The organism is Catenulispora sp. GAS73, from assembly GCF_041262085.1.
Classification (GTDB): domain Bacteria; phylum Actinomycetota; class Actinomycetes; order Streptomycetales; family Catenulisporaceae; genus Catenulispora.
In genome coordinates, this window is record NZ_JBGCCM010000027.1 from 1 (window position 1) to 115,343 (window position 115,343).

The window sequence follows — 115,343 nt, forward strand, 5'->3', positions numbered from 1 at the left end:
GAGGCGCCTAAAAAGCTCCTAAAACCCACCAACAAACCGCACCCACCACACCCCGGCCACCCACACCCACACCCACACATCAAGCAGGGGCGCCTTTTTTGACGGCTTCGCGCGGGTTTAAGAAGGATCCGCTGGGTGGCGCAGTTCGGTTGAGCGTGGTGCGCTGCGTTGGCGGCCGCCGGTGTTCGCGTGCACGACCGCGCACAGGTCCGAGTCACTGCGCACGCGTCGCGTGGGCGGCAATCGTCGGGCGTGGTGGGTGCCTGAAGTCAAGGGCAGGCGCCTCCGGCGGGGGCACTCCAGGCTCTGAGGGATCCCCAACCCCCCGCGTCTCGGGCGCACCACGTCACGACCGCACGTGTGCGCACCCGGGTGGACCGTGTCCACACCACAGGCCGGGGTTGTCCCGGGTTCCCCGTCGCGTCGGCGGGCGTAGCCAAGCTGGCCGGACAGCCGGTGTCAAGCCGGACGCGACAGCACCACAGCAACAGCGATCCGGCTTGATACCGGCTGGCCGGTCTGCTTCCGTGAGGCGACGATGCGACGGGGAACCCGGGACAAGGCGACCACAAGCAGCGACCGCCAGCCGACTACGCGACCCCCCCTCCCCGGAGCGAGTGCCGCTCGCCGCGCAGGCGCCGCCGGAGGCCCTGCTTTTGGCTTTTGACTTTCGGTGCCCACCAAACGCGGCCGCCAGCCGCCCGCCTGACGCGTGCGCAGTGACTCGGACCGGCGCGCGGTCGTGCACACCCACACCGCCGGCCGCCAGCGCAACCCACTCCGCACCACCGAACTGCGCCACCCAGCGGATCCTTCTTAAACCCGTGCGAAGCCGTAAAAAGCTCTTAAAACCCACCAACAAACCGCACCCCAGCCACCCACACCCACACCAGCACCAGCACCAGCACCAGCACCAGCACCAGCACCACCGAATCTCACCGCCACGAGCGACCCGCGCCCGCTACACCCACCGCCGCACCACCGCCTCGCCGGCACCACCGCCCCACCCCGAACACGCCGAAGGCGGCCCCGGCCGAAGCCGGAGCCGCCCTCCGCGTACAGCAGTTACAGCAGTTACAGCAGTTACCGCAGTTCCGAACCAGAACCCTGAGCCGAGGCTCAGAAGTCCATGTCGCCGCCGGGCATGCCGCCGGCCGGGGCCGCCGCCTTCTCCGGCTTGTCGGCGATGACCGCCTCGGTGGTCAGGAACAGGGCGGCGATGGAGGCCGCGTTCTGCAGCGCCGAGCGGGTGACCTTGGCCGGGTCCAGGATGCCGGCCTTGATCATGTCGACGTACTCGCCGGTGGCGGCGTTCAGGCCGAAGCCGGTGTCCAGGTTGCGGACCTTCTCGACCACCACGCCGCCCTCAAGGCCGGCGTTGATCGAGATCTGCTTCAGCGGGGCCTCCAGGGCCAGGCGCACGATGTTCGCGCCGGTGGCCTCGTCGCCGGCCAGGTCGATCTTCTCGAACGCCTGCTTGCCGGCCTGGATCAGGGCCACGCCGCCGCCGGCGACAATGCCCTCCTCGACGGCCGCCTTGGCGTTGCGGACCGCGTCCTCGATGCGGTGCTTGCGCTCCTTGAGCTCGACCTCAGTCGCCGCCCCGGCCTTGATCACCGCGACGCCGCCGGCCAGCTTGGCCAGGCGCTCCTGCAGCTTCTCGCGGTCGTAGTCGGAGTCCGACTTCTCGATCTCGGCGCGGATCTGGTTCTTGCGGCCCTCGATGGAGTCGCTGTCGCCGTCGCCGTCCACGATCGTGGTCTCGTCCTTGGTCACCACGACCTTGCGGGCCTTGCCCAGCATCTCCAGGCCGACGGAGTCCAGCTTCAGGCCGACCTCCTCGGAGACGACCTGGCCGCCGGTCAGGATCGCGATGTCGCCGAGCATCGCCTTGCGGCGGTCGCCGAAGCCGGGGGCCTTGACCGCGACCGACTTGAAGGTGCCGCGGATCTTGTTCACGACCAGGGTGGCCAGCGCCTCGCCCTCGACGTCCTCGGCGATGATGACCAGCGGCTTGCCGCTCTGCATCACCTTCTCCAGGATCGGCAGGACGTCCTTGACGTTGCCGATCTTGGAGTTCGCGATCAGGATGTACGGGTCGTCGAAGGACGTCTCCATACGCTCCAGGTCGGTGGCGAAGTAGGGCGAGATGTAGCCCTTGTCGAAGCGCATGCCCTCGGTGAGCTCCAGCTCCAGACCGAAGGTGTTGCTCTCCTCGACGGTGATGACGCCTTCCTTGCCGGCCTTGTCCATCGCCTCGGCGATCATGTCGCCGATCGCGGTGTCGGCGGCGGAGATCGAGGCGGTCGCGGCGATCTGCTCGCGGGTCTCGACGTCCTTGGCCATGCTGGACAGCTCGGCGGAAACGGCCTCCACGGCCGCCTCGATGCCGCGCTTGAGCGCCATCGGGTTCGCCCCGGCGGCCACGTTGCGCAGGCCCTCGCGGACCAGCGCCTGGGCCAGCACGGTGGCGGTGGTGGTGCCGTCGCCCGCGACGTCGTCGGTCTTCTTGGCGACTTCCTTGACGAGCTCGGCCCCGATCTTCTCGTACGGGTCCTCCAGCTCGATCTCCTTGGCGATCGAGACGCCGTCGTTGGTGATCGTGGGGGCGCCCCACTTCTTCTCCAGGACGACGTTGCGCCCGCGCGGGCCGAGGGTCACCTTGACCGCGTCCGCGAGCTGGTTCATGCCGCGCTCGAGGCCGCGCCGGGCTTCCTCGTCGAACGCGATGATCTTCGACATTGTGGTACAGACCTCCCACACCAGGGATTCCTTGGCGAACCGCCAGGCGCCCGCGACGGACGGCTCGTCGCCGCGCCGGTCCCTGCCGGTGAGACGATGTTCGAGCCTCGCCTGAGAGGTTCTCTCATTTGGCACTCTCGGTGTGAGACTGCCAAGGTCCATGATTAGCACTCTCCCCCGGGGAGTGCAAGCCGGTCGACAAGCTTCAGGGCCCGCTCCCGTATCGTGGGAGCGGGCCCTGAAGGCTGTTGTGCGGAGTTGTCGTCGGTCGGGCGGCGGCGCGAAAGCCCCGAATGGTCGCGACCCGGTGATGGGAACCAGTGTCGATCGCAGGGATAGTCTGTTAGACGATGACCCGGACCATGTCGGCCTGCGGGCCCTTCTGCCCCTGCGAGATCTCGAACTCGACGCGCTGGTTCTCTTCCAGGCTGCGGTAGCCGTCCATCTGGATCGCGCTGTAGTGGACGAAGACGTCCGACCCGCCGTCGACCGCGATGAACCCGTAGCCCTTCTCCGCGTTGAACCACTTGACGGTGCCCTGAGCCATTCCGTACTCCCCTTGCTGCCGGCTCTAGAGGAGTGGGCTACCCCCTGTGGAACCCCACCCCAATTCCGGCCCGCACCCCGCGGGCCAGGGTCGTTCGCCGCCGTACCACCCGCCGTACCAAGAGGGTTGAGCTGGAGGGATCTCGCCGAATCGTTCGACCGGCGCTGAGACTAGCCAATGTGACGCTCAGTACAACAGGTCTAAATCTCAGAGATTATTCAGAGGTTCGTAAGTGGTGCGCAGACAAATACGGACCGATCCCCGCGTATCTTCTCGTCCTGTTCACGGTGAGTAGATAACGATACGGGAACCGGTCCTCGTTCCGGGCACGCCGAAGCGCCGCCGCATCAGCCCCCTGCGACGGCCGGGATGATGGAGACGCTGCCGCCCTCCGGCACCGCGGTCCCCAGACCTTCGGCGAAGCGCACGTCGTCGTCGTTCACGTAGACGTTCACGAAACGCCGCAGCTTGCCGTCGTCGTCCAGGACCCGCGCGCGGATCCCGGTGTGGTCGGCCTCCAGCTGGTCGATCACCTCCGCCAGAGTACCGCCCGGCACCGACACCTCGGCCTTGCCGTCGGTGTAAGTACGCAGGATGGTGGGAATCCGTACGGTGATGCTCATAGCCATGCTCCTTACTCGATCCCCTCGCGGGGCGTCATGCCGATGAAGATTGCGCGAACAGCTTGATCCGGTCCGCTCGGTCCGGGAGTCCCGGAGCGGTCAGAGCGTCGCGCGGAAGGCGTCCAGGGACGGCTTGATGACCGCCGTCGGCCCGCAGTCCGAGACCGCGTCGAGGGTCTTGAGCCCGTCGCCGGAGTTGATGACCACGGTGAGCGCGTCCGGGTCCAGCCGGCCGGCGTCGGCGAGCTTCTTCAGCACCCCCACCGTCACCCCGCCCGCGGTCTCGGCGAAGATGCCCTCGGTACGCGCCAGCAGCTTCACGCCCGCGCGGATCTCCTCGTCGGTCACGTCCTCGACCGTGCCGCCGGTGCGCCGGGCGATGTCCAGCACGTACGGGCCGTCGGCGGGGTTGCCGATCGCCAGCGACTTGGCGATGGTGTCGGGCTGCTTGACCGGGCGGATGACGTCGATGCCGTCCTTGTAGGCCTGCGAGACCGGAGCGCAGCCGGCGCCCTGGGCGCCGACCACCTTGTACGGGGTGTCCTCGACCAGGCCGAGCTTCACCAGCTCCCGGAAGCCCTTGTCGATCTTCGTGAGCTGCGAGCCGGAGGCCACCGGGATCACGATCTGCTCCGGCAGCCGCCAGCCGAGCTGCTCGGCGATCTCGTACGCCAGCGTCTTGGAGCCCTCGGCGTAGTACGGCCGCAGGTTCACGTTGACGAAGCCCCACTTCTCGGCGAGCTCGTCGCCGATCAGCTCGCTGCAGAAGCGGTTGACCTCGTCGTAGGTGCCGTCGATGGCGATCAGCCGGCCGCCGTAGACGGAGGCGACGACGATCTTCTCCTTCTCCAGGTTCGACGGGATGAACACGCAGGAGTCCAGCCCGGCCCGCGCGGCGGCGGCCCCGACCGCGCCGGCCAGGTTGCCGGTGGAGGAGCAGGAGAGCGTGGTGTAGCCGAAGGCGTGGGCGGCCTGCACGGCGATCGCGACGACGCGGTCCTTGAAGGAGTGCGTCGGGTTGCCGGAGTCGTCCTTGACGTGCAGGTTCGTCAGGCCGAGTTCCCGGCCGAGGTTGTGCGCGCGGACCAGGCGGGTCCAGCCGGGGTTCGTGGTGGGGCGGGTCGCGACGTCGGCCGGGACCGGCAGCAGCGGGGCGTAGCGCCAGATCGACGCGGGGCCGGCCTCGATCTGCTCGCGGGTGACCGTGCCGAAGTCGTAGGAGATCTCCAGCGGGCCGAAACACTCTTCACAGGCGAACTTCGGGCCGAGCTCTGTGGTGTGACCACACTCACGACAGGACAGATGTGCCGCGGGGCCGAAGGGCGTGGTCGTGGAGGGTGCCGACGTGAGGGTGCCAGACATGACGCGAGGTTCCTTTCCTCATCTTTCCCACGGCTCGGCGGCTGCCGGGTGGGCCGGAGTTGGCACCGCGCCGTGCCACGATGAGGTGGCAGAACGGATGGTTGCCGGAGCGTCATAGGGCCGGTCCCTCAGCTCCTCTGGATGAGCACTTATTGAGTTGTTGCTATGGAGCGTAAGCCTCCGGCGGCCAGGTGGGACCTATCCGTCCGGATCCCGAGACGACGGGCCGTCTGCGCCGTCGCCTACTCTTGAAGAGGTCGCTGATACCGATTTCAGAGTGGAGAGCCCGGTGCTGGAAGAGGTGGAGCGGTGGCTTGACGCGCGCTCCTCGAAGGCTTCGGACTGGCCTCTGGAGCGGCTGCTGGCGGCGAAAGCCGCCACCGGGGCCCGGATCAGCGTGGTGTTGCCCGCGCTGGACGAGGAGGAGACCGTCGGCGCGATCGTCACCGCCATCCGCGAGGACCTGGTGGAGGCCGTGCCGCTGGTGGACGAGTTGCTGGTGGTGGACTCCGGCTCGGCCGACCGCACCGCGGAGAACGCCGCGGCGGCCGGAGCGAAGGTCCTGCACCGGGACGAGATCCTGCCCGGCATCCCGTCAGTGCGCGGCAAGGGCGAGGTGCTGTGGCGGTCGCTGGCCGCGACCACCGGCGACCTGGTCTGCTTCATAGACGCCGACCTCAGGGAGTTCTCCTCCACGGTGGTCACCGGTGTGCTCGGGCCGCTGCTCTGCTCCACCGACGACGGCATCCACCTGGTCAAGGCCATGTACGACCGCCCCCTCGTGGCCGGCTCCGCGGTCCTGCCGGCCGGCGGCGGCCGGGTCACCGAGCTGGTGGCGCGGCCGATCCTGAACCTGCACTGGCCACTGCTGGCCGGCTTCGTGCAGCCGCTGGGCGGGGAGTACGCGGCGCGCCGGACGCTGCTGGAGCGGCTGCCGTTCCCGACCGGCTACGGCGTCGAGACCGCGATGCTGATCGACACCCTGGCGCTGGTCGGGCTGGACGGCATGGCGCAGGTGGACGTCGGCGTGCGGCTGCACCACCACCAGGACGACGCCGGGCTGGGCCGGATGGCCAGCGAGATCATGCAGGTGGCCTGGGAGCGGCTGCAGCGCGAGGGGCGGATCGTGCCCGGCGGGGACGGAGCCCGGCCGCACACGCTGATGACGCAGTTCCATCGCGAGGCCGAGGGGTTCGCGCCGCGGTCGACGGACGTGACGGTGGTCGAGCGGCCGCCGATGCGGACCCTTACTCGGGGCGAGGGCGTAGAAGCAGAGGAAGTAGTGGAAGTCGTGGAGTAGCCGAGCCGGCGCAGCGTTCCGCGCGGGTCATGCAGTGCGCGCGGGCCGGGCATTACATACACCCGGGTGTTGCGCGCGGGCAGAGTGTCCCGCGCGCCGAGTACCCCGGGCCGGTCTAGCCTTCCGCACCTGTCGGCCGCGCCGGGCCCGGCGAACTGTCCGACCCCTCCGGCGTCTGAGGCCTGAACCAGGAGACCAGGCCCTCGATCCGGACGCCGTCGGGATCGCGCGGGAGGCTGTCGAACTCCTTGACCAGCGCCTCCAACCGCTTCTGGAAGTCGGCGGCGACGTCGGCCGGCAGGGTGGAGGACAGGAACATGAGCATGCCGCTGTTCTTCGCCTCCTCCGGATCCGACAGGATCCCCAGGCCGTCCATGTGCCGCAGGAAGCGCCTGCGGTAGTCGGCCAGGTTCTCGTCGATGATCCGGTCCATCGCCTCGCGGGTCTCGACCGGGTGCGCGGTGGGGTCGATCGTCAGCGAACTCTGCGCCGACCGGTACTTGGTCTCGACGATGCCGGACACCACCCGGGTCTCCGCGGCCTCGATCAGACCGGCTTCCAGCAGCACCTTCAGATGCCGGTAGAGCTTGGTCTGCGGCTCGCCGAGGTCCTCGGCCAGCTCCTTGGCCGACTTCGGCACCCGGTCGCGGGACAGCGCGCGCAGCAGCGACAGGCGCGTGGTGTCGGCGAGCGCCTTGATGGTGTCGACGTCGGTGACGGTGCGCACCACCTGTTGAATCAGCGCCACCTGCTCCTGCGCGGCGGAGACCTCCGCATGTGCCTCCCGGAGCGCACCGGCCAGGTCAGAGGTCGTTTTCTTGCTGTCCATGGGGTCCATCTTGCCAGACGCTCACGGATGCGTCATCATTCACTCAAGCGTGAATGATGGTGAGAAGGTGAACGGTGGCGCTAACGCGAACGTTCATGAATCAGGGAGGGTTCACGATGACCGCAACAGTGCTGGAGCCGACGGGGGACGCGGCGATGGATACGGATGTCGCGCCGGAGGACGGTGCTCGGGCCGGACAGCGGGCGGCAGCCGGGAACACCGAGGCCACCGCTAGTGCCAAGACCGCGGGCCCGGCCCAGGCAGCAGTCGCCAGCAGCGCGGAGGCCGCCGGCTCCGTCGAAGCATCCGGCACCGAGAGCGCCACCAAGCCCATCCCCCTGCGCCGCAACCGCAACTTCAACCTGCTGTGGGGCGGCGCCGTCTCGGCCATGCTCGGCCTGAGCACCGCCGACATCGCCTACCCGCTGGTGATCCTGGCGCTGACCGGCTCGCCGCTGAAGGCCGGCCTGTTCGCCACGGTGCAGCTGATCGCCTCGGTGCTGGCGACGCTGCCGGTCGGGCAGTTGATGGACCGGAAGGACCGGCGGCGGCTGCTTCTGCTGTCGGAGTCGGTGCGCGTGGTCGCCGCGGGTTCGGTGGCCGTGGCGTACTTCCTCGGAGCCCTGACGTTCTGGCACCTGCTGCTCACCGCCGCCGCGCTCGGTGCGATCCAGCCCTTCGCCGGGGCGCGGACGCTGCTGCTGCGGCAGGTCGTGGCGCCCGAGCAGATTCCGGCCGCGCTCACCGCCGAGCAGGTGCGGCAGCAGGGGTGTGAGCTGGCCGGGCCGCCGCTCGGTGGGATGTTGTTCGGGATCTCGCGGGCGCTGCCGTTCCTGTTCGCGATGGCCGCCGGGTTGTTCTCGCTGCTCACCGTGGTGCTGCTGAAGCTGCCGAAGTCCGTGACGCTGGCCGCCGACCAGGCCGCCGACCAGCCGGAAGGCCCAGCCGCGGCCGGCACCGACACCGAGCGCGGCGGCGCGCTCCTCGGCCTGAAGACGATCATGCGCGACCCGGTGATGCGCGCCACCACCCTGGCCCTGTGCCTGGTGAACACCGCCGGCTACCCGGTCTTCCTGAGCCTGGTCGTGCGCATGCACCAGCAGCACGCCGCCTCCGGCACCACCGGTCTGGTGGTCGGCGCCATGGCGCTCGGCGGGCTGGCCGGCACCGTGCTGGTGAAGCCGCTGCACAAGGTGATGCGGCCGGGCTGGCTGCTGATCGTGGCGTGCCTGGTGTTCGCCGTCGCCAACTTCGGGATGACGTTCGTCGGCGCCCCCGCCGCCGACGCCGCGTTCCTCGCCCTCAGCGGCGCCGTGATCCCGTCCGCCGTGGTCATGGTCAACGTGCTGATCCTGCAGGCGGTCCCGGACGAGCAGCGCGGCCGCACCGCCGCCGCGCTGGACGTGTTCCTGCTGATCGGGATGCCGGCCGGAATGTTGGTGGCCAGCGCCGCGCTGCAGTGGTTCTCACCTACCGGGACGCTTCTGGGCCTGTCCTTGCTGATGACGGTCGCGGTGCTGTACTCCGTGTCCCAGAAGGCTCTGCGGGCCGCGCAGTGGCCGGACGCTCAGCAGGGCTGAGCGTCCCCTGAGCCGGGGAGTGTCGGTCGGCGCTGTGTGGAGCGCCTGATCCGGCACTCCCCTTGTGCGTGTGGCGGGCCGCCTCGTGGACCGCGGAATGAATGGAACGCACGGAATGCGGCACGTGCGGTGAGTGCGGCAGATGCTTGATCGGATGGTGCGCGTGCAGCCGGTGCACCAGCCGTTCACGGACCGGCTCGCCGGCCCGCGCGCCGAGCGAATCGGCGGCCTTCACCACGGCGACCACCGGCGCCGCCGGACGCGGCTTGGGCGTCGAGCCGCCGAACAGCCCGAGCCCGGCCAGCAGCCCGGTCCCGCACACCGCGACGACCGCGGCGAGCAACGCGGGGCGGCTCATCGGCCGCGCCTCGGCGGGCTCCCGGTCGTGCTGCTCCCCGTCGCGCGGTTCCCGGTCAGGCGGCTCGGTCCCGGTCATGTCCTTCATTAGACACAGGCCGGGGCTCCCCGTCCGGGTCCGGCCCGATGTCGGCGACCCGTTTCACCCGTCCGGACCTGGCGCGCTGGCGCGCGGCGCGCAGCCGCCGCAGACGCTTGACGACCTCCGGCTCCAGGGCCAGCGCGGCCTCGTCGTCGAGCAGTGCGTTGAGCAGCTGGTAATAACGGGTAGCAGAGATCTGGAACCGCTCCCGGATCGCCTGCTCCTTGCTACCGGCGTTGCGCCACCACTGCTTCTCGAACGCCAGGATCGCGCGGTCCCGGTCTGTCAATCCGCCCCCGGGCTCGCTGCTGTTCATGCAGAACAGAGTACGGCCGCACACCCACACGGCGTCCAGGCGGCCGAATGGCGTACCGTAGGTCCGTCCAGGTACAGGTCTATACCAATCAACAGGTGGGCGATGACACTGCTGACGAACGCCCGGATCGTCCTCCCCGGCGGCGTGCGAGCCGACGGCTGGCTGCGCCTGGACGGCCACCGGATCGCCGAGGTGGGCCCGCAGGGCTCCACCCCGAAACCGTCCGACACGGATCCGCACGAGGCCTCCATAGACCTGGCCGGGCGCTACTTGCTGGCCGGCTACGTCGACATGCACACCCACGGCGGCGGGGGCGCCGCCTTCAGCTCCGGCGACATCGAGCAGGCGGTGCGGGCGGCCGCCTTCCACCGCGCGCACGGCACCACCACGACCGTCGCCTCGACGGTCTCCACCGAGCTGGACGTCCTGCAGCGCTACCTGTCCGACCTGGCCGGCCTGGTCGAGGACGGCCTGCTGGCCGGGCTGCACCTGGAAGGCCCCTTCATCAACAAGGCCCGCTGCGGCGCCCACGACCCGGCCCTGCTGCGCGCCCCCGACCCGGCGCTGCTGCGGCCGCTGCTGGCCGCCGGCCGCGGCACGGTGAAGATGGTGACCCTGGCGCCCGAGCTCGACTACGGCATCGAGGCCACGGCGCTGCTGGCCAACTCCGGCGTGATCGCCGCGGTCGGGCACACCGACGGCGGCTACGGCATCACCGAGGAGGCCTTCTCCAACGGCGCCCGGGTCGCCACCCACCTGTTCAACGCGATGCCCGGCGTCCACCACCGCGAGCCGGGCCCGGTGGTGGCCGCGATCGAGGACGAGAACGTGATCGTGGAGCTGGTCAACGACGGCATCCACGTGCACCCGGCGGTGATCGGCATGGTCTTCAACGCCGTCGGCCCGCACCGGGTGGCCCTGATCACCGACGCCATGGCCGCGGCCGGCCAGCCCGACGGCATGTACCGGCTCGGCGCGCTGGACGTCGAGGTCTCCGACGGCGTGGCCCGGCTGGCCGGCGGCGGCTCGATCGCCGGCAGCACCCTGACGATGGACGTCGCGCTCCGGCGCGCGGTGCGCGAGCTGGGCCTGCCGATCGAGGACGCCTCGGTGTCGGCCTCCCTGACCCCCGCGCGCGCCCTGAGCCTGGACCACGAGATCGGCTCGATCGAGGTCGGCAAATTCGCGGACCTGGTCGTGCTCGACGACGAACTGGAAGTGTGCGGCGTCATGAAGCGCGGCGAGTGGGCCGTCGCCCCGAAGTGAGGCGTCTTCTCAGTGCCCGCACTTCAATGTAAGTAATTCAATACACGCAGTCCCACGCCTGTTTGCGGATTCCGGCCGGTATTCATCGGCTGGAACGACTCAACCCTTTGAGCCGGTCTTGGCAACCGGCGACCTTCGGCGTGCCCGCTCCGCCGCGGATCAGACCTCGTCCACCTCGGGGTTCCCACCGGCATCACCCGTTCGCACTCGCGTTCCGGCCGGGCCCTGCCAGATGCGCCGCTCGGGTGAATCTTCACCGCTCCCGACCGCTTTCCAGCTATAAAAGCCGAACCCCCTGGGCGAGAATCCAAGAGTGAGCTTCATCTGAATCTGGTTTTCATCTCCCTTCGGGAACGAATGGCCCCGCCGACCCGGGCGACGGCCACTCTCCATAGCCGACCGCATCACTAGGTAGAGATTCACGCACGGCGACCGAAAAACGCCGGGCACTCGCAGGCGAAGGAGTCGCTGTCATGGTCTTCTCGGTATCCGGTGTGCTGCTGCTGGGCATCATCACCTTCATCCTGTTCCGCAAGGACGGACTCAAGGTCTCGCACATGATCGTGTGCGCGCTGCTCGGCTTCTACCTCGCGTCCACCTCGATCGCCCCGAACATCAAGCAGAGCGGCGCCTCCATCGCCAGCTTCATCAGCAACCTGCACTTCTAGCGGCGCCAGGGCTGATCCGGCGTCGGGCCGGCCGAGCCAGCAGAGCCAGCTAGAGCTCCTCCAGCTAAGGGGTCGAACACCTATGGCGGGATCGGTGGGGACCGAGAACCCCATCCAGCGCCTGGCCCGCGGCTTCCGTGACCACCCGATCACGGAGGCCGTCGGCCGTTACTCGAACACCACCCGGCACGCCTCCAAGCGCGCCAAGGCGCGGGCGATGGACATCGGGCACCCGGTGGTGGTGCTGCTCCGCGGGACCAGGCAGATGGCCGCGGACGCCAGGACGTACTGGACCGAGGCCGGCGGGCACGAGAAGCACAAGGAGTGGCGGGACCTCGTGGTCTTCGTCTTCGCCGTGTGCGCGGTGGCCGTGGGCTTCCAGCCGTACGGCATCCTGCTGCTGATCGCGGTCTGGGCCGCGGCGGCCACCTACCTGGGCCGGGACCGGCCCGACCCCGGCAAGGACCCGGAGAGCGACGCGCACGTCGCGCGGCTGCAGTCGGCGTACAACGGCCTGGTCCCCTACCTGATGGACACCCACGACCCGGACGAGCGGTTCAAGCCCGGCGGCGGCTACCGCGACGGGTTCACCGAGTGGGAGTTCGACGACGGCGACCGGCTGGTGGCGCTCAAGCTCCAGTACTCCCCCTTCTTCAAGGACGGCGAGCACGACTCCCGGGCCAAGGTCGAGCGGGCCCTGGAGGGCAAGATCGGCCAGGCCAACGAGTACCTGTACGACTGGGACGAGGAGGGCAACAAGCTCTCCGTCCGCATCCTGCCGCCGCTGCCGATCGGGATCCCGGCGCAGCCGTGGAAGGTCGCCGAGATCGAGTACGTGCTCGGCTTCACCGATCCCACCTCGACCGCGCGCCTGATCCCGGTGCAGCTGAGCGCCGAGCCCGGCGGCGAGGTGCCGGTGGTGGAGCTGGCGCCGGTGGTCTGGCGGCACGGCCGGTTCGCCGCCGAGCCGCACCTGCTGGTGGCCGGCGTGCTGGGCAGCGGCAAGTCGAACCTGCTGCGCTCGCTGGCCGCGCAGGCCCTGGGCCACGGCCACCTGGTGACCGCGATCGACGCCGAGCACACCGGGCACTTCGACGAGTTCTCCGGGCGCGACGGCGTGCTGCGCGTGGAGTCCGCGCCGGCCGCCGCGATGGACCTGCTCGACTGGGTCTGCGCGGAGTCCACGCGCCGGGCCGAGCGGCTGCGCGAGCTCGGGGACACCGAGGACACGCTGATCGCCGAGCTGGCCAAGCCGCTGTGGCTGTTCGTGGACGAGCTGGCCGCCCTGGGCGAGGCGGCGGCCCGGGCCGGGCTGGCCGACCCGCAGGACCTGCTGGCCGACCTGATGCGGGCCGGCCGCACCACCGGTGTGACCGTGGTGCTCTCCAGCCGGGCCGAGCGGGTCTCCGAGCTGCGGGCCACGGTCCGCAACCAGGCGCACGCCCGGGTCGGGCTCGGGCAGCTGCCGCCCGGGGCTTCCACCGCGCTGTTCGGCGGCACGCTGGAGATCGGCGGGCCGGCCGTGCTGCCCCCGGGACGCGGGTTCGCCCGCGTCGGCGGCGGGCCGGTGGTGCGGGTGCAGGTGCCGGTCGCGGCGGATGTGACGGCCGCGCTGCCGGTGCTGGTCGGTGCGGTCGTGGCCGGCGGGGACCCGATGGCCGACGGGTTCGACGGTTTCGACGGCGCCGACGGTGCGGACGGTGCGGACGGGACCGGTGCGGCCGGCGGGTTCGGCGGGACCGGCGGCCAGGGACCCGACGTCTACTGAGCGGTACCCCGGAGCTTCACGGGGCCTCGCGAGGCGGGCGGTGCTGATGCGCCGCCCGCCTCGCGGTTCGGCGCCCACCTGTCGAGAAGTTCCCGATCGCCCAGGTGAGGATGCTCACGGGGGTATTCGTTCGAATTCAAACTGGGGACCCCGGCGCGCTGGGTAGGGTTGAGCACTATGAGTATCCCCAAGCGTGCCGCGATCGGCCTCGCGGCGACGGTGACGGCCCTGATAATGACCGCCTGCTCGTCGAACGGCTCCAGCGGCTCGTCCAACGGATCCACCGGCGGGGCGGCGTCCACCACGACGACGTCCGGCGCGCAGGCGGCGCCGAGCACGGCGGCGGCCGACTGGTCGCGCAATCCGGACCAGACCTCGACCGCGCTCAAGGCCGGCCTGCCGATGCTGGGCAGCGAGATGCTGCAGGTCCACTACCACGCGCACCTCGACGTGATCGTCGACGGCAAGACGGTCACCGTGCCGCAGTACATCGGCATCGACGAGAACGCCCAGACCATCACCGCGCTGCACACCCACGACACCAGCGGCGTGATGCACATCGAGTCCGCCAAGGACACCCCCTTCAAGCTCGGCCAGTTCTTCACCGAGTGGGGCCAGCCGCTGAGCGCCACCCAGGTCGGCCCGGTCGCGATCGGCGGCACCGAGGCGCTGCACGTGATCGTGAACGGCAAGGAGATCACCGGCGACCCGGCGCAGTACGTGCTGAAGGCGCACGACGAGATCGCGGTCTGGGTCGGCGCGAAGGGCCAGACCCCGCAGGTGCCGTCCTCCTACAACTTCCCGCCCGGCCTGTAGCAGAACCGGGGCGCGCCCGACAGCGTGATTCGCGGGCAACTCAGAACTCTGCGGTGCACACCGGGTCAGGCCCTGGTCGGACAGGGTCCTGATCCGGTGTGACATTCAGCACTCGGCACAACGGGATAACGGAACACCGAACCTCTGTGCCGCGTGGTGCGCGATGCGCTACCTTCTAAGGGTGGCGATGTCTCAGGCGAGCGGTTCGACGGCGGGTCCGATGACTCCGCCGCGGCGCGTCGGTGTGCCGCCGCTGAACCTGGGCAACCAGGCTGTGGCCGACCGGCTCGACCGGCATTTCGCGGCGATCGTGGACGCGCCGGCGGCGCGGGACGACGACAACGCCACCGAAGCCCTGGAAACCATGATCGCGGTGCTGCCCCGCACCGGCGGCGCCCGGCGCTCCGAGCGCGCGCTGTGGCTGCGCGCGCCGTTCCGGCGGCTGAAGCGCCTGATCGGGCTGTAGCAGCCGCCCACCGAACTGCGCCGCTTTGCGCGGCGGCATACGGTTATCCCATGGCTGACACCACCAACGACGCCGGGATCGGCGCGCGCATCAAGGAACTGGTCGCGGAAGAGCATCGGCTGCGTTCGCACCCCAATCCCACCGACGAGGACCTCACCGCGCTCAAGAGCGCGGAGATCGAGCTGGACCAGTGCTGGGACCTGCTCCGGCAGCGGCGGGCCAAGCAGGAGACCGGCGGGAACCCGGGGGACGCGAAGGCCCGGGCGGTCGGCGAGGTGGAGGGGTACCTCCAGTAGGACGTCCAGACGTCACAGGACATCGGGGCGGGGGGGGGGGGGGGCGCGCCCCCCCCCCCCGGGGGGGGGGCCGCGCCCCCCACCCCCGGGGCCCCGGGCCCGGCGCTCCCCCCCCCCCCCCCCCCCCCCCCCCCCCGGGGGGGGCCCCCCCCCCCCCCCCCCCCCCCCCCGCCCCTGTGGTTTCCCCGCTTCCCCGTTCCCTCTGTCCCCGTTCCCGTTTCCCCCGTCCCGTGCCCCCGTGCCCCGCGTTCCCGCGGTCGGGCGGCTCCCCTCTCAGGCCTCCGTGATCGCCGCGGCGACCGTCTGCCGTGCCGCCCGGCGCGCCGGGATGACCGCGGCCAGGACACCGGCCAGGGCGCCCGCCACGACGTAGATCAGCAGCTGCGTGTACGGGATCGCCAGGCTCCCCACGCCGGTGGCCTTCGCCACCAGGTGCACCAGGGCCCAGCCGAAGCCGCCGCCCATCATGATCCCGAGGCTGACCCCCAGGACCGCCATCAGCATCGCTTCGAGCATCAGCATCCGGCGCAGTTGCTGCTTGGTCAGACCCAGGGCCCGCAGCAGCGCGCTCTCGCGGGTGCGCTCCAGGACCGACAGCGACAGGGTGTTGGCGATGCCGATCAACGCGATCAGGATCGCCAGCCCCAGCATCGCGGTGAACAGGGCCAGGATCTGGTCCAGACTGCTGTTCAGCTGGTTCTTGTAGTCGGCGACGCTGTCCACGGTCAGCAGCGGGTCACCGGCGACTGTCGCCTCGATCACCGCACGGGAGGCCGCCGACGTGACACCCGGCTTGGCCAGGATGCTGACCGCGGCCGGGCCCTGGGCCGGAAACAGCCGCGCGAAGTCGGCGACCGACACCGCCGCCTCCGGCATGCCGATCCCGCTGTCCTGGTAGACGGCGACGACCTTCAGCTTCAGGGTGCTGCCGTCCTGCGCGGCGACCGTGACCGTCTGCCCGACGGCCGTGTGGAGGGAGGCGAGCTGGTTGTCCTGCAGCCCCACGGTGCCCGGGACCACGTCGCTGATCGAGCCCTGCTTCATGATCGGGTTGATCAGCGTGTGGTAGCCGGCGGCGTCCATCGCGCCGGTCTGCTCGGTCTGGCCGTTGACCGTCGCCCTGCCCTCGTACTGCGCCGCGACCGGGCCGAGTTCCGGCAGGGCCTTGAGCTTGGCGACCATGTCCGCCGGGACGGACCGGTCGGGCTCGGCGACCACCTGGTAGTCGAACGGGTAGTGCTGCTTGATGGAGTCCGTGGCCGAGGCCTTGATGGAGGACGTGACCACGGTGAACATCGTCACCAGCGTGAGGCCGATGGTCAGCGCGGCGGTGGTGGCGGCGACGCGGCGCGGGTTGCGGGCGGCGTTGGCCGTCGCCAGCCGGGCCGTCGAGCCGAGCAGTCTGCCGGGCAGCCAGCCCAGCACGCGGATGACCGGGGAGACGATCACCGGGCCGAGCGCCAGCACGCCGACGAAGGTCACCATGGCACCGCCGGTGAGGACCAGGAAGCCCGTGCTCCGGTCCTGGTTCTGCATCCCGAGGTAGCCGACCGCGATCCCGACGGCCGCCAGCACCAGGCCGACGGTGACGCGGACGCGTCCGGCCTTGCGGGTCACCCGGGTCTCGCCGAGTTGCGACGACAGTGCCTGCACCGGGGCGACGCGGGTGGCGGCGCGCGCCGGCAGCAGCGCGGAACCGACGGTGAGCAGCAGACCCAGGCCGATCGAGTACAGCGCCGCGCTCGTCTTGACGACCAGGTGGTCCGTCGGCAGGTTCAGCCCGGCGGCGTTGAGCAGCAGGGCCAGCCCCCGGGACAGCCCGATGCCGGCGAAGAAGCCCGCGACCGAGGCCAGGAGCCCGAAGACGAACGCCTCGATCAGGGTGCTGCCAAAGACTTGGCGGCGGGTCGCTCCGACGCAGCGCAGCAGGGCCAGTTCGCGGGCCCGCTGCGCGACCAGGATCTGGAAGGTGTTCTGGATGACCAGGGCCGAGACCAGCGCGGCGATGATCGCGAAGACCAGCAGGAAGGTGCCGAAGTCCTGGGTGTAGCCGGTGGCCGCGTTGGCCAGCGCGGTCTGCAGCTGCGCGCCGGTGTAGAAGGTGTCGCCGCTGCCGTCGAGCACCGGCAGGTCCTTCAGCTCGGTGACCAGGTGGTCCTGGCTCACGCCGGACTTGGCCCGCACCGCGATCTGGTCGTAGCCGGTGACTCCCGTGACCCGCAGGGCGGTGGCGGTGTCGAAGCCGACGACCGACTGCGTGGCGTAGGTCTTGTCGGTGCTGGTGTCGAAGATGCCGACCAGGCGGAAGGTCTCGCGCTGGTCGCCGTGGTCGATGACGGTCACCTGGTCGCCGAGAGCGAAGTGCCGGTCTTCGGCGGTGGACTTGTCCAGGACGATGTCGGCCGGGCCGGCCGGGGCACGGCCGGAGGAGAAGCCGAAGTAGCCGAGCGCGGCGTCGGTCGGGAACCCGATGCCGATGCCGGTGTTCCCGTACTCCTTGACCACCTTGCCGTTCTTGTCCAGGACCGGCGCCGGGCCGAGGAGGCGGCCCTCGGCCGAGGCGACGTCCGGCAGGTTCCGGACGGCGTCCAGGGCCGCCGGGCTGACCGTTTTCTTGTCCTTCGGGCTCTCGGCGCTGGAGACTTGCAAGCTGCCCGCCGGGGTGACGGCGGCGTCGACGTTCTTGGCCTGCCGGGCGAAGCTGTCGAAGAAGGACTGCTGGATGGAGTCGGTGAAGATCAGCGTGCCGGCGACGAAGCCGACGCCGAGGAGCACGGTGATCGAGGACAGGAGCATGCGGGCTTTGTGGGCCCTCAGATTCGCCAGCGCGGTCTTGAACATCGCCGGGTCACTCCCCCGCCACGACGCGCTCGGGACGGATCATGCGCAGCTGCGCGGTCACCGAGTCCGGCGTCGGGGAGAGCACGTCGCCGCGCAGACGGGCGTCGGCGAGGAAGACCACGCGGTCGGCGGCGCAGGCCGCGGTGGTGTCGTGGGTGACCATCACGACGGTCTGGCCCAGCTCGCGCACGCTCATCCGCAGGAACGCCAGCACCTCGGCGCCGGACCGGGAGTCCAGGTTCCCGGTCGGCTCGTCGGCGAACACCACGTCCGGGCGGCTCATCAGCGCCCGGGCACAGGCCACGCGCTGCTGCTGGCCGCCGGAGAGCTCGCCGGGGCGGTGCTTGAGCCGCCCCTGGAGGTCCAGGACCCCGATCACCTGGTCCCACCACTGCTTCGGCGGCTTCAGACCGGCCAGGTCCAGCGGGAGCAGGATGTTCTGCTCGGCGGTGAGGGTGGGGAGCAGGTTGAACGACTGGAAGATGAAGCCGATCCGGCGGCGGCGCAGCAGGGTCAGGGCCTTGTCGTTCAGCTTGGTCAGCTCCACCCCGCCGATCTGCACCGAGCCGGAGGTGGCGGTGTCCAGGCCCGCGAGGCAGTGCATCAGCGTGGACTTGCCGGAGCCGGACGGGCCCATGATCGCGGTGAACTCGCCCTGGCCGAAGCCGACGGTGACGCCGTCGAGCGCGCGGACCGCGGTGGGGCCGGAGCCGTAGGTCTTGACGAGGTCGCTGGCGAGGACCGCGTAGCCGCCGGCGGTCGGCTCTCGGGTGGTGGCGGACATGGGAACCCCTCCGAAAAACGTGGTGGTGGTGGCGCTGGGATGTGCGTGGGCCGGGCCCGTCGGGCCCAAGAAAAAGGTAAGAACCACCGGGGGTCCGGGTCGTCGGCCGACGGGCTCGTCCCCGAGTAGTCGCCTGGCGGTGGTCGGGGTGCTCCGCGTACGACTCCAGGCTGGGGGGCCGCTGCGACTGAAGTCGTGCCCTGAGGGGAGGCGGCGCACCTGACCTGCGAAGACGCGCGCTTCATTCGGAGCCGCCGCGAGGGGTGGAATCCGCCGGCGCGCGCCACTCGTTGGAGTGATCTCCTGCGCGAACCTGCTGATCACCTCGCTCTTGCGGCTTACGCTCTAGGACGCTGCCGACTGGCGGGAGGGACGATGCGACGCTGTCAGCATTCCTGCGGCTGCGAGGGGAACGCGGTCGGGCGCGACCCCGAGAGCGGTCTGTCGTTGTGTGCCGCTTGCCTGGGACGCTCGATTCTCGGAACCGACTGCTCGCGGGCTCGGAAGTACTTCGGGCACGTGCCGGTGCGGTTCGTGAACGCGGCGTGGACCGAGCCGGTGCCGTTGCGGAACGGGGACCGGTCGGTGGTGCCGGACGGGTTCGAGTCCTTTCTGACGGTGCGGACCGAGCCGGGGGCGGCGGCTTGGGACTTCTTGCCGCTGGGCGGAGCCGGGGGCAGGGTCGGGGGCCGCGTCGGGGTCGGAACCGGGGCTGGGGTCGAGACGGAGGGTGCGGCGGCTGCTGCGGAGGTTGCGGCTGCGGCATCGGCCGAGGTCGCGGCGGCAGTCGTGATCCAGGTCCGGGCCGGGGTCGGCTTCGGTTTCCGGTTCGGGACCGGGTCGGCGACGAATCCGCAGCGCCCGCCGAAGGATCCGCCGTCGGGGCCGTTGCCGCCGCCGCCCGCGCGGCCGGTGCAACCGAACCCGCCGCGCCGATGAGCCGGTGGCGACTGTCCGCGACGCGCTGACCGCACCGTGTGCTCTGACACCTGTTGGAGCGGGCGCCGGACGGCTAGCCTGGCGGGGAATCAAGGCTCACATTCGCAGGGGTGGACGTGACGAGCGGCTCGGGCGGGTTCGGTTTCGGGTCCGGCGGCCGGCACCGCGGCCGGCTCTCCGAGAGCGCCAAATCGGTGGCGGCCATTCTGACCGGGATCGCGGCGCTGCTGGTCGCGGTCGCGGGGACGATCACGCTGGTGTGTTCCGATCCCCAGGGGAATCCGGCTTCGGCGGTGACGACGACGGCGGTCGGGGTGGGGGACGCTCCGGGCGGCGGGGACGGCGGCGGGTCGGTTTCCGGTGCGGGTGCGGGTACGGGCTCTGGTTCGGGTTCCGGTTCGGCGTCGCCGGTGTCCGGTGCGGGCTCGGCGACTTCGGCCACTTCGGGTGGTTCGACTACTTCGGGCAGCAGTGGCGATCCGCCGACGCCGTCGTGGACGTCTTCGGCGCCCACTCCGCCGCCTTCCACCGGCTCGCGGCCGCAGTGGGAGGGCGACGTCCAGGTCGATCCGGTGGGGTACTCGCTGGCGACCACTCCCCCGAGTCCGGACCAGTCCGGGAATCCGGACATCAGCGCGAGCTTCGACGGGACGTTCGTCGCCGGACTGGGGGCCGCGAAGTGGTCCGGGGCGGGAGCGCCGAGCCCCGAGGAGTGTGCGTCGCTGATCACGGGGCGGGAGGCGACGCGCGTGACCGCCGATCCGGGGGACGTGTACTGCGTGCGGGTGACACACGGGCCGTTCAACATCGGGAACCAGTACGCGGCGGTGCGGGTTCTGGAGCAGGGGCTTGATCCGACGGACTTGCCCTACGTGCGGATCCACGTCACGGTATGGCCGGACGGGGCTTGAGCTGCGGAACGCCAGATCGAGGGGCCAACTTTCCAGAGAGCCGCTGAGGGGACTCGAACCCCTAACCGCCTGTTTACAAGACAGGTGCGCTGCCAATTGCGCCACAGCGGCCGGACCGGGTGATCGGCGGGGCCGATCTGATCCGCCGCTATGGTACCCAACGGGGCGGGGGTTACCCCAGTCCGTTTCGAAAGGGCGGGGTGGGGGTGGGCGGCGGGGGTGGGGTTTCTGCGACCATGGACGGATGTCCAGCAGCCAGAAGCGCCTCATCGCCGCCTGTGACGGCGCCACCAAAGGGAATCCCGGTCCGTCCGCTTGGGCCTGGGTTCTGGCCGATCCCGAGGGGGTCGTGCTGCGGTGGCGGTCGGGGCCTCTGGGGCACGCGACCAACAACATCGCCGAGTTGACCGCTTTGCGGGAGCTGTTGGTGGAGGTGGGGCCGGGGGCTCGGGTGGAGGCCCGGTTGGATTCGCAGTACACGATCAACGCGGTCACCAAGTGGCTGCCCGCGTGGAAGAAGAACGGGTGGATGACCGCCGGGAAGAAGCCGGTGGCCAACGCCGATCTGATCCGGGAGATCGACGCCCTGCTGGGCAGCCGGGACGTGGTGTTCGTGCACGTCGCGGCGCACCAGGTGAACGGCGACCCGTACAACGACCTCGCCGACCGGGCCGCGAGTGCCAGCGCGATCAGCCAGCAGGCGCTGGCCGGGACGGACGCCTCGCAGGTGCCGGGGACGCCGGACCGCCCCGCCGGGAGCGGTAGGGCCGGCGGTGGCGGTGCCGGTGGTGCACGGAGCGGAGGCAGCGCGAAGAGCGGAAGCGGAAGCGGCGGCACCAACGGCACCAGCAGCGACGCCAAGCCGAAGAAGGCCTTCACCATCCAGGCGAAGTTCGCCGGCACCTGCTCCTGCGGCAAGGGCTACGACGCCGGAGAGAAGATCACCAAGCTCGACTCCGGACGCTGGGGACACCCCGCCTGTGCCTGACCAGGCACAGAACCACTGATCCGGCTAGGCCGACGGCGGCCGGAGCCTAAGCCCCGACCGCCGCCGCCAACCAGCAGTCCGAAAATCCCGACCTCAGTCGATCGGCACCTGCACCGTCCGCAGTTCCCCGTCTCCCAGGTGCAGCACCGCCCGGCCCGCCTGGACCTGCCCGCCCACCTGGCTCCGGTTCAGCCGCACGCCGATCAGGTCCCCGTCCATCGGCGACTGCGGCGACAGCAGCGCCCCGCGCCGCCCCCGGCGCGCGTCGACGTGCCAGCCGCTGAAGCCGCTGTTCAGGTCCTCCGCGCTGCCGGCCAGCACCAGGGCCTGGCCGCGGTCGCCGCCGAGGTTGACGATGTCCCGCAGCACCGGGCCGGCCGGGGCGTCCTTCAGCATCTCCGCGTCGTCGATCAGCACGGCGACCGGGTGCCCGCCCGCGGCGTCCAGCGCCGAGCGCAGGTCCTCCTCGCTCAGGTCCGCGTTCTCGAAGACCGTCAACACGCCGCGCTCGCCGGCCAGCTTGCGCAGCGGCGAGTTGCGCGGGGCCACCAGCACCACCTGCGAGCCCTGCACCACCAGCGTGCGGGCGATCGCCATCAGCATCGTGGAGCGGCCCGACTTCTGCGGCCCGGCGATGATGAACGTCGGGACGCCGTCGCCCAGGTCGGGTCCGGAGCCGATGAGCTCGTCGCCGCCGACGCCGGCCAGCGCCCACAGCGGCCGACCCTGCGAGGCCTCGTCGCGCAGCTCCCAGGCCTCGGCCAGCGAGATGCGCGTGGGCAGCACGTCCACCCGGAACGGCCGCCGCGCCCGCGGGATCTGCGCGTCCCGGCCCCGCGCCTGCTCGGCGATGGCCGCGATGGCCGCCGCCTGCGCCTGGCCGGAGCCGTCCGCGGTCAGCAGCGCGACCTGCGTCTCCAGTCCGGAGTCGGACCGGAACGCGCGGCCGGCCGCGATCTCGTCCGGGATCTTGCGCGGGTGCAGGCCGATGAGTCCGAAGTCCTGCTTGTCCGGAAGCCGGAAGGAGAGCTTGTCCTCGGTCAGCGAGGCGATGCGGCCGCTGAAGACCTGCCGGTCGCCGGTGATGATCATGTGGACGCCGACCCCCTGGCCCTCCCGCATGATCCGCTGCACCTCGTCCACCAGCGCCCCGCTGTCCAGCTCGCCCAACGAGCCCAGGAATCCGTCCCAGCGGTCCAGGAACACCACGATGTGCGGCAGCTTCTGGTCGGCCGGAACCGACATCCGCTGCTCGATGATCCCGGCGAAGCCCTGCGCCGACAACGACTCCTGCCGGTTGGCGATCTCCTGCTTCAACCGGGTGATCAGCCGCGTCGCCCGCTCGGACTGCTGCCGCTGCACCACCGCACCGCAGTGCGGCAGCGCCGTCAGCGGCAACAACGCCCCCGAGCCACAGTCGATGCCGTAGATGTGTACGTCAGCGGTGGACTGCGTCAGCGCGATCGCGCCGGCCATCGTCCGCAGCACCTGCGAACGCCCCGACCGCGGCGCGCCGGCGATCAGCATGTGGCCCAGCCCCGCGAAGTCCAGCACCGCGGCCCGCCGCGCCTGCAACGACGGCAGGTCGTCGATCCCCCACGGGATCGGCGCCAGGTCGTGCCCGCCGTGCCGACGCACTGGCGGCACGTCCGAGAGCAGCACCGTGTCCTGCAGCGCCGGCAGCCAGGGCGAGTGCTGCGGCGGGATCTGCATCGCGGCGTTCGCCTCGCGGATCGCGTCGACCAGCACCTTCAGGTCCGTGATCTCCGCGTCCGTCTCGACCTTGGGCCCCTCGGGCTTCTTCGGCGGCACGGAGGCCAGCGCGGGCCAGTCCAGCCGGGTGCTCCACACCGAGGCCTGCGACACCACGTTGGCCCCGGGCCGGCGGCCGCCGACGCGGCCGGCCTGGAACGGCACCAGCGAGTTGGCACCGAGCCGGACATAGGCACGACCGGGCGTCGACTTCGAAATGAAACCGGCCGACGGGTCGTCGATCACATCCGAGGACTCGTTGCCGTCCGTCACGCGCAGCGCGATACGCAGGTTGGTGTTGGCCCGGATCTCCGGCGACACCACACCCGAGGGCCGCTGCGTCGCCAGCAACAGGTGGATACCCAGCGAACGACCACGCTGAGCGATGTTCACCAAACCCGTCACGAAGTCCGGCAACTCACGCACCATCGACGCGAACTCGTCGATCACGATCAGCAACCGAGGCATCGGCGCCAAATGCGTGTTCTTCTTCCGGATATCGCCGTAGTCCTCGATGTCCTTGGCCCCGGCCTCAGCCAGAATATGCTCACGCCGCTTCAACTCGGCGCCCAACGACTCCAGCGCCCGCTCCACCAGGTGATTGTCCAGGTCGGTGACCATACCCACCGTATGCGGCAATTGCACACAGTCCTTGAACGCCGAACCACCCTTGTAGTCCACCAACACGAACGTCATCGCCGTTGGCTTGTTCGCCACCGCCAACGACGCCACGATCGTCTGCAACAACTCCGACTTACCAGCACCAGTGGTACCGGCGATCAGACCGTGCGGACCATCCCGACGAATGTCGATCCCGAACGCACCGTCGAAGGACTCACCCAACATCGCCATCGTCGTCTCGCCACCCATCGACCAGCGCGCAGCGATGGCCTGACTGGTCGGCGGCTCCAAACCCAGCACGTCCAACAGACGCGCCGAGTTCGGGATCCCGGAGGCCTCCTCGTTGCCGGAGACGTCGCGCACCGCGGCCAGGCCGCGCACCAGACGCTGGCACCACACCGGCGACACCGCGTCCGGCCGCACCCCGCGCTGCATGTCCTTGCCGACCTGCTGCACCCGCAGGCCCTCCGGCTCGACGACCACGATCGCCTGGCACTCGCCGGGCAGGAAGCGGTCCTCGGCGTCCAGGCAGATCGCGCGGATGCCGACCGTCGGCCCCTGCTGCAGGATCTGGATCACGCCGGGCATCGAGCGCAGCCGGCGCGAGCCGTCCAGGATCACCACGATGTCCGGGTCCTTGAAGGCCACCTGCTCGGTGGGGCTGCTGGCCTTCCCCATCTGCTCCTTCATCCGGAAGCTCAGCTGCTGCGAGACCTCCGCGATGCGCTGCGCGACCGACTCCGCGTCGGTGCCGATGAGCGCCGTGGCGTTCTGCCCGCTGCTCGGCCGCAGGTGCGGCAGCCAACGCATCCACTCCCAGTCCTGCCGGGCGTGGGAGTCGGTGAGCAGCACGAACTGCACGTCGTCCGGGCTGGACAGGGCCGCGGTCTGCGCGACCAGCCAGCGGGCCAGGGCCCGCGGGGTCCCGGCCGGACCGGCCACGCCGATCACGCCGCGCTCCTTCAGCGGGATGGTCACCGGCGCTTCGGGGACGGTCCAGGCGACATTGCGCCGGTGCTCGTCCTGCTCCGGGTCCTCCAGCACGACCTCGGAGTCCTGATCCAGGGTGCCGACGCGGAGCAGCAGGTGGTCGGCGTCGCGGCGGCGGCGCTCCCACAGCCGCTGGCGCGGGCCGATGCCGATGTCCAGCAGGGTCGCCGGGTCCGGGCTCTCCTGGCGGCGCGCGTTGCGCTCCAGGGCCAGGGCGTCGCGGGCGTCCTGCTCGATGCGGGCCTTCTTCGCCTCGTACTCGGCGACCTTCTGCACGAACGTCGACTTGCCGGACTTCTTGTCCTGCCAGAAGTTGCCCATCATCATCACCGGCGACATCGCGGCCATGATCAGGTACCGCGGCTGCTTCATGATGACCGCCATGACCACCGACATCAGCAGCGGCGCGATCAGCATGACGATCGGGAACGGGCGCTTGTTCTCCTCGATCACCGGCTGCGGGAGCTTGAACCGCGTCTGCCGCTCCGGCGGCAGGATGCGCGGCGGCCGGTTGTAGTCGAGGAAGGCGCCGTCCTCAGAGGGCGTCAGCGCCGCGTCCGGCGGCGTGTAGTAGCCGACTTCGAGGATCGTCGTGCCGATCACGACCTGCATCCCGGGCTTCCACTCGGCCTCCCCGACCAGTGGCTGCTTCTCCAGGACCGCGGAGACGCCCTCGTACGGGGCGACGCGGATCACGCCGTGCACGTCCAGGCTGACTCGCAGCGCGAAGTCGGGTATGCCCGGATCATCGATCTTGACTCGGTTCCGTCGGGATCGCCCGATGTCGGCGTACCCCGGATTTATTCGGTGCACCCCGCCGGCGTCGGGTCCCCCGGCGACCCGAACCTCGACGGTCCCGTAAGGCTCCGCGGGCAGACACCCCGAAGGGTTGTGCAGAGAGATAACCGAACCCTCACGCAAAGGTGAGGAGGCCAATGTGTGGCGCTGGTCCACAAGATTGCCGTCCACGAACAGGAGGGGTGGTGACCCCGGGTTCGGCCCCTGCGCCCCCAGCATTCGACCCAACTGGTCCGCGACCTGCGGGATCGATGACTCCCCGTCCGCGTCCAGCAGTGCGTCCATCCAGGAGCCCTGGACAGGATCCACCACCGTCAACGTCATACGCATGACTCGGAAGTCTACGGCCAGCCGCAACAGGGGATAAGGTCCGCCCTGACAAGCGCGGATCCCCGGCCGGGACCCCCTTCCAGACCGGTTCGAACACGGCTCGCTCACAGCGGGTCGAACAGGAGGCTCCCATGGACGTCGGCGTGGCGACCGCCCTGGTCGGGGCCTTGTGCGGGCCCGCACTGGCCCGCAGCGCGTATCAGATGTCGGTCGACGCCGGATCGCCCGCGCGCCGGCGCTGCGGACACTGCGGACAGCGGCTGCCGGCCGGGGCGTTCCGGTTCCCTTTGTGGACGGGCCGGTGCGGCCAGTGCGGCGACCGGCTCGGCCCGCGCGTGTGGGCGGTGGCTCTCGCCGCGGCGGTCGGCGGCTTCGCGGTCGGGCATCGGCTGGGGAACGACCCGGCGGTGCTGACGTTCCTGGTCTTCGCGCTGGGCTGCGTGCTGCTGGCCTTCGTGGACGTGGCGGTGCGCCGGCTCCCGGACCAGCTGACCGCACCGCTGGCGGTACTCGGCGTGGTGGGCCTGGGGACCGCGAACTATCTGAACCGGGACATGACACCACTGCTCAGGGGGCTGATAGGGGCGGCGCTGGCCGGCGGGCTCTTCCTAGCGCTGGCCTGGGTGCGGCCGGACGGCGAGGGCATGGGGCTGGGCGACGCCAAGCTGGCCGCGGTACTCGGGCTGTACCTGGGCTACCTGGGCTGGAGCGATCTGGTGCTCGGCATGTTCGCCGGGACGTTCGCCGCGGCCGTGTTCGCCGTCGTCATGCTGCGCACCGGCCGGATGGACCGGAAGTCGGCGCTGGCCTACGGACCGTTCCTGCTGCTCGGCGCCTTGATCGCGGTGCTGTTCGGCTGAGGACTGACTCGCCCGGAAGAGGCCGAAGGCCGCCCACCTTCAGGTGAGCGGCCCTGCCGACGGCGTCGCCGATCAGCTCGACGACGGCTGGAACTGCTGGTAGATCCCGGTGTTCGCCTCGGTCGAAGCCGCCACGGAGATCGTCGCGCCGCCGGAGAAGCTCAGCGCCACCGGCGAGTTGCGGCCGGGGGTCGAGCCGGAGTTGGCCAGCACCATCTTCGGGCCGGAGGGCGCGGCCAGGTTCAGCGCCGCGTGCGCGCCGACGGCCAGGCCGCCGCCGGCGACCGACACCGACTTGCCGTCGACGGTCACGCCGGACAGCGTGGTCGGCTGGTCGCCGTTGTTCACCACGGTCCCGGTCACCTGCGCGGCGCCGGTGGCCGGGTCCACGACCACGACCATGTTCAGGGCCTGGACGTCCCCGCTGTTGCCGGCGGCGAAGTTCGGCTGGATCTGCAGGGTCGCGGCGCCGTCACCGGCGGCGCAGCCGGTCGCTACCGCGGCGATACCGGCGGCTGCGGCGATGACGAGGGCGATGCGGGTGCTCTTCACGGTGGAACGGCTCCTAGACGGTCCAACAAGCTCGGGCCGCCGCCGGTGTCGATCGCTGTGATGGCGCCAGGTCGTCGCGCGTTCGTACGACTTCCCGACCACCCGATGAAACGGCGGCTCGCAGCCAGTGTAAAAGGGCCTCAGATCAGGTCCGGGCCCGGGGGCCGATCCGCCGGAGTGATGTTCGCTACGCCGCCGCCTCGCCACCCGCCGAGGGCATGCCACAGGCCGTCTTGACAGGTCCTCGCCGGAACCGGGGCGAGGACCGTGTCAGAACGTTGCCGCGCGCCTCAGAGGCGCGCGGCGGCGCCGGACCTCACCAGAAGACGAGGAAGCGCAGGGCGTGCCCGACGCGCCGGCCGAGCCCGGCCAGCGCCCGGAGGGGCCGGGTCAGGGCGGATCGGCACTTCGCCCGGGCCTTGGCCCGCGCGACCTCCCGCCGGTAGGCCCGCACCTCGTCGTCGAGGGCGGAGATGTCGTCCGGGACGACCACGACCGGGAACCCGCTGCCGTCGGGGCCCGGATCGCCGAAGGAGCCGTAAGAATGATCGCCGTTGTCGCGGCCTGGACTGTTCACCAGTATCTGCACCCACCCCACGCGTCGTCGTCGGGAGCCGTAGCGTCATTGTGCGCTTTGCAGAGCGTTGTGCCCATAGCCGGGGGGCTCGTAATCACGCTGGGATTCGGAGTATTCCGCCGAGCCCGCCGCGTCGACATCGATCGAGATCGATCAAGATCGACCACCGTCCCAGGTGAGATCGAAAGATGCGACATGAAGCCGATTGAGCTGCACGAGCACGGCGTATGGGGGTTTGTCAAGCCCCCACGGGTACGCTGACCTGCGCAAACGGTCTTCAGAACGGGCGTACGCCGTGGTATCCTGGAGAGCCACGGAAGGGGCACATATCACATGACGTTCAAAGTTGGCGAGACCGTGGTCTATCCCCATCACGGGGCCGCGCTCATCGAGGATATCGAGATCCGCGTGATCAAGGGCGAGCCGAAGGAATACCTCGTGCTCAAGGTGGCACAAGGTGATCTGACCGTACGCGTGCCCTCTGAGAAGGCCGAATACGTCGGCGTGCGCGACGTGGTCGACCAGGGCGGCCTGGAGCGCGTGTTCGACGTGCTGCGCGCGCCGCACACCGAGGAACCGACCAACTGGTCGCGCCGTTACAAGGCGAACATCGAGAAGATCCAGTCCGGCGACGTCATCAAGGTGGCCGAGGTGGTGCGCGACCTGTGGCGCCGCGACCGCGACCGCGGGCTGTCCGCCGGCGAGAAGCGGATGCTCGCCAAGGCACGGCAGATCCTGGTCAGCGAGTTGGCGCTGGCGGAGGCCACGAACGAGGACAAGGCGGACGCCATCCTCGACGAGGTTCTCGCTTCCTGACCCGCTCGGCGTTTCGACGCTTGTACTGACGATTTCTGATGGGCGCGGGCAGTGGCCGGGCACCGTCGTTTCTTTTCAGCATGAGCACGCCATCCGGCCCCGCGGCACCAGCCGCCGGGGCCGGCGGCTTGTTGTGCGCTAATGTCCCGGGCCGTGAGCATGAGTACTGATCCCACCGAGGCCGGGTCCGGCCCCGCCCCGACGGCGGCGGCCGCGACCTCGGCCGCGACCTCGGCGGCGGCCGCCGCCGAGGCGCCCGGCCGGGTGGCCGTGATCGTCCCGGCCGCCGGCAAGGGCGAGCGCCTGGGCCCGGGCACCCCGAAGGCGCTGCGCGAGCTCGGCGGCCTGCCGCTGCTGGTGCACGCGGTCCGCACGCTGGTCGCCGCGCGCTCGGTGGACGTGGTCGTGGTGGCCGCGCCGCCGAACCCGCAGGGCCTGGCCGAGGTCCAGCGGCTGCTGGCCGACCTGCCCGGCGACACCCGGGTGGTGGCCGGCGGCCGGACCCGGCAGGAGTCGGTGGCGCTCGCGCTGGCGGCGCTGCCCGCGGACTGCGACGTGGTGCTGGTCCACGACGCGGCGCGGGCCCTGACCCCGGTCGACGTCGTCGAGGCGGTGGTGGCCGCGGTGCGGGGCGGGGCCGGGGCGGTGATCCCGGTGGTGCCGGTGACCGACACCGTCAAGGCCGTCGACGGCGACCTGGTGAGCGCGACCGTGGACCGCTCGACGCTGCGCGCCGTGCAGACGCCGCAGGGCTTCACGCGGGACGTCCTGGCCAAGGCGCACGCCGCGTCCGACCCGTCGCTGCCGGCCACCGACGACGCCGGCCTGGTCGAGGCGCTCGGGCTGCCGGTGCGCACGGTGCCCGGACACGCCGAGGCTTTCAAGATCACCACCCCGTTCGACCTCGTCCTGGCCGAGGCCGTGCTCAGGAGACGCCGATGAGCGTTCTTCCCCTGGTCGGCATCGGGGTCGACGTGCACGCCTTCGAAGAGGGTCGCGAGCTCTGGATCGGCGGGCTGCACTGGCCCGGCGAGATCGGGCTGGCCGGGCACTCGGACGCCGACGTCGTCGCGCACGCCGCCTGTAACGCCCTGTTCTCAGCCGCCGGGCTCGGCGATCTCGGGGCGCAGTTCGGGACCAGCGACCCCGAGTGGGCCGGCGCCTCGGGGCTGAAGCTGCTCGGCGAGGCGGCGCGGCGGGTCCGGGAGGCCGGGTTCGAGATCGGGAACGTCTCGGTCCAGTTGGTCGGAGTCCGGCCCCGAGTCGGCAAGCGACGCGCCGAAGCCGAACAAGTACTCAGCGAAGCGGCCGGGGCGCCGGTGCGACTCGCCGCCGCGACCACGGACGGGCTCGGATTCACCGGGAAGGGCGAAGGGCTCGCGGGGATCGCGACGGCCGTCGTGTTCCCGCTGAGGTGACCTTGGTGCGGCCTTGGTACGGCTTCGGTGGGACCTTGATGTGACCTTCAAGACTCGCAGAGCCCGAATCCCGCTGATCGCTCGCACTCCGCCGTCCGCCGGTCACTGCCGGGCGACAAAAGCATGATCAACAGATGATCGCCGGTCTTTATTCGCAGACCCGGCACAACGCCGAAACCCCGTGTGCTAGGAATGGAAACGTGAACCTCATATCCCGCTGCTGCGCCTACGACCCGCGTCGGCGACGCGGTCGAGAACTGCACGTGCAGCGTTGTGGCCGGGGATTCCGGACACACCGCCTCCGCGGCGCGCGCCAGCGCCGCAGATGAGGACGTTGTCGATCCCGGTCTCCACACCCCACTTGCCCACCTGGTCCGCACGCTCGGCGTAGGGCCAGGACAGGTCCCGGTGGAAGATGTGGCCGCCGGGCATCGCCAGCTCCTCCTGCAGGTCCTCCGTCGTCTTCGCCTCCAGGCACGGCTCGCCGTGCGCGTCCAGCGCCAGGCAGTCGGCCAGCGGCTCCTCCAGATAGGCGTCCAGGCCGGCCACGGCCGCGCGCACCATCTCCTCCTTCGTCGCGCTCCCCGGCAGCGTGTGCAGCGAGAACAGCGTCAGCGTCTGCACGTCGGGCCGCTTGAGCAGCTCCTTGCCCAGGATCGAGCGGTCGGTGAGGGTGTGGCAGTAGACCTCGGAGGGCAGCGGGTCCGGCAGCCGCCCGGCGTGCGAGTCCTGATACGCCCGGTGCAGGTGCGCGGCGCCCTCGTCGATGTGGAAGGTGCCGGCGAAGGCCACGTGCGGGTCCACCCCGGACTTCAGGGCCGGCAGGTGGTCCAGCAGCATGTTGATCTTCAGCTGGGTGCCCTGCGGCTGCGGGGCGTCGGCGCTGCCGCGGCCGAGCAGCCGGGTCAGGACCGCCGGCGCCACCCCGGCCAGCACGTATCCGCACCTGGCCACGTGCTCGGCGCCGTCGCGGTCGCGGTAGGTGACCTCGGCCCGGCCGCCGCCGGCGTCCGGCTCGATGTGCGTCACCTCAACCCCGGTGAGGATTTTGGCGCCGGCGTCGACGGCCGACCGGTGCAGCGCCTCGGTGACGCTGCCCATGCCGCCGATCGGGACCCGCCACTCGCCGGAGCCGTTGCCCATGACGTGGTAGAGGAAGCACCGGTTCTGCTTCAAGCTGGCGTCGCCGGCCCAGGAGTCCGTGCCGATGAGCGCGTCGGTGAGAACCACGCCGCGCACGGCGTCGTCGCCGAAGAAGCGCTCCACGGCGGCGCCGATCGGCTGCTCGAACACCCATTCCCAGGCCTCGCCGGCGCCCTCCTCGCGGGCCAGGGCCTCCATCTGCCCGCGGCCCAGCAGCGGGTTCAGCAGCGTCGGCGCCAGCGCCCGGGCGAGCTTGCTGAGCTGCTCGTAGAAGCGGGTCCAGGCGCGGTACTCGGCGGGGCCGCCGGTCAGCTTCCGGAAGCTCTCCTCGGTCGCCGCCCCGGGCCGGCGCTCGACCAGCAGGCCGGTGTCGCCGCCGGCGCGCCGCAGCGGGGTGTAGGAGGACACCGGGCGGCTGCGCAGCTCGATGACCAGTTCCAGGTTGCGCACGATCGTGTAGGGCAGCAGCGACACCAGGTAGGAGTAGCGCGACAGGCGGGCGTCGATCCCGGGGAACGGCGCCGCGCTCACCGCCGCGCCGCCGACCGAGTCGAGCCGTTCCAGCAGCGTGACGTGCAGCCCGGCGCGCGCCAGGTAGGCCGCGGCGACGAGCGCGTTGTGCCCGCCGCCGACCACGACGACGTCGTGCCGCGAGGCGCCCGGGCGGGGCGTGCGCTCGGCTCGTTCAGGCAGTGCCACTGTCACGTCGGGCGTCCTTCCCTCTACAGGTCCCGATCATCCCACGTCCGCCCCCTGCCACCGGTCCGCCTCTGGCATCCCGGCGCGCCGGTGGGGTATACCAGGCGACTGATGCCGGGCGGCGAGCCCGGTGGAGGGGTGGGGGGATGTCCGGCGAGTCGAACGAACAAGAGGTCTGGCACCCGGCGGCGACGATGGACGCCGCCATCAGGGCCGAAGTCCAGGCAGCCGTCAGCGCGGCCGGAGAGGTCCTCGGCACGGAGACGGAGGACGACCCGGCCGGGGACGCCGATTTCGAGCAGACCATGGTCGTGAAGTACGTTCCCCTTCCGGCGGCGGTGGAACCCGCACCACAGTCCCCTGTGACAACATCGGGACCAATTCCGGTCTTCAGCCCCGGGCTCACCCCGGGCCTCAGCCCCGACCAGGTCGCCCGGCACATCGCCCGCGCCGAGGCACTGGCCGAACTCGGCCGACGCCAGCAGGCGCTGGACGTCCTCAACGAACTGATCGTGTCCGGCAGCCAGGACGTGCGCGTCTGGCGTGCCCTGGCCGCGGTGTACCTGGAGACCGGCGACGGCGAGAAGGCCCTGCGCGCGGCGGACTGGGTCATCACGTTCGCCCCGGACGACGAGTGGGGCCACCGCCTGCGCGCCTCCGCGCTGCGACTGCTGCAACGCCTCGACGAGGCGGTCGCCGCGGCCGAGGAGGCGGTCCGCCTGGGCCCGCAGGTCTGGCAGAGCCGCGCGAGCCTGGCGGCCGCCCTGGAGGCCAGCGGGGACCTGTCCCAGGCCGCGGCCGAGGCACGCCGAGCCACGGAGTTGGCGGCGCGGCTCGACCCCGAATCCGCCACCGAGGCGAAGCAGTTCGAGGACGCGGTCACGGCGGCCGAGGAGGTCCCGGAGCCGATAGCCCTGGTCGCCGATCTGGAGGCGGTCCTGGCCTCGCGCCCGGGCCCGGACGACGACAGCCTGGCGCACGTCGGCAACCTGGTGCTGCGCTCCATGGAGTTCAGCGCGGCGGCCGGCTGGCTGGTGGCCTTCGGCGGTGTGGCGATCCCCGGCTTCGACATCAGGTTCCTGATCCCTCTGGCCGTCCTGGCGGTCCTGGGCATCTGCCTGATAGGCCCGGCCCGCAAAGCCGGCCGCGACCTCTGGCGCTACCTGGTCGAGTACCTGTGGCAGGACACGAAGACAAGGGTCGCGCTGGTGATGACGATCGCCGCCCACGTGTTCATGATCACCGGCAGCTCCATCGGCCACGTGGAGGGCGGCTCGACGCTGACGGTCGGACTGATCAGCCACTTGGTCGGGCGGCTGACGCTGCACCGGAAGGCTCCGGAGCTGAGTCCGGTGCGGCGGGGCGGGGTGGGGCGCACCGCGGAGTGACCTCAGGCCACCGCGGGTTCCGCGACCGCCTCCACGACAGGCGCCCGCACCAGTAGCGCCCGCATCAAAACCGCCGCCGCACTCAACCCGAAAATCACCAACGCCATCGGCATCCCGCTGCTCTTACTCCCCAGCCCCGTCAGCGGCGCGAAGATCGCCCCGAACAAGAACTGCCCGGTCCCGATCAGCGCCGAAGCCGAGCCTGCCACCGCGGGCGAGTAGCCGGACAGCGCCAATGCCGTCACCTGGGGGGTGATCACGCCGATCGACGAGACCATCAGGAACAGTCCCACCAGCGTCCCCGCGAGGTTCCCGCCGAATGCGGCCGTCGCCGCCAGCAGGATCGTGCTCCCGCCGAACGACATCACCAGCCCGGCTCCCAGCAGACGGGAGGACGCGACCCGGCCCACCAGGCGGCCACTGACCCGGCCGCCGATCATGATGCCCAGGGCGTTCGCGCCGAACGCGAAGCTGAACTCCTGCTTCGACAGGCCGTGGATGTTCTCCAGGACGAAGGGCGAGCCTGAGATGTACGCGAACATCGCCGCCAAGGCGAAGCCGCCCGTCAGGATGTAGCCCATGAACAGGCGGTCGCGGAGCAGCACCCGGAACGTCCGCAGGGTCGCGGGCAGGCCTCCGCCGGAGGCGCCGCGTGAATCTTTCGGGAGCGTCTCCTTGAGTCCGAGCGTCGCGGCGGCCAACAGTGCGACGCCGATCAGCGTCAGCACCACGAACACCCCGCGCCAGCTCATGAAGCGCGTCAGCTGGCCGCCGAGGACCGGGGCCAGGATCGGGCCGAGGCCGTTCACCAGAACCAGCGTCGAGAAGAACTTCGTGAGGGCGTCGCCCTCGTACAGGTCGCGCACCATCGCCCGCGAGATCACCAGGCCGGCCGCGCCGGCGAAGCCCTGGAGGAGGCGCGCCGCGGTGAGCGAGTAGACGTCGGGGGCGAATGCGCAGAACAGCGATGTGGCCGTGTAGGCGATCAGCCCTATCGCGAGCGGCTTCTTGCGCCCCCACGCGTCCGACATCGGGCCGACCACCAGCTGACCGACCGCCAGGCCGATCATGCACGCCGTCAGCGTCAACTGGACGTTCGACTCGGCCGTGTGGAACGAGTGCGCCAGGTCCGGCAGGGCCGGCAGATACATGTCGAGTGACAAAGGCCCGAACATGGAAAGCGCTCCCAGTATCAGGAGCAACTTCACCGGGGCCCGCCCCGAACGCCTCACGACCGACCTCCCCCAGACCTCACTCCCTCATGGAACCACACCCCGAAAGAAGACGTTTTCGCCATCCACGCGCCGGTATCCTTGGGGAATGACTCTCCGCCTGTATGACACCGCCGCGCGAGCGACGCGCGAGTTCGTACCCGTCACACCAGGCAAGGTCTCGATCTACCTCTGTGGCGCGACCGTCCAGGCCCCGCCGCACATCGGCCACATCCGGTCCGGAGTCTCGTTCGACATCGCCCGCCGCTGGCTGGAGCACCGCGGATACGCCGTCACCTTCGTGCGCAACGTCACCGACATCGACGACAAGATCATCCGCAAGGCGGCCGAGCAGGGCGTGGAGACCTGGCGCGTGGCGCAGGCCAACGAGTACGCCTTCCAGCTCGCCTACCGGCTGCTGGGCTGCGAGGACCCGTCCGTCGAGCCGCGTGCCACCGGCCACATCCCCGAGATGGTCGCGATGATGCAGAAGCTCATCGACGACGGCCACGCCTATGCCGCCGGCGGCGACGTCTACTTCCGGGTGCGCTCCTTCCCGGAGTACGGCGCCCTGGCCCACTTCAGTGTCGACGACCTGGAGGAGCAGCCGGTCGACGACGTGGCGCCGACCACGCACAAGGAGGACCCGCACGACTTCACGCTGTGGAAGGCCTCCAAGCCCGGCGAGCCCTTCTGGGACACGCCGTGGGGTCCGGGGCGTCCGGGGTGGCACCTGGAGTGCTCCGCGATGGCGCACCGCTACCTGGGGACGAACTTCGACATCCACGGCGGCGGCGTCGACCTGATCTTCCCGCACCACGAGAACGAGCAGGCGCAGTCGCACGCCTTCGGCGACAAGTTCACCAACTACTGGATGCACAACGGCTGGGTCACCCTCAAGAACGAGAAGATGTCCAAGTCGCTGGGCAACTCGGTGCTGGTCACCGAACTGGCCAAGCAGTACCGGCCGGTGGTCCTGCGCTACTACCTCGGCACCCCGCACTACCGCTCGATGATCGAGTACACCGAGGACTCGCTGCGCGAGGCCGACGCGGCATACTCGCGGATCGAGGGCTTCGTCACCCGGGCCCTGGAGACGGTCGGCCCGACCGAGTCGGCGGCGGACGTGCCCGCCGCTTTCGCGGAGTCGATGGACGACGACTTCGGCGTCCCGGGCGCGGTGGCCGTGCTGTACAACACCGTCCGCGAGGGCAACACCGCCCTCGCGAACGGTGACAAGGAAGGCGTGGCCTCGCACCTGGCCTCGGTGCTGAAGATGCTGGACATCCTCGGCCTGAACCCGCTGGCCGAGCCGTGGAGCGGCACGGCCGGCGCCGGCGGGTCCGGCACCGACCTGCGGCCGGTCGTCGACTCCCTGGTCAAGGTGGCCTTGGAACAGCGGCAGGCGGCGCGCGAGCGCAAGGACTACGCCGCCTCCGACGCCATCCGCGACCAGCTGGCCCGGGCCGGCGTCACCGTCGAGGACACCCCGAGCGGTCCGCGCTGGACCGTCACCCCATAGGAGAGCCAGTCGCCTAGGCGGCCGACTCCCACCGTGCCCCCGCCACGCTGACGGTAGCGTGGAGCGGGGGCACGGCTTGAAGTGCTGAAACTTATAGAAAGCAAGGACATCATGGCGAGCAAAGGCGGCGGCACCGGCGGCCGGGCGAACAAGCCGGGCGCGTCGAGCTCCCGGAAGGGCGCGCAGAAGGGCTCCGGCGGCCAGCGCCGCCAGGGTCTGGAGGGCCGCGGCCCGACGCCGAAGGCCGAGGAGCGCACCGGGCATCCGGCGGCCCGCCGGGCGAAGTCGGCGGCCAAGCGCGCCGCCGCCCCGAACACCGGCCGCTCGGCGGCCGGCACGCGCAGCACGGCCCGTCCGGTCCGGCGCACCCCCGGCAAGGGCGAGGCCGAGCAGGTCGCCGGCCGCAACTCCGTGGTCGAGGCGCTGCGCGCGAAGGTGCCGGCCAAGGCCCTGTACGTCGCGCAGTACATCGACAGCGACGACCGGGTCCGCGAGAGCATGAAGCTCGCCCTGGAGCAGGGTGTGCCGCTGCTGGAGGCCCCGCGCCACGAGCTGGACCGGATGACCAACGGGACCCTGCACCAGGGCATGATGCTGGTGATGCCGCCGTACGAGTACGCGCACCCGGACGACCTGCTGGAGGAGGTGTTCGCGGCCGGCGACACCCCGCTGTTCGCGGCGCTGGACGGCGTCACGGACCCGCGCAACCTCGGCGCCGTGATGCGCTCCGTGGCGGCCTTCGGCGGGCACGGCGTGATCGTGCCGGAGCGGCGCGCGGCGGGCATGACGGCCGGCGCGTTCAAGGCCGCGGCCGGCGCCGGGGCCCGGCTGCCGGTGGCGCGCGCCGGGAACCTGACGCGCGCGCTGGAGGCGTACAAGAAGCAGGGCGTGATGATCGCCGGGCTGGCCGCCGACGGCGCGGTGCCGCTGCACGAGCTGGAGATCGCCGCCGAGCCGCTGTGCCTGGTCGTCGGATCCGAGGGCAAGGGCATGTCGCGCCTGGTGTCCGAGCTCTGCGACGTCACGGTCTCGATCCCGATCGCGTCCTCGTCCGAGTCGCTGAACGCGGGTGTGGCGGCGGGGATCGCGCTGTACGAGGTCAGCCGGCGGCGCGCCGAAGCCCGCGGCTGATCCACAGTTTCACAGCACCACCGCACCACAGCACCACCTAGCCAGGAGAGACAGCTCAATGGCGAGCACTGAGGCGAACACCGAAGGCGGCAGCACCGGACGTCCGGCCCCGATAGGCCCGGTCGACTCCTCGAAGACCCCGCGCTACGCGGGCTTCGCGACGTTCGCGCGGCTGCCGCGCCTGGACCAGCTCCCGGCGGGTGAGAAGGCGGACGTCGCGGTCCTGGGCGCCCCCTTCGACTCCGGCGTCTCCTACCGCCCCGGGGCCCGCTTCGCCCCGGCGGCGGTGCGCGAGGCCTCGCGGCTGCTGCGGCCGTACCACCCGGGCCTGGACTTCTCGCCCTTCCAGGCGGTGCAGGTCGCCGACGCCGGCGACATCGCCATCAACCCCTTCCTGATGGACGAGGCGCTGGAGCAGATCGAGGCGCACTCCGGGGAACTGGTCGGCGCCGGCTCCAAGCTGGTGACCATCGGCGGCGACCACACCATCGCGCTGCCGCTGCTGCGCACCATGGCCCGCCGGCACGGCCCGGTAGCGCTGCTGCACTTCGACGCGCACCTGGACACCTGGGACACGTACTTCGGCGCGCCGTACACGCACGGCACACCGTTCCGCCGCGCCTTCGAGGAGGGCATCCTCGACTCCTCGGCGGTGGCGCACGTCGGCACCCGCGGCCCGCTGTACAGCAAGCAGGACCTCAGCGACGACAAGCGCATGGGCTTCGGCATCGTGACCTCCGCGGATGTGATGCGTCAGGGCGTGGACGCCGTGGTGCAGGCACTGCGCGAGCGGATCGGCGACCGGCCGCTGTACGTCTCCATCGACATCGACGTGCTGGACCCCGCGCACGCCCCCGGCACCGGCACCCCCGAGGCCGGCGGCATGACCAGCCGCGAGCTGCTGGAGATCCTGCGCGGCCTGGACGGCCTGAACCTGGTCGGCGCCGACGTCGTCGAGGTGGCCCCGCCCTACGACCACGCCGAGATCACCTCGGTCGCCGCCGCGCACGTGGCCTACGATCTTGTGACGTTGCTGGCGATGCAGGGACGGTGAGGCACCGTCCCTGAAAGGGGGACTTCCGGTGCTGCCACCCGACAACCACGTCCACAGCGAGTACTCGTGGGACGCGCTCGCCGGCTCCATGGAGCGGACCTGCGAGCGCGCCGTCGAGCTCGGGCTGCCCTCGATCGCCTTCACCGAGCACGCGGACTTCAGCATCTCGGAACTGACCGCGCAGGACTGGTTCCCGCCGCAGTGGCAGCGCTACATCGAGGTCGTGGGCGATCGCAACATCCTGACTCCCCCGGCCATCGACCTCACCGGCTACCTGGAGACGCTGGAGCGCTGCCGCGACCGCTTCCCGGAGCTGCGCATCCTGTCCGGCGTGGAGCTCAGCGAGGCGCACTGGTTCCCGGACCAGACCGCGGATCTGCTGAAGCGCGGCGGGTTCCAGCGGATCCTCGCGTCGCTGCACACCGCGTCGAAGCGCGACGAGCCCTACGCCGACATCTCCGCGAGCATCAAGCGGGGCGACGCGGCCACGGAGTACCGCCGCTATCTCGCTGAGGCGGTGCGGCTGATCGAGGAGTACGACGGGTTCGAAGTGCTCACCCACATCGACTACCCGGTCCGCTACTGGCCCGACGACGAACCCTTCGAGCTCCTTCAGTTCGAGGACGCCGTCCGCCTGGTGCTGCGGACGCTGGCGCGCGCCGACAAGGTCATGGAGTTCAACACCCGGATCCCACTGGACCCGCGGGTGGTCGCATGGTGGCGGCAGGAAGGCGGGAAGGGCGTGTCGTTCGCGTCCGACGCGCACCGGCCCGACGCGGTCGGCAACGGTTTCAAGGAGGCCGTGGAGGTGGCGCGCGCCGCCGGGTTCAAGCCGGGCGCAGATCTGTTCGACTTCTGGGTGCGGGACTGACGCCAGGTGCGGGACTGACACCGGGTGCCGGACCGGCCAACTCCGGTCGATGCCGCTGCATAGTGCGAACGCGCTGCCCAGGCGGCGAGCGGCTGGTTGTCAGTGCAGGCGATCACACTGGTCAAAAGGGGCGAATGCCTCATAACAGAATGCCGCCCGACCCGATGTCGAGCCGACCCCGCCACCCTAGCCACCACGGCGAGATGCGAACCGCCGCCCCGGACCTAGGCTGGAGAGCATGACCCTCCGCCTGGCCTGCCTCCAAGCACCGGCAACCGATCACCCGCACGGCGCCCCGGACCCAGCCGCCGACCGCCGCGCCAACCTGGCCGCGCTGGCCGACGCCGCCGCCGGGGCCTCGGAGAGCGGCGCGCGCCTGCTCATCACGCCCGAGATGTACCTCACCGGCTACAACCTGGGCGCCGAGGTCATCGCCGGGCTGGCCGAGGAGCGCTACGGACCCTCGCAGCGGGAGGTGTCCGCGATCGCGGCCCGGCACGGGATCGCGATCCTGTACGGCTACCCCGAGCGCGACGGCGACGGCGTCGTCTACAACGCCGTGCAGCTGATCGGCGGCGACGGCGCCTCCATGGCCAACTACCGCAAGACGCACCTGTTCGGCGACGTGGACCGGGCGGCGTTCGCCCCGGGCGAAGAGCTGGTGGTGCAGGCCGAGCTGGACGGCATCCGGGTCGGCTTCCTGATCTGCTACGACGTGGAGTTCCCCGAGACCGTCCGGGCGCACGCCGACGCCGGGACCGAGCTGCTGCTGGTGCCGACCGCCTTGATGCGGCCGTACGAGTTCGTGCCGCGGCAGATCGTGCCGGCGCGGGCGATCGAGTCGCAGCTGTTCGTGGCGTACGTGAACCGGGTCGGGGTGGAGCGGGACTTCGTCTACGCCGGCGAGACCCGGGTGGTGGCTCCGGACGGCCGGGAGCTGGCGGTCGGCGACGACCGCGAGGAACTGCTGCTGGCCGACGTGGACCCGGCGGACCTGACCGCCTCGCGCGATCTGAACACGTATCTGCAAGACCGCCGAACCGACCTGTACGGAGCACAGAAGTGACGTCCGCCGTCCCGGCCACCGTCCACGAGGTCACCGACCACGTGCACTGCGACTCGCACAAGCCGATCACCATGTTCGGCCCCGATTTCCCCTTCGCCTACGACGACTACGCCGCGCATCCGGCAGGCCTGGGGTCGGTGCCGGAGGCGGCGCACGGCTCCGAGGTGGCGGTGATCGGCGGCGGGCTGTCCGGGCTGGTGGCCGCGCACGAGCTGCTGAAGCTGGGCCTGAAGCCGGTCGTGTACGAGGCCGACGAACTCGGCGGCCGGATGCGCTCGACGCCGTTCCCCGGCGTGCCGGGCGCGATGGCCGAGATGGGCGCGATGCGGTTCCCGCCGTCGTCGACGACGCTGTTCGACTACTTCGAGCGCGCGGGGCTGCGGACCGAGCCGTTCCCGAACCCGCTGGACGCCTCGACACCGTCCACGGTCATCGACCTCAAGGGCGTCAGCCACTACGCGACCGGCCTGGACGACCTGCCGGCGATCTACCACGAGGTCGCCGACGCCTGGGCCGACGCGCTGGACGACCCGGCGCACGGCGCCGAGTTCTCCGCGATGCAGCAGGCGATCCGGGAACGCGACGCCGCGGCGGTGCGGGAGATCTGGAGCCGGCTGGTGCCGCGGCTGGACGACACGTCGTTCTACGGGTTCCTGGCCGCGAGCCCGGCGTTCAAGTCCTTCCGGCACCGCGAGGTGTTCGGCCAGGTCGGCTTCGGCACCGGGGGCTGGGACACGGACTTCCCGAACTCGATGCTGGAGATCCTGCGCGTCGTCTACACCGCGGCCGACGACCACCACCGGCGCGTGGTCGGCGGCTGCCAGCAGCTGCCGCTGGCGCTCTGGTCGCAGGCCCCTGACACCGACGCCCTCGCGCACTGGCCGGCCGGCACCTCGGTCCGGTCGCTGCACGAGAACGGCCACCCGCGCCCGGCGGTGACCCGCCTGTACCGCACCGGCCGCGGCATCACCGTCGCCGACGCCGCGAACGAGATACGGACCTACCAGGCCGCCGTGTTCACCGCGCAGAGCTGGATGATGCTCTCGAAGATCAAGGTGGACGAGACCCTGCTCCCCACGGACGTCTGGACCGCGGTCGAACGCAGCCACTACATGGGCGCCTCGAAGCTGTTCGTGGTGGTCGACCGCCCCTTCTGGCGCGACCCCTCCCCCACCGACCCGACCCGCGACACGATGTCGATGACCCTCACCGACCGCATGCCCCGCGGCGTGTACCTGCTGGACGACGGCCCGGACAAGCCCGGCGTGATGTGCCTGTCGTACACCTGGGTCGACGACTCGATGAAGTTCGTACCGCTCTCCCGCGAGGAACGGCTTGAGGTGGTGCTCGCCTCGCTGGCGGAGATCTACCCGCACGTCGACATCCGCTCGCACATCATCGGCACCCCGCTGACCGTGTCGTGGGAGACGGAGCCGTACTTCATGGGCGCGTTCAAGGCGAACCTCCCGGGCCAGTACCGCTACCAGCGCAGGCTCTACACGCACTTCATGCAGGAAGCCCTGCCGGAGCACCAGCGCGGCCTGTTCCTGGCCGGCGACGACATCTCCTGGACCGCCGGCTGGGCCGAGGGCGCGGTGACCACCGCGCTGAACGCAGTATGGGGCGTGATGAAGCACTTCGGGGGATCGACGAGCCCTGAGAACCCCGGGCCGGGGGATGTCTTCGACGAGATCGCGCCGCCGATGCTGGAGGAGGGGTAGGCGCGGAGCTTGATCCGCGAGCAAAAGGGCCCGCAGCGATTCGCTGCGGGCCCTTTTGCTGCCTGCGTGCCCGCGGCGCGCTGACGCGGACGGTCAGCCGAGCGCCTTGATCCCGGTCCACGCCGGGTCGCCGCTCACCAGCGTCGGCGCACCGAATCCGCCGGAGGCGTCGCCCGCCGACAGATACAGGCCGCCGGCCGCACCGACCGCGTAGATGTCGGCGTGGCCGTCGCCGTCGGCGTCACCCTTGGTGATGACGAAGGGGTAGTCCGCCGCGTCCAGGCCGGAGCCGATCTGCACGCGGGTGGTCTCGTCGCCGAAGGTCCCGCCGGCGACGCCCTTGTAGAGCCAGATGACGCCGGTGGCGTCGTCGCGTGCGATGAGGTCCTTCACGCCGTCACCGGTCACGTCGACGATGCCGATGACGGTACGGCCGCTCCAGCCGGAGCCGGCCACGGCGACCGGGGTGCTGTAGTTGTAGAGCGTGTAGTTCGCGAACACCTCCAGCTGATCGCCGACCCGAGCCACCAGGTCGGCCCGCTTGTGGCCGGTGATGTCGCCGGGCGAGACCAGCTGCGTGATCGCCGGCCACGACGTGCCGAGGTTCGGCGGCTCCACGGAGACCTCGTGCCCCGAGGAGAAATTGCCCGTCCCGTCCCCGACCTCGACATAGACCCAGCTGTTGGTGCTGCGGTAGATGGGCAGCGACTGGTACGCACCCCGGTTGAAGTTGCCGGCGCCGTCGATCAGAGCGTCGCTGAAATCGGGCTGAGCCTGATCCGGCTCGGCGACGGGACCCGTCACCGCGCCGGTACCTGTGCCGGTCCACAGCTGGAGAGCTCCAGTGGACGATACCGACAGCAGATCGATGTGTCCGTCAGCATTGAGGTCGCCATAAGGCGCCGGCAGCACCGAAGCCGCCGCCGGTCCCCCGCTCAGCGCGGCGCAGGACAGCGCGGCCAGCGCCGCCGCTCCCGCCAGCGCCAGCCGTCGTCCGCGTCCCCCGTGGTTCCCGTGGTCAGTATGCAAAACCCCACCCCTTCGCGATCACGCCTGGAACACCATTCGCGCGAGGAGCAGTCACATCAGAGTGCTCAATCAGTCCAGCAACCCGCTCACCCGCAGATCCGGGTGCCGCCCCCGCACAGCGAAGGTGATCTCCCGCGTGGTGGCCGTCAAACGCGTCGCCAGCACGTCGATGTCCGCCCCGCTCAGCTGCTTCTGGAAGCCGTACAGGGTCAGCACCATCGCCACCCGCTCGTCGGGTCCGAAGACCGGCGCGGCCAGGTGTCCGATGCGGTGCGTGCTGCCGCCGAAGTCGTCCATCAGGTACGAGGTGTGCGACAGTTCCGCGAGCAGTGGGGGCACCGCCTCGTGGTCGTCGAGCGACTGTCCCAGGCGGACGCCCAGGACGTCCGGTTCCAGGCCCACCGAGTAGCCGCGCCGGCGGACCGCGCGGACTCCGTTGCGGAAGCGTTCCAGTTCCGGCTCGGCCAGGGGCTTGCCGGAGGTGCTGCGGTTCAGCCAGGTGTCCACGTCGTCCGGCAGCGACCACGCCATGAACACTGTCCCGATCGGCGGGGCCAGCGGGATGCGCTGGCCGACGCGGACGTGCGGGCCGAAGGGCACCACCTCGCCGGCCACCGCCAGGAAGACGATCTCCTCCCCCATCGCCGAGGACACCACGCACTGCAGGCCGGTGGCGGAGGCCAGGGCCTGCATCGGCGCGCGGGCGAATTCCACCAGTTCCAGGCGGCGGGCGGCGGCCGCCGAGCCCAGGGCGATCAGCGCCGGCCCCAGGGTGTACGACTTGTCCCGCGGGTTGCGCAGCAGGAAGCCGGAGTCGGCGAGCGCCGTGAGCATCGCGTGCGCGGTGGCCTTGTTGATGTCCAGCCGGCGGCACAGCTCCGACAGTGAGAACGCGGTGTCGGGGTGTGCGGCGAGCAGGTTCAGCACCGCCACCGTGCGGTCCACCGCCGGGGCCGGACGTGCCATGGGCCTGTCCCTCTTACTCTCTCGACTACTGTCTCGTCGCCCGCTCGGCGATGGGATCCCCGAACACGCGCGCCATGATCCGGTGTCCTTCGTCGCCGGGGTGGATGCCGTCGACGAGGTGCTCGGCCTTCAGGACGCCGCCGCCGCGCACCAGGTGCAGGTCGCGGTCGCCGCGTTCGCGCCGGCTGACCGCCACGTCCTCGATGGCCTCGCGCAGGTCCTCCAGCGTCGCGCCGAGCTTGTTCCGCGTCTGTTCGGCGTCCGGCCGCAGCACCGGCGAGCAGACCACGATCGGCACCCCCGGATGCCCGTCGCGCACCACCCGCAGGAACGCGTCCATCCCCGCCATCATCATCGTGGCGCTGTGCGGGATCCGGGTCCAGCAGTTCGTGCCGTGGTTGACGGAGATGACGGCCGGCGAGTCCAGGGCCGCGATCTGCTCGGCCGAGACGATCTCGCCGCGGGCGGCTCCGGCGTACCCGAGGTTGACCACGTCCAGGCCGTGGATCCGCCCGGCGATGGCCGGCCACGACAGCGCCGGCTCGGAGGCGGACCAGCCCTCGGCGATGGAGTCGCCGTAGCAGATCCAGCGCGGCTGCTTCGGCGCCGGCAGCAGCTCGCCCTGCGTGGCCCGCAGCGACACCACCTCCGGCTTCATCCCCTCCGGCAGGTACACCGTGACCGGCAGCGACTCGTCGGCCTCAGCCAGGTCCAGCACCGCCATCCCGTCACCGAGCATGGCGTCGGCGTAGGCGATGAACTTCTCGCCCTGGTACGCGGCGAAGAACGTGCCCGCCCCGTCGCCCCGGTACCCCAGGTCCGCGGTCTTGGTGCGGTAGGCGATCTGCACGGCGCGCGCCGCGCCCGCGAACTCCAGCCGCACGCCGACCGGCACCGTGGCGGTGCCCCAGGTGTCGATCGGCAGCCGCGAGAAGTCCCGCGGATCGGCGCGCGGGTAGACCGCGCCCTGACCCGGCGGCCAGGCGCAGCCCGTCAGGTACGGCTCCACGGAGGCGTGCCGGGACGCGCCCCCGCGCTGGCTCCGGTCGGCGTTGGACGTTTCGGTGCGTGTGCTGTCACCCACGCCGTTGTGAGCCGTCATCGATCCGTATCAGTCCTCTCCAGGCAACGAGTACCCGAACTTGGCCGAGACTCCGCCGTCAACGACGATCGTTTGCCCAGTGATATACGACGACAAGCCTGTGCACAAGAACAAGATGACTTCCGCGATGTCCGCCGGAAACGCAGATCGGCGCAGCGGAGCGTTGCGCGCACCCCGTTCCTTCTCGGCCTCGGAGAGGTATCCGGCCACCCTCGGTGTCATAACCAGGCCCGGGGCCACGGCGTTCACCCGCAACCCCTTGGGCCCCAGTTCGACGGCGGCCGTTCGCACCAGCGACATCAGCGCCGCCTTGTACGCGCCGTAGGCGCCGTGTGAGGGCGCGGACTGCATCCCGGAAACAGAGGCGACGACGGTGAGCACGCCGCCGCCGGAGGCGATCATGCGCGGCGCGCCGAAGCGGATCGCGTTCACCGCGTGCTGGAGCACGATGCCGTGGTGCCACGCCCAGCTGCCGTGGTCGGTCTCCAGCAGCCCGGCGTACTTCGCCATGCCGATGATGTCCACGATGCCGTCGATGCGGCCCAGGGCCGTCTCCGCGTCCTGATACAGCCGCTCGGCGGAGTCCTGCTCGATGGCGTCGCCGGCCCAGGGGACGCCGCCGACCTCCTTGGCGATGTCGTCGGCCAGGCCGGCGTCCAGGTCGACGCAGAACACCCGGGCGCCGACCGCGGCCAGCGCGTGGGCGGCCTGGCGGCCGATGCCCTGCCCCGCGCCGAGCACGATGAAGTTCTTGCCGTCCAGGCTGAGCAGGGACCGGTAGTCGGGGACTTCGCTGTCATCGGTGCGGGTCATGGGGAGTCAGCCCTCTCGCCGGCGCGTCAGGAGGCCGGGGCGGGGGCCGGGGCCGGCTTGATGGTGGCGTCGACGCCCTCCTTGGCCAGCGCCGGCAGCACCTCCTTGCCGAGCAGCTCGATGGTCTTCATGACCGACTCGTGTGGCAGGTAGCCGAACTGCACGTAGCAGATCAGCTGGTCCACGCCCAGCTCGGCGTACTTGAGCATCTTGGTGTAGCACTGCTCGGGGTCCCCGACGACGATCATGTCGTGGTCGTTGAAGGACTTGGGGTCGAAGTTCCCGTCGGCCTGCTGCATCAGGTACGGGAAGACCTTGTCCCGCTCCTCCTGGGACAGGTGCGGCAGCTCCCATTCGGCGGTGAACTCGGCGATGTTCTTGTACCACCACCAGACCGAGTCCCAGATCCCCGACTCCTCGCACTTGGCCATCGTCTCCTCGCAGTGCACGAGGGTGTAGGCGGCGACGCGGTTGGTGGTGACGCGGGTGATCGGCTTGGGCGCGGCGGCCGCGGCCCGGTAGAGCCGGATGTGCTCGGCCATCTTGTGGATCGGCTGCAGGATCGAGAAGGACAGCAGCCCCAGGCCCTTCTCGCCGGCCACCGCCGAGGAGCCCTCGGAGGTCGCGGCCATCCAGCACGGCGGGTGCGGGTCCTGCACCGGCTTGGGCGTCACCATGCGGCGCGGGAAGTCCAGGTACTTGCCGTGGAACTCGAAGTACTCGTCCTCCCACATCCCGACGACGGCCTGGATCGCCTCCTCCCACTGCGCGCGGGAGGCCTCGCGGTCCACGCCGAACGCGGTCTGCTCCATCGGCGTGGAGCGGCCGGTGCCCCACTCGACGCGGCCGCCGGACAGGATGTCGGCGGTGGCGACCTTCTCGGCCACGCGCATCGGCGGGGTGAAGGCGTGCGGCATCAGGGCCACGCCGAAGCCCAGCCGGATCTGCTCCGTGCACTGCGACAGCGCGCCGATGATCACCTCGGGCGCCGGCGAGTGCGAGCGGCCCTCGCGGAAGTGGTGCTCGACGTGCCAGGTGGTGTGGAAGCCGAGCTTGTCGCCGAGCTTGATCTGCTCGATCGCCTCACGGTACGCGCGCTGCTCGGCCTCGCGCTGGCCGTAGGGGTGGGGCTTGGCCCAGGGCTTGGGCACGTCGATCTCGTAGAGCAGGTCGAGCTTCATCCTCACGCCTCCACGTTCGGCAGCGTTTGCCGGAACAAACGCACGGTCCGCTGGTCCGAACGGACCGTATGCCGAATCTGATGGACCGTCAATAGTCATCTGCGGCCCTGCTCAGGGCAGGTATTCGCAGGTCAGGGCAGGGAGAGGAGGGACACGACGGCGTTTGCGACGGCGAACGGGTCGCCGTTCGGCTCGGTCGGGTACCCCCCGGCGCCGCGCGCCCAGGCGTCGTCGAGCGCGAACCAGTCGATCTCCGCCGCTTGCTCCGCGGCCCCGGTGAGCACCCGCTCCAGCGCCGCGAACTGCTTGCGCCAGCGCGGCAGGTAGACGTCCGCGACCAGGCCGGACAGCTCGCGGGCGCCGTAGTTACGCAGCAGGGCGGCCGGGCCGCGGCCGCCCCAGGTGGTGATCAGGGAGCGGGCTTCGTAGCCGCCGGCTCCGAGCCAGGTGCCGAGCAGGAAGCGCTTGTCGGTAGCGAGCAGGGAGTCCAGCAGCGTCATCGCTCGCAGCCATCGGGCGGTGTGGGTGTGCCAGGCGGCCAGGTCGCGAGCGTCGTATGCCGCCTTGATCTTCGGCAGGAGCACACGGGCGTGGTTCGACAGCGCCTGCCGAGTGAAGTCGACGACGTCGTAGCGGTAGGCGTCGACGGTTCGCAGCGCTGGATCGGCTTGCAGGAGCGTGAAGACGGCCTGCTCGAATGCCGCGCCGTCGTAGCGCATGTCCGGGCCGCCGGGCGCCGCCGTGACCGCGGACAGGTCCGGCCAGGCGCTGAAGAGGCTGTCCTGGGCTTGGCTGTAGGCGCCGGGCGGAAGCGAGTAGGCGGTCTGCGCGAACGCCTGCCAGGCCTTCGTCGCGGCGGCGTCCACCTTGCCGTAACGGCGACCGGCGTACCGGCCGAACCAGTCGGTGAGGTCGAAGGCGTCGGGCCGCCAGGCGAGCTCGGCGAACAGCTCGAAGGCCGCCGGGTCGTGGCCGGAGGCCTCGGGCATCCAGGCGATGCCGGACAGCGCCGATCCCTTTGCCGCCAAGGCTTTCGCGAAGCGTTCGGTCCACGTCGCGGCGTTGGCGCCGAGCAGTGAGCGGCCGCCGAAGTTGGTGATGGTGCCGAAGGCGTAGGCGGTGCCGCCCCAGTCGTCTTCGCGGTCGAAGGCGGCGAACTTGTCGGAGCAGCCGTCGACGATCAGTACCTTGCCGCGCGCGCAGACGGCCGAGCCACAGGTGCGCAGGGCGTCGAGGACGTCGCGCCGCGGGTTGCCCTCCCAGCCGAGCATGACCCACGTCGCGCCGGGGTGGGCGGTCTGCAGGGCGGTCATCACCGCTACCGCGGCGTCGCCCATGGGCACGCCGGCGCTGCTGCCGCCCTCGTGCAGGAGGTCCATCTTGTAGGCGGTGGTGGGGCCGTAGAGGTCGGCCTGGTGCCGGTAGAAGGACTCTGCGACGCGGGCGAAGTGCGGGTCGCGGGGGTCGAGCCAGTCGGGGCGCTGGTAGCCGTCCCAGACGCCTTGCGGGAGGACGCGGGCTTGGGCTCCGGAGTTGCGCTCGGCGTCGCGCTCGGCGAAGCCGGGCGGGACTTGGCCGAGGTAGCCGGGGAGTACGGGCGTCATCCCGAGCTCGTGCAGCCGGGCCACGACCCGCTGGATCACCGCGACGCCGGCCTGGCGGACCGCGGGGTCCTCGGGGGCGTCGACGGCCTGCAGGTTCCCGAGCAGCCACCAGGGTTGGTGGGAGGCGGCCGGGATCCAGGCGTCGACGTCGGCGGGGGCGTATCCGAACTCTGTGAAGACGCGGCGGTAGACCTCGTCCTGGCCGGCGGCGACGAGGACTTCGGTGAAGCCGTGGAGGGCCAGGACATCGAGGGTGCGCTCCCATTCGGGCCAGGTGCGGTAGGCGCCGGCGTAGCCGTTCTCGGTGTCGTTCAGGGCGAAGCGGTGCCTGACTGTGGCGGAGGCGGAGAGGTCCGCGCTCGGGGCCGGGAGGAGTGGGGAGAGCTGCGAGAGGCTGTCGCCGGGGAGGGAGACGGTGACGTCGGCGGTGTATTTGAGGTAGTGGGCGGCGCCGGCCAGGAGGGCGGAGGTGGTGGTGCCTTCGATGGTGACCGCGGTGGCGGGCGAGGTGCGGGCGGCGGGGCCGGAGAGGGCGTTGGAGAGGGCTGAGGAGCGGATGCGGTAGTGGTCGGCGGCGTTGGCGGCGTTGGCAGCCGGCGAGACTGCTCGGAGCTCGATCTGGCCGGCGTGGCCGGCGGTCAGCAGCCGCTCCAGCACACCGCGTGCCGGCGCCGTGTCGAAGGCCTGCACCGGAACGTCGCCGGCGACATGAGTCAGAGATCCGTCCACCGCACCAGTATCCGGACCCGTCCCATGCGCCACCGACCGCGACCCGAGGGCTTCACCGATCCCGACGGCCGCGAGCGCCCCCGCCGCGATGCCGTAGCCCATCACCTGACGACGTCCGACCATCTCCCGGCCCCATGTCTCCCGTGAGCCCCGTCGCCGGGACGCTGGCGCAACGCGCTGTCATAGACAGAAGGGTTGAGAGGGGGGATCGCGTTGCCTGCGAGATGGTTTTGAGACCTAGGCGGCGCTGGCCACCAAAAACCGCGGGCCCGCCACGCCGAAGCGTGACGGGCCCGCGGGGGCGATCAGGTCAGGAGGCGTCCCAGACCAGTGCGGTCACCTCGCCGGGGGCGTTCGCCTCCCAGATCGGGTACAGGGTGGTCGCCGTGCCCCGGTGTTCCACGCCGAACTTGTCCTTCACCGTGAAGACCACGTCTTCGCCGTATTCGCTGACCTGGCGGCTCAGGATCTTGATCGTGCTCTTGTCCACGGTGCGGTTCAGGGTCACGGCGTTGCCGAAGGCTATGGCCGAGGGCTCGTCGTTGCCTATCGAGTTGATCTGGAAGACCGTGGTGCCGTCCTTGCCGCGGGTGCTCCAGCCCGGATCCGCCGGCTTCAGGGGGCGGTAGCGGGTGGCGTGGACCCAGTCGAAGGAGCCGTCGGGCAGGCCGTGGCCGTTGGCGACGTCGGTGGCCTGGTTGAAGGCCCAGAACAGGGTGGTCTGCGCCGGCGGCTTGGCCAGCGGGGTCATCGCGTACTGCGTGCCGCCCTGGGCGGCGACGTACGAGGGCGACGGCGGGGCAGCCGGGGTACTCGGCCAGGAGCCCGGGATCGAGACGGCGGCGATCACGACCACGACCGCGGCGCTGAACAGCACCTGCGGCTTCCAGCGGTCGATGCTCGGGCGGTCCAGGCCGAGGAAGCGGCCGACGGCGGTGCCGGCCAGCCCCGCGCCCAAGCCCAGGCCCAGGGCACCGCGACGGGGGGCGCGACGGCCGGGCAGCGGCTGTGCCGGTTCCTCGGCCGAGTCCTCGTCGGCGGCTGCGGCTTCCAGGACCGGTGCGGCGGCCTTCGCCTGAGCCGGCTGGAACTGGCCGAGCATCAGCTGCACCAGCGAGCCGGCCGCGACGGCGCCCGCCGGGAACATGATCATCTCGTAGCGCATGAAGCTTGAGAAACCGACGCTGGCGGTGATCACGTAGGTCGAGGCGGCCGCGCCGAGGAAGACCGCGGCGGCGTCGGACTTGAAGCGCACCACCATGCCGATGCCGGCGGCGACCAGCAGGGCGAACAGGATGTGCTCCTGGTGCCACATGTAGGTGACGGCTTCCTGCGTCACCAGCTTCAGGTTGTGGATGAACAGCCTGATGAAGCCGAACGTCGTGGTCGTACCGTGGCTCACCGTGGTCGGGCTCGACTTGGTGAAGACGAGCACGAACAGCTCCTGGGCGACCATCACCACGCTGGTCACCACGAACGAGCCCAGCCACCGGTTGCGCCACTGCCGGGTCCGGATCAGCTCCCACAGCCAGCCGGCGCCGGCCATCGCCGGGGCCAGGACGCCGACCTGCCGGTCCAGCGCGATGAACAACGTGGCCGAGCCCAGCCATGCCAGGTGGGCCTTGCCGATCGTGCGGTTGATGGGCAGCAGGGCCACGATCACCGCGGCCAGTCCCATGCCCAGGGTGTCGGTGCCGGCCCAGGCGAAGCCGAAGATCGGCCCCACCGTGCTGAACGCGCCGACCACGATCACCGTGACGGCCGGGCCGTACAGGCGCTGCACGACGGCCGCGGTGGCCCACAGGAACAGGATGTCGCCGAGCACCGGGATCGCCATCGAGCCGCCGGACAGGCCCCACAGCCACACGAACGGGATCGACAGCACCGGGTAGAGCACCCGGGAGCGGACCAGCTGCCAGGTCGGGTCGTTGTCGGCGAAGAAGTACGGCGCGACGTGCCAGGAGGAGACCGAGCGGTCCTGCTTGACCGAGTCGAGCCAGTTGTGGCCCATGTCCTTGGCCATCATCGACAGGTAGTAGCGACTGTCCGGCGGGTGGTTCCAGCCCTGGCGGGTGACCAGCTGCATCGCCATCGACAGGATGAACACCGGCAGCACCAGCAGCAGGACCCCGGCTGAGACCCCGAATATCTGGCGGGTCAGGATCCAGGTGCCCAGCCCCTGGAACCGTTCGAGGCCGAAGCTGCGACGCCGACGCGTCTCCGCCTCCTGCCTCTGCGTAACGACGGTGTCCGCACTCATCCCAGAAAACTCCTGACAGTCACGGGCGGGTCCGAGGCGCGAGCGCCACCGCCCCCATCACAGTGATGCGCGGATACCTCGCCTTGGTTGCAAGGCATGGTATCCGCGCTCCATGAGCCCCGGGACCAACCCCCGGGATTCTCAGCTGATCACGCTTCGATGCGCTCCCCGGAGGACGCGGAGAACAGGTGCGTCTCGCTTCCGCGCGGCTTGACGTAAAGGGTATCGCCCTTCATCGGCACGGCACGGGCGTCCACCCGGACGATCAGGTCCACGTCCTGGTCGCCGACGTGCGCCGCGCAGTACGCGAACGCGTCCGCGCCGAGCTCCTCGACCAGGTGCACGGTGATGGCGATGGCGCCGTCGGCGTCGCCGACGAAGTCGAAGGACTCCGGACGCACGCCCACGGTCAGCGTCTTCGCGCCGCCGCCGGTGGCCACGGCCAGCGCGTCCCGCGAGACCGGGACGGTCAGACCGTCGAACTTCACGCCGCCGTCGACGATCGGGACCTCGACGAGGTTCATCGCCGGGGAGCCGATGAAGCCGGCCACGAAGACGTTCGCGGGCTTCTCGTACATCGCACGCGGGGTGTCGCACTGCTGGAGCAGGCCGTCCTTCAGCACCGCCACGCGGTCGCCCATGGTCATGGCCTCGACCTGGTCGTGGGTGACATAGACGGTGGTGATGCCCAGGCGGCGCTGCAGCGAGGCGATCTGGGTACGGGTCTGCACACGCAGCTTGGCGTCCAGGTTGGACAGCGGCTCGTCCATGAGGAAGACCTTGGGCTCGCGGACGATCGCGCGGCCCATGGCGACGCGCTGGCGCTGGCCGCCGGACAGCGCCTTGGGCTTGCGGCCCAGGTACTCGGTGAGCTCCAGCAGCTTCGCGGCCTCTTCCACGCGCTTGGCGATGGTGGCCTTGTCGACCTTCGCGATCTTCAGCGCGAAGCCCATGTTCTCCGCGACGGTCATGTGCGGGTACAGAGCGTAGTTCTGGAACACCATCGCGATGTCCCGGTCCTTCGGCGGAAGGTGCGTGACGTCGCGGTCACCGATGAAGATACCGCCGGAGGACACTTCCTCCAGACCGGCGAGCATGCGCAGCGAGGTGGACTTGCCACAGCCGGAAGGACCGACGAGGACGAGGAACTCACCGTCCGCGATGTCCAGGTTCAGCTTGTCGACCGCGGGGCGCTCAGCACCCGGGTAGACGCAGGACGCGTCCTGATAGACGACACCAGCCATTGTTGTACTCCCTTTCAACCGGCAGGAACGTGCCGGACGATCCGAGTTGGAAAGGCGGCCGGGGCGGATCCGCTCGGCCGTAGATGCGACCGTACCCCGGCGGCGCGGGATTGTCACCGGTGGGGCCCGGTTTCCACGGATACAACCCGGATACGGCGCGGGTCGCGGGCGGGCCCCGATGGGAGCCCGCCCCAGCGTCACCCGATCCGAGTGACCAGCCCGACCGTCATCCCCGGCACCGAGGTCACCGAAGTGAGCCGGTAGCTCTTCCCGATCGCCGCCGCCTGATCCCCGGGCAGCGCCGTGACCGGGTTCTGGTGGCCGCCGACCGTGACGATCCACAGGCGCGGCGAGGTGCCGAGGCAGGACTTCGGGTCGCATTCGGTGCTGAAGAGCTGGTTGTTCTGAGCGGCTGTGTGTTCCAGGAACACGTCTCGGGGCTGGAGGCTGCCGGGCAGGTAGTACTTCACGCCGACGTCGTCCATCCACCACCAGGGATTCCGGGCGTACACGACGGCGTCCCCCGGCTGGTATCCGTGCGCGATGACGTCCGCCGCGCCTTGGTAGTCGAGCGGGGCGAGCACCGGTGCCGAGGGGTAGGAGTACCACATGTGCGACAGCGGCTGATGCATCGCTATCTGGCCCGGGACGGCTGCCGCCGCCGCGAGGGCCAGTGCCGGGGCCAGGACGAAGAGCTTGCGCGACGCGGCCAGGCCGGCCCCGGCCAGCACCGCCCACGCGGGGATGGTGAACATCAGGTACTTCGGGAAGAAGTAGGTCACCGAACCCTGCGACGCCTCCCAGACGATCACCATCGGCAGGAGCACGATGATCGCCATCTTCACGGCCTGTCGCCGGGCGAACACCAATCCGATCCCGGCGGCCACCAGGAGCAGCGCGGAGAACAGCACCGAGGCCACGGTCTGCTGCCAGACCTGGTAGACGTCGCCCCAGCCGTTCAGCTTGGGAATCCACGAGATCTGCTGGCCGGACTGCTTGCGGCCGAGCGAGATCACCGGCCAGGCGGCGGCCAGCGCGAGGACCATCGACGCCGCGAAGCCCAGCACCAGCCAACGCACCCGGCTGATCCGCCAGGGCGCGGAAAGACGCGTCCGCTCCCTGGGACCGTCATCGCTCCCGGGCCGCTTCACCGAATCCAGCAGCCCGAAGACGCCGATCTCACGGCAGCAGGACGCGAGGAGCACGACCGCGTGCCCGGCGACCAGCGTCATGGCGATGACGTGGACCACGCCGAGCAGGGACGCCGCCAGGCAGTAGGGGATCCAGCGGCGCCAGGTCGGGGACTCCAGGACGCGGAAGAACAGCAGCGTCGCGAGCGCGGAGGCGAAGACGATGAACGCGTACGACCGGGCCTCCTGCGCGTACCGCGGCATGGTCGGCACCAGCGCGAACAGCAGGCCTCCCGCCACGCCCGCCTGCGGCCCGAACAGGCGGCGGCCCGTCAGCGCGACGCAGATCGCCGCCCCTGTCATCGCGAGGACCGCCGGTGCGCGCAGTGCCAGCAGAGAGTCCCCGAACACCGAGACCCAGTAGTGCAGGAACAGGTAGTAGAAGGTGTGGACTCCGTCGACCTTCTGGGTCAGGTCCAAGATCTGCGTCCTGGACCTGTGCGCGACGTCGAGACTGACCAGCTCGTCCTGCCAGAGCTCTACCCGGTTGATCCTCCACAGGCCCAGCAACAGCATCAGAACGGCGGGTCCCAACCAGACGCTGCGCAACACGGCCGTCGCCCGGTCAGCCGCCCACGAACCGCCCCGGCCGCCCTGAGCGCGCCGCGACCGCGTTCCGCCGCGGGTGCGCAGGGCTTCCTGGCCGGTTTCTTCGATTGTCGTCACTGTCGACGGTCCTCACTGTCCCGCGGAGCCGGCGGGAACCGTCGCCGGAACGTCCTGCCGTGGCGCGGGGACGCTCGTTCTGGAGATCCCCCTGCGCCCCCGGGAGTACCCCGGCAGCTTCGACAGCGGAGGATTCCAGTCCTTGAGCCGGAGGAACTGCTTCTCCACCACGAACCAGGAAATGGCCGCGAGGACGAACGTCCCCGCGATCGCCGTGAAGACGAACGCCACGTAGCCGTAGCGGTTGTTGTAGTCGAGGACGCACAGCGTCTGCTCGACGACGAACCCGTAGATGTAGATGCCGTACGAGACGTCGTTCTTGCGTCCCACCGCCCGGAACGGGCGAGGAAGCCGTACCGCGAGCCAGAACACGAGGTAGCACATCGCCGGCACACCGAAGGCGAACCAGCCGCCCAGGAACAGCGTGGCGACGAACACCACGGCCGACAGGACCCCGAGGGTGTCGCTGACCGGGATCCGGTCGGCGTAGAGCTGGAACACCGCCCCCAGAGCGAACGCGAATCCGAGATAGACAAGGTAAGGGCTGCTCAAGTTGCCTATGTAACGGCTCACGATCGGGATGTAGATGTTGAACCCGTCGAGGTTCTGCGGCGCCTTCCACGTCGGCGACTGCATCAGGTCGTCGAAGATGTAGATCCACAGCCCGATCGCGATCGCCATCACGAACTTCGGTGCGGCCTTCAGCACGCCGGTGACAGCCAGCACCCCGATGATGAGGTAGCACGTCATCTCGTACGCCAACGACCAGAGCGCTCCGTCGAACCCGGGGTCGTGCACCCGGTGGGCCTTGCTCGCGTGGCCCAGGATGCCCGACACGTCGAACTGGCGGAACCCGGTCCACCCGTTGGCCTGTACGTAGGCCCACGGTCCGTCCCCTGGCGCGTGCCAGAAGCCCGAGAGCGGCCCCCGGTTCTGGTGCAGGTAAAGCAGCGGCGCGATGACGAACGCCGTGACGATCACACATCCCCACAGGCCCGGGAGGATCCGGAGAAGCCGAGCCCACAGATAACGGAAGATCCCCAGGCGCGCCCCACTGCGCGTGATCAGAAAGCCGGAGACGATGAAGAAGCCGTAGACCGACATGCGCCCGAGGTTGATCTGACCGCCGAAACGCCCGGTCCCGGGGTCGGGGTGGCCGAATCCGACCGGACTGGCGTGGGACACCACCACCGCCAGCGCCATGCAGAGCCGCAGGAACCCGACGCTGTTGTCACGTCCTTTGAACAGTTCCGAAAGCCTCCCTCGGGAGGCGATCGCTCTAGACAGCATGAGTACTTTCCTTGTCCGGTTCGATGATCTCGGTCGGGGACGGATGCGCGATCACCGCGCCGCTATTTCCACCATGGTGTCGGGTCGTTTCGCGGTACACAGCTCGGGTCGTGGTCGGTACGGACCTTGACTCGGAGTACGAGCGGCTCGTTGGCGGGTGGAACCGCGAAGTAGGGACAACGTCCGTCGAGCTTCCGGATCGTCTGGGCGGCATAGGCCAGGGTACCCGCGGATTTGTCGTTCTTCGGCATGAAGGTGGCCATGGTCGCTCCGCCGATCGAGGCGAACAGGAACATGGTCCCGGTCAGCACGCTCGCCAAGGCGGGACCGTTGAACGCGACGTCGCGCCGGTACATCCGCCCCGCGAGGGCGGTGCGGACGTGCCGGGCTCCGTACATGAGGGCGAAGCCGGTCATCAGGAGCATGCCGTAGAGCAGCTGGTAGTTCGTTCTCGGATAGAACTGCACCGACTGGGTGTGGAACATCTGCTGCGCGATGTAGAACCGGACCAGCCACGCGCTGCCGACCAGCAGGCTGACCACGACGATCGGCGACCGGCCCCGGCCCAGCGCCAGAGCCGCGGCGAATCCGACGAAGAGCAGAATCGTGAACAGGTCGACTCCGCCGAGGTCACCGACCTGCGGCCACATACCGAGGGTGGTGGGTGGCCGATCACCGAACCAGTGGGTGAAGTAGGCGGGCTGAGTGTAGATGTCGAAGTAGAAGTAGGTGTCCTTCACCTTGCTGTCGCCGGTGAGCAGCGGCAGCAGGTTGTACGCGGTGACGGCGCAGAACGTCGCGGCGGTCGACCCGAGCAGCACCGCGGCCGCTCTGCGCGCCGCAGGCCGGCCCCAGGGGACGACGAAGGCGCAGGCCAGTACGACGCCGGGCGCGGACCACACGTACCAGCCGTAGTAGACCTCGAAGAGGAACCCGATACCGAGACCGAAGCCGACACCGGCGAGGACCAGCGAGCGCGTGGAACGGTCCGGCGCGCCGCGCAGGACCTCGACGAACTTGATCAGCACCGGCACGAGGACGACGAGCACCAGGTCGGCGACCGGCCGGGAGTCGTACATCGGCAGGGCGGCGGTGACCCCGATGAGCAGCGCCCACAGCGGGGTCAGGACCAGACGCCAGCTGAGATAGGCGCAAGGGCAGAAGATCGCCGCGCCGGCGATCTCGAAGGTCTTCATGGCGTAGCCGGGCGGTTGGCCGGTCAGCTGGGAGATCCCGGCGATGGTGTACGCCTGCAGGGGCGGGTAGTTGCGCGGCAGCGAGTGGCCGTCCAGCACGTCCTGGGCCCACTTGATGAACTGGCCGGCGTCACCGCGATCCGCCAGGAAGCCCCAAGACGTCCCGTGCAGCGCCACGACGACGCCGCCGGCCAGGAGGCCCGACACCAGTCCGGCCACGCCACCGCACGCCAGGCGGGGGACGAGCGCGGCCACGCCGGGCCGCCGCGACCGCGCCGCCACGACCAGCGCCACGAGCAGTACGACCGCGAACCCCGCGAACCGGAACTGCAGCGCGGCCAGCCCGCTGACCTTGCCTATCGGGTCCAGCGGATTGACATCGATGCTCCGACAGGTGAAGACGAACAGGACGGGCGTGGACAGAGCCACACCGATCTCGGCGACGACGGGAACCGAGAGCTGCATCCGAGAACGCCCGGAGGCCGGCGACGAGGTGACCGCCGACGAGGTGACGACGGGAACCGTCACCGGTACCGTGTCGTCGATCACCGGGAGTCGGTGCGATCTGGAGAGCGGGCCGCCCACAGCGACTCCACCGCGCCGCTCAGATCCTGCTTCGGCGCCCAGCCGAGCACGTCGAACGCCACGCCGACCGCGAGCTGTTGCCATTCCAGATCGTCCGTTCCCCCGTCGGTCCCGGTGGTGTTCTCGATCTCGGTGGGCACACCGCTCACCTTGATGAGGAGCTCGACCACTTCGCGGGCGCTGGACGCGCTCCCGCTGCCTATGTTCACCACGAGTCCGTTGGCCTGCGCGCTCACCGCGGCCAGGACCGCGTCGGCGGCGTCGCCGAGGTCGAAGAAGTCGCGCTTGGCGGCCAGCGGCGCGAGCGTCAGGGCCGCCGGGCGGCCGGCGGCCGCAGCGGCGTCGAGCTTGTCCGCGATGACGCCCAGGAGGCTGTGATGCGGCTGGCCGGGGCCCACGACGTTGCCCAGGCGCAGGACGAGGCCGTCGATCAGCCCGTCGCGGACCGCCGCCAGGATCACGTTCGTGGCCTCGACCTTGAGCTTGCCGTAGGCGGTCGACGGCATGGTCGCGGCGGACTCGGCGATGCTCGTGCCGATCGGCACCAAGCCGTACTCGTGCACACTGCCGAGCTGGATCAGGCGGGCCTGCCAGGGCAGCGACGCCATCGCCGCGACCGTGTTCTCCACGAGCGTGACGTTCGCCGTCACCATCTGCTCGTCGGTCAGGCCCCACATGCCGCCGGCCGCGTTCACCACGGTGCCGACCCGGTGTTCGGCGAACACCCGGGCCAGCTCGGCGCTGTCGACCTCGGTGAGGTCCAGGGACACGAAGCCGGTTTCGGAGGACCCGGCCGGACGGTTCCGCGCGATCGACAGGACCGGATGCCCCGCCTCGATCAGCGCCCGGGATATCGCGCGGCCCATGAACCCGGTGCCGCCCAGGACGGCTACAGTCAGTGGCCGGTCAGCATCCCGCTGTGTCGTGGTCATTGTGGTCATCCCCTACTTAACCGAGTACGTGGCGCGCGAGAGTGCGGACACCGGTGGTGTCGCCGTGCTTGACGGCTGCCGGGACCATGGTGAGCGCGTAGACCCGTGACGATACATGGCGCCGTGCGGCCTTAGCAGCCTTCTCCCAGCCCAGCTCGGTCATCCTCGCGGCGGCGCTCTCGAAGAACGCCCGCTCCTCGGCGAACCGCTTCCCGCTGACCGCCTGGGTCGAGGAAGCGCTGGAGGCGTGGCGCCGGTATTGGAACACCACGGTGTCGTCGACGACCATCTCGCCCCCGGACGCGATGAGGCGCACCATGGCGTCCAGGTCCTGGGTGACGACGAAGCGCGCGTCGAAGCCGGCGGCGCGGATCGCCTCGGTCCGCCAGCTGATGGACGGGAAGTAGGTCCAGTTCCCCCGCAGCAAAGTGGTGGCCAGCTCCTCGCCGCCCATCACCCTCGTACCCCGCAGCTCCGGGGCGAACATCCGCCGCTTCATCCGGTCCACGAACGGATCCACCGACGTACCGTCGCCGTCGATGATCTCGACACCGGGCTGGATCATGTCCGCGCCCGGGTGCTGCGCGTGCAGCCGGTGGATCGTCGCGACGTACTCCGGGAGCAGGACGTCGTCACAGCCGAGGATGGTCACCCGCTCCGCCTCGGCCATCGCCAGGCACTTCAGGTAGTTGGCGGTTATGCCGAGGTTCACCTCGTTGCGCTCGTAGCTGATCCGCGGATCGTCGAGCCCGGCGAACCACTCGGGCACCCCGGGCTCCTTGCCGTCGTCCACGACGTAGAGCCGCCAGCGCGGGTCCGTCTGGGCGCGGACGCTGGACACCGCCGCCTGCATCAGGGCGACGTCGCCGTAGTAGGGCAGGGCTATGTCGATCGTGGCCTTGTCGGCGCCACCGTTCTCCATACTTCTTCCTTGTCTTTCCAGGGCCTCTGGCTCGCGCCGGCCCCCCGTATCCAGAGTCATGACAGCCCCCTGATGATCTCGACCGGAAGCCGGGGTCGTGGGCGCGGAGAACAACGAGAACGCCGGCCTGCGGGCGCTGGCGAAAGAGCCGGAGTCCGCAGGGGCGGGACGGCGGCGATCCTGGTCGCACGAGCCGGCCGCACCCGGTGCGGAGCGAGGGCCTGCTCACCCTCGGCTGTCGAGGTGTCCGTGCTCATCGACCGATCCCTACTGCTGGAACATGGTGCCGGGTGGTCCGGCGCGAGCAGTCCTGGTGCCCTGGACCGACTCGATCACCGCAAGTCACGGGGCGGTCCGTATCTGCGACAGCGGAAGAGTCGAGGCCTGCGCCGGGATCGTCACCGGTGGCCCGTCGACGGGCTCCTGAGCCCGCACGTCCCCGTCGGAGCCCATTCACCCCACCTCAGCTCTCGGACCCGCTCCCCTTGTTCGAGGCGAAATGGTACTAGAGGTCAGCGGCAATGCAGTTGTACTGGTCGGAGCCCACTTCTCATCATTATCGGGTTGACAGCTCAGCACCTTGTCACCACGTCGGGACAGGGGTAGAGCTCGGCGACCGCCGTCGTACCGGCGCTGAGGCCGGGAGCCGGCTCGACGCGGTTCCGGGCCCCGTGGACAACACCCGTCGGGGACCAGCGTGAGCATATAGTAGACGGTTGCCAGGAGAATCACCGAACAAGGACAAAGGTTTTCAAGGGCCGACGCCGGACAGCACCCCGGCCGTCCCGAGCCGGGACCCGCACCGCCGGTTGCGGACTGGTCACGGCCTGGCGCCCAACCCGCCCGGCATCCGGACCGATGTCATATTGTGGGCCGACCGACTTGTCACCTGACGCAGCACAACAGGGGAACCAATGCCCGAAACCGCACACAACGGCTTCGCCCACGACGCCGTGGTCATCGGTGGCGGCGGGCACGTCGGCCTGCCGCTGGCGATCGCACTCGCCGACCGGGGCGCCTCGGTGGTGGTGTACGACGTCAGCGCGGAGGCCGTGGACGCGGTCAACTCCGCGCGGCTGCCGTTCGACGAGCCCGGGGCCGCGCCGGTCATCGAGCGCGTGGTGGCCGCCGGGCGGCTGTCCGCCTCGACCGATCCGGCGGTGGTGGCCGGCTGCGAGCACGTGATCGTGGTCATCGGCACGCCGGTGGACGAGCACCTGAACCCGGACCAGACCGCGATCCCGCGGGCGCTGGAGACGTGCGCGCCGTTCCTGCGCGACGGGCAGATACTCGTCCTGCGCTCCACCGTGTACCCCGGGGTCACCGAGCTCGTGGAGCGGATGATCGCGCGGCTCGGCGTGGATGTGGACGTGGCCTTCTGCCCCGAGCGCATCGCCGAGGGCAAGGCCATGACCGAGCTGTTCGAGCTGCCGCAGATCGTCTCCGGCCGCACCGAGCGGGCGCAGCAGCGTGCGGAGGCGCTGTTCCGCCGGCTCACCGAGAAGATCGTGCACCTGAGCCCGGAAGAAGCCGAGCTGGCCAAGCTGTTCACCAACACCTGGCGCTACATCAAGTTCGCCGCGGTGAACCAGTTCTACATGATGGCCAACGACCGCGGCCTGGACTTCGAGCGCATCCGGCAGGGCTTGACGCAGGACTACCCGCGCGCCGCCGACATGCCCGGCGCCGGTTTCGCCGCCGGGCCGTGCCTGTTCAAGGACGCCATGCAGCTCGCGGCGTTCCACAACAACAACTTCACGCTCGGTTACGCGGCGATGACCACGAATGAGGGCTTGCCGCTGTACGTCGTGGATCGACTGGACTCGCAGTACGACCTCAAGAACATGACGGTCGGGATCCTAGGCATGGCCTTCAAGGGCGGCTCGGACGACACCCGCTCCTCGCTGTCCTACAAGCTCAAGCGGATCCTGAAGTTCAAGGCCGCCGAGGTGCTGTGCACCGACCCGCTCGTCACCACCGACGCCTCGCTGGTCGGCCTGGACGAGGTGCTGGAGAAGGCCGACCTGCTCATCGTCGGCGCACCGCACCCCGAATACCGGGGCCTGAAGGCCACGGTGCCGGTGGCGGACATCTGGAACATCCTGGGTGACGGGGTGCGGGTATGAGCGCCCCGACCGGTGCGGACGCGCCGACCGACCCGACCCGGCCGAAGGTCTCGGTGATCATCCCGGCCTACAACGAGGGCGAGGGCGTGGTCCCGGTGCTGGACCGGCTCTTCGAGTCCGTCCAGCTGCCGTGCGAGGTGCTGGTGGTGGTGGACAGCGCCGAGGACACCACCATGCCGGTGATAGAGAAGTACGCCGTCGCCGAGCCCCGGCTCAAGCCGTTGCTCAACACCTACGGACGCGGCCCGGCCAACGCCATCCGGTTCGGCATCGACCAGGCGCTGAGCCCGGCCGTGGTGGTCACCATGGCCGACGGCTGCGACGACCCGCGGCAGATCGACGATCTGGCCCGGCTGGTGGAGCGCGGCGTGGCGGTGGCCGCCGCCTCCCGCTACATGGCCGGCGGCCAGCAGGTCGGCGGACCGCTTCTCAAAGGCCTGATGTCGCAGACCGCCGGCCGCTCGCTGGCCTGGTTCGCCCGGGTCGGGACGCGCGACGCGACCAACTCCTTCAAGGCCTACTCCACCGACTTCGTCCGGGAGGTCGGCATCGACTCCCGCGACGGCTTCGAGATCGGGATCGAGCTGGCCGCCAAGGCCCGCCGGCTGCGCCGCCCGGTCGCCGAGATCCCGACCATCTGGCTGGACCGCACCGAGGGCGACTCCCACTTCCATCTGCGCAAGTGGCTGCCGAAGTACCTGCGCTGGTACCGGTTCGCCTTCGGGCCGCCGTTGAGTGTCGAGCAGCTCCGTTCGAGAACCAAAAGCTGACACAGCCCAAGAGCTGACACAGCCCGAGAGCTGACACAGCCAAAGAGCTGATTCAGCCCAAGACCTGAACCGCCGGGCCCAGGCCTGAACCGGCAGAAGCAGAAAGCGAAACCATGTCTGAGAAAGTCCTCGTCTCCGGCTCCGCCGGCTTCATCGGCGGCTACGTCGTCGAGGAGCTGCTCTCGCGCGGCTACAAGGTCGTCGGGATCGACAACTACTCCAAGTACGGCAAGATCACCAAGTCCTACGACGAGCACCCGGACTACGAGTTCCACGAGGGCGACGTCCGCGACACCGATCTGATGGTCAAGCTGCTCGCCGACTGCGACCAGTTCATCGCCGGCGCGGCGCTGATCGGCGGCATCTCGTACTTCCACACCTACGCGTACGACCTGCTGGCCACCAACGAGCGCATCATGGCCTCGTCCTGCGACGCCGCGATCAAGGCGCACGACGGCGGCAAGGGCCGGCTGAAGAAGGTCACGTACATGTCGTCCTCGATGGTCTTCGAGTCGGCGCAGGAGTGGCCGTCGGTCGAGGGCTCCGAGCGCCGCGTGCCGCCGCCGCTGTCCTCCTACGGCTTCCAGAAGCTGGCCGTGGAGTACTTCGCGCGCGCCTCCTGGGACCAGTACAAGCTGCCCTACACGATCGTCCGGCCGTTCAACTGCGTCGGCATCGGCGAGTCCCGCGCGCTGGGTGACGAGGAGATCCTGTCCGGCAACGTGAAGCTGGCGATGAGCCACGTGGTGCCGGACCTGGTGCAGAAGATCGTCAAGGGCCAGGACCCGCTGCACATCCTGGGCACCGGCGAGCAGGTGCGCCACTACACCTACGGCGGCGACCTGGCGCGCGGCATCGTGACCGCGATGTCGCACCCGGCCGCGCTGAACGACGACTTCAACCTGTCCACCCCGGCCGGGCACTCGGTGAAGCAGCTGGCCGAGGCGATCTGGACGAAGATCAAGGGCCCGGGCGTCCCGCTGACCCTGGTCTCGGACGACCCGTTCGAGTACGACGTGCAGCGCCGCGTGCCCTCGACGGAGAAGGCGAAGGACATCCTCGGCTTCGAGGCGACCACCTCGCTGGAGGAGATGCTGGACGAGGTGATCCCGTGGATCGTCGCCGCGGTCGAGAACGGCACGATCTGAACAGCGCGTTCTGATCGGCACGGTCCGAGTCGGTGTCGGGGCGATGGCACGCGTCTGAGACGCTCCGTCGGCCCCGAACCGTCACCGGCCGGTCACGGCGGTACGGTCATTGGTGCACGACCAATACAGACCGTGGGATGATCCTCCACACCAACCGGGTAGAGTCTGGTCCCGCGCACTCCTGCCCCTCACTGACCGTGCGCCGCCCCACCGCAAGTTCCAGCTCGCCAAAGCGATCAGCGCAGGCCACGAAGAGGTTCCCTTGTCCACTACCAGCCAGGAGGCCGGCGGCCGGGTGACCGGGCAGGCCTTGCCGCGCGCCGTACCTCGACGAATACCGGCCGTGATGTCCCGCCGGTTCCTGGAGCCGGTGGCGGTGGCCTTCAGCTCGGCCACCCTGTTGTTCCTGCGGCTGATGTTCCCGACGCCGGTCGGCGTCGCGGACAACTACGACGGCAGCCGCCTGCTGTGCCATCTGAGCCTGTACTCCACCGGCAGCTCCTCCGAGATGCGGATGTGGGTCAACTTCAGGTACGTGATAAAGCCGGCTTCGACCTGGAACTGTTCGAAGACCCCTTACGGCGGCACCATCACGAACATCGACCTGCCGCAGCCCGCGTACAACTCCAGCCAGCTGATCCTGATGAACATCGGGCGGTACCTGACCAAGTGGTTGGGGATCGACCACACCGCGTTGGACCTGCGGGTGCTGGGCGCTGTGGCCTGCGTGTTCATCGGGGCCGCGCTGGGTCTGCTGTTCGCGGTGCTGCGCTCCCGCCGCCGGTTCCGCTACCTGCTGATCGCCGCGCTGCTCGCGGTGATCGGCGACGCCAGCTTCATCGACTTCGCCGCCTCGCCGTTGAGCGAGATCTCGGCGGTCATCGGCCTGCTGTTCGCGCTGTCGGCCCTGGTGCTGCTGTTCCGCGGCGGCCGGGCCAGGTGGGCCGGGGCGATCCTGGGTTTCGGCTCCGGACTGTTCCTGATCACCTCCAAGGCGCAGATGATCGTCCTGGTGGTGCCGATGATGGTGCTGCTCGCCGCGTTCCCCATACCGGTGCGACGGCTGTCCGGCCGGATCGGGTCTCGGGTGATCCCGGTCGGCCTGGCCCTGCTGCTGGCCGGGACCTCGGTGGCACTCACGCCCAAGCAGGATCCGCACTTCACCTTGCAGACCAAGGCTGACTTCGTCTTCAACGAGCTGCTGTACGTGAGCCCGAACCCCAAGGCCGACATGAAAGCCCTGGGCATCCCGGACTACTACAGCACGCAGGTCGGGCACACCGCGTGGTGCCCGCCGTTCCTACCGAGCGTGCAGGACACCGGCAACTTCCAGTCGAGCACCGGCGGCGACAAGTACGTGGCCCGGGCCAAGGCCGCCGACCCCGGCCTGGACAAGGCGCTGAACACCAGCAACTGGGTCAAGTTCCTGCTGCTGCACCCCGACCGCGCGGTCCGGGTCGCCAACAACGCCGCGGACTCGTTCTTCTACACGCGGCCGACCTACACCGGAAGCTGCTGGATAAAGCACTCCAAGCAGGCCATCCCGCTGGGCAACTACGACACCGGACACAGCGCGAACGCGGTGGACAAGCGCTTCACGCCGGTCACCAGTGTCCTGCGGCTGTTCAGCCACGCCGGGCTGATCCCGCTGCTGCTGCTCTGGCTGCTGCCGGCCGCGGTGGCGGTCCGGCTCCTGGCCCGGCGCCGGGACCGCGCCTCCGGGGAACGCAAGATGTTCGCCTGGATGACGCTGTTCCTGTTCTCCGTGGGCCTGCTGCAGTTCGGTGTCGCCGCCTATGGCGACGGCATAGACACCTCGAAGCACATGAACCTGTCGATCTTCGCCTCGGTGCTCGCCGTGGTCACCGCCGTCGCGACGGCCCGGCTGCGTCCGGCGCCGGCCGGTGCGGCGGTCCCGGCAGCCGTCCCCGACCAGAGCAGAAAGAACGAATCCGACGTGGAGAACGCCGCCAAGGACCTGAGCGTCCTGGTGATCATCCCTACCTACAACGAGGCCGAGAACCTCGAAAAGATCATCACGCGGGTACACGCGGCGAACGCCGACGTGCACGTGCTGGTGGCCGACGACAACTCCCCCGACGGCACCGGCAAGCTGGCCGACGCGCTGGCCGAGAAGGACGAGCGGGTCAAGGTCCTGCACCGGGCCGGCAAGGAGGGCCTGGGCAAGGCCTACCTGGCCGGGTTCGCCTGGGGGATCGAGCACGAGTACGACGTCATCTGCGAGATGGACGCCGACGGCTCGCACCGCCCCGAGGACTTCCCCGCGCTGCTGGCCGCGCTGGTCGAACAGGACGCCGACCTGGTCCTGGGATCGCGCTACGTCTCCGGCGGCAAGACCGTGGGCTGGCCCAAGCACCGCGAACTGCTGTCCAAGAGCGGCAACACCTGGGTTCGCCTGGTCACCGGCATGAAGCTGGCCGACGCGACCGGCGGCTACCGCCTGTTCCGCCGCGAGCCGCTGGTGAAGATCGATCTGGACACGGTGGCCAGCGCCGGCTACACCTTCCAGGTCGACCTGGCCTGGCGGGCCGTCCGGGCCGGTCTGAAGGTCGTCGAGGTCCCGATCACCTTCGTCGAGCGCGAGCTCGGCGCGTCGAAGATGAGCACCGCTATAGTCGCCGAGGCCCTGTGGCGCACCACCGTCTGGGGCACCTCCTACCGCCTCGGCCGCCTGATCGGCAAGAAGTGACGCCGGAGCCGGACGGGGCGGCGGCGGCCCGTCCGGCGCATCGACATCCGAATACTTCTCGGAGTCAGCCGACCTCCGGCTGACACCGCCGCCGTACCCCCGACGGTACGAAATGGAGCAAGTGCATGTCCTCCGGTATCGGCTCACGACTGGCCGGCCTGGTCCCGCCAGGGGCGCTGCGCCTCGGCCTCGGGACCGCGGTGCTGGGCCTGGCCTCCTACATCCACCTGGCGCTGGCCGGCCACGTACTGTCCCCGAACGCGAAGTCGGCGGTGTCGGTGCTGTGGACGCTGACGTTCTCCGTCGGCTACAGCATCTCGATGCCGATCGAGCAGGAGATGGGCCGCATCATCGCCTCAGAGGTCGAACACGGCCGGGGCACCGCGGCGGTCCTGCGGCGCGGCGCGGTGCTCAGCGCGGCCCTGCTCGGCGTGCTCTGCCTGCTGCTGGTGGTGCTCGCGCCGCTGCTGGCGCACAAGCTGTTCGACGGCCAGTACGGCATGGTGGCCGCGCTGGCCGGCGCCTTCGGCGGGCTGGTCTTCACCGCGGTGTGGCGCGGCGTGCTGGCCGGACACGGGCAGTTCGCCGACTTCGGACGGCTGATGTGGGTGGACGGCGCGCTGCGCATCGCGCTGGCCGCGGCCTTCGCCGCCGCCGGCGTGAAGTCGGCGATCTGGTTCAGCCTGATCCTCACCATCGCCCCGCTGGCCGCGGTGGCGCTGCTGACCCCGCGGGTCCGCAGGGCCCTGACTCCCGGCGGGAACCTGCCCTGGCCGGCCATCACCCGCGGCCTGGGCCTGCTGGTCGGCTCGATGCTGCTGTCCCAGGTGGTGCTGAACATCGCGGTGATCAACGTCAAGCTGCTGGCCCCGGCCCAGGTGACGCTGGTCAGCGCGCTGCTGGCGGCGCTGGTGCTGGCCCGGGTGCCGCTGTTCGTCTTCGGCGCGCTGCAGTCCGCGCTGCTGCCGGGCCTGGCCACCGCGGCCGCGGCCGGCGACACCGCCGGGTTCAAGGCGCTGGTGCGGCGCAGCACCGGCATCGTGGTGGTGCTTGGCCTGGGCAGCGCGCTGGGCTGCGTGGTGATCGGCCCCTGGTCGGTGCGCACGCTGTTCGGCATGGCCAACGAGATCGGCGTGACCGACTTCGCCTGGCTGTCCGTCGGCTCGCTGTTCTACATGCAGGCCATGGTGCTGGGACAGGCGCTCACCGCCGAGAACCGGCACCGGGAGCAGTTGTACGCCTGGATCATCGGCACGGCGGCGCTGGCCGCCGTCACCTTCGGTCCCGGCGGCGTCACCACCCGGGTGGAACTGGCCTACGCGGTGGGCTCGATCGTCACCGCCGGCGCCATGGCGCTGATTCTCCGGAGCAGGCGGCCCGTGCGCGCCGACCTGGCGGTCTCTACCCAAGCGGAGGGCCAGGCGCACGGTATGCTGGCCGCCCATACTGGCGCGAGTGGGTGGGAACATGGAAAGTCTTGACGACACTTGGATCGTCATCCCGGTCTACAACGAGGGCACCGTCATCGGCGGCGTGGTCGAGGAGACCCGGAAGACGTTCCCGAACATAGTCTGCGTCGACGACGGAAGTCGTGACGCCTCCGCCGAACAGGCGCTGGCCGCCGGAGCGCACCTGGTGCAGCACCCGGTGAACCTGGGCCAGGGCGCGGCGCTGCAGACCGGTATCCGCTACGCGCTCAGCCAGGGTGCGGAGTACGTGGTGACCTTCGACGCCGACGGACAGCACCGGGTCGAGGACGCGCTGACGATGGTGCGGGTGGCCAAGTCCGGCGAGGCGGACGTGGTGCTCGGCTCCCGGTTCCTGACCGGCACCGAGGAAGTCCCGATGATCAAGCGGGTGGTGCTGCGTACCGTGGTCACCCTCAGCCGCACCTCGCGCAAGCTGAAGCTGACCGACGCGCACAACGGTCTGCGCGTGATGAACCGCAAGGCCGCGGCCCAGTTGCGCATCACCATGAACGGCATGGCCCACGCCTCGGAGATCGTCACCTTTCTGGCGTCCTCCGACTTGCGGGTCAAGGAAGTACCGGTGATCGTCGTCTACACGGACTACTCCAAGTCCAAGGGACAGTCACTGATCAACGGCGTCAACATACTGTTCGACCTGTCCGTGCGGCAGCGAGGGGCCTGAAGACCATGCTCGCCATCCAAATCGTCCTCGTGATCATGGCGCTCGCGCTGTTCGCCCTGTTCACGCAGCGCGCGCACACCGTGCGGACCCAGGCGGTCAAGCGCATAGGGTTCGTGCTGTTCATATTCGGCGGGATCTACGCGATCCTGCGGCCGCAGGATGTCAACTGGATCGCGCACAAGCTCGGCGTCGGCCGTGGCGCGGACCTGGTGCTGTACCTGCTCGTGGTGGTCGTGGCGTTCTTCGCCGCCAACACCTTCCTGCGCTTCCGCACCCTGGAGCGCCGGTTCACCGACCTGGCGCGCTCGGTGGCGCTGAGCAACGCCGTGGTGCCCGCGCCGCGCCGGGAGTCGGACGCCCTCGCGGCGGTCGAGACCGCCGGCGGCGCCGTGTCCACGGGCTCTGCCAGCACCGCCGACACCGAGACCGTCGCCGAAGCAGACTCCGAGGTCGTCGCCGAGACCGTCACCGAGGTCGCGCAGCCGGTTCCGGCCGGCTCCGGACGGCAGTCGTGACCTGGCTCGTCACGGGCGGCGCCGGGTACATCGGCGCGCACGTCGTGCGCGCGCTGCGCGCCGAGGGCCTGCCCGTGGTGGTGTTCGACGACCTGTCGACCGGCGCCAAGGAGCGGGTCCCGGACGACGTCCCGCTGATCGCCGGCAGCGTGCTGGACGGCGAGCTGCTCACCGAAGTCCTGCGCGAGCACGACGTCGCCGGCGTGGTGCACATGGCCGGCAAGAAGCGGGTCGACGAGTCGGTGGCCGAGCCCACCTTCTACTACCGCGAGAACGTCGAGGGGGTCAGGTCCCTGTTGGACGCGATGGCCGCCGCCGACGTGCGGCGCCTGGTCTTCTCCTCCTCGGCCGCCGTCTACGGCATGCCGGAGCAGGAGGGGCTGGTCCGCGAGGACGTCGACTGCCGGCCGCTGAGCCCCTACGGCCAGACCAAGCTGGCCGGCGAGTGGATGGTGCGGGCGCAGGGCCTGGCCCGCGGGCTGGCGTTCGCGAACCTGCGCTACTTCAACGTGGCCGGCGCCGCCGAGCCGGCGCTGGGCGACCAGGGCGCGTTCAACCTGATCCCGATGGTGTTCGCCCGGCTGGACGCCGGCCGGCCGCCGCTGGTCTTCGGCACCGACTACCCGACCCCGGACGGCACCTGTGTCCGGGACTACATCCACGTCGCCGACCTGGCCACCGCGCACGCCGCGGCCGCCCGCCGGCTGGCCGGGGACCCGCAGGCCGCGCTGACCCTGAACGTCGGCCGCGGCGCCGGCGTCTCAGTGCTCGAAGTCCTGACCGCGGTGGCCGCCGCGACCGGCCTGGACACCACTCCAGAGGCCGCCGCCCGCCGGCCCGGCGACGCCCCGAGCGTGGTGGCCGCCGCCGACCGGATCGCCGCCGAGCTCGGCTGGCACGCCGAGCACGACCTGGCCGCGATGGTGGACTCGGCCTGGGCCGCCTGGCAGGCGCGCCGCTCGTCGGGTGCCGCCGGTGCGACGGGTGCCGCCGGTGCCGCGAGTGCCGCAGGCTCTGCCGGTTCCCCGAACCCGTCAGGCTCACCGTAGGCGGGGACCGACCGTGCGTGAGTGAGGAACCCATGACCGAGTACGACGGCCGGCCTCCCCTGCTCGACATCGTCATGCCGTACTACGGCGACGTGCAGATGATGCAGGGGGCGGTGCGCAGCGTGCTGGCGCAGACCGACGCGCCGTGGCGGCTGACGGTCGTGGACGACGGCCGGGAGCCCGGCGTCCCGGAGTGGTTCGCCGAACTCGGGGCCCGCGACCCGCGGGTGCGCTACGAGCGCAACGAGCACAATCTCGGCATCACCGTGAACTTCCAGAAGTGCCTGGACGCCGCTGACGCCGGCCTGGTGACGATGATCGGCTGCGACGACGAGATGGCCCCGGACTACGTCGCCACCGTGCTCGGGCTGTACGCGGCGCACCCCGAGGTGGCCATGGTGCAGCCCGGCGTCGAGGTGATCGACGACCACGGCGCGGTCCACGAGCCGCTGGCAGACCGGATGAAGCGCAGTGTGTTCGCCCCCAAGGCCGGCGGCGTGCAGATCATGGGCGGCGAGGAGCTCGCCGCCTCGCTGCTGCGCGCCAACTGGATGTACTTCCCGTCGATCTGCTGGCGCACCGAGGCGATCAAGAAGGTCGGCTTCGACCCGGCGTTCACCATCGTGCAGGACCTGAACGTGACGCTGAGCCTGGTCAAGGCTGGCGAGAAGCTCGCGGTCTCCGACCACGTGTGTTTCCGGTACCGGCGGCACCCGGCCAGCGAGTCCTCGGCGCAGGCCGTGGACGGCAAGCGGTTCCGCGAGGAGCGCAGCTTCTTCATGGCCGAGGCGGCCCGGATGGAGGCGCTGGGCTGGCACCGCGCGGCCCGCGCCGGGCGCCGGCACCTGGCCTCGCGGCTGCACGCGGCCACGCTGGTGCCCTCGGCGGCCAAGCGCGGGGACGTGGCGAGCCTGCGGCGGCTGGCCGGCTTCGCCCTGCTGCCCGCCAAGGACTCGGGCAAGGACGCGGGCCGGAACACCAACAGCACCAGGAACGGGCACTGAGCAGACGCTGGGCGGGCACTGAGTGAGCGGGCACTGAGCAGGCACTGATCGCCGCCGCCGGCGAAGATCAGCGCAGCGTAACGGTTTGGCAACGATGCGCCCGGAGGTATGGTGACCACTCCGGCATCACCACGCACAAGCGGTCGATCCGTACGATGAACGGCCCTAAACTGGCGGGATGCCATCCGCCCCGTCCCGCGCCGTCCTGCGCTTTAGACCGCGCACGACCGGGGCGAAGGCCTTCCTGCTGGCGTTCGTCGGCTTCTTCCTGCTGGGGGCCGCGTGGTCCCTGGCGATGCCGTACGACGGATCCGCGGATGAGTTCCGTCACGTCGTGCGCGCTTACGGCGTGCTCGACGGACAGATCGCCGCGCGGGTCGACGCGCAGATCACGGTACCCAAGAGCCTGGTCCCGACCGGCATCGCGGATCAGGACCCGCAGGCGTGCATGCGCTGGAAGCTCAATGTCACCGCGGCCTGCGTGTCGGCCCCCGCGCCCGGCGACGAGCACCGCATGGTGGTCACCACCAGCGGCGCGGCGAACTACAACCCGATCTACTACGCGGTCACCGGCTGGCCGGTGAAGCTCTTCCCCAACTACCGCGGCGTCATCGCCGCCCGGCTGCTGACCTGCCTGCTGACCAGCGCACTGCTCGGCGGCGCGGTGGCCGTCGCGGCCCGGCTGGCCCGCGGCCGCGGGCCGCTGGTGCTCGGGGGGGTGCTGCTGGCGGTGACGCCGGTCGCGGTGAACCTGACCGGCGCGGTGAACCCGGCCGGTCCGGAGATCGCCGCCGCGGTCGCGGTGTGGACCTCGCTGATCGCGGTCTTCCTGGCCCGCGACGACTCCCGGTGGACGCTCGCGCTGTTCGGCGTCTCCGCCGCGACCCTGGCGGTGCTGCGGGAACTGGGCATCGGCTGGCTGCTGGGCGCCCTGGTGGTGGTCGCGTTCGGGGCCTCCAAGGACCGGCTGCGCGAGCTGGCCCGGCGGCGCTCGGTGCTGCTGTGGTCGGCCGTCGTGGTGATCGGGGTCGTCGTCGGCGCGGCCTGGATACTGCTGTCGACGCAGGCGGGCATCCCCAAGAGCGGGCAGACCACGAACGCGATTCCGCAGGGTGTGAAGCTCTGGATAAAGGAACTGACGCACCGGGTCCCGATGTACACCAACGGCCTGGTCGGGCTGACCTCCTTCGGGGACGTCGCGATCCCGCTGCCGCTGGTCCTGGCCTGGTTCGCGGCGGTCGGAGCGCTGCTACTCACGGCCGCGCGCCGGGCCGGTGTGCGGGTGCTGATCCAGCTGACCGCGATCGTGGCCGGCGCCTACCTGTTCCTGGTCGGCGCGGACCTGCAGGCCGCGGCCACCGGCTGGTGGTTCTCGCAGGGCCGCTACGCGCTGCCGATGCTGGTCGGGGCGCCGATCCTGGCCGGGTTCGTGCTGGCCGACCGGGGTCTGGTGTCCGTCGGCCGGCAGGCGACGCTGATGCGCTGGGCCGCATGGGTCCTGATCCCAACGCAGGCCGTGGCGCTGTGGATCACCATGGTCCGGTTCCAGCACGGCTTCCACAGCCTGCACCCGAACCTGGTGTTCCTGTTCGACCAGACCTCGTCGGTGAACCCCTTCTCCGGGGCCTGGACGCCACCGGGTTCCGGGGTCCCGGCGGTGCTGCTCGGGGTCGCCGGAGTAGTGGCATTGCTCACCCTCGTACTCCATGCGGCACGCTCCAGGCCGATATCGGACGTCGAAACGGTCACAATCCGTGAACGGTACATAAGGATTTCCTAAGCTCCGAGGTCCGATCCGTGGACGGGTCGGTAGCATGGACGCCACGCCCATGGCCAGCGGGGGAGCGGCCGGTTTCGTTGCGGGGCGGAACACGGATGAAGGAGTACGACCGATGCGGTATCGGCTGGCCGCGGGCATCGCGCCCGGCACCTGGACCGCGCGCCGCGTCTGGCTCACCGCCTTCCTGGCCTTCTTCGCGCTCGCCGCGGCCTGGGCCCTGGCCTCCCCCCTGACCTCGGTCCCGGACGAGCCCTGGCACATGGTCAAGGCCGCCGCCACGGTCCGCGGCCAGTTCCACGGCACGCCGATCACGGTCACCGAGCACGGCCACGGGGGCACGACCCAGCTCCCGATGACCGGCTACCGGCTGCCGACCGCGTACTCGTTCCTGACCAACCTGCACGAGTGCTACTACGCCGACCCGCACATGCCGGCCTCCTGCGCGAAGGTCCTGACCGCGCAGTCGGGCACGGCACTGGCCGGCACCACCGCCGGGTCCAACAATCCCCTGTACTACCTCGCGGTGGGCTGGCCGAGCCTGCTGTCCGGCGGCCCGATGGGGATGTACGGCATGCGCCTGGTCTCGGCCGCGCTGAGCTCGGCGATGCTGGCCAGCGCGGTGGTCACCGCCTTCCAGTGGAGCCGCCGGCGGCGCTACCTGATGACCGCGGTGCTGGCCGCCGCGACCCCGATGGTGCTGTTCCTCAACGGCGCGGTGAACCCGAACTCGCTGGAGGCCACCTCGGCCATCCTGCTGTGGATGGCGGTCCTCAGCCTGCTGACGGACCCCCGCCCGGAGCTGGTGCCCCGGCTGCTCTCCCGGGTCGGCGTGGCCGCGCTGGCGCTGGTGTCGGTGCGGCAGCTCGGCCCGGCGTGGGCCCTGGTGATCATCGTCTGCGCCGCCCTGGCCGGGCAGCGCGGGGCGCTGCGCGACACGCTGCGGCGGCGCGCGGTGTGGCTGTGGACCGCGATCGTCGGCGTGGTGGGCCTGGGCTCGATCGCCTGGACCGCGCGCTTCAGCGTCCTGGGCAGCACCGCGGCCAACCACCCGGACCTGACCTTCTCCGTGGCGGCCCGCCAGACCTTCGCCGACAGCACGGCCTACCTGCGGCAGATGATCGGCTACTTCGGCTGGCTGGACGTCCAGCCCCCGTACCACCTGGCCTCCCTGTGGTACCTCCCGGTCCTGGCCCTCCTCGTCGGCGCCTGCCTGGTCGGCGGCCCCCGCGAGGTCACGGCCCTGGTCCTGCTCGCCGTCTCGGTGGTCGCCATCCCGGTCGTGGCGCAAGGCCGCCAGGCGCAGACCCTCGGCTACATCTGGCAGGGCCGCTACCTCCTCGCCGTAGCCGCCGGCCTGCCACTGCTGGCCGCGGCGATCCTGGCCAAACGCGAACCCCGCTGGAGCTGGCTGGACCGCGCGGCAAACCGACTGCCGGTACCGGTGACGGTCTCGACCCTGGTCCTCGGCTTCCTGATGTTCGCCACGACACTCCGCCGCTACGCGGTGGGCAGCCGCGGCCCGCTCCTCACACTGCACCCGTCCTGGTCGCCCCCGGGGAGCATCGCGGGCGTGGTACTGCTGTACGTGATCGGCGCGGGCCTGGCGGCTCTGGTGATGCTCGCCAGCCGGGCGCCGTACCCGACGCCGGTCGCGTCCGGGGACAGCGCGCAAGCGATGGCAGCCGCCGCCCTTGAGGTGCCGGCCCTCGCCGGAGCACCCACGGTGACCGCGAACGGCACGACCAACGGCGTGACCAACGGTACGGCGCAGCACCTGAACGGTTCTGGCGCGGCCGGCACCCCGGACAGCGACACCGGGGACCGGGACACGGCGGTCGCGTCGGCTTCTTGAGCTGAGGGGTCCTCTGAGTTGGTCCTCCTCCGCTTGAGACGCAGGACGAGATCGCGGCGGGCCGCGTCCCCCGGAGCCGAGTTCAGGTCCGAGCTCTGACAGCGCGCTGAAAGGGCTTGAAATGGCTCGGGCAGGTGCCGGGGCCGAACTACCGCGCCAGCGCCTCAGACCCGCTCTGTGCCCCGCCCCGCAGCACGTTCTTCCTAGCCTCCGCGACGGCGTCCGCGTTCAGCGCCGCCAGGCCCTTCGCGTCCAGGTCGGGTAGCGGGCTGCCGAGTTCTGTGCGGGTGCGGATGTACAAGCCGACGGTCAGCGTCGGCGCGTCGGCCGGGTCGATGATGGCTTTGGGGTCCAGTCGGGGGTCGTTGCGGTCGTACCAGACTGTCTGCAGCATCGCCTTCTGCCGTGCGAACTGCTGGTCGCGGCCTTCGATCGTGGTGCTCAGCGACAGTATCCCGGCCCAGCACGCGACCACGGCGGCCCCGGCCACGGCCACTCGCCACCATGCCTGCCACGGGATGTCGCGCAGCGCCTCGGCCACGATCGGCAGGAGGAATACCGCTGCGATGTAGACGTACCGGGAGGCGCCGGCGATCTGGATGCCGAACTGGGCGCGCACCAGGCCGGTCATGCTGAACTGCGCGATCGCGCCGACGCCGAGCGCGATCGCCAGCGCTGCGGGACGCCCGCGACGGCAGGCCAGGGCGAACAAGAGCACGAACACCGCGAAGCCGATCCACCGCTTCTGCCAGTCGGCGCCGGCCAGTCCCGCCATGCCGGCGCCCAGACCGGTCGGAACGAACGACAGCAACCCGGAGGCGGCCTTCAGCGACAGCGGCGAGCGGGCGATGTCGGCGTGGCTGGCGCCGTACAGCGGGTACCAGATCCCGTACGCGACCACCGGTGCCGCCAGCACCGTCGCGGCTGCGCGGAACCGTGCGGGCCGCCACCACGGCGTTCCTGCCAGGTCCCCAGCCACATCCCCAGCCCCGTCCGCGGCGCCGTCCCTGTCCGCGTCCCCGTCCGCAGCGCCGGAACGCAGGACCAGCAGCACGGCCACCGCCCCGGTGAAGAACAACCCCTCACCGGAGGACGCCAAGGACAGCACCAACGCCGCCGAGCCGCCCGCCAGCGCTCGCCGCGTGGGGCGCTCGGCGTCCACCAGCAGCACCGCGATCAGTCCGAAGAACACCGAGCACGAGAAGCCGATCTGGAACGCCCAGATGAAGTCGTCGGAGCCGCGCCCGAGCATCAGCAGGACCGCCGCCGCCGCGATGCCCAAGGCGTCGCCGCTGCGCCGTCGGATGATCGAGAACAGGAGGAAGGCGTTCGCGCAGTGCAGCGCCAAGAGCGTCGCACTGAACGGGAGATAGCTGTGCATGCCGTTCAGCCCGATCAGCACCCGGTAGATCACCATGGGCACGGTCGACCAGTGCTCCTGGTGCGGGACGAAATAGTCGCTGAAGCGCCAGCCTTCGGCCTTGTCGACGAAATCCCACTCGTCGTAGTAGAAGTCCAGCCCCCGCAACGAATACAGCAGCACGCCGAACGTGACTATGCACATGCCGATCACTACGTGAGCAGCGTACTTATAGCGCACACGCGCAAAGGTCATCACGGACTCAGCTGGAAGAACGCATCCCGATGTCGCACAAGGTCACAGGGTACAGTCATAGCCCACGGCCTGAAGAGCGGGGCCACAGTTATCACCGCGCTATGGGCATCTGCGCTGCTACACGTCTGGGCGGCCTTGGCGACTTCCGCGGAGAAGGAGGGCCCGGCCGCGCGCCAGTGGCTGGACCGGCCATAACCGCCGAATACGCACAGTACGACCAGCCCTAGAACAGCGAACGCGGGAATGGATCTCGGTACCGCGATACGCGGGGAGGCTACAGCCGCGTCTCTCCGTGGCACGAGAAGTGCGGCTACCGCGACCAGGAACAAGCAGATCGCCGGAAGCTCATAGCGGGGTGCGGCGCTCCCGCCCTGCATAGCCAGCCCGCAGAACAACAGAAGGCTGTGGGCGAGCGCCGTGAGCACCAGCGGCCAGTTCGGCGCCGTGATCCGCAGCAGCGCCAGCACGAGGGCAACGCCGGCGATGGCCCAGGCAACGTACTGCTTGTCCAGGACGTTCACCGGGAGCCCGAGACGCTCGTTCACATCGGCCGTGTAGAGCCCCTGCCCCGCCACCGTCTGGAAGAACTGCTCAACCGCCCAGACGGGGTCGTAGTGCGGCTTCATGGGCCGGTTGTCCAGCGCGTGACGGAAGACAATACCGATCCCCTGGAACAGCATCCCGGCGCCCATGCCGAGCGCGGGAAGCGCGCCGCGCCGCCCGCGCACGGTCCACCACCGCAGGAGCGCCAGCGGCAGGAACACACCCGCCACCGGGTCGCTGCCGATGGTGCAGAACAACACGACCGCGGCGAGGATCTGGTTACGCCGGTGCTCCGGGTTCCAGATGACCATCCAGAACGAGACGTAGAGCAACAGGAAGTGCAGACAGGCGAAGTTGTTGGCCAGTTCCAGCTGTCCCACATACGGCAGCGCCACCGGGGCCGCCACGGCGACGCGCAACGCGGTCGAGGGCAGGTGCCGGCTGCTGGCGCGGTAGACGAGCAGTGCGCAGGCGCTCGCCACCAGGGCGCCCATCGTCGCGATGACGGCGGCGGCCCACGACAGCGGGAAGAACCTGACGACCTCGATGAGGACGCGGGGGACGAAGTGCAGGTAGCCGTTGTAGGGCGTGAAGAGCAGGTCGATGAAGTTGTGCTGCAACGTCCCCGCGTAGAACTGGCGGCCGTCCTCGGCCCATATGGTGTCCGTCGACCCGAACCCCGGCGTGCGCTCCAGGGACAGCAGGACCGTGGCCGCCAGGACGACGACCGCCGCGATGGGCTTCCACGGCTTCCACAGGACGGTCCGCTGCTTCAGCGCCGCCAGGGACGCCGGGGAGGCCACCGCTACACGGTCGGCTACGTACACGGGTGAGTCCCCCCTGTGCGGAACACATAGAGTGCCGCGTCGCCAAGTGCTACAGAACATATGTTACTAACCCGCGAGGCTACCTCAGCGGCTGCTGAACGTTGTCACGTCTCGTCTACGATTGGCGGATGCCGACCATCGCCGCGGTCACCACCGCGTTCCATCCCGACGAGCGCCTGATCGCGGTCGTGGAGGCGGCGCTGAAGAGCTGCGCGCGGGTGGTCGTGGTGGACAACACACCGGGTGACGGGCCGTTCCTGAGCGACACGCTGCGTGATCGGGACGCGGTCACGGTGCTGCGCGACGGGCGCAACCGGGGGTTGGCGGGGGCGCTGAACGCGGGGTTGGACGAGCTGAAATCGGCGGAGGCCCCGGATCTGGTGCTGTTCCTGGATCAGGACTCCGTACTCGGTGAAGACCTGGTCACCGGCCTCGCCGAGCACCTGACCGACCCGACCGTCGGCATCGCCGCGCCCGCGCCCTGGGACGAGGAGCAGGGCCGCTACTACGAGCCCGGCACCGCGAACGGCCCGGATGTGGCCGAGCGCGACGCGGTCATCACCTCCGGCATGCTGGTCCGCCGCGACGTCCTGGTCGAGGTGGGGCCGTTCCGCGGCGAGTTCTTCGTGGACCACGTCGACAACGACTTCTGCCTGCGGGTACGCGCCGCCGGCTACCGCGTGCTCCGCGACAAGCGGTACAAGCTGGCGCACAGCCTCGGACAGCGGAACCAGCACAAGCTGGCCGGCGTGCAGGTGGCATCGTCGCGGCACCCGACGTGGCGGCTGTACTGGATCGCCCGCAACGGCACGGTGCTGATCAGGGAGCACCGCAAGGACGCGCCGGTCTGGAGCCGGAACACCGCGCTGTATCTGGTGTGGTGGTTCGCGCTGCGGACGGCCATCGAGGCGCCACGAGGACCGCGGGCGATGGCCATGCTGCGCGGGCTCCGGGATGGGCTTCGGGGGCGGAGCAGTCAGCGGTATTTGCCGCCGGGGGCCGAGATTTAGCTGCGCCTCGGCCCGCACGATCGGCGCTGCTTAGGCCGGCCAGGGCTTGAACCCGCGCTCACCAACCGTGCTGCGCCGGCGAAGTCCGGCAGCCGCCCGGCCCGCGCCTACCCCCGCCGTCGCTTCCTGCCGTCCGCGCGCGTCGTCAGCTCGGCGCCCTGCGGCAGGTACCGCAGGCTGTACTTCCGCGTCACCGCGTCGCGCGCGCCGCGCAGTACCGCGCCGGCGTGGGCGCGGCGGTCGTCTTCGAAGGCCACCGCCTGAACGGCGGCACGGCCCAGGTACAGGGCCGCGGTCACGGCCCAGGCCGGGGAGAACCGGCCTTGCTCGCGGATGGTGATCAGGCCGTTGCGGAGCTGCCAGTAGTCGCGCCAGGGCGCCTTGTGCGTGACCGCCACGCGCATGCCGAGGAAGGCGTGGGTGCGGCGTTCGCCGATGGAGTGCGGGAGCTTCAGGCGCTTGTCCTGGACGATGCGGGCGCCGGTGCGGCGGACGCGGAGGGAGTACTCCAGGTCGGCGTAGTCGACGAAGAAGTCCTCGCGGAATTCGCCGACGCGCTCCAGGAGGGTGCGGCGGATCAGCATGCCCGAAGTGATGGAGATGGCGCGGTCGGCGACGTCCTCGTGGCGGCCGGAGAAGGTCTCGTAGAAGCGTTCGTGGACCACGTCCCAGGGCGCCGGCGTCGCGATGCCGATGGAGGGGTCCGTGAGGTGTTCTGCCAGGCCGGGGATGACGTCGGGGTCCAGGACCGAGTCCTGGTCCAGGAAGATCACCGCCTCGGTGCCGCGGGACAGCCGGGAGACGCCGAGGTTCAGGGCGTGCGCCAGGCCGCGGTTCACGCCGGGACGCAGGACCGTGAGCGTCGCGGCGGCCGCGATCTTGTCCGCGGTGGAGGGCGCCCCGTCGGGCGTGTTGTCCACGACCACGATCTCGGCGCAGGACTCCTGCACGGAGTCGACCACGGCGAGCAGGCGCTCGTCCGGGTGGTAAGCCGTCACGATGGCGGCGATTCTCACGACGTGTCCTCTCAGGCGACTGGCGTCGGGGTCGGAGTCGGGGTCGGGGTCGGGGTCGGCACGCCGACGCCGCCGGGGTTGTCGGCGCCAGGGTACGCGGTCCTGGGGCCGGCGCCGGACTCGGAGCCCGCAGCCGGTACCGCGCTCGTCTGCTCCCCCACGCCTATCGATCCGTGTCCACTTCGGTCTCGGCGACCGCCGCGTCCGTCTCGGCGACCGCCGCCGCCCACAGGTCCGCGATCGCGTCGGCCAGGGACCGCCGCGGCGTCCAGCCGAGCAGCGTAGCCGCCTTCTCGATCTCCATCTGCTGCCAGTCGGTCTCCGGCCCCGGCGCCGGGGCCTCGGTCAGCGTGGTCGGCACGCCGCTGGCGTCGATCAGCATAGTGACGAGCCGGCGCGCGTCGTACGCGTGCCCGGTGCCGATGTTGACCACCTCGCCGGCCACGCCGGGGGCGGTGACCGCGGCCGCCACCGCCTCGGCCGCGTCGGTCAGCGCCAGGAAGTCGCGCAGCGAGACCAGCGCTCCGAGGGTGAGTTCCGCCTGCCCGCGGCTGCGCGCCTCCAGCAGTTTCGCGGCCACCACGCCGAGCAGGCTGTGCCCCGGCTGCCCCGCCCCGACCACGTTCCCGACTCGCAGCACCACGCCGTCGGCGACGCCCCGCGCCGCCGCGTCGAGCACCAGGTTCGAGCACTCCAGCTTCAGTTTCCCGTACGCAGTCACGGGTTCGGGCGTGAAGGACTCGGGCATCGACTTGCCGAGCGGCGCCAGGCCGTACTCGTGCACGCTGCCCAGCTGCACCACCCGCACCCGCGCGGGCAGCGTCTCGACCGCCGCCAGCAGGTGCGCGACCACCGTGACGTTGGCGTCGGCCATCTGCGCCTCGGTCAGGCCCCACATGCCGCCGGCGGCGTTCACCACGGCCCCCACGCGCTGCGCGCCCAGCGTCGCGGCGAGCCGGTCCCGACCCGCGGCCGCCAGGTCCAGCGGCACGAACGACGCGCCCTCGGCCGCCGGCCGCGGCGTGCGCGCGACGGCGACCACCTCGTGGCCGCGCGCTATCAGGGCGCTGCTGACGGCCCTGCCGACGAATCCGGTCCCGCCGAGAACCGCGACCTTCACAGGCCCCGTCATCGCTTCTGCTCCACTCGCGCGCTCGTCTGCCCGGGCCTGGGCGCCGGCAGGAACGCGTGCCGGGTCAGGTTCTTCACGCCCGGGACCGACCGCGCCTTGAGCGCCGACGGCAGCAGCGTGACGGCGTGCAGCCGCGAGGACGTGTACCGGCGCGCCGCCTTGGCGGCCTTCGGCCAGCCCAGCGCGTTCATCTGCGCGGAGGCGCCGACGAAGTAGCGCCGCGCCTCGGCGAAGCGCTTGCCGGCCATCGCCTCGGCGGCGCTGTAGCTGGCCGCGTGCCGCCGGTACTGGAAGACCACCTGGTCGGACAGCGCCATCGTCTCGCCGGCCTCGATCAGGTCGATGACCAGCGCCAGGTCCTGGATGATGTCGAGGTCGTCGCGGAAGCTGGCGCCCTTGATCGCCGCGGAGCGCCAGCACAGCGACGGGAAGTAGAACCAGCAGCCGCGCAGCAGGCTCGCCGCCAACTCCTCGCCGCCCATCAGCCGGGTGCCGGTGAAGCGCGGCAGGTAGATGCGGGCCTTGGCCTGGTCGGCGATGGTGTTCACGACCTGCCCGGCGCCGTCGATGATCTGCACGCCGGGCTGGATGACGCCGACCCCGGGGTGCTCCTTGACGATCCTGCGGATCTCGGCGACGTACCCGGGCAGCATCACGTCGTCGGTGCCCATCATCACCATGTACTCGGCCTCGACCAGGCCCAGGCACTTCTTGTAGTTGCCGGTGGCGCCCAGGTTCTGCTCGTTGCGCTGATAGGACACGCGCGGGTCGTCGAGCGCCGCGAACCACTCCGGGACGCCCGGCTCCTCGCCGTCGTCCACGACCGTCAGCCGCCAGTCCGGGTCGGACTGCGCGATGACGCTGCGCACCGCGGTCTGCATCAGGGCCACGTCGCCGTAGTACGGGAGCATGATGTCGATGGTGGTCATGGGGACTTCTGCTGCCTCACGGTCTCGGAAATCGGGTGCGTCGGGCGGGCCCGGTCAGCGGCGGTTGATCGCCAGCAGCAAGGTGATCATGGCGCGCCCGAGGTAGACCGCCGCCTTGATCGGGGACTTGCTGGGCGTCCCGGCGGCGCGCGGCCGCATCGCCACCGGCACCTGGCCGACCGGGTGGCCCAGGCGGATGACCCGGACCAGGGTCTCGACGGTGTCGCCGAGGTACTCCACCGGGTACCACTGCGCGAACAGCTTGATGATCTCGCGGTCGCAGGCGCGGAAGCCCGAGGTGGTGTCGTCCAGCCGGGTCTTGGCCATCCGGGACAGGACCCCGGACAGCAGGCTCATGGCCCAGCGCCGCGGTCCGCGCACCTGGTAGTCGCCCTCGCCGGCGAAGCGCGCGCCGAGCACCAGCCGGGCCTCGCCGAGGCCGTCGATGAGCTTGGGGACGTAGCGCGGGTCGTGCTGGCCGTCGGCGTCGAGCTGGATCGCCACGTCGTAGTCGTTCTCGTCGGCGTAGCGGTAGCCCAGGCGCATCGCGCCGCCGACGCCGAGGTTGTAGGGCAGTGAGACGACGCGGGCGCCGGCGTCCAGGGCCATGCGCTCGGTGTCGTCGGTGGAGCCGTCGTTGACCACGAGCACGTCGTAGGCCGGGAGCTCGTCGCGGACCTCGGCGATGACGTCGGCTATCGACGCGGCCTCGTTCCACGCCGGGATGATGATCAGGACACGGTGGTCAGCGTTCACCGAGGACCGCCTTCCCGTCCCGTTGGGTGACGATCCCGACCGGGTGCCCGTTGGCGCCGTTCGCCGCACCGCCGGCCCGGCTGGTCCGGGCCTGTTCGAGCTCGGCCTCCAGATCGGCCTGCCGGTCCTTCATGTCGCGCAGATCCGCCCGGATCAGCGCGACCTCCTCGGCCAGCGACCGGGTCTCGTCCTCCAGCCGGGAGGCCTCCCAGCTCAGGTGGATGCACACGATCAGCAGGAAGACCACGGCCAGGAACAGCACCAGGCTGGCGCCGCTGGCCACGCCCAGCCAGCTGGAGACGTTGTCCAGGGAGGAGGGGATGAAGCCCAGGGGCAGCGTGACGAGCCCGACGACCAGCCACAGCACCGCGTACTTCTCCCGCAGCTGGCGGCGCCGGAGCAGCTCGAAGATCAGTGCCAGCAGCAGGAGCGCCACGACACCGGTCATTATGGCCAGCTTCATGCGGATCCACTCCCGGAGTGATGGCGCTTTCCGGAGTGATGGCGCGCAGTGCCGCGCCCCGGCGCGTCGGTAGTCGGCTGATCCCGATGGGTGAACCCGGGCAGTCTACCTGGTTCCATTCCGGGATCGCGGCGCCGACGGCCAGCCTGCCTGGGCATAGTGCTCATCCGCGCACTCCTTCGGCGACGGGCGCGGCCTGGCCGGCGTCATGCGCGGGCCCCGGCGGCGGTGCCTCGACCGGGGCCGGGACGGCCGGCGCCGGCTCGGCGTCGGGCCCGTCCACGGTGGGCAGCGAGCGGGTCACAAACATCACATCGGCGGCCGCGATCACGGTCACCGCCAGCGGGCCCAGGATCCCGGCCCATCCGGCGGCGGCCAGCGGCGACAGCGGCAGCGCGAAGACCAGCGCCATCGCGGCCAGCCCGGCCAGCCACGCGGCGAAGACCACGCGGTGCCGGTTCAGCGCGACCTGCGCGGACTGCAGCACGAACGCGGTCATCAGGAACGCCGTGCTCAGCGCCAGGGCGGACAGGAAGAGGTGGGACAGCGGGTCGGTGGCCGCGAAGTAGTGCCGGAGCAGCCACGGCCCGGCGGCGGCCACGACGACCACACCGACGGCACCGGTGCCGAGGCAGGCCGCGACCAGGAAGCCGGTCTTGCGCCGCACCTCGCGGAAGTCGCCGCGCACGGCGGCGGCCGCGAGCATCGGCAGCAGCGGCGCCTGGAGCGGGAAGAGGCACAGCAACGCCAGCCGGGACATACCCATGGCGGAGTCGAGCGACTTGGCGTGGCCGGAATCCAGACGGGAGCTGATGATCAGCGGGACCGCGTTGATCAGCAGCTGGCTGAGCAGGGTGGCCAGGGTGAGGAGGATCAGCTTCTCGCGGGCGCTGCCGCCGGGCTCTTCGGCGTCGTCCGGGGCGGAGAGCGCCGGGGCCGAGCCGGCGTCGGAGGCGTCGGAGGCGTCCGCGGCGTCCGCCGGACCGGCGGCACCGACAGCGCCGACAGCGCCGACAGCGCCGACAGCCCGCCAGGATCGGCGCAGCGCCGGCGAAGCCAGCCCGCTCACCGCGGCGACCAGCGGCGCGAGCGCGAAGATGAAGGCGTACCCGAGCAGGTGCCCGCGCCCGGACGAGGTCAGGATCGCGCTCGGCACGATCGTGGCGACACCCTGCACGATCAGCGTCAGGCTGTAGTAGCGGAAGTCCTGGCAGCCGGCCAGCACCCCACGCACCAGGAACGCGGCCCAGGTCGCGGCGAGCCCGGCGGCCAGTGCCACCTCCAGCGTCCAGCTGTGGCCGAGCCAGCGCGAGAGCAGCACCGGCGAGGCCGCGACCAGCACCACGCCGGTCACCGCGACGAGCCCGGCGGCCTGCCGGAGCTGGCCGCGGACGGCGGCTCCGACCGAGCGGCCCGCCGCGTGGGTGCGCGCGACGGTGCGGGTCATCTCCTGTTCCAGGCCCGCGAGGACGCCGGTGCCGATCGTGCCGACGAGGAAATAAAAGGAAAGCAGGGTCTTCGCGGAATCGACGTCCAGAGAACGGTTGGCTATCGCGATCCACAGCGAGCCCCCCACCGTCGCCGCGCCGAGCCCGATCGCCAGCAGCGAACCGGGGGTGGTCAAGCTGCTCAGCAGGGAGCGAGCGACGCGGGGAAGGGGCACGAGATTCGATGGTAGTCGATGCCAATCGGCACGATATATGTTTGTAGGCGCCTCCACTCCGATCGTGGGGCGCCTACCGCGGTTCGGCGAAAAGTCCTGGACCGTCGCGAAGGAGAGTGCCGGACCGCCGCGAGAACCTAGACCGTCGCGTGTCTTCCTGAGCCGGTTCCCGTCACCTTCCGCACCGTGCCCCGCAGCATGAACGCGTGGATCACCTCGACCAGCCCGATGGCGATCAGCCAGATCCCGGTGAAGATCGCCAGGGTGAAGATGGAGCCGATGGGCCAGGAGATGACGATGATCCCGCCGAGCATGGTCATGAAGCCGGCGAACAGGCCCCAGCCCCGGCCCACCACCCCGGCCGGAGCCGAGGCGCTGGTCGCGATGGTGGCGATGCCCCACATCAGGAAGCCGATGCCGATCCACAGGCTGAGCAGCAGCACCGAGTTGCGCAGCGAGTTCCGGAAGCAGAACAGGCCCAGCAGGATGGACAGCGCGCCGACGATCACGTTCAGCACCCGCATGCCGGCGCTGATGTGGTCGCCGAACGCCGCGATGATCTCCATGACCCCGCTGATCAGCAGGTAGATCCCGAACAGCACGCCGAGCACCAGCAGCGTGCGGCCGGGCCAGACCACCGCGCACACGCCGATGGCGATCGCCGCGAGGCCCAGCACCATCAGCGCCTGCCACGCGGCCTGCCCGAGCATCCGGAGCGGATTCTCGACGTCGACGCGGTCGGCGCGGTCGAACTCGCGGTCGCGGAACCCCTCGCCGTGGCCGGAGCCGCGGTCGCGCAGTTCCTCGGCCCTGCCGGGTCCGCGCTCGTCACCGTCATACATGTCGGTCATGGGGTCGTTATGTCCGACTATCCGACTGATGATGCCTGATGCCCGGTTCCGGGTCGGCCGAATGGTCCAGCCGAGGCCGGCCGGCACCAGCCGGTACGAGCCATAACGAGCCGGTGTGGCCCGGCCCCCGCCGGACCACGAGACTGCGGAGCGGCTCAGCAGAGCCGTTCAGCCACAGTGCTCAGATCGCCCGCGAGGGCGCCGCCACGCCGCTGGACGCCAGCATCGTCCGCCAGTGCCCCAGCATGGGGAGCCCGGCCTCGGCCCAGCGCCGGTGCCCGAGCACGCTGTACTTCGGCCGCTCGGCGGGCCGGACGAACTTGTCGGAGGTCGTCGGCCGCACCCGCTCCGGGTCCAGCCCCGCCTCCTCGAACGCCGCGCGGGCCAGGCCGAACCAGCTCGTCTGGCCGGAGGAGGTGCTGTGGTAGACCCCGGCCGGGACCTGGGCCTGCCCCAGCGCGATCAGCTGTCCGGCCAGGGCGCCGGACCACGTCGGCTGGCCGACCTGGTCGTCGACCACGTCCAGCGTCTCCCGCTCGCCGGCCAGCCGCAGCATGGTGCGCACGAAGTTGGTGCCTTGCGCGCCGTAGAGCCAGGCCGTGCGGACCACGTAGCCGGTCTCCGGCAGCACCGCGAGCACGGCCTGCTCGCCGACCAGCTTCGAGCGGCCGTAGGCGTTGATCGGGTCGGTCGCGGCGTACTCGCCGTAGGGCTCCTCGCTCTTGCCGTCGAAGACGTAGTCGGTCGAGACCGTGATGAACCGGGCCCCAGTCCCCGCGCAGGCCGCGGCCAGGGTGCTGACCGCGCCGCCGTTGACCGCGGTGGCCTCGGCCTCGTGCGTCTCGGCGCCGTCGACGTCGGTCCACGCCGCGGTGTTCACCACCACGTCGTGGCCGGCCACCGCGGCGGCGACCGCCGCCGGGTCGGTGACGTCGAGCTCGGCCCGGGTCAGCGCGGTGACGGCGGCGGCCGGGTCGGCCCGCAGCAGCGCCACCAGGTCCGTGCCGAGCATCCCGGCGGCGCCGGTCACCAGCCATCGTCGCCGCGGCGCCTGGCGCCCCGGCACGATCACGACCGGGCGGCTCATCTCGCCGCGCCTCCGGGGGTCTCCAGTCCCGCCTTCGCCTTCAGCGGCTCCCACCACGCGCGGTTGTTCTTGTACCAGTCGATGGTCTGCGCGATGCCCTCGTCGAAGCGCACCTGCGGCTCGTAACCGAGCTCCTGCCGGATCTTCTCGATCGACAGCGAGTAGCGGCGGTCGTGGCCCTTGCGGTCCTCGACGGTGCGGACCGAGGACCAGTCGGTGCCGGTCGCGTCCAGCATCAGCTGCACGAGGTCCTTGTTGGTCATCTCGGTGCCGCCGCCGATGTTGTAGACCTCGCCGGCCCGGCCCCGGCGCAGCGCCAGGTCGATGCCGCGGCAGTGGTCGGAGACGTGCAGCCAGTCACGGATGTTGGCGCCGTCGCCGTAGAGCGCGACGGTGCCGCCGTCGATCAGGTTGGTCACCGACAGCGGGATCATCTTCTCCGGGAACTGGTAGTGCCCGTAGTTGTTGGAGCAGCGCGTGACCACCACGTCCATCTGGTGCGTGCGGTGGTAGGCCAGCACCAGCAGGTCCGAGCCGGCCTTGGAGGCCGAGTACGCCGAGTTCGGCGCCAGCGGCCACTCCTCGGTCCAGGAGCCCTCGTCGATGGAGCCGTAGACCTCGTCGGTGGAGACGTGCACGAAGCGGCCGACACCGTGCTTGCGCGCGGCGTCCAGCAGCACCTGCGTGCCCACGACGTTCGTGGTCACGAACGGCCCGGCGCCCAGGATCGAGCGGTCCACGTGCGATTCGGCCGCGAAGTGCACGACGGCGTCGTGCCCGGCCATCACCTCGTCGACGACCTCGGCGTCGCGGATGTCGCCGTGCCGGAAGCTGAAGCCCGGGTTGTCGCGCACCGGCTCCAGATTCGCCTCGACCCCCGAATAGGTCAGCGCGTCAAGCACCGTCACCGAATCCGGCGAGCCGGGACGGGACAGGAGCTGACGGACGTACTCTGAGCCGATGAACCCGGCACCGCCGGTCACTAGAATCCTCACCTGCGCGATGCTACCGGGCCCGTGGGAATACTTCCCCCGGTGGTGGACCCTAGGTGATGCCTCCGGGGACCCGACTAGACTGCCCGGCATGCGCGGTATCATCCTGGCCGGCGGGACCGGTTCACGACTCTGGCCGATCACCAAAGGCGTCTCCAAGCAGCTCATGCCCGTCTTCGACAAGCCGATGGTGTACTACCCGTTGTCCACACTGGTGATGGGCGGTATCTACGAGATCCTCGTCATCACCACGCCCGAGGACCAGGCGCAGTTCCAGCGGCTGCTCGGCGACGGCTCCCAATGGGGCCTGGACCTCAAGTACATCGCGCAGGAACGCCCCGACGGCCTGGCGCAGGCCTTCATCCTCGGCGAGGAGTTCATCGGCGACGAGTCGGTGGCCCTCGTCCTCGGCGACAACATCTTCCACGGCGCGGGCCTGGGCCGGCAGCTGCGCACCCTGACCCAGCCGTCCGGCGGCGTGGTCTTCGCCTACCAGGTGGCCAACCCGCAGGAGTACGGCGTGGTCGAATTCGACGACGCCGGCCGCGCGGTCTCCATCGAGGAGAAGCCGGAGAAGCCCAAGTCCCGCTTCGCCATCCCGGGCCTGTACTTCTACGACAACCAGGTCGTGGAGATCGCCAAGAACCTCAAGCCCAGCGCCCGCGGCGAGCTGGAGATCACCGGCGTCAACGTCGAGTACCTGAACCGCGACCAGCTGCAGGTGCAGGTCCTGGAGCGGGGCACCGCCTGGCTCGACACCGGCACCTTCGACTCCCTCGTGCAGGCCGCCGAATACGTCCGCGTCATAGAACAGCGGCAGGGCTACAAGGTCGGCTGCGTCGAGGAAGTCGCGTGGCGCTCCGGCTTCATCAACGACGCCCAACTGGCCGCCCTGGCCGAGCCCCTCCGCAAGAGCGGCTATGGCGAATACCTGCTGCACCTTCTCGACACCGCGCTCTAGGGCGTGTTTGAGAAGTCGGGTGGGTAGTGTCCCGCAGCCAGTGAGCAGGTCGAGCGCGACGGCTCAGCGGCAAGCATGGCAAGACGGACGGCCTGCCTCATCCTGGTTGGCTGTGGCTGGTCGTCCGGCGCCGCCAGGCGCCGCCGATCAGCCGTCGCGCCCCGCCCGACTTCTCAAACACGCTCTAGCAACAACCAGTCCCCCTGAACCCGAAGGACCGTCCCCGCATGGACATCGCTCCCCTGTCGATCGAAGGCGCCTGGGAGATCACCCCCCGCCTCCACGGCGACCCCCGCGGCCTGTTCACCGAGTGGTACCGCTTCGACCACCTGGCCGAGGCCGTGGGCCACCCCCTGGACCTGAGGCAGGGCAACCTGTCCGTGTCGGCGGCAGGCGTAGTCCGCGGCATCCACTTCGCCGACGTGCCGCCGGGCCAGGCGAAGTACATCATGTGCACCCGCGGCGCGGTCCTGGACGTGATCGTCGACATCCGCGTCGGCTCGCCGACCTTCGGCCAGTGGCAGGGCGTCCGCCTCGACGACGAGAACCGCAAGGCGGTGTACATCGCCGAAGGCCTCGGCCACGGCTTCTGCGCCCTCACCGACGACGCGACCCTGACCTACCTGTGCTCGGCCACCTACAGTCCCGGCCACGAGCACGGCGTCCACCCGCTGGACGCGGAACTCGGGATCGCCTGGCCCGCCGAAGCGCCGCAACTGTCGGAGCGGGACCTGAAGTCGCCGTCGCTGGCGGAGGCGAAGGACAGCGGCCTGCTGCCGGACTACGCCGCTTGCGTGGGGTACACGAAGAGCCTGGGCTAGTAACTAGTAGTGCCGGCTCCCCACCGGAGCCGGCAGAACGCGAGCTGAGACAACAGAAAACGCTACGGCCCGGGACGCGGCTTTCGCCGCGGTCCCGGGCCGTTTCACTGGGAACGGCAGTAGTCGCCGTCGCCGCAAAGCCGGATCAGCGCACGGCGGCCACGATCACGCCGCCGATGATGATGAGCAGGAACACCCCGCCGAGGATCAGCCACAGCGACTTGTTCGACATGGGCTCCTGGCCCGGCCGGTAGCCGCCGTAGATGTTGCGGTACGGACCCGACTCCGCCTTGCCCTGGCCCACCAGGTAGGCGTGTGCCGTCATGCGGGCGCCGAACTTCTTGCCGATCTTCTCGGCCGACGCGACGTCGCCGTCGTCGTGCGTGTAGTTCGCGCGGTTCAGGATGATGGCGAGCAGGGCGTCCACCTCGTCGGCCTGGGCGTCGCCGCGCGCGGCCCACTCGTCGAGCTTCGCGATCGGATAGCCCCAGTCCTCAAGCCTGTCACGCTTGGCCCCGGCCAGGTTCGTCAGCCGCTGCCTGACCTCGGCGGTGGTGGCCGTCGGCCGGGTCGGGTTCAACTCCCTGCTCATGCACTCATTCCTAACGAGACGGTCGATATCAGCCGGAGGACACCCATGAGAAGTTACCCCCGGGCACGCCGTTCGCGCCCAGCGGGGTGTTCGACTTCAGCCAGGCCAGCCCGTCGTGGTTGCCCAGATTGGTGACCGGGCTGTTGTCGTTCCACCCGGGCTGGGTGGTCAGATTGGTCATGTTCGCCCAGCCCAGGGCCAACGGCACGGTACCCCACGCGATGTAGCGGGCCTTGCCGCCGGCGGACATCATCGTGGTCGGGTACTTCGCCAGGCCGTCCTTGACCGCGCCCCAGGCGCCCAGGTCCTTGATGTTGGCGGCACCGTCCTTCATGCCCTGCACGTACAGCTTCGGGTTGACCGCGGCCTTGGCCATCTCGGTGTAGCGGCCCATCCCGCTCTCCGGCAGCTCCGCCATCAGCCCCTTGGCGGCCTTCGCCATCTTCGAGGCCTTCATCCCGGTGATGCCGACGGCCTCACCCGCCTTGGCGGCGCGCAGGGCCTTGGTCATGCCGCTGGCCCCCTTGAGACCGTTGTAGATCTCGAAGAACTTCGAGCCCTTCGCGACATCCCCCAGCAGCCGTCCCGCGCCGCCGGACAGCACGCCCAGGACGTCGATCCCGACGTCCAGCCACGTGCCCCGGCCGTCCAGCGCGTTGATCACATCACAGCCCAACGCCACCACCGAGGCGATCATCGCCGCCGCGCCCAGCAGTTCGCCGACGACCGGTACCCAGCTCAGCGCCAGCGCCAGCACGCCGAGGATGCCGGCGATCGCGCCGGCCCAGTGCCCGACGACCTGCGCGAAGTCCTCGATGCCGTGCAGGGCGTCGCTGGCGATGTCGCCGACCTTGTCCCAGAACCCGTCCTTGAGACCGTCGTGGTTGTAGGCGTTCACGATGGCGTCGGCGAACTTGTTCGCCTGGCTGTCGCGGAAGTCGCGGGCGGCCTGCAGGTCCTTCTCGGCCTGCGCCATGTCGCCGTCGAAGCCGGCCTTCTGGCCGCTCAGCTTCGTCAGCACCGGGTCCGGGCCGGTCGGCGGCGGGGTCCCGGGCGGCGGCGGGGGCTGCTTGGCCTGCGCCTGGGTGTGCGCGTCGATCTGGCCCTGCGCGCTGCGGCTGTTGGCCTGGGCCTCGCGGCCCTTGTTGATCGCGGCCTTGGCCATGTCCTGCGCGTGCGCCAGCGACCCGGCCCAGTTGCCCAGCGAGCCCTGGTCCGTGCCCAGCGCGCCGGCCGCCGCGTCGTAGCGGCCGAAGGCCTTGTCCAGCTTGTCCGCGGTGTCGCCGACCATGTTCTGGAACTCGCGGCCGGAGTCGGAGTCCCAGCCCTGGCCGTTCACCAGGTTGCGCAGGTTCGCCGCCTGCTGCCGGATCGCGTCGGCGGTGTCGCGGTAGTTCTTGCCCAGCGCCGTGACCTGGCCCGGGTCCCCGGGAATGTTGTCGCCGGAGTTGTAGACCTCGTGGTCCCAGTCGATCGCCACGCCCCTCAGCCCTTCTTCGGTGGATCGGTCAGCGCCTTGGCCAGGTCCGAATCCAGACCGTCCCAGTTCTTCGCGCCCTCCGACGCGGCACTCTGCAGGTGCTGCAGGTTGGACAGCAGGCTCTTCTTGTGCACGTCCCAGTTCGTCGCGAACTGGTCCAGCGTGTCGGCCATGCGGCCCGAACCGAGGTCGCCGGCGAAGTGATGGACGATGTTCCCCGAGTTCTGGAACTGATCGACCAGCCGGCCCAGCGCGTCGCCGATGTTCGCGAGCTCCCCGGTGTTGATCTTGATGTGGTCGGCCATCAGACCTCCCCCTTCCCGTTGTCTGTGCGGCTTGGTGCGCGGTGCTTGCCTGTGCGGCTTGGTGCGCGGTGCTCCGTGTACGGGTTCGTGCACGGCGGGCGACGAGAACCCGCCTCAGCGGGCCGGGAGCACCTGCAGCGTCTGTGCCAGCGCGTCGGACATGTCCAGCAGTTCCCGGCCCAGCAGGACCGCCGACCAGGTCACCGACAGCACGACGGCGAAGTCGGTCTGCGGCGGCCGCACGGCGTAGACCACGCTGTGCAGCAGCTTGCCGTCCCCGAACTCGTCGACGTCCCCGATCACCTGGCGGACCACCCGGACCGCCGGACCGGCCGGCAGCACGCCGCGCCAGACGTCCACCGGTGCCGTCAGCTCCAGCCCGGGATCGCTGTAGATCCGCTCCAGCCACTCCAGGGTGACCTCGGGGATCTCCTCGTCCGGATTGACGTCCACGACCTCGATCCGCGCCATCTCCACCGGCAGGACGTCGTCCGGCAGCAGATAGGCCATGGCCACGTCGCGCGAGGAGGAGTCCGCCGCGGCGGCCAGGATCTCGGCCGCGAACAGCTCGACGTCCTCGTCCTCGGCGTCGAAACCCTGACGCGCGCGCGAGGTGCTCTCCGCCCACGCCGTCAGGTCGCCGTCCTCGTTGACCGGCAACCGGATCGCGATCTCCGGCCGGTCCATCGTGATGGTGAAGTCACCGCGTGCCGCCACGTCTCAGCCCTTCCACACGAACGACAGCGCTATCGACTCGAAGAGCTCGACCATCGGCTCGGCCAGCGGCTCCACCGGGGTGCTGAACGAGAGCAACAGCTGCGAGCTGGTGCGCGGCACGTCGAAGAGCACGTCGAAGTGCGTGTCCGGGAACGTGCTGCCGGAACCGGGCCGCGGCGGGGTCTTGTAGACCTGCACCAACGCCTTGCCCGCCGGCAGCTCGGTGACCCGGGCGTCGCGCCCCTCGGCGGTCAGCCCCAGCGCCATCTGCTCCAGCGTCGCGCGCGGCTGCCCGGCCGGACGCGGGATCAGCGTCACCAGCAGGCTGGCGGACACCGGCACGCCGACGACGTCCATCGAGCCCAGATACAGCTCGATCCCGCCCTTCTCCCAGGCCTCCTGGCAGCGGCGCTCCAGGTCGCCCCGCAGCTCCGCCTTCAGGTGCGGCGCGTTGTCGATCCCGCGGAACCGCTTGTCGACCATGACCTGGATCCGGCGCGGCCACACCTCGGGGTCCAGCGCGATGCGGGTCCACCCTTGCGAGGGGACCATCAGGCGGTAGTCGCGGGGCGGGGCCTGCGCCCCGGTGTCCTCGCCGGCGGGCGCCCCGGACCCGTCGACGGCTGTGGGCGAACCTACGCCCGGAGGTTCGGTCGGTGATGTCACGGCTGCGGCTTCCTGGTCTCAGGCGGCAAAAGGGCCCCTCCCAGAACGGAGAGGCCCCTTCGGGATTCGCTGCCCGCGGTGCGGGCCCTGCGGTGATCCTTTTGTCAGCCCTGGCCCTTGATGGAGTTGGCCAGCGAGGTGTCCAGGTGCTCCATCTGGTCGGCGGCCTGGTTCAGGTAGTTGCACATACCGGTCATGCCGGTGAGCATCTGCGTCGTGCCCTTGGTGAAGTTGCTGTAGGACTCCTCGAAGGCCTTCGACGCCTGGGTGGTGACGAAGCCGCCGTTCACCAGGTTGTTGATCATGGCCTGCGCCTGCTTCAGCACGTCGGTGGCCTGGTGCTCGAAGTTGGTGAGCTGGCCAGCAGCCTGGCGCATCTCGCCGTATGTGACGTTAAGGTCCGCCATTTTCAGCACTCCCCTAAGTGTTGCGCGCCCGGCATGAGCGCGGCTCTCAGCCGGTCAGCGATTGCTTCCAGCCCCGTGTGGAACACCCCGAAGACTGCCACCGGGACGCCGCGATTGGCAACCGGCCGCAAGGCCCTCACCAGCGGTTTCCTCGTGATTCTGCCCGGTTATGCCGGGATTGCGACTCCGCTTGTAACCGGTTCCGGGGACCCGTCCCCACCCCCGTTGAGCTGCGCGGAGAGCCTTTCGCGGTCCAAAGCGTCCTCCCAGCCGGCGATGACGATGGTGCCGACCGCCGTTCCGCACAGGTTTGTCAGGGCTCTGCACTCGCTCATGAACTTGTCGATCCCGAAGATCAGCATGATGCCGGCGACCGGGATGGTCCCGACCGTGGACAGCGTCGCGGCCAGCACGATGAACCCGCTGCCGGTGACGCCGGCCGCGCCCTTGGAGGTCAGCAGCAGGACGCCGAGGATCGTCACCTGCTGCGCGAAGGACAGGTGCACGTCCAGCGCCTGCGCGATGTAGAGCGCGCCGAGCGTCAGGTAGATGCAGGTGCCGTCCAGGTTGAACGAGTACCCGGCGGGCACGGTCAGCCCGACCACGTCCCGCCGCACCCCGGCCTGCTCCATCTTGTCGATGATCCGCGGCAGCACGGTCTCGCTGGAGGAGGTGCCGAGCACCACCAGCAGTTCCGGCGCGATGTACCGGACCAGCTTGAAGATGTTGACCCGCTGGGTCGCGGCGACCGCGCCGAGCACCACGACGACGAACAGCGCCGAGGTGCCGTAGAACACCGCGATCAGCTTGCCCAGGCTGGTCAGCGTGTGCAGGCCGTACTTGCCGACAGTGAACGACATGGCCCCGAACGCGCCGACCGGGGCGGCGTACATGACGATCCCCAGCACCTTGAACAGGACCCTGCCGATCACCTCGATACCGCGCGCCACCGGCTCGGCCGGCTCGCCGACCAGCTTGATGGCCACCGCCACCAGCACCGCGATCACCAGCACCTGCAGCACGCTGCCGGTGCTGAACGCGCCGACGATGCTGTTCGGCACCATGTCGGTCAGGTAGTGCCAGGCGGACTGGGTCTGGCCGGTCTTGATGTAGTCCGCGGCCGCCCCGGTGGCCTTGGGCACCTTGGCGTGCACCCCGGCCCCGGGCCGCAGCACGTCCATCACCAGCAGCCCGATCGCCAGCGCGACCGTGGACAGCACCTCGAAGTAGATCAGGGACCTGATCCCGACCCGGCCCACCTCGCGCAGCCTGCCCACGCCGGCGATCCCGGTCACCACGGTCACGAAGATCACCGGAGTGATGACCATCCGGATCAGGTTCACGAAACTGTCGCCGAGCGGCTGCAGCTGGGTGGCCACGCCGGGCGCGGCGGCTCCGAGGGCGATGCCGGCGGCTATGCCGACCAGGACCCAGACGTAGAGCTGGCGGTACCAGCGACGAGGCATCGGTGGCGATGAGGTTTCGGACATTGGTCGCTCCCCAGTGACGGCCGGGTTAACGGCCCTTACGGCTGACGGACGCCGTTCACTGTGGGGCAGGTCACAGATCACTTTCGTGGTTACGCGCATTACGCGCACAGCCCCCACGCGTTACCGAGACGTCACGTGATCTCGGTGTTCGCCTTTGCCGAAACGGATTCGTCGGGGACACTGCGGGGCATGCGTCGTATCCGGAGCCGGTTCAGCATCGCCACGCAGGTACTGCTCATGCAGTGCGTGCTGGTGCTGCTGCTGACGGCGGCCGGCTCCACGGCCGCCGTCCTGCAGGCCCACGCCACCGAGCACGACGGTGCCCGGCGCCAGGTGCTCTCCACCGCCGAGGCGCTGGCCGGCGCGCCGTCCACGGTCGCCGCGCTGCACACGGCGGATCCGACCGTCCCGCTCCAGCCCGAGACCACGGCGCTGGAACAGCAGGCCGGCGTCGACTTCGTGGTGGTGATGACCACCACCGGCGTCCGCTTCACGCATCCGAACCCGGCCCTGATCGGCAAGACCTTCGTCGGGCACATCGCGCCGGCGGTCGCCGGGACGTCGTTCACCGAGGACTACTCGGGCTCGCTGGGCCCGTCGGTGCGCTCGGTGGTGCCGATCCGCGATCCCCGGCAGGGCGGCGCGATCATCGGCCTGGTCTCGGTCGGCATCACCCAGCACCGGCTCAGCTCGCTGTTCGGGCAGCAGCTGCCGATGGTGATCGGGATCTCGGCCGCCGCGCTGGCGCTGGCGGTCCTCGGCGCGTACGCGGTCGGCCGCCGGGTACGGCGGCAGACCCGCGGCCTGGGCCCGGTCGCGCTGGCCGAGCTGTACGAGCACCACGACGCGGTGATGCACGCGATGCGCGAAGGCCTGCTGCTGTTGGACCCGGCGGGCCGGCTCATCCTCGCCAACGACGAGGCGGTACGGCTGCTGGACCTGCCGGACGCGCGGCAGGGGCGCACACCGGCCGAACTCGGCGTGGACGGCTCGCTCGGCGCGGTGCTGGCCGGCGGCGCGGACGTGGCCGACGGGATCCACCTCACCGACAACCGGGTGGTCACGGTCAACCAGTCGACGGCCCGGCGCGCCGGACGCGACCTGGGCACCGTGGTGACGCTGCGGGACCGCACCGAGCTGCAGGCCCTGACCGACGAGCTGGCCTCGGTGCGCGGCTTCGCCGAAGCCCTGCGCGCCTCCAACCACGAGGCGGCGAACCGGCTGCACACCGTGGTGACGCTGATCGAGCTGGACCGGCCGGGCGAGGCGGTGCGCTTCGCGACCGGCGAGTTGGCGGCCCAGCAGGAGCTCGTCGACCGGCTGTTGACCGCGGTCGAGGAGCCGGTGCTGGCCGCGCTGGTGCTGGGGAAGGTCGCGCAGGCCCGGGAGCGCGGGATCGAGCTGGGCGTCGGGGACGTGACCGCGGTGCGGGACCTGTCGTTGCCGGTGACCGACGCGGTGACGCTGGTCGGCAACCTGATCGACAACGCGTTGGAGGCGGTCGGCGGGTACGACGGCGGCTCCGAGGGCGGCTACGGGGCCGCCGCGGCCAAACAGGTCTGGATCGAGCTGACCGACGACGCCGCGGGCCTGCGCGTCCAGGTCGCCGACAACGGCCCGGGCATCGCGCCGGAGCTGCGTGAGGACGTGTTCGTGCGCGGATTCACCAGCAAGGCCGAGGCCGGGCGCGGTCTGGGGCTCGCGCTGGTGGCCCAGATCGTGAAGCGGCACGGCGGGACGGTCTCGGTGTCCGAGGCGGCAGGCGGCGGCGCGGTGGTCGAGGTCCGGATCCCCAGGAGGGCCGAGCCGTGATCCGCACTCTGGTGGTGGAGGACGATCCGGTCCTGGCCGCGGCGCACCGGGTCTACGTGGAACGGGTTCCCGGCTTCGAGGTCGCGGACGTGGCCCGGACCGGTGCCGACGCGTTGCGCGTGCTGGCCGCGCGGGACGTGGACCTGGTGCTGCTGGACGTGTACCTCCCGGACATGACCGGCCTCGACCTGTGCCGAACCCTGCGGGCCCGGGGCGACGCGACCGACGTGATCGCCGTGACCTCGGCCCGGGATCTGGCGACGGTGCGGGCCGCGGTATCGCTGGGGATCGTGCAGTACCTGATCAAGCCGTTCCAGTTCTCGACGTTCCGCGCCCGGCTGGAGTCGTACGCGGAGTTCCGCCGGGCCACCGAGTCCGCCGACGCCAACTCCGGCTCGCTGCAGCAGGACGAGCTGGACCGGATGCTCGACGGGCTGCGGTCGCCGCGTCCGGCGCAGCTGCCGAAGGGGCTGTCGGACAGCACCCTGGCGGCGCTCGTCGGGATCCTGAAGGCGGCCTCGCCCCTGACCGCCGCCGAACTCGCCGAGCGGGCCGGGGTGAGCGCGCCCACTACTCGCCGGTATCTCGAATACCTGACAGCTCGGCGGCTGGTCTCGGGACAGCCGCGCTACGGCGGGCCCGGACGTCCGGAAACCGTCTATCAGTGGTCCGGCTGAGGGTGTCGCCCGGAGTGTGAACGTTCCCTGGAGGGCATTCGTCAGCATCCATTCAAGGGCTGCCGCACCCACGTTGACAAGCCCGTCTATCCGACGTTGAGCAAATGGTGAGCCCGGCGGCGGACAGTGGGGCGTATGCGAGTTCTCATCACCGGACTGGGTCGGCGGCGCAGCCGGACCCTCAGCGGCGGCCTGGCCGCGCTGGGGTTCGACGTGCTGGACGCCGCCGACGTCACCGGGGCCGGGCCGCTGCGGCGGCTGCCGGACGTGGTGCTGCTGGAATGCGGCATCGTCGATCGCGAAGTGCTGGCGTTCTGCCGCCGGCTGCGCACCGAGCTGCAGGCCCCGATCATCGCCGTCACCCACCGCGTCGACATGGGCGCGTGGCTGCGCGGCCACGACAACGGCATAGACGACTACGTGGTCCAGCCTTTCGGACTGCAGGAACTGGCCGCACGTCTGCGGTTGGCCGTGGCCCCACCACGACCACCCCTGACGCCCGGGCCCCCGCGCCGCATCGTCGCCGGACCCCTGGTGGTCGCGGAGGACTCGCGGACGGTCACGGTCAACGGCCAGCGCGTCGCCCTGCGTCCCAAGGAGTACCAGCTGCTGGTGGTCCTGGCCCGGCAGGCCGGCACCGTGCTGGCCCGCGACCAGCTGATAGCCCGGCTCTGGCCGGCCGGCTGGGACGGCGCGGAGCGGTCGCTGGAGGTGCACATCGCCTCGCTGCGCTCGAAACTCGCGCTGCCCGGCATGATCGCCACGGTGCGCGGCGTCGGGTACCGGCTGGTGACGCCGGAGTCGTTCCTGCGCCTGAGTTCGGAGGCGGTGCGGCAGCTGCGGGAGGAAGCTGCGGGCCGCGAGCGGACAGTGGTGGCGGCATAAGGGCATTTCAGGCGCCGGGCGCACTATTGCGATTGGGCAACGACTGCGACGTCGATGATCGACACCGCGACGGCCGCCGCGACTCGGGACACCCCGACGTCACGGCGGCCGTCGCCACTTCCGGTGACGATTCGGTGACGAGAACCGCCGGACGACCGCGTCCGAACCGGGAGAAATCACAAAACGCCCCTCCCCGGGCGCCCTGAAAGGCGGTTACGATAGCCGCTCGCAGGGGGATGGCGAACCGTCCAATAGCCGCATCGCTCCGGGGGTTTCCTCAGTCTCGGCGCCCTGCGATGCGGCCTGACGCGTAGACGGGGAAGACAGCTGTGAGCAAGGACCGAACGATTCCGGGCGCCCCGGCGGCGGGCACCGCTTTCGGCGGCGGCCGCGCGGTCGCGGCCAACCGGCTGCCCACCGCTCCGCGGGAGCGCAAGCCGGCGTTGGCGGCTCTGGCCGTGCTGCTCATCCTGGCCGGGGCGCTGGCGACGATGATCCTGGTGACGAAGTCCGGGAACCGGGAGTCGGTCGTCCGGGTCGCGGACAAGACGATCGCGGCGGGCTCGAAGCTGGACGCCGGCCAGTTCGTCGAGGCCAGCGTCGCCAAGGACAGCGGCATCAACTACGTGCTGTGGAGCCAGCTGAGCCAGCTGCAGGGACGGGTCACGTACAACACCCTGGTCAAGGGTTCGCTGCTGACCGGCGACATGCTCAACGACCAGTCCGGCGCCTCGGCCGGCGCCGTCCCCGGCACCACCCTGATGGGCATCCAGATCAAGCAGGGCCACTACCCGACCGGCCAGATGTACATCGGCGACAAGTTCACGCTCTACACCGACACCGTGACCGCCGGCCAGAACGGCCAGAACGCCACCGCGAACTGGGTCGCGCAGGGCACGGTGACGCTGGTGAACCGGGACGACGCGGAGACCATGACCGCGACCATCGCCGTGCCCACCGACAAGGTGCTGACGGTCGCGAACGCCGCCGACCTGATGCTCACCAAGACCTTCGGGTGAGGCAGCCCACCCCATGTCCCTGATAGTCCTGGCCTCCGACAAGGGCTCCCCCGGCGTCACCACGACCGCGGTGGCCCTGGCCGGCGTGTGGCCGCGCCGCGCGGTCCTGGCCGAGTGCGACCCGGCCGGCGGCGACCTGGTGTACCGCACCCCGGCCGACAGCGGCCAACCGCTGAATCCCAACATCGGCATGCTCTCGCTGGCCACCACGGCGCGCCACGGCCTGTCCCCGCACCAGCTCGAACAGCACATCCAGCGCATGCACGGCGGCTTGGAACTGGTGGTGGGCCTGGCCACCGGCGACCAGTCGGCGGGCCTGGCGGGCCTGTGGCCGGCGCTCGGCCGCGCCTTCGACGCCCTGCCGGAGGCGGACGTGATCGCCGACTGCGGCCGCGTCGACGCCGCCGGCCCGGCCCTGGACCTGATGGCCACCGCGGCGCTCGTGGTCCTCGTCGCCCGCACCTCGGCGGAGCAGATCGCCCACGTCCGCGACCGCGCACTGTCGCTGCTGCAACGCGTCGGCGGCGGCACCGCCACCGCCGGCGGGGGCCTGGGCGTCCCGATCGGCGTGGTGCTGATCGTCGACCCGAAGCAACGCGCCCGCGTCACGGCACAGGTGGACGAACTGCTCCGTACCAGCGGCCTGCCGGTGAAGGTGATCGGCACGATCGCCGACGACCCGGACGGCGCGGACCTGATCAACGGCCGCGGCCGAGGGCGTCTGGACCGCACCCTGCTGATCCGCTCGACGCGCGAGGTGGCGCTGGATCTGTACCGGCGGTTCGCGATGCCTTCGCAGGGGGCTGCGATACCGCAGGGCGCGGCGCCCATGATGCCGCCCGGGCAACCGATACCGGGGCCGCAGCAGCAGTACGCCGCACCGCCGATACAACAGCCGCTCGCGCCGCCGATGCCGCCGCAGCCGCAGTACGCGCCACCGATGCCGCCGCCGCAGGCCGCGCCGGTCAATGGATACGCACAGCCCGCACGGCCGGCACAGCCGATACCTCCCGCGCCGACGGCAAAACCGCCGATGTTCCGCCGCGACGCCCAGGCACAGCCCGCGGTCTGGCCCAGCGAGCTACCCCCGAAGCCGCCGACCTCGGCGCACGAAGGCTTCACCTCAGTGACCCTCGGCGGCGGTCCCGATCCGCGCCCCGGCAACCTGCCGTACCAGGACGCGCGCGAATCCGACCTCAACCATCTCCCGCCGGGCACGGACATCCAGCCCGGCAGACACGGTCACCGTGCCGCCCCGCCGCAAGAAGACGGAGGCCGGCACTGATGGCCGCCCTCCGCCACACCGCCGACTCACGCGGGCCGGCCCTCGCGCGCCGATCCGCCGGCGTTTCCGCGAGTTCGCCGCCTCGCGGCCCGCGCGCCGCCCGAGCCTGCGGGGAGGTGCACTGATGGCCTCCCCCATCGACCACAGCCTCGTCAAGCGCCTCCGCCAGGACGTCGGCGACCGCCTCGCCGAGCAGCGCCGCGCCGACCAGGCCTCGCGGCTGCCGCCGATGACCGGCGAGGACGAGCGGCAGTTCGCGCGGGCGCTGGTGGCGCAGGCGTTGGAGGATCACGCGCGCACCGAGATCACCTACGGCCGCACTCCTCCCAACGCCATGGAGGAGGAAGCACTCGCGGCCGCTGTGCACGCGGCGCTCTACGGCGTCGGCCGGCTCCAGCCTCTGCTCGACGATCCCGACGTCGAGAACATCGACATCAACGGCTGCGACCGCGTCTTCATCGGCTTCGCCGACGGCCGGGAGGTCGAGGGCGAGCCGGTCGCCGACACCGATGAGGAGCTCATCGAGCTCATTCAGGTGCTCGGCGCCTACTCCGGCCTGTCGTCGCGGCCCTTCGACACCGCGAATCCGCAGCTGGACCTGCGGTTGCCCGACGGCTCGCGGCTCTCGGCGGTCATGGACGTCACGCGCCGGCCGGCGTTGTCCATCCGGCGGGCGAGGCTGGGCAAGGTGTTCCTGCGCGATCTGGAGAACAACGGGACGGTGCTGCCGGAGCTCGGCGGCTTCCTGCGGGCGGCGGTCGCGGCGCGCAAGAACATCATGATCGCCGGGTCCACCAACGCCGGGAAGACCACGCTGCTGCGCGCGCTGGCCAACGAGATCCCCGGGCACGAGCGGCTGATCACCGTGGAGCGGGCGCTGGAGCTCGGGCTCGACCAGTTCCCGGAGCTGCATCCGAACGTCGTCGCGTTCGAGGAGCGGCTGCCGAACTCCGAGGGCCACGGCGCCGTCTCGATGGCCGAGCTGGTGCGCCGCAGCCTGCGGATGAACCCCTCGCGCGTCATCGTCGGCGAGGTGCTGGGCGATGAGATCGTCACCATGCTCAACGCCATGTCGCAGGGCAACGACGGGTCGCTGAGCACCATCCACGCGAACTCCTCGCTGGAGGTCTTCAACCGCATCTCGACCTACGCCCTGCAGTCGCGCGAGCGGCTGCCGGTCGAGGCCAGCCAGATGCTGATCGCCGGCGCCGTCAACTTCGTGGTCTTCATCACCCGCCGCAACGCCTACCACCACGGCGGCACGCTGCAGCGCATGGTGACCTCGGTCCGCGAGGTGAACGGCATCGACGGCCGCGTGCTCTCCTCGGAGATCTTCGCCGAGGGCCCGGACGGCCGCGCCGTCGCGCACGCCCCGATCGCCTGCATGGAAGATCTCGCACAGGTCGGCTACACCGGTCCCCTGCCGGCCCCCCACGCCCCCGGATGGAGGTGAGGCCCGTGGACTCCGCGGTGTTCAACCCCACCACGTTCGCCGCGCTCGGCATCGGCGCGGCGATCGGCGGCGGCGCCGCCCTGCTGATCGCGGCGATCCGCGGGTTCCCGGCGAAGCCGCAGCAAGAGCGGCAGCGGTCGGTCGGCGACGTCATCAAGTTCCTGTCGACGCGCGGCGCGGTCGCCGTGGTGGTCGGGGCCGTGGTGCTGGCCGCGACGCGCTGGCCGACGGCCGCGATCGCCTCCGGTGTCCTGGTCTTCTTCTGGAACCAGATGTTCGGCGGGCTGGCCGCCGAGCGCGCCGCGCTGGCCCGGGTGGAGGCGCTGGCCGCCTGGACCGAGAGCCTGCGCGACACCATCGCCGGCGCGGTCGGCCTGGAGCAGGCGATCCCGGCCACCGCCCGCGCCGCGTCCCCGGCGATCCGCGAGAACCTGCACACGCTGGTCGACCGGCTGCGCGCCCGCATGCCGATGCACCAGGCGCTGGAGTACTTCGCCGACGACATGGACGACGCCTCGGCCGACCTGGTCATCGCCGCGCTGATCCTGAACTCCCGGCTGCGCGGACCGGGCCTGCGCGAAGTGCTCGGCGCGCTCGCGCAGTCCTCGCGCGAGGAGGTCGACATGCGCCAGCGCGTCATGGCGCAGCGCAGCGCGACCCGGCGCAGCGTGCAGATCGTCGTGGGGGTGTCGGTCGCGGTGGTGCTGGGCCTGGCGGTCTTCAACAAGTCCTTCGTGCAGCCCTACAGCACGGCCACCGGCCAGCTGGTGCTGCTGGGGGTGATCGCGCTGTTCGCCGCCGGGTTCTTCTGGCTGCGCAAGCTGTCCTCGATCGAGACTCCGGCGCGCTTCCTGCAGCGCGCGCACAGCCCGCAGGTCCCCGAACAGCGTGGCGGTGAGCAGCGATGACCTACCAGGTACTGGCCGGCGCGCTGGTCGGGCTGGGGCTGTTCCTGCTCATCAGGGCACTGATACCGAGCAAGCCGGACCCGATGGCCTCGATCGCGCGCATCGACGCGCTGCGGCAGCAGTCCTCGCTCGCTTCCGTCTCCCAGCAGGAGCAGGCCCCGCCCAAGCGCCTGGCCAGGCTGCGCGACGAGCTCGGCACGGCGATCAACGAGTTCTACATCCGCCAGGGCTGGCAGGTCCGCTCGCTGCGCGCGGACCTGGCGATCCTGGACCGCTCGGTGGAGCAGTTCCTGGCGACCAAGCTGCTGCTGGCCGCGTTCGGCGTCGTCTTCGGCCCGTTCGTCTTCGCCGCCTTCGCCATCATCGGGCTGCACCTGACGCCCACCATCCCGGTGTGGCTGGCGCTGCTGTTCGGCACGGTCTTCTTCCTGCTGCCGGACCTGGAGGTCAAGGGCCAGGCTGCCGAGAAGCGCCGCGACTTCCGCCGGGTGCTCGGCGCCTACCTGGACCTGGTGGCGATGAACCTGGCCGGCGGCCGCGGCCTGCCCGAGGCGCTGATGGCGGCGGCCGAGGTCTCCGACGGCTGGGCGCTGCGCCGGATCCGCGACGCGCTCACCGACGCCCGGGTCACCGGCATCTCGCAGTGGAACGCGCTGTCCCAGTTGGGCGACGCCCTGGACATCGACGAGCTCAAGGACCTGGGGGCGGCGCTGGCCCTGGTCGCCGAGGACGGCGCGAAGGTCCGCGAGTCGCTGTCCGCGCGCGCCGAGACGATGCGGCACCGCGAGCTGTCCGAGATCGAGGGCGCGGCCGGCGCGAAGTCCCAGTCCATGCTCGTGGCGCAGATGCTGCTGTGCGCGGGCTTCATGGTTTTCCTCCTGTACCCGGCGATGGCCCGGGTCATGGGCTCTATCTAGGAGAGATACGAAGATGAATGCTCAAGTCATCAGAACCGAGTACGCGGAGCTGTTCCCGGTCCGGCCGTGGCAGCACGCGGCCGTGGTGTCGCAGGGCTCTGTCACGGAGTCCGACGACACCGCGGCCGTCGTGGCGGAAACCGTCGCCGCCACGCCCCGCAAGGCCTCCGACCGCGGCGCGTCCGCCGTCGAGTGGGTCGTCATCACCGGCATCGTGGTGGCGATCGTGGCCGGTGTGGGCTACGGCATCAGCAAGGCGATCTCCAACAAGGCCGACGACGCCTGCAACAAGATAGCCGGCGCCGGCAGCACCGCCGCCGACGCCGGGGGCGGCAACGGCGGTACCGGCACCACCGGCGGCAACGGCTGCGCCAAGTAACGAGCGTCCATGACAAACGGGGTGCGGGACGAGACGGGGTCGCGCGGCAGACGTTCGCTGCGCGACGACCGCGGCATGACCGCGGTCGAGTTCGTCGTCCTCACTCCGCTGCTCTTCCTGGTGTTGATGCTGACGGTGCAGTTCGCACTGTTCCTGTTCGCCAAGCAGGCCGCGACCGCCGCGGTGCAGGAAGGGGCCCGGACGGCGCGCGAGGAGGCGGCGTCGAAGGGCTGTGACTCCGCGTCCGGCACCTGGGAGCAGGACGCGGTGCGTATCGCGACCTCGCAGGCGCAGGCGGTCGGCGGACAGTTGGTCCTCAACCCGAGTGTGAAGACCGGATTCACGACGGACCCGGGCCTGAACGCCGACTGCAAGATCTCGCTGATCAGCGTGAGCCTGCACTCGGACGTGCCCTCGGTGTTCCCCGGCTTCGGCCTGACCATCGACGTGCACGCCGGCGGCCCGCTGGAGCAGCCGGTGAGGCACCCGTGAGCCGCCGCGCCCGCGACGCCGGAGTGTCCTCGGTCGAGGTCGTGCTGATGGCGCCGCTGATCGTGATGCTGATCCTGTTGATCGTCGCGCTCGGCGTGATGGTCAACGTGCGCAGCGAGGTCGAGGGCGCGGCCCGCGACGCGGCCCGCGCCGGATCGCTGCAGGGCACCGGCCAGGACGCGATGACCCAGGCGCAGGCCGCAGCCGACGCCGACCTCGGCGACCGGTGTCAGGGCCCTGCCACCGTCACCAGCGCCTACGTGCCGCCGGTGGCCAACGGCGGCGGCTACTACAAGGTGACGGTCGCGTGCACCGTGGACATGTCCGGGTTCGGCGTGTTCGGCGCTCACCAAACGTTCACCAAGACCTTCGCCGCGCCGATCGACCCGCTGCAGAACTTCCATCCCGGGCCCGTGCCGACCTCCACCGCGCCGGGGCCGCAGCCCACTGACACGTCGCCGAGTCCGACCGACACCCAGTTCTCAGTGCCGACCTGGCTCCCCCCGTCGCTGCCGACGAGCGGCGTGATCACCACCACGATCGGCGGCCCGCCGACTCCGACGAACCCAACGCCCACGACGCCGACCGGTACGACGCCGCCGCCGACCCCGCCGACGCCGACCGGCACGGACACCTCGACCACGCCTCCGAGCAAGCCCTCGACCACGCCCCCGACCACACCCCCCAAGACCTCGCCGACCACCGCTGTGGGGCACTGATGGGGAGCCGTCTGGACACGCTGCGCGAGAACCTCAGCAACGACCGCGGATCGCTGGCCATGGCCGTGGTCATCTGGGCACCGGTCGTGGTGCTGCTGATGGCGTTCCTTGTAGATGTCGGCCTGCTGATCTCCGACCGCACCCAGGCCTCGGACTACGCCGACCAGGCGGCGCGGCGGGTCGCGCAGGACATCGACCAGGGCTGGCTCAAGACGCACAACACGCGCGGGCCGAACGGCGAAGACCCCGGCATCGAGATCAAGCTGGACCCGGTGACCGGGGACTGCGTGCCCGACGCCAAGCAGTACCTGATCGACAACCAGATTGCGGACACCACGATCACATCGTGCACCGTCACCGGGAACCCGAGGGAGAACAACGACCTTTACGTCAACCCCCGGATAACGGTCACACTACAAATGCAGTACAAGCCACTGTTCGTCGGTTTCGCCCTCAAAGGTGACACTACTGTCACCGGGACGGGATCTGCGACACCGGTCATCCCGAAGTAGCAGAAGCAGGAAAGGGGGCGCGGACGCATGGTGCACGACTCGGACCGGCAGTACCTCGCGCCGCAGGGGCCGCCGCCGGGCATGGCGCAGGCGCAGGCGCGGCAGACTCCGGTCGCGCTGAAGCGGCAGCGCAGCACCGCGGACGTCATCACCGGCCTGGGCGCGCTGCTGGCGCTGCTGGTGCTGGTGATCGGCGTGCCGCTGGCCCTGGCGTACTTCGTCGGCTGGCCGCTGCCGCACAAGATGCCCTCCGGCGGCCTGCTCAACGCCACGATCGACACCAAGACCTTCACCAACGTGCTGGCGATCCTGATCTGGCTGGCGTGGGCGCAGTTCTCGGCGTGCGTGCTGGTCGAGGCGCTGGCCGCGCTGCGCGGCATCGGGATGCCCGGCCACGTGCCGCTGTCCGGCGGCAGCCAGATCCTGGCCCGCCAGCTGGTCGCCGCGGTCCTGCTGATCACCGCCTCCGCCGCGTCCTTCGCCCCCGGCCTGTCCTCGCTCGGCCGCACCCCCGACGACGGGCCGCACCGCGCGCCGATCGCCGCGACCCAGGTCCTGCAACAGGGCACCCGCGCCGACACCTCGATGCCCTCGGGCCCGGCCCAGCGCGCCGCGACGAGCACCGACACCCGCACCACGGCCGACCTGAAGGGCACGCCGGTGAAGGGCGCGACGAAGTTCTACCGGGTGCAGCCCCCGGCCGGACGGCACCACGACTCGCTGTGGGAGATCGCGCAGCGGCACCTCGGCGACGGCCGCCGCTACCAGGAGATCTACGAGCTCAACAAGGACCGGGTGCAGCCGGACGGCTCGACGCTGACGAAGGCGTCGCTGATCCGGCCGGGCTGGATCCTGGAGATGCCGGCCGACGCGGTCGGCGGGGATCTGGTCGGCGATCCGGCGGCACCGGTTCAGGCGCAGGCACAGACGCAAACTCAGACTCAGACGCCGATGGACGGCGGCAGATCTCCGCACCAGCAAGGCGCCCCGGCCGGCGCGCTGGACGCGACGACCAGCGACGTCTCCGCCTCGGAACAGACGATGAACCTGACCGCCGTGACCGACGGCGGTTCGGGGCAGCGCTCGGACGCGGTACAGATCATCGCCGGCGACCTGTCGCAGAACCCGCACAATCCGCAGACCGCTCAGACCGCACAGACGCCGCAGCGCCCGCAGTCGCCGCACCGGGCTCCGGCCCCCGCCGTACCGACGCACACGAACAGCCAGACCGGCAACCCCACGGGCGGCGCGGCCCACCACGAGCAGGCACCGGCCGGCGACCAGTCGCCCTACCGCCTGCCCCTGGAACTGGTCTCCGCACCGTTGCTGGCCGCCGGGCTGCTCGGTGCGCTGACCCGCAACCGGACCCGTCAGCTGTGGAACCGCGCCACCGGCCGGCGCCTGTCCGGCCCCGGCGACGCCGCGGGCGTGGAGGAGGCGATCCGGCTCGGCGCCGGGATGGCCGACGTGCGGTTCCTGAACCAGGCGCTGCGCGAGCTGTCGGCGGCGCTGGCCACCGCCGGCCGGCCGCTGCCCGCGGTGCGGCTGGCGAACCTGACCGAATCAGGGCTCGAACTCCGGCTCGCGGAGCCGGCGCCGGCCGCCCCGCAGCCCTGGCACACCCGGCCGGACGGGCTCGCCTGGTGGGTGGCCCGCACGGACGTCGGCACGGTCGCCAAGCGCGTCGTGGAGGCGGCCGTGGCGCCGTGTCCGGGGCTGGTGACCGTCGGCGCGGTGGGCCCGGACGCGGCCACCCGCGTCCTGCTGGACCTGGAAGCCTCGTGCGGCGTGATCTCGGTCGGCGGCGACGACACAACGCGCCGCGCGGTGCTCGCCGCGATGGCCGTGGAGCTGCTGACCAACACCTGGTCGGACAAGATGACGGTGACGCTCGTGGGCTTCGCCGGCGACCTGACGACGCTGGCCCCTGGCCGCGTGCACCAGACGCAGTCCCTGGAGGAAGTGCTCCCCGGTCTGGAGACCGAACTCGCCGAGCGCCGCCGCGGCCTGTCCGAGGCCGGCCTGGACTCGGTGCTCGGCGGCCGCCTGGGCATGGTCGGCGGCGCGGGCTGGCCTCCGCACTTCATCATCAGCGCCGCCCCGGTCTCCGGCCCGACCGCGGCCCGGCTGGCCGCCGTCATCGGCGACCCTTCGCGGCTGGGCATCGGCTACCTGATCGCCGGCGACGTCCCGGGCGCCACCTGGAAGGCCACGGTCGACACCGCCGGCCGGCTCCGGCTCCCGGCGCTCGACCTGGACGTGGCGGCCCAGCGCCTGCCCGACGACCAGTACCGGTCGGTCCTGGTGCTCTTCGAGGCCACCCGGGACCTGGACGGCGAACCGATCCTGCCGCTGACCGCCGAAGCGGCGGTCCTGGAGGCGCAGCTCCGCCTGACGCCGACGGTCTCGGTGCGCCTGCTGGGCGATCTGGAGGTCACCGGCGCCTACGGCGACCTCGACGAGGACCGCGTCGACCAGGCCGCCGAGGCCCTGACCTTCCTGATGCTGCACCGCGACGGCGTCCATCCCCGCGTGCTCACCTCGGCCCTGTTCCCGCGCGGCGCCGCCAACGACGTCGGCGACCAGGTCCTGCACCGCCTGGGCACCTGGCTCGGCGTGGCCCCGGACGGCAGCCCGAACCTGGTGACCCTGCCCGACGGCCGCCTGACGGTCTCACAGAGCGTGCGCAGCGACTGGGAGATGTTCAAGAACATGCGCGCGCTGGCGGACGCGGACCCGCGGTATCAGGATGCGAAGAACCGCGACCAGGTCCTCGGCCAGGCCCTCGGGCTGGTCCGCGGACCGCTGCTGGCCCACCGCGAATCGAGCCGCTACGGCTGGCTGGCGTACGAGTCGGTGGAGGCCGAGGTGCCGGCGCTGATCGCGGACACCGCGGTCGAGCTCTGCGAACTGCGGCTGTCGCTCGGCGACGCCGAAGGCGCGATCGACGCGGTCCGCAGCGGGATGCGCGGCTCACCCTCCGACGAGGAACTGTGCCGCGCCCTGCTGCGCGCGACCCACGCCACCGGCGACGAGCAGCGGCTGCGCGAGGTGATAGCGACGGTCGAGGAGCAGACCCGGGCGATACACGGCGAACGCGGCCTGCATCCGAGGACCGAAGCGCTGGTGGACGAACTGCTGCCGAGCTGGCGTGAGGGACGCGGGGCCATGGCGGTCGGCGTCTAGGCCGGGCCGGGCCGCGCCGGGTCCGGGATCTGAGACAGGCGGCCGAGCCGCGACAACGGGATGACTGCAACGGGATGACTTGGGGGAACGCAGGGATGGTGCTCATGAAGCGGGACACGGTATACAAGGGCGTCGTGGGGGCGTTCGGGGCTTGTCTGCTACTGGCTGGTTGTTCCAGCGCGCAGAAGCCTGCCGCTTTGGGGCCGGTCGGCGGGAGCGCCACCGGGACCGCGTCCACCAGCGCCTCGGCCACTCCGACCGGTGCCACGAGCAGCGCATCCAGTTCGGCGAGTTCTGCGGCGAGCAGCAGTTCCGCGGCGCCGGCGCCGACGAGCGTCGCCTCGTCGAGCGGCGAGTGGTCCTACTCCGCCTCGGTCCCCGGCGACACCGACATCGCGGCGGCGCTGAAGGCCTTCCAGAACTACGCGGCGATCTCCTACCAGATGGCGATCAAGGTGCAGTACGACAACAACCTCGTCAGCTACACCGACGGCAACGTGCTGTCCCTGGCGAACAACTTCGTCACCCAGGAGCGCCAGGACAACCTGATCTCGCGCGGGCCGGAGATCGTCAAGGTCACCGGGGTCACGAAGGACGGCGGGACCCCGCCGATCGTGACGATCACGACGTGCACGGACGACACGAAGCTCCCGATGTACAGCTCGTACGGGCCGAAGAAGGGCCAGATCGTCGCCCTCGCCCCGAAAACCCCGACCCCGGACATCTACAAGGTCCACCGAGGTGCTGACGGCAAGTGGCGCGTCAACGCCGTGACTCCGGAGACCACGCCATGTTCAGTGTGATGAGACGGCTGCTGACCGCGGCGGTCGCGGTTTTCGCCCTGACCACCGCGATGATGGTCGCCACCTCTGCCGCTCCCCGCCCCGTGCACGCGGCCGGTGCCGGCGACACCAGCGGCTGCACCGCCGTCGTCTCGACCCGCGACGGCAAGACCATCTGTGAGATCGACGGCTCGAAGGGCGGCGGGGGTGGCGGCAAGGGGACCGGCGTCGACATCGTCTGCAACTCCGACGGCACCCTTGTCTGGGACGGCACCACCTACCAGTGCGACATCGGCATCTGGTCGTTCAGCGGCGGGTGCTACATCACGCCGGTCGTTCCGCAGCCGGCCACCAACGACCCGATCTGGGGCAGCGCGGACCCGTCGGTCAACCGCGCGCAGTGGGAGGACTGCAAGCACATCCCGCCGACGCTGGTCGGCGCGGCGGAGATCATCGGTAAGTGCGTCGGGTACTGCGCCGGGCCGAATCCGGTGGAACGGATCACGAACGAGCTGCAGATCGTCAAGCCGGATCTCGGGATGGCACCCCCCGGCGGGACCGGGGCGATCGGCTTCGTGCACCAGAACATCTGGTTCTGGAGCAAGGCTCTGGACACCTCCACGCAGACCCGGTCCGCCGCGAACGTGGTCGGGACGCGGACGTTCGTCTCCGCGGACTGGCAGATCAAGCAGGGCGACCAGGCCGCGCCGGGCACGCCTCTGCACTGCACCTCAGACAACGAATACACCCCGGACAAGGGGGCGGCGGCGTCGCCGGACCCGCAGTGCGGGTTCCGGTTCACCGCTCCGGGGACGTACACGATCTCCGTCTCGACGACCTGGACGCTGGTCATCTCGCAGAACGGCGTCCCGGGCGCGCCGCAGACCATCACGAGCCAGCCGAACACGACGACGATCGTGATCACCGAGGGGCAGAGCACCAACGGCTGAGCCGGAGATTCCGGCCGGTGAATCGCCCGCGTCGCCGTCCGGCGGCACGCGGGCGATTCGCGTTTCCCCGATGGTTCCGGATGGTTCCGCCGGATGCCGCCGCCCCCTGGTGCAGCCCCGCGCGCGTAGTCCCGGCCACCCCTGATATCACTGTTACAGCCGCCGTCCACCGGACGGGGCGAGGGGATCGAAGGGAGCCGGCGTGAGCGCAGCGGGCGAGCGCCTCTGGCGGCCCGAACCGCCGGTCCCCCTGGCCCGGCTGACGGTGTGGACCACCCGCGGCGGCGCGCCGGTCGTGGTGCGGGATCCGGAGGTGGGGACCGGGATCTACGTCGTGGCGTCCACCCTGGCCAGCATCGACCTCGCGGACGCTCCCGGGGGTGCGCGGCCGGTGGCTCCGGGCGCGGCGGACGCCGTGCTGGCCCTGGTGCCGGAACACCACGGACTGGTGGTGGACAAGGCTTCGGCGGACCCGGTGGTGGTCTCGGCGGCGACCGTGGACCAGCTGCGGCCGCGGCCGATCCCGTACGGGACGGAGGCCGATGCCGCCTTCCACTTACCGCCGCCGCATGTGACCGCCTACCTCGCCGGGATCCGGCGGGCCGCCCGGCCGGCCGGTGCGGGGCGGATCACGGCGGCGTGGACGCTCTTCCCGGACAGCGTGCCGGCGTTGCTGCTGATCGTGAAGCCGGCGCGGAAGGCCGACGGGTCCGCGGCGCTGGACGCGGTGTACCGGGCGGTGCGGGAGCTGGCGCCGCCGGAGGCGGTGCGGGTCATCGACGCCGGGACGCTGAGCCGGGGGCAGATGTTCCGGACGCTGAGCGGGCAGCGGTTGGTGGAGTCGCCGGCACCGGATCCTGATCCTTATGCGTGGCCTGCCGGGGGCGGCGGCAACGGCGGCGGCCGTGGGACCGCCGGGAGCGCCGGTCTCGGCCCCCGCGGTCGGCGCCCGGGCTCCGACCGGGCGACCGGCAGGCCCCAGATCACCGGCCGCACGCCCTTCAACCTCGCGCTGGCGATGGTCGGCGCGCTCACGGGCGCCTTCGTGACGGCGGTGCCGCGGGAGTTCTCGATGCACGGCGCGGCGGCCGGGATCGTGGTCGCCGTCGGGGTGCTGATCATCGTGGCCTGCGTCGGCGCGGCGTTGCGGGACTTCTTCCGGAAAGAACCCTGACAGCCGGAAAGCCGCTCCCCGGGCCGCTCCCAGACCACGCTCGGGCCGTCCCCGAACTCTGTCGAACCCCACCGGACCGCGCCCTGTGGCGCACCCGATAAGATCGACGCGGCCTTACATCAGGGCACAACCCACTTTCGAGTGAAGAACCCCTGATTTTCACCTGTTATCAAGCGAAAAGCCGCTCCGGCCGGATACGGTGGAGGGGTCGCGCCGCACACCGCGTGCACGAAAACGAGTCCTCCCGCATGCCTGTTCACTTGGCTACAGTGGCATCCATGCCGATCCGGGGGACCGTAGCACCGGCCAGGGCCGCCGCCACCGCAGTCGTGGCGGCCCTGGTCTGCGCCGCCTGCAGCAGCACCACCAGTCAGCCGCCCGGGCAGCTGACGAAGAGCGCCGCGATCTCCTCCACCGGAGCGGGCTCCAGCGACACCGACCGGCCCAGCGGAGACCCGCTGGCGCAGGACGGCACGTCCCCGAGCGACCGCCCCAGCGGCGGCTCCATCAACGACTCGCAGCCGTCCTCGTCCTCGGCGAGCACCCCGGCCCCGCCGCCCTCCTCGAAGCAGCCGCCGACGCACCCGCAGCCGACGACCCCGCCGAAGTCCACCCCGCCCCCGCCGCCGCACAGCACCACGCCGACGGGCCCGGTGATGGGATCGCGGCCGACCGGCGGCCCCTCGACCCCGCCGCCGTCGATGTCGACGCGCTGAGGGTTCGGCTCGGGATCCGGCCAGGGGTTCGGCAACGGGCCCGACCGTCGCACGCGCGCAGGGTCATGCGAGGCAGTGATCCCGGCTTCCGGCCGTCCCCGAGAAACCCGAAGGGGCCCCGGCCGAAACCGAAGCCCCTCCACGAACACGCTCGCCCGCCGGCCCCCGAGGCCGGCGCGCGCTCAGCCCTCGAACTTGTACCCGAGCCCGCGCACCGTCACCAGGTGCACCGGCGTCCCCGGGTCCGGCTCGATCTTCGCGCGCAGCCGCTTGACGTGCACGTCCAGCGTCTTGGTGTCGCCGACGTAGTCGGCGCCCCAGACCCGGTCGATCAGCTGCATGCGGGTCAGCACCCGGCCGGAGTTGCGCAGCAGCATCTCCAGCAGTTCGAACTCCTTCAGCGGCAGCTCCACCGGGCGGCCGTCGACGGTCACCTTGTGCCGGTCCACGTCCATCCGGACCGGGCCGGCCTCCAGCGCGCCGCCGTCCGGCTCGTCGCTGGCGGCCTGGCGGCGCAGCACCGCGCGGATGCGCGCCACCAGCTCGCGGGCCGAGAAGGGCTTGGTGACGTAGTCGTCGGCGCCCAGTTCCAGGCCGACCACCTTGTCGATCTCGCTGTCCTTGGCGGTGAGCATGATCACCGGGACGTTGGACTTGGCCCGGATCTGGCGGCAGACCTCGGTGCCGGGCAGCCCCGGCAGCATCAGGTCCAGCAGGACCAGATCGGCGCCGTGCCGGTCGAACTCCTCCAGCGCGGCCGGGCCGGTGTCGGCGACCGCCACCTCGAAGCCCTCGTTGCGCAGCATGTAGGACAGGGGGTCGCTGATCGAGTCCTCGTCCTCGACCACGAGTACACGGGTCACTTCGGGGTCCTCCCACTTGGTATGTTCATGGCCGCGCTACACGGCCCGTGCCAGATCGCGTTCCTCGACACAGACGGGGAGCTTCAGGGTGAAGGTGGAGCCGTTCCCCTCGGAGGACCACACCGACACCTCCCCGCCGTGCGTGGCCGCGATGTGCTTGACGATCGACAGGCCCAGACCGGTGCCGCCGGTCGCGCGCGAGCGCGCCGGGTCGACACGGTAGAACCGCTCGAAGATCCGCTCCAGGTCGCGTTCGGGTATCCCGATGCCCTGGTCGGTGACCGCGATCTCGACCCGGTCGCCGTTGTGCTTGACGGCCACCGCGACCCGGGTGTCGTCCGGCGAGTAGTTCACGGCGTTCTCGACCAGGTTGCCCAGGGCCGCGGCCAGCTGGGTCCGGTCGCCGCGCACCGCGACGTCTTCCTCGGCGTCGGCGACCAGCTCGATCCGGCGCGCCGCGGCCGTCTCGTAGCTGCGGTCCAGGGCGTCGGCCACCACCTCGGCGACGCGCACCTTCTCCGCCGAGGCGGACAGCGGGGCGTCGATCTGCACCCGGGACAGGTCGATCAGGTCCTGGATCAGCGAGGTCAGCCGGGCCGACTCCTGCTGCATCCGGGCCGCGAAGCGGCGGACCGCCTCGGGGTCGTCGGAAGCCGACTGCACGGCCTCGGCCAGCAGCGACAGCGCGCCGACCGGGGTCTTGAGCTCGTGCGAGACGTTCGCCACGAAGTCCCGGCGCACCTCGTCCACCCGCCGGGCCTCGGTGCGGTCCTCGACCAGCACCAGCACCAGCGTGGCGCCCAGCGGCGCGATCCGGACGGTGGAGTGCAGCACGGCGGTGGCGCCGTGCGGCAGGTCCATCTCGACCTGGCGTATCTCGCCGTCCCGGCGCACCTGGCGGGCCAGGTCGAGCAGCTCCGGCGAGGTCAGACTGCGGGACTTGACCAGTCCCATGGCATAAGCTGCCGGAGATGCCTTCACGACGGCGTCGCTGGCGTCCAGCACCACGGCCGAGCTACGCAAGACCTGCAGGACACCGGCGACACCCGGCGGGACCGGATCGTCGCTCGGCGGTTCGGGTGGACCCACGCGTTCCCTTTCACTGAACCGGAAGGCCAAAGCTCCGCTGACCCCGGTACCCAGGCCGATCAGCGCGGCCAGCCCGGCGGTCGCAGCATTGACGTTCACACAGCCAACAGTAAGGGCGCTTCGCACCGGCACAACTCCCACGGATCATTCCGCCGTACCGACGTGGCCAAGAGTTCACTTTCCGGACCCAGTCGATTCACCGGCGGCATTGTCCCGGGATGCCTGGACGGGGAAGAGTAGTCCGCGTCCGCACAGCAGAACACCAGCACACGCGACGACAGGAGCGGTAACCCCCATGCGCGACGCCTTCCACGAGGAGCTCGACTCGATCAGCGAGACCCTGGTCGAGATGACGCGGCTGGTCGGCTCGGCCATGGCCCGGGCCAC

General features: G+C 70.7%; 101 protein-coding genes, 1 tRNA gene and 1 riboswitch (1 of these 103 running past the window's edge). Of the genes, 53 read left to right on the top strand and 49 right to left on the bottom strand.

Annotated elements, in window-relative coordinates; all coding sequences use genetic code 11:
* Window positions 1-1,119 precede the first annotated feature (1,119 nt).
* From groL to thrC, 4 genes are all read right to left on the bottom strand, one after another.
* A complete protein-coding gene (groL, locus tag ABH935_RS33905; RefSeq protein WP_370382041.1) occupies window positions 1,120-2,742 on the bottom strand; it encodes a chaperonin GroEL in 1,623 nt (540 codons plus the stop codon).
* 343 nt (window positions 2,743-3,085) lie between these two features.
* Entirely contained in the window at window positions 3,086-3,289 is a 204-nt protein-coding gene (locus ABH935_RS33910; RefSeq protein ID WP_015796671.1) for a cold-shock protein, read from the bottom strand.
* A gap of 347 nt (window positions 3,290-3,636) precedes the next feature.
* Window positions 3,637-3,912: a ubiquitin-like small modifier protein 1 gene (locus ABH935_RS33915; protein WP_194917176.1), complete on the bottom strand. Its 276-nt coding sequence runs from the start codon at window positions 3,910-3,912 to the stop codon at window positions 3,637-3,639.
* A 99-nt stretch (window positions 3,913-4,011) separates the two neighbouring features.
* On the bottom strand, window positions 4,012-5,274 hold the full coding sequence (gene thrC / locus ABH935_RS33920) for a threonine synthase (protein ID WP_370382042.1): 1,263 nt from the start codon (window positions 5,272-5,274) through the stop codon (window positions 4,012-4,014).
* A gap of 15 nt (window positions 5,275-5,289) precedes the next feature.
* Window positions 5,290-5,422, bottom strand: a riboswitch (SAM riboswitch).
* Between the two features lie 141 nt (window positions 5,423-5,563).
* Between thrC and ABH935_RS33925 the strand changes: the two genes are divergently transcribed.
* Complete coding sequence (locus ABH935_RS33925; protein WP_370382173.1) at window positions 5,564-6,574, top strand: glucosyl-3-phosphoglycerate synthase; 1,011 nt, start codon at window positions 5,564-5,566, stop codon at window positions 6,572-6,574.
* A 115-nt stretch (window positions 6,575-6,689) separates the two neighbouring features.
* Here ABH935_RS33925 and ABH935_RS33930 read toward each other — a convergent pair whose 3' ends face one another.
* Window positions 6,690-7,403, bottom strand: coding sequence for an ArsR/SmtB family transcription factor (locus tag ABH935_RS33930; RefSeq protein WP_370382043.1), 714 nt, complete (start codon window positions 7,401-7,403; stop codon window positions 6,690-6,692).
* 116 nt (window positions 7,404-7,519) lie between these two features.
* On the opposite strand from ABH935_RS33930, the gene ABH935_RS33935 reads away from it, so the two are divergent.
* Complete coding sequence (locus tag ABH935_RS33935; RefSeq protein WP_370382044.1) at window positions 7,520-8,983, top strand: MFS transporter; 1,464 nt, start codon at window positions 7,520-7,522, stop codon at window positions 8,981-8,983.
* A 413-nt stretch (window positions 8,984-9,396) separates the two neighbouring features.
* Here the strand turns inward: ABH935_RS33935 and ABH935_RS33940 are convergent, their stop codons facing one another.
* A complete protein-coding gene (locus ABH935_RS33940) occupies window positions 9,397-9,738 on the bottom strand; it encodes a DUF3263 domain-containing protein (protein WP_194917180.1) in 342 nt (113 codons plus the stop codon).
* A gap of 102 nt (window positions 9,739-9,840) precedes the next feature.
* On the opposite strand from ABH935_RS33940, the gene nagA reads away from it, so the two are divergent.
* The 6 genes from nagA (at window position 9,841) to ABH935_RS33970 (ending at window position 15,018) form a co-directional block, all read left to right on the top strand.
* Complete coding sequence (nagA, locus tag ABH935_RS33945) at window positions 9,841-11,004, top strand: N-acetylglucosamine-6-phosphate deacetylase (RefSeq protein WP_370382045.1); 1,164 nt, start codon at window positions 9,841-9,843, stop codon at window positions 11,002-11,004.
* Window positions 11,005-11,477: 473 nt separating this feature from the next.
* On the top strand, window positions 11,478-11,672 hold the full coding sequence (locus ABH935_RS33950; RefSeq protein WP_015796679.1) for a hypothetical protein: 195 nt from the start codon (window positions 11,478-11,480) through the stop codon (window positions 11,670-11,672).
* An 82-nt stretch (window positions 11,673-11,754) separates the two neighbouring features.
* A complete protein-coding gene (locus ABH935_RS33955) occupies window positions 11,755-13,440 on the top strand; it encodes an FtsK/SpoIIIE domain-containing protein (RefSeq protein ID WP_370382046.1) in 1,686 nt (561 codons plus the stop codon).
* 177 nt (window positions 13,441-13,617) lie between these two features.
* Window positions 13,618-14,256, top strand: a complete 639-nt coding sequence (locus ABH935_RS33960) for a hypothetical protein (protein WP_370382047.1) — start codon at window positions 13,618-13,620, stop codon at window positions 14,254-14,256.
* A gap of 220 nt (window positions 14,257-14,476) precedes the next feature.
* Window positions 14,477-14,722 (top strand): hypothetical protein, encoded by a 246-nt coding sequence (locus tag ABH935_RS33965; RefSeq protein WP_370382048.1) that lies wholly within the window; start codon window positions 14,477-14,479, stop codon window positions 14,720-14,722.
* A gap of 50 nt (window positions 14,723-14,772) precedes the next feature.
* Complete coding sequence (locus ABH935_RS33970) at window positions 14,773-15,018, top strand: DUF2630 family protein (RefSeq protein WP_370382049.1); 246 nt, start codon at window positions 14,773-14,775, stop codon at window positions 15,016-15,018.
* Window positions 15,019-15,291: 273 nt separating this feature from the next.
* Here ABH935_RS33970 and ABH935_RS33975 read toward each other — a convergent pair whose 3' ends face one another.
* Both ABH935_RS33975 and ABH935_RS33980 read right to left on the bottom strand, forming a co-directional pair.
* Window positions 15,292-17,859, bottom strand: coding sequence for an ABC transporter permease (locus tag ABH935_RS33975; RefSeq protein WP_370382050.1), 2,568 nt, complete (start codon window positions 17,857-17,859; stop codon window positions 15,292-15,294).
* Between the two features lie 7 nt (window positions 17,860-17,866).
* Window positions 17,867-18,643, bottom strand: a complete 777-nt coding sequence (locus ABH935_RS33980; protein ID WP_370382051.1) for an ABC transporter ATP-binding protein — start codon at window positions 18,641-18,643, stop codon at window positions 17,867-17,869.
* 375 nt (window positions 18,644-19,018) lie between these two features.
* Here ABH935_RS33980 and ABH935_RS33985 point away from each other — a divergent pair, with 375 nt between their 5' ends.
* A complete protein-coding gene (locus tag ABH935_RS33985; RefSeq protein WP_370382052.1) occupies window positions 19,019-19,582 on the top strand; it encodes a hypothetical protein in 564 nt (187 codons plus the stop codon).
* A 110-nt stretch (window positions 19,583-19,692) separates the two neighbouring features.
* Window positions 19,693-20,493, top strand: coding sequence for a hypothetical protein (locus tag ABH935_RS33990; RefSeq protein ID WP_370382053.1), 801 nt, complete (start codon window positions 19,693-19,695; stop codon window positions 20,491-20,493).
* 38 nt (window positions 20,494-20,531) lie between these two features.
* Here the strand turns inward: ABH935_RS33990 and ABH935_RS33995 are convergent.
* Window positions 20,532-20,604: transfer RNA gene (locus ABH935_RS33995), tRNA-Thr, on the bottom strand.
* Window positions 20,605-20,737: 133 nt separating this feature from the next.
* Between ABH935_RS33995 and ABH935_RS34000 the strand changes: the two genes are divergently transcribed.
* Window positions 20,738-21,481, top strand: coding sequence for a ribonuclease H (locus ABH935_RS34000; protein ID WP_370382054.1), 744 nt, complete (start codon window positions 20,738-20,740; stop codon window positions 21,479-21,481).
* A 93-nt stretch (window positions 21,482-21,574) separates the two neighbouring features.
* Here the strand turns inward: ABH935_RS34000 and ABH935_RS34005 are convergent, their stop codons facing one another.
* The gene (locus tag ABH935_RS34005) at window positions 21,575-25,972 is read right to left on the bottom strand and encodes an FtsK/SpoIIIE domain-containing protein (protein ID WP_370382055.1); all 4,398 of its coding nucleotides are present in this window, start codon (window positions 25,970-25,972) and stop codon (window positions 21,575-21,577) included.
* Between the two features lie 131 nt (window positions 25,973-26,103).
* On the opposite strand from ABH935_RS34005, the gene ABH935_RS34010 reads away from it, so the two are divergent.
* Window positions 26,104-26,832 (top strand): A24 family peptidase, encoded by a 729-nt coding sequence (locus ABH935_RS34010; protein ID WP_370382056.1) that lies wholly within the window; start codon window positions 26,104-26,106, stop codon window positions 26,830-26,832.
* A 72-nt stretch (window positions 26,833-26,904) separates the two neighbouring features.
* On the opposite strand, the gene ABH935_RS34015 is transcribed toward ABH935_RS34010, so the two are convergent.
* Together ABH935_RS34015 and ABH935_RS34020 are read right to left on the bottom strand one after the other, a co-directional pair.
* Window positions 26,905-27,384: a hypothetical protein gene (locus ABH935_RS34015; protein ID WP_370382057.1), complete on the bottom strand. Its 480-nt coding sequence runs from the start codon at window positions 27,382-27,384 to the stop codon at window positions 26,905-26,907.
* A gap of 316 nt (window positions 27,385-27,700) precedes the next feature.
* Window positions 27,701-27,961, bottom strand: a complete 261-nt coding sequence (locus ABH935_RS34020) for a hypothetical protein (RefSeq protein ID WP_370382058.1) — start codon at window positions 27,959-27,961, stop codon at window positions 27,701-27,703.
* 333 nt (window positions 27,962-28,294) lie between these two features.
* On the opposite strand from ABH935_RS34020, the gene ABH935_RS34025 reads away from it, so the two are divergent.
* The 3 genes from ABH935_RS34025 to ispF all read left to right on the top strand — a co-directional run bounded on the left by ABH935_RS34025 (window position 28,295) and on the right by ispF (window position 30,195).
* Window positions 28,295-28,777, top strand: a complete 483-nt coding sequence (locus ABH935_RS34025) for a CarD family transcriptional regulator (protein WP_015796693.1) — start codon at window positions 28,295-28,297, stop codon at window positions 28,775-28,777.
* Between the two features lie 159 nt (window positions 28,778-28,936).
* Complete coding sequence (ispD, locus tag ABH935_RS34030) at window positions 28,937-29,719, top strand: 2-C-methyl-D-erythritol 4-phosphate cytidylyltransferase (protein WP_370382059.1); 783 nt, start codon at window positions 28,937-28,939, stop codon at window positions 29,717-29,719.
* A complete protein-coding gene (gene ispF / locus ABH935_RS34035; protein WP_370382060.1) occupies window positions 29,716-30,195 on the top strand; it encodes a 2-C-methyl-D-erythritol 2,4-cyclodiphosphate synthase in 480 nt (159 codons plus the stop codon). Before ispD ends, ispF begins: the two co-directional genes overlap by 4 nt.
* Before the next feature lie 207 nt (window positions 30,196-30,402).
* Here the strand turns inward: ispF and ABH935_RS34040 are convergent, their stop codons facing one another.
* On the bottom strand, window positions 30,403-32,037 hold the full coding sequence (locus tag ABH935_RS34040) for a phytoene desaturase family protein (RefSeq protein WP_370382174.1): 1,635 nt from the start codon (window positions 32,035-32,037) through the stop codon (window positions 30,403-30,405).
* 146 nt (window positions 32,038-32,183) lie between these two features.
* Here ABH935_RS34040 and ABH935_RS34045 point away from each other — a divergent pair, with 146 nt between their 5' ends.
* Window positions 32,184-33,425, top strand: a complete 1,242-nt coding sequence (locus ABH935_RS34045; RefSeq protein ID WP_370382061.1) for a tetratricopeptide repeat protein — start codon at window positions 32,184-32,186, stop codon at window positions 33,423-33,425.
* A gap of 2 nt (window positions 33,426-33,427) precedes the next feature.
* On the opposite strand, the gene ABH935_RS34050 is transcribed toward ABH935_RS34045, so the two are convergent.
* Complete coding sequence (locus tag ABH935_RS34050) at window positions 33,428-34,600, bottom strand: multidrug effflux MFS transporter (RefSeq protein ID WP_370382062.1); 1,173 nt, start codon at window positions 34,598-34,600, stop codon at window positions 33,428-33,430.
* Window positions 34,601-34,745: 145 nt separating this feature from the next.
* Between ABH935_RS34050 and cysS the strand changes: the two genes are divergently transcribed.
* From cysS to ABH935_RS34080, 6 genes are all read left to right on the top strand, one after another.
* On the top strand, window positions 34,746-36,158 hold the full coding sequence (cysS, locus tag ABH935_RS34055) for a cysteine--tRNA ligase (RefSeq protein ID WP_370382063.1): 1,413 nt from the start codon (window positions 34,746-34,748) through the stop codon (window positions 36,156-36,158).
* 111 nt (window positions 36,159-36,269) lie between these two features.
* Complete coding sequence (gene rlmB / locus ABH935_RS34060; protein ID WP_370382064.1) at window positions 36,270-37,289, top strand: 23S rRNA (guanosine(2251)-2'-O)-methyltransferase RlmB; 1,020 nt, start codon at window positions 36,270-36,272, stop codon at window positions 37,287-37,289.
* A 58-nt stretch (window positions 37,290-37,347) separates the two neighbouring features.
* Window positions 37,348-38,343 (top strand): agmatinase, encoded by a 996-nt coding sequence (speB, locus tag ABH935_RS34065; protein ID WP_370382065.1) that lies wholly within the window; start codon window positions 37,348-37,350, stop codon window positions 38,341-38,343.
* A 28-nt stretch (window positions 38,344-38,371) separates the two neighbouring features.
* On the top strand, window positions 38,372-39,214 hold the full coding sequence (locus tag ABH935_RS34070) for a PHP domain-containing protein (RefSeq protein WP_370382066.1): 843 nt from the start codon (window positions 38,372-38,374) through the stop codon (window positions 39,212-39,214).
* Between the two features lie 238 nt (window positions 39,215-39,452).
* Window positions 39,453-40,280, top strand: a complete 828-nt coding sequence (locus ABH935_RS34075; protein WP_370382067.1) for a carbon-nitrogen hydrolase family protein — start codon at window positions 39,453-39,455, stop codon at window positions 40,278-40,280.
* Window positions 40,277-42,001 (top strand): flavin monoamine oxidase family protein, encoded by a 1,725-nt coding sequence (locus ABH935_RS34080; RefSeq protein ID WP_370382068.1) that lies wholly within the window; start codon window positions 40,277-40,279, stop codon window positions 41,999-42,001. The genes ABH935_RS34075 and ABH935_RS34080 overlap by 4 nt, the downstream gene beginning before the upstream one ends.
* Window positions 42,002-42,094: 93 nt before the next feature.
* On the opposite strand, the gene ABH935_RS34085 is transcribed toward ABH935_RS34080, so the two are convergent.
* From ABH935_RS34085 to ABH935_RS34145, 13 genes are all read right to left on the bottom strand, one after another.
* Complete coding sequence (locus tag ABH935_RS34085) at window positions 42,095-43,030, bottom strand: FG-GAP repeat domain-containing protein (protein WP_370382069.1); 936 nt, start codon at window positions 43,028-43,030, stop codon at window positions 42,095-42,097.
* A 69-nt stretch (window positions 43,031-43,099) separates the two neighbouring features.
* Complete coding sequence (locus ABH935_RS34090) at window positions 43,100-43,996, bottom strand: IclR family transcriptional regulator (RefSeq protein ID WP_370382070.1); 897 nt, start codon at window positions 43,994-43,996, stop codon at window positions 43,100-43,102.
* Window positions 43,997-44,021: 25 nt separating this feature from the next.
* Window positions 44,022-45,098 carry a GDSL-type esterase/lipase family protein gene (locus ABH935_RS34095; protein WP_370382071.1) on the bottom strand — a complete coding sequence of 359 codons (1,077 nt, stop codon included), beginning with the start codon at window positions 45,096-45,098 and terminating at the stop codon, window positions 44,022-44,024.
* A 9-nt stretch (window positions 45,099-45,107) separates the two neighbouring features.
* The gene (locus tag ABH935_RS34100; protein WP_370382072.1) at window positions 45,108-45,911 is read right to left on the bottom strand and encodes an SDR family NAD(P)-dependent oxidoreductase; all 804 of its coding nucleotides are present in this window, start codon (window positions 45,909-45,911) and stop codon (window positions 45,108-45,110) included.
* A 26-nt stretch (window positions 45,912-45,937) separates the two neighbouring features.
* Complete coding sequence (locus ABH935_RS34105) at window positions 45,938-47,092, bottom strand: LLM class flavin-dependent oxidoreductase (protein ID WP_370382175.1); 1,155 nt, start codon at window positions 47,090-47,092, stop codon at window positions 45,938-45,940.
* A gap of 131 nt (window positions 47,093-47,223) precedes the next feature.
* Window positions 47,224-49,548 carry an alpha-N-acetylglucosaminidase TIM-barrel domain-containing protein gene (locus ABH935_RS34110; RefSeq protein WP_370382073.1) on the bottom strand — a complete coding sequence of 775 codons (2,325 nt, stop codon included), beginning with the start codon at window positions 49,546-49,548 and terminating at the stop codon, window positions 47,224-47,226.
* A 187-nt stretch (window positions 49,549-49,735) separates the two neighbouring features.
* Complete coding sequence (locus tag ABH935_RS34115; protein ID WP_370382074.1) at window positions 49,736-51,685, bottom strand: hypothetical protein; 1,950 nt, start codon at window positions 51,683-51,685, stop codon at window positions 49,736-49,738.
* Window positions 51,686-51,834: 149 nt separating this feature from the next.
* Window positions 51,835-52,929 (bottom strand): ABC transporter ATP-binding protein, encoded by a 1,095-nt coding sequence (locus ABH935_RS34120; protein WP_370382075.1) that lies wholly within the window; start codon window positions 52,927-52,929, stop codon window positions 51,835-51,837.
* Window positions 52,930-53,126: 197 nt separating this feature from the next.
* Window positions 53,127-54,785 (bottom strand): glycosyltransferase family 39 protein, encoded by a 1,659-nt coding sequence (locus tag ABH935_RS34125; RefSeq protein ID WP_370382076.1) that lies wholly within the window; start codon window positions 54,783-54,785, stop codon window positions 53,127-53,129.
* Between the two features lie 12 nt (window positions 54,786-54,797).
* The gene (locus ABH935_RS34130; RefSeq protein WP_370382077.1) at window positions 54,798-56,075 is read right to left on the bottom strand and encodes an acyltransferase family protein; all 1,278 of its coding nucleotides are present in this window, start codon (window positions 56,073-56,075) and stop codon (window positions 54,798-54,800) included.
* Between the two features lie 62 nt (window positions 56,076-56,137).
* Entirely contained in the window at window positions 56,138-57,820 is a 1,683-nt protein-coding gene (locus tag ABH935_RS34135) for a hypothetical protein (RefSeq protein ID WP_370382078.1), read from the bottom strand.
* On the bottom strand, window positions 57,817-58,788 hold the full coding sequence (locus tag ABH935_RS34140) for an NAD-dependent epimerase/dehydratase family protein (protein WP_370382079.1): 972 nt from the start codon (window positions 58,786-58,788) through the stop codon (window positions 57,817-57,819). The genes ABH935_RS34135 and ABH935_RS34140 overlap by 4 nt, the downstream gene beginning before the upstream one ends.
* 16 nt (window positions 58,789-58,804) lie before the next feature.
* Entirely contained in the window at window positions 58,805-59,710 is a 906-nt protein-coding gene (locus ABH935_RS34145; protein WP_370382080.1) for a glycosyltransferase family 2 protein, read from the bottom strand.
* Between the two features lie 914 nt (window positions 59,711-60,624).
* Between ABH935_RS34145 and ABH935_RS34150 the strand changes: the two genes are divergently transcribed.
* From ABH935_RS34150 to ABH935_RS34200, 11 genes are all read left to right on the top strand, one after another.
* Entirely contained in the window at window positions 60,625-61,836 is a 1,212-nt protein-coding gene (locus tag ABH935_RS34150; protein WP_370382081.1) for a nucleotide sugar dehydrogenase, read from the top strand.
* On the top strand, window positions 61,833-62,606 hold the full coding sequence (locus ABH935_RS34155; protein WP_370382082.1) for a glycosyltransferase family 2 protein: 774 nt from the start codon (window positions 61,833-61,835) through the stop codon (window positions 62,604-62,606). The genes ABH935_RS34150 and ABH935_RS34155 overlap by 4 nt, the downstream gene beginning before the upstream one ends.
* 113 nt (window positions 62,607-62,719) lie before the next feature.
* Window positions 62,720-63,754 carry an NAD-dependent epimerase/dehydratase family protein gene (locus ABH935_RS34160; RefSeq protein ID WP_370382083.1) on the top strand — a complete coding sequence of 345 codons (1,035 nt, stop codon included), beginning with the start codon at window positions 62,720-62,722 and terminating at the stop codon, window positions 63,752-63,754.
* Window positions 63,755-65,711: 1,957 nt separating this feature from the next.
* Entirely contained in the window at window positions 65,712-66,464 is a 753-nt protein-coding gene (locus ABH935_RS34165; protein WP_370382176.1) for a polyprenol monophosphomannose synthase, read from the top strand.
* Window positions 66,465-66,589: 125 nt separating this feature from the next.
* Window positions 66,590-67,945 carry a polysaccharide biosynthesis protein gene (locus tag ABH935_RS34170; protein ID WP_370382084.1) on the top strand — a complete coding sequence of 452 codons (1,356 nt, stop codon included), beginning with the start codon at window positions 66,590-66,592 and terminating at the stop codon, window positions 67,943-67,945.
* Window positions 67,932-68,615, top strand: coding sequence for a glycosyltransferase family 2 protein (locus tag ABH935_RS34175; protein ID WP_370382085.1), 684 nt, complete (start codon window positions 67,932-67,934; stop codon window positions 68,613-68,615). Before ABH935_RS34170 ends, ABH935_RS34175 begins: the two co-directional genes overlap by 14 nt.
* 5 nt (window positions 68,616-68,620) lie before the next feature.
* A complete protein-coding gene (locus ABH935_RS34180) occupies window positions 68,621-69,130 on the top strand; it encodes a DUF2304 domain-containing protein (protein WP_370382086.1) in 510 nt (169 codons plus the stop codon).
* Window positions 69,127-70,179, top strand: coding sequence for a UDP-glucose 4-epimerase GalE (galE, locus tag ABH935_RS34185; RefSeq protein WP_370382087.1), 1,053 nt, complete (start codon window positions 69,127-69,129; stop codon window positions 70,177-70,179). Before ABH935_RS34180 ends, galE begins: the two co-directional genes overlap by 4 nt.
* A gap of 32 nt (window positions 70,180-70,211) precedes the next feature.
* A complete protein-coding gene (locus ABH935_RS34190; protein WP_370382088.1) occupies window positions 70,212-71,183 on the top strand; it encodes a glycosyltransferase family 2 protein in 972 nt (323 codons plus the stop codon).
* A gap of 178 nt (window positions 71,184-71,361) precedes the next feature.
* A complete protein-coding gene (locus tag ABH935_RS34195; protein WP_370382089.1) occupies window positions 71,362-72,963 on the top strand; it encodes a DUF2142 domain-containing protein in 1,602 nt (533 codons plus the stop codon).
* Window positions 72,964-73,075: 112 nt separating this feature from the next.
* The gene (locus tag ABH935_RS34200; RefSeq protein WP_370382090.1) at window positions 73,076-74,815 is read left to right on the top strand and encodes a DUF2142 domain-containing protein; all 1,740 of its coding nucleotides are present in this window, start codon (window positions 73,076-73,078) and stop codon (window positions 74,813-74,815) included.
* Between the two features lie 148 nt (window positions 74,816-74,963).
* Here the strand turns inward: ABH935_RS34200 and ABH935_RS34205 are convergent, their stop codons facing one another.
* Together ABH935_RS34205 and ABH935_RS34210 are read right to left on the bottom strand one after the other, a co-directional pair.
* Window positions 74,964-76,379 (bottom strand): hypothetical protein, encoded by a 1,416-nt coding sequence (locus ABH935_RS34205; RefSeq protein ID WP_370382091.1) that lies wholly within the window; start codon window positions 76,377-76,379, stop codon window positions 74,964-74,966.
* Window positions 76,380-76,429: 50 nt separating this feature from the next.
* Window positions 76,430-77,776, bottom strand: coding sequence for a hypothetical protein (locus tag ABH935_RS34210; RefSeq protein WP_370382092.1), 1,347 nt, complete (start codon window positions 77,774-77,776; stop codon window positions 76,430-76,432).
* Between the two features lie 152 nt (window positions 77,777-77,928).
* On the opposite strand from ABH935_RS34210, the gene ABH935_RS34215 reads away from it, so the two are divergent.
* Entirely contained in the window at window positions 77,929-78,810 is an 882-nt protein-coding gene (locus ABH935_RS34215; RefSeq protein WP_370382093.1) for a glycosyltransferase family 2 protein, read from the top strand.
* Between the two features lie 107 nt (window positions 78,811-78,917).
* On the opposite strand, the gene ABH935_RS34220 is transcribed toward ABH935_RS34215, so the two are convergent.
* From ABH935_RS34220 to rfbB, 10 genes are all read right to left on the bottom strand, one after another.
* A complete protein-coding gene (locus ABH935_RS34220) occupies window positions 78,918-79,826 on the bottom strand; it encodes a glycosyltransferase (RefSeq protein ID WP_370382094.1) in 909 nt (302 codons plus the stop codon).
* An 11-nt stretch (window positions 79,827-79,837) separates the two neighbouring features.
* Window positions 79,838-79,987, bottom strand: a complete 150-nt coding sequence (locus ABH935_RS34225) for a hypothetical protein (protein WP_370382095.1) — start codon at window positions 79,985-79,987, stop codon at window positions 79,838-79,840.
* A 2-nt stretch (window positions 79,988-79,989) separates the two neighbouring features.
* Window positions 79,990-80,958 carry an NAD-dependent epimerase/dehydratase family protein gene (locus ABH935_RS34230; RefSeq protein ID WP_370382096.1) on the bottom strand — a complete coding sequence of 323 codons (969 nt, stop codon included), beginning with the start codon at window positions 80,956-80,958 and terminating at the stop codon, window positions 79,990-79,992.
* Window positions 80,955-81,887, bottom strand: coding sequence for a glycosyltransferase family 2 protein (locus ABH935_RS34235; RefSeq protein WP_370382097.1), 933 nt, complete (start codon window positions 81,885-81,887; stop codon window positions 80,955-80,957). Before ABH935_RS34235 ends, ABH935_RS34230 begins: the two co-directional genes overlap by 4 nt.
* A gap of 54 nt (window positions 81,888-81,941) precedes the next feature.
* Window positions 81,942-82,643 carry a glycosyltransferase family 2 protein gene (locus ABH935_RS34240; RefSeq protein WP_370382098.1) on the bottom strand — a complete coding sequence of 234 codons (702 nt, stop codon included), beginning with the start codon at window positions 82,641-82,643 and terminating at the stop codon, window positions 81,942-81,944.
* Window positions 82,633-83,106 (bottom strand): DUF2304 domain-containing protein, encoded by a 474-nt coding sequence (locus ABH935_RS34245; RefSeq protein ID WP_370382099.1) that lies wholly within the window; start codon window positions 83,104-83,106, stop codon window positions 82,633-82,635. The genes ABH935_RS34240 and ABH935_RS34245 overlap by 11 nt, the downstream gene beginning before the upstream one ends.
* A 163-nt stretch (window positions 83,107-83,269) precedes the next feature.
* The gene (locus ABH935_RS34250; RefSeq protein WP_370382100.1) at window positions 83,270-84,769 is read right to left on the bottom strand and encodes a hypothetical protein; all 1,500 of its coding nucleotides are present in this window, start codon (window positions 84,767-84,769) and stop codon (window positions 83,270-83,272) included.
* 137 nt (window positions 84,770-84,906) lie between these two features.
* A complete protein-coding gene (locus ABH935_RS34255) occupies window positions 84,907-85,620 on the bottom strand; it encodes an HdeD family acid-resistance protein (protein WP_370382101.1) in 714 nt (237 codons plus the stop codon).
* Window positions 85,621-85,801: 181 nt separating this feature from the next.
* A complete protein-coding gene (gene rfbD, locus ABH935_RS34260) occupies window positions 85,802-86,707 on the bottom strand; it encodes a dTDP-4-dehydrorhamnose reductase (RefSeq protein ID WP_370382102.1) in 906 nt (301 codons plus the stop codon).
* Window positions 86,704-87,702 carry a dTDP-glucose 4,6-dehydratase gene (gene rfbB, locus ABH935_RS34265; protein WP_370382103.1) on the bottom strand — a complete coding sequence of 333 codons (999 nt, stop codon included), beginning with the start codon at window positions 87,700-87,702 and terminating at the stop codon, window positions 86,704-86,706. Before rfbB ends, rfbD begins: the two co-directional genes overlap by 4 nt.
* An 88-nt stretch (window positions 87,703-87,790) precedes the next feature.
* Between rfbB and rfbA the strand changes: the two genes are divergently transcribed.
* The gene (gene rfbA, locus ABH935_RS34270; protein ID WP_370382104.1) at window positions 87,791-88,660 is read left to right on the top strand and encodes a glucose-1-phosphate thymidylyltransferase RfbA; all 870 of its coding nucleotides are present in this window, start codon (window positions 87,791-87,793) and stop codon (window positions 88,658-88,660) included.
* Window positions 88,661-88,887: 227 nt separating this feature from the next.
* A complete protein-coding gene (gene rfbC, locus ABH935_RS34275) occupies window positions 88,888-89,481 on the top strand; it encodes a dTDP-4-dehydrorhamnose 3,5-epimerase (protein WP_370382105.1) in 594 nt (197 codons plus the stop codon).
* A 145-nt stretch (window positions 89,482-89,626) separates the two neighbouring features.
* On the opposite strand, the gene ABH935_RS34280 is transcribed toward rfbC, so the two are convergent.
* The 7 genes from ABH935_RS34280 to dctA form a co-directional block, all read right to left on the bottom strand.
* On the bottom strand, window positions 89,627-90,073 hold the full coding sequence (locus tag ABH935_RS34280) for a hypothetical protein (RefSeq protein WP_370382106.1): 447 nt from the start codon (window positions 90,071-90,073) through the stop codon (window positions 89,627-89,629).
* Window positions 90,074-90,101: 28 nt separating this feature from the next.
* The gene (locus tag ABH935_RS34285) at window positions 90,102-91,553 is read right to left on the bottom strand and encodes a putative T7SS-secreted protein (protein ID WP_370382107.1); all 1,452 of its coding nucleotides are present in this window, start codon (window positions 91,551-91,553) and stop codon (window positions 90,102-90,104) included.
* A gap of 5 nt (window positions 91,554-91,558) precedes the next feature.
* Window positions 91,559-91,858, bottom strand: coding sequence for a hypothetical protein (locus ABH935_RS34290; protein ID WP_370382108.1), 300 nt, complete (start codon window positions 91,856-91,858; stop codon window positions 91,559-91,561).
* Between the two features lie 114 nt (window positions 91,859-91,972).
* Complete coding sequence (locus ABH935_RS34295) at window positions 91,973-92,575, bottom strand: hypothetical protein (RefSeq protein WP_370382109.1); 603 nt, start codon at window positions 92,573-92,575, stop codon at window positions 91,973-91,975.
* A gap of 3 nt (window positions 92,576-92,578) precedes the next feature.
* Entirely contained in the window at window positions 92,579-93,241 is a 663-nt protein-coding gene (locus ABH935_RS34300; protein WP_370382110.1) for a hypothetical protein, read from the bottom strand.
* 104 nt (window positions 93,242-93,345) lie between these two features.
* Entirely contained in the window at window positions 93,346-93,648 is a 303-nt protein-coding gene (locus tag ABH935_RS34305) for a WXG100 family type VII secretion target (protein ID WP_370382111.1), read from the bottom strand.
* 167 nt (window positions 93,649-93,815) lie between these two features.
* Window positions 93,816-95,138, bottom strand: a complete 1,323-nt coding sequence (gene dctA / locus ABH935_RS34310) for a C4-dicarboxylate transporter DctA (protein WP_370382112.1) — start codon at window positions 95,136-95,138, stop codon at window positions 93,816-93,818.
* Window positions 95,139-95,327: 189 nt separating this feature from the next.
* Here dctA and ABH935_RS34315 point away from each other — a divergent pair, with 189 nt between their 5' ends.
* The 16 genes from ABH935_RS34315 to ABH935_RS34390 all read left to right on the top strand — a co-directional run bounded on the left by ABH935_RS34315 (window position 95,328) and on the right by ABH935_RS34390 (window position 112,288).
* A complete protein-coding gene (locus tag ABH935_RS34315; RefSeq protein WP_370382113.1) occupies window positions 95,328-96,950 on the top strand; it encodes an ATP-binding protein in 1,623 nt (540 codons plus the stop codon).
* On the top strand, window positions 96,947-97,627 hold the full coding sequence (locus ABH935_RS34320; RefSeq protein WP_370382114.1) for a response regulator: 681 nt from the start codon (window positions 96,947-96,949) through the stop codon (window positions 97,625-97,627). Before ABH935_RS34315 ends, ABH935_RS34320 begins: the two co-directional genes overlap by 4 nt.
* 135 nt (window positions 97,628-97,762) lie before the next feature.
* Window positions 97,763-98,512 carry a response regulator transcription factor gene (locus ABH935_RS34325; protein WP_194912026.1) on the top strand — a complete coding sequence of 250 codons (750 nt, stop codon included), beginning with the start codon at window positions 97,763-97,765 and terminating at the stop codon, window positions 98,510-98,512.
* A 329-nt stretch (window positions 98,513-98,841) separates the two neighbouring features.
* The gene (locus ABH935_RS34330) at window positions 98,842-99,531 is read left to right on the top strand and encodes a hypothetical protein (RefSeq protein WP_370382115.1); all 690 of its coding nucleotides are present in this window, start codon (window positions 98,842-98,844) and stop codon (window positions 99,529-99,531) included.
* 13 nt (window positions 99,532-99,544) lie between these two features.
* Window positions 99,545-100,816 (top strand): hypothetical protein, encoded by a 1,272-nt coding sequence (locus ABH935_RS34335; RefSeq protein WP_370382116.1) that lies wholly within the window; start codon window positions 99,545-99,547, stop codon window positions 100,814-100,816.
* A 124-nt stretch (window positions 100,817-100,940) separates the two neighbouring features.
* Complete coding sequence (locus tag ABH935_RS34340) at window positions 100,941-102,269, top strand: CpaF family protein (RefSeq protein WP_370382117.1); 1,329 nt, start codon at window positions 100,941-100,943, stop codon at window positions 102,267-102,269.
* A gap of 5 nt (window positions 102,270-102,274) precedes the next feature.
* Window positions 102,275-103,177: a type II secretion system F family protein gene (locus tag ABH935_RS34345; protein ID WP_370382118.1), complete on the top strand. Its 903-nt coding sequence runs from the start codon at window positions 102,275-102,277 to the stop codon at window positions 103,175-103,177.
* The gene (locus ABH935_RS34350) at window positions 103,174-104,094 is read left to right on the top strand and encodes a type II secretion system F family protein (protein WP_370382119.1); all 921 of its coding nucleotides are present in this window, start codon (window positions 103,174-103,176) and stop codon (window positions 104,092-104,094) included. Before ABH935_RS34345 ends, ABH935_RS34350 begins: the two co-directional genes overlap by 4 nt.
* A 13-nt stretch (window positions 104,095-104,107) precedes the next feature.
* Window positions 104,108-104,473, top strand: coding sequence for a Flp family type IVb pilin (locus tag ABH935_RS34355; protein ID WP_370382120.1), 366 nt, complete (start codon window positions 104,108-104,110; stop codon window positions 104,471-104,473).
* A gap of 9 nt (window positions 104,474-104,482) precedes the next feature.
* Window positions 104,483-104,965 (top strand): TadE family protein, encoded by a 483-nt coding sequence (locus ABH935_RS34360; RefSeq protein ID WP_370382121.1) that lies wholly within the window; start codon window positions 104,483-104,485, stop codon window positions 104,963-104,965.
* On the top strand, window positions 104,962-105,684 hold the full coding sequence (locus tag ABH935_RS34365) for a TadE family protein (protein ID WP_370382122.1): 723 nt from the start codon (window positions 104,962-104,964) through the stop codon (window positions 105,682-105,684). Before ABH935_RS34360 ends, ABH935_RS34365 begins: the two co-directional genes overlap by 4 nt.
* Entirely contained in the window at window positions 105,684-106,196 is a 513-nt protein-coding gene (locus ABH935_RS34370) for a Tad domain-containing protein (protein ID WP_370382123.1), read from the top strand. The genes ABH935_RS34365 and ABH935_RS34370 overlap by 1 nt, the downstream gene beginning before the upstream one ends.
* A 27-nt stretch (window positions 106,197-106,223) precedes the next feature.
* Window positions 106,224-109,382, top strand: coding sequence for a BTAD domain-containing putative transcriptional regulator (locus ABH935_RS34375; protein WP_370382124.1), 3,159 nt, complete (start codon window positions 106,224-106,226; stop codon window positions 109,380-109,382).
* A 104-nt stretch (window positions 109,383-109,486) separates the two neighbouring features.
* Complete coding sequence (locus ABH935_RS34380) at window positions 109,487-110,185, top strand: hypothetical protein (RefSeq protein WP_370382125.1); 699 nt, start codon at window positions 109,487-109,489, stop codon at window positions 110,183-110,185.
* Window positions 110,185-111,114 (top strand): hypothetical protein, encoded by a 930-nt coding sequence (locus tag ABH935_RS34385; protein WP_370382126.1) that lies wholly within the window; start codon window positions 110,185-110,187, stop codon window positions 111,112-111,114. Before ABH935_RS34380 ends, ABH935_RS34385 begins: the two co-directional genes overlap by 1 nt.
* Before the next feature lie 202 nt (window positions 111,115-111,316).
* Window positions 111,317-112,288, top strand: coding sequence for a hypothetical protein (locus tag ABH935_RS34390; RefSeq protein ID WP_370382127.1), 972 nt, complete (start codon window positions 111,317-111,319; stop codon window positions 112,286-112,288).
* A 370-nt stretch (window positions 112,289-112,658) separates the two neighbouring features.
* On the opposite strand, the gene ABH935_RS34395 is transcribed toward ABH935_RS34390, so the two are convergent.
* The 3 genes from ABH935_RS34395 to ABH935_RS34405 form a co-directional block, all read right to left on the bottom strand.
* On the bottom strand, window positions 112,659-113,057 hold the full coding sequence (locus ABH935_RS34395) for a hypothetical protein (protein WP_370382128.1): 399 nt from the start codon (window positions 113,055-113,057) through the stop codon (window positions 112,659-112,661).
* Between the two features lie 129 nt (window positions 113,058-113,186).
* Entirely contained in the window at window positions 113,187-113,867 is a 681-nt protein-coding gene (locus tag ABH935_RS34400; protein WP_015796763.1) for a response regulator transcription factor, read from the bottom strand.
* 36 nt (window positions 113,868-113,903) lie between these two features.
* Window positions 113,904-115,055, bottom strand: a complete 1,152-nt coding sequence (locus ABH935_RS34405) for a sensor histidine kinase (RefSeq protein ID WP_370382129.1) — start codon at window positions 115,053-115,055, stop codon at window positions 113,904-113,906.
* Between the two features lie 196 nt (window positions 115,056-115,251).
* On the opposite strand from ABH935_RS34405, the gene phoU reads away from it, so the two are divergent.
* Window positions 115,252-115,343: the beginning of a phosphate signaling complex protein PhoU gene (phoU, locus tag ABH935_RS34410; RefSeq protein ID WP_370382130.1), read on the top strand. It continues 562 nt past the right edge of the window; 92 of the gene's 654 nt are visible here — the first part of the coding sequence; it begins with the start codon at window positions 115,252-115,254; its stop codon lies off the right edge, out of view.

Excerpts from the sequence above, each read along its gene's own strand:
- ABH935_RS33980 (WP_370382051.1), bottom strand. The coding sequence starts at position 18,643 with ATGTCCGCCACCACCCGAGAGCCGACCGCCGGCGGCTACGCGGTCCTC.
- ABH935_RS33930 (WP_370382043.1), bottom strand. The coding sequence starts at position 7,403 with ATGGACAGCAAGAAAACGACCTCTGACCTGGCCGGTGCGCTCCGGGAG.
- ABH935_RS34255 (WP_370382101.1), bottom strand. The coding sequence starts at position 85,620 with ATGACCGACATGTATGACGGTGACGAGCGCGGACCCGGCAGGGCCGAG.
- nagA (WP_370382045.1), top strand. The coding sequence starts at position 9,841 with ATGACACTGCTGACGAACGCCCGGATCGTCCTCCCCGGCGGCGTGCGA.
- ABH935_RS34120 (WP_370382075.1), bottom strand. The coding sequence starts at position 52,929 with ATGGCTGGTGTCGTCTATCAGGACGCGTCCTGCGTCTACCCGGGTGCT.
- ABH935_RS34145 (WP_370382080.1), bottom strand. The coding sequence starts at position 59,710 with ATGGAGAACGGTGGCGCCGACAAGGCCACGATCGACATAGCCCTGCCC.
- ABH935_RS34110 (WP_370382073.1), bottom strand. The coding sequence starts at position 49,548 with ATGGTCGGACGTCGTCAGGTGATGGGCTACGGCATCGCGGCGGGGGCG.
- ABH935_RS33965 (WP_370382048.1), top strand. The coding sequence starts at position 14,477 with ATGACTCCGCCGCGGCGCGTCGGTGTGCCGCCGCTGAACCTGGGCAAC.
- ABH935_RS33940 (WP_194917180.1), bottom strand. The coding sequence starts at position 9,738 with ATGAACAGCAGCGAGCCCGGGGGCGGATTGACAGACCGGGACCGCGCG.
- ABH935_RS33935 (WP_370382044.1), top strand. The coding sequence starts at position 7,520 with ATGACCGCAACAGTGCTGGAGCCGACGGGGGACGCGGCGATGGATACG.
- ABH935_RS34115 (WP_370382074.1), bottom strand. The coding sequence starts at position 51,685 with ATGAGTGCGGACACCGTCGTTACGCAGAGGCAGGAGGCGGAGACGCGT.
- ABH935_RS34205 (WP_370382091.1), bottom strand. The coding sequence starts at position 76,379 with ATGTGCATAGTCACGTTCGGCGTGCTGCTGTATTCGTTGCGGGGGCTG.
- ABH935_RS33950 (WP_015796679.1), top strand. The coding sequence starts at position 11,478 with ATGGTCTTCTCGGTATCCGGTGTGCTGCTGCTGGGCATCATCACCTTC.
- ispD (WP_370382059.1), top strand. The coding sequence starts at position 28,937 with ATGAGTACTGATCCCACCGAGGCCGGGTCCGGCCCCGCCCCGACGGCG.
- ABH935_RS34010 (WP_370382056.1), top strand. The coding sequence starts at position 26,104 with ATGGACGTCGGCGTGGCGACCGCCCTGGTCGGGGCCTTGTGCGGGCCC.
- ABH935_RS34170 (WP_370382084.1), top strand. The coding sequence starts at position 66,590 with ATGTCCTCCGGTATCGGCTCACGACTGGCCGGCCTGGTCCCGCCAGGG.
- rfbD (WP_370382102.1), bottom strand. The coding sequence starts at position 86,707 with ATGAGCCGCCCGGTCGTGATCGTGCCGGGGCGCCAGGCGCCGCGGCGA.
- ABH935_RS34385 (WP_370382126.1), top strand. The coding sequence starts at position 110,185 with ATGAGACGGCTGCTGACCGCGGCGGTCGCGGTTTTCGCCCTGACCACC.
- ABH935_RS34350 (WP_370382119.1), top strand. The coding sequence starts at position 103,174 with ATGACCTACCAGGTACTGGCCGGCGCGCTGGTCGGGCTGGGGCTGTTC.
- ABH935_RS34215 (WP_370382093.1), top strand. The coding sequence starts at position 77,929 with ATGCCGACCATCGCCGCGGTCACCACCGCGTTCCATCCCGACGAGCGC.
- ABH935_RS34025 (WP_015796693.1), top strand. The coding sequence starts at position 28,295 with ATGACGTTCAAAGTTGGCGAGACCGTGGTCTATCCCCATCACGGGGCC.
- ABH935_RS34050 (WP_370382062.1), bottom strand. The coding sequence starts at position 34,600 with ATGTTCGGGCCTTTGTCACTCGACATGTATCTGCCGGCCCTGCCGGAC.
- ABH935_RS34375 (WP_370382124.1), top strand. The coding sequence starts at position 106,224 with ATGGTGCACGACTCGGACCGGCAGTACCTCGCGCCGCAGGGGCCGCCG.
- ABH935_RS34180 (WP_370382086.1), top strand. The coding sequence starts at position 68,621 with ATGCTCGCCATCCAAATCGTCCTCGTGATCATGGCGCTCGCGCTGTTC.
- rfbA (WP_370382104.1), top strand. The coding sequence starts at position 87,791 with ATGCGCGGTATCATCCTGGCCGGCGGGACCGGTTCACGACTCTGGCCG.
- ABH935_RS34140 (WP_370382079.1), bottom strand. The coding sequence starts at position 58,788 with ATGACCACGACACAGCGGGATGCTGACCGGCCACTGACTGTAGCCGTC.
- groL (WP_370382041.1), bottom strand. The coding sequence starts at position 2,742 with ATGTCGAAGATCATCGCGTTCGACGAGGAAGCCCGGCGCGGCCTCGAG.
- ABH935_RS34150 (WP_370382081.1), top strand. The coding sequence starts at position 60,625 with ATGCCCGAAACCGCACACAACGGCTTCGCCCACGACGCCGTGGTCATC.
- ABH935_RS34280 (WP_370382106.1), bottom strand. The coding sequence starts at position 90,073 with ATGAGCAGGGAGTTGAACCCGACCCGGCCGACGGCCACCACCGCCGAG.
- ABH935_RS34000 (WP_370382054.1), top strand. The coding sequence starts at position 20,738 with ATGTCCAGCAGCCAGAAGCGCCTCATCGCCGCCTGTGACGGCGCCACC.
- ABH935_RS34095 (WP_370382071.1), bottom strand. The coding sequence starts at position 45,098 with ATGACGGCTCACAACGGCGTGGGTGACAGCACACGCACCGAAACGTCC.
- ABH935_RS34090 (WP_370382070.1), bottom strand. The coding sequence starts at position 43,996 with ATGGCACGTCCGGCCCCGGCGGTGGACCGCACGGTGGCGGTGCTGAAC.
- ABH935_RS34200 (WP_370382090.1), top strand. The coding sequence starts at position 73,076 with ATGCGGTATCGGCTGGCCGCGGGCATCGCGCCCGGCACCTGGACCGCG.
- ABH935_RS34105 (WP_370382175.1), bottom strand. The coding sequence starts at position 47,092 with ATGAAGCTCGACCTGCTCTACGAGATCGACGTGCCCAAGCCCTGGGCC.
- ABH935_RS34355 (WP_370382120.1), top strand. The coding sequence starts at position 104,108 with ATGAATGCTCAAGTCATCAGAACCGAGTACGCGGAGCTGTTCCCGGTC.
- ispF (WP_370382060.1), top strand. The coding sequence starts at position 29,716 with ATGAGCGTTCTTCCCCTGGTCGGCATCGGGGTCGACGTGCACGCCTTC.
- ABH935_RS34130 (WP_370382077.1), bottom strand. The coding sequence starts at position 56,075 with ATGCTGTCTAGAGCGATCGCCTCCCGAGGGAGGCTTTCGGAACTGTTC.
- ABH935_RS33975 (WP_370382050.1), bottom strand. The coding sequence starts at position 17,859 with ATGTTCAAGACCGCGCTGGCGAATCTGAGGGCCCACAAAGCCCGCATG.
- rlmB (WP_370382064.1), top strand. The coding sequence starts at position 36,270 with ATGGCGAGCAAAGGCGGCGGCACCGGCGGCCGGGCGAACAAGCCGGGC.
- ABH935_RS34305 (WP_370382111.1), bottom strand. The coding sequence starts at position 93,648 with ATGGCGGACCTTAACGTCACATACGGCGAGATGCGCCAGGCTGCTGGC.
- cysS (WP_370382063.1), top strand. The coding sequence starts at position 34,746 with ATGACTCTCCGCCTGTATGACACCGCCGCGCGAGCGACGCGCGAGTTC.
- ABH935_RS34195 (WP_370382089.1), top strand. The coding sequence starts at position 71,362 with ATGCCATCCGCCCCGTCCCGCGCCGTCCTGCGCTTTAGACCGCGCACG.
- ABH935_RS33910 (WP_015796671.1), bottom strand. The coding sequence starts at position 3,289 with ATGGCTCAGGGCACCGTCAAGTGGTTCAACGCGGAGAAGGGCTACGGG.
- ABH935_RS34335 (WP_370382116.1), top strand. The coding sequence starts at position 99,545 with ATGTCCCTGATAGTCCTGGCCTCCGACAAGGGCTCCCCCGGCGTCACC.
- speB (WP_370382065.1), top strand. The coding sequence starts at position 37,348 with ATGGCGAGCACTGAGGCGAACACCGAAGGCGGCAGCACCGGACGTCCG.
- ABH935_RS33970 (WP_370382049.1), top strand. The coding sequence starts at position 14,773 with ATGGCTGACACCACCAACGACGCCGGGATCGGCGCGCGCATCAAGGAA.
- ABH935_RS34370 (WP_370382123.1), top strand. The coding sequence starts at position 105,684 with ATGGGGAGCCGTCTGGACACGCTGCGCGAGAACCTCAGCAACGACCGC.
- dctA (WP_370382112.1), bottom strand. The coding sequence starts at position 95,138 with ATGTCCGAAACCTCATCGCCACCGATGCCTCGTCGCTGGTACCGCCAG.
- ABH935_RS34245 (WP_370382099.1), bottom strand. The coding sequence starts at position 83,106 with ATGAAGCTGGCCATAATGACCGGTGTCGTGGCGCTCCTGCTGCTGGCA.
- ABH935_RS34175 (WP_370382085.1), top strand. The coding sequence starts at position 67,932 with ATGGAAAGTCTTGACGACACTTGGATCGTCATCCCGGTCTACAACGAG.
- ABH935_RS34230 (WP_370382096.1), bottom strand. The coding sequence starts at position 80,958 with ATGACGGGGCCTGTGAAGGTCGCGGTTCTCGGCGGGACCGGATTCGTC.
- rfbC (WP_370382105.1), top strand. The coding sequence starts at position 88,888 with ATGGACATCGCTCCCCTGTCGATCGAAGGCGCCTGGGAGATCACCCCC.
- ABH935_RS34315 (WP_370382113.1), top strand. The coding sequence starts at position 95,328 with ATGCGTCGTATCCGGAGCCGGTTCAGCATCGCCACGCAGGTACTGCTC.
- ABH935_RS34380 (WP_370382125.1), top strand. The coding sequence starts at position 109,487 with ATGAAGCGGGACACGGTATACAAGGGCGTCGTGGGGGCGTTCGGGGCT.
- ABH935_RS34340 (WP_370382117.1), top strand. The coding sequence starts at position 100,941 with ATGGCCTCCCCCATCGACCACAGCCTCGTCAAGCGCCTCCGCCAGGAC.
- ABH935_RS34325 (WP_194912026.1), top strand. The coding sequence starts at position 97,763 with ATGCGAGTTCTCATCACCGGACTGGGTCGGCGGCGCAGCCGGACCCTC.
- ABH935_RS33960 (WP_370382047.1), top strand. The coding sequence starts at position 13,618 with ATGAGTATCCCCAAGCGTGCCGCGATCGGCCTCGCGGCGACGGTGACG.
- ABH935_RS34075 (WP_370382067.1), top strand. The coding sequence starts at position 39,453 with ATGACCCTCCGCCTGGCCTGCCTCCAAGCACCGGCAACCGATCACCCG.
- thrC (WP_370382042.1), bottom strand. The coding sequence starts at position 5,274 with ATGTCTGGCACCCTCACGTCGGCACCCTCCACGACCACGCCCTTCGGC.
- ABH935_RS34155 (WP_370382082.1), top strand. The coding sequence starts at position 61,833 with ATGAGCGCCCCGACCGGTGCGGACGCGCCGACCGACCCGACCCGGCCG.
- ABH935_RS34190 (WP_370382088.1), top strand. The coding sequence starts at position 70,212 with ATGACCGAGTACGACGGCCGGCCTCCCCTGCTCGACATCGTCATGCCG.
- ABH935_RS34045 (WP_370382061.1), top strand. The coding sequence starts at position 32,184 with ATGTCCGGCGAGTCGAACGAACAAGAGGTCTGGCACCCGGCGGCGACG.
- ABH935_RS34235 (WP_370382097.1), bottom strand. The coding sequence starts at position 81,887 with ATGACCACCATCGACATCATGCTCCCGTACTACGGCGACGTGGCCCTG.
- ABH935_RS34290 (WP_370382108.1), bottom strand. The coding sequence starts at position 91,858 with ATGGCCGACCACATCAAGATCAACACCGGGGAGCTCGCGAACATCGGC.
- ABH935_RS34005 (WP_370382055.1), bottom strand. The coding sequence starts at position 25,972 with ATGCGTATGACGTTGACGGTGGTGGATCCTGTCCAGGGCTCCTGGATG.
- ABH935_RS33955 (WP_370382046.1), top strand. The coding sequence starts at position 11,755 with ATGGCGGGATCGGTGGGGACCGAGAACCCCATCCAGCGCCTGGCCCGC.
- ABH935_RS33915 (WP_194917176.1), bottom strand. The coding sequence starts at position 3,912 with ATGAGCATCACCGTACGGATTCCCACCATCCTGCGTACTTACACCGAC.
- ABH935_RS34100 (WP_370382072.1), bottom strand. The coding sequence starts at position 45,911 with ATGACCCGCACCGATGACAGCGAAGTCCCCGACTACCGGTCCCTGCTC.
- ABH935_RS34160 (WP_370382083.1), top strand. The coding sequence starts at position 62,720 with ATGTCTGAGAAAGTCCTCGTCTCCGGCTCCGCCGGCTTCATCGGCGGC.
- ABH935_RS34360 (WP_370382121.1), top strand. The coding sequence starts at position 104,483 with ATGACAAACGGGGTGCGGGACGAGACGGGGTCGCGCGGCAGACGTTCG.
- ABH935_RS33985 (WP_370382052.1), top strand. The coding sequence starts at position 19,019 with ATGCGACGCTGTCAGCATTCCTGCGGCTGCGAGGGGAACGCGGTCGGG.